This is a genomic window from Thalassobacillus cyri (assembly GCF_900107755.1).
Taxonomy (GTDB): Bacteria; Bacillota; Bacilli; order Bacillales; family Halobacillaceae; genus Thalassobacillus; species Thalassobacillus cyri.
Genome location: NZ_FNQR01000014.1, coordinates 1 through 105,367 on the forward strand (window position 1 = coordinate 1; position 105,367 = coordinate 105,367).

General features: G+C 39.7%; 107 protein-coding genes, 6 pseudogenes, 3 riboswitches and 1 other annotated feature. Of the genes and pseudogenes, 28 read left to right on the forward strand and 85 right to left on the reverse strand.

The features are described from left to right. Nucleotides 1-338 precede the first annotated feature (338 nt). The 9 genes from BLV00_RS15215 to BLV00_RS15255 form a co-directional block, all read right to left on the reverse strand. A complete protein-coding gene (locus tag BLV00_RS15215) occupies nucleotides 339-674 on the reverse strand; it encodes a rhodanese-like domain-containing protein (protein ID WP_176791603.1) in 336 nt (111 codons plus the stop codon). Between the two features lie 19 nt (nucleotides 675-693). Next, a complete protein-coding gene (locus BLV00_RS15220; protein ID WP_093045832.1) occupies nucleotides 694-1,002 on the reverse strand; it encodes a rhodanese-like domain-containing protein in 309 nt (102 codons plus the stop codon). A 174-nt stretch (nucleotides 1,003-1,176) separates the two neighbouring features. Further along, nucleotides 1,177-3,591, reverse strand: coding sequence for a leucine--tRNA ligase (leuS, locus tag BLV00_RS15225; protein WP_093045833.1), 2,415 nt, complete (start codon nucleotides 3,589-3,591; stop codon nucleotides 1,177-1,179). A 49-nt stretch (nucleotides 3,592-3,640) separates the two neighbouring features. Beyond that, nucleotides 3,641-3,857 (reverse strand) — a binding site (T-box leader). A 63-nt stretch (nucleotides 3,858-3,920) separates the two neighbouring features. After that, the gene (locus tag BLV00_RS15230; RefSeq protein ID WP_245728988.1) at nucleotides 3,921-4,856 is read right to left on the reverse strand and encodes an ABC transporter permease subunit; all 936 of its coding nucleotides are present in this window, start codon (nucleotides 4,854-4,856) and stop codon (nucleotides 3,921-3,923) included. Between the two features lies 1 nt (nucleotide 4,857). Then, nucleotides 4,858-5,781, reverse strand: a complete 924-nt coding sequence (locus BLV00_RS15235) for an ABC transporter ATP-binding protein (RefSeq protein ID WP_093045835.1) — start codon at nucleotides 5,779-5,781, stop codon at nucleotides 4,858-4,860. Then, nucleotides 5,774-6,481: an ABC transporter ATP-binding protein gene (locus tag BLV00_RS15240; RefSeq protein WP_093045836.1), complete on the reverse strand. Its 708-nt coding sequence runs from the start codon at nucleotides 6,479-6,481 to the stop codon at nucleotides 5,774-5,776. The genes BLV00_RS15235 and BLV00_RS15240 overlap by 8 nt, the downstream gene beginning before the upstream one ends. Further along, on the reverse strand, nucleotides 6,474-6,854 hold the full coding sequence (locus tag BLV00_RS15245; RefSeq protein ID WP_093045837.1) for a GntR family transcriptional regulator: 381 nt from the start codon (nucleotides 6,852-6,854) through the stop codon (nucleotides 6,474-6,476). Before BLV00_RS15245 ends, BLV00_RS15240 begins: the two co-directional genes overlap by 8 nt. Nucleotides 6,855-6,857: 3 nt before the next feature. Further along, nucleotides 6,858-7,580, reverse strand: a complete 723-nt coding sequence (locus tag BLV00_RS15250; protein ID WP_143030735.1) for a hypothetical protein — start codon at nucleotides 7,578-7,580, stop codon at nucleotides 6,858-6,860. A 366-nt stretch (nucleotides 7,581-7,946) separates the two neighbouring features. After that, complete coding sequence (locus BLV00_RS15255; protein ID WP_176791606.1) at nucleotides 7,947-8,270, reverse strand: DUF2524 family protein; 324 nt, start codon at nucleotides 8,268-8,270, stop codon at nucleotides 7,947-7,949. 73 nt (nucleotides 8,271-8,343) lie between these two features. Here BLV00_RS15255 and mnmM point away from each other — a divergent pair, with 73 nt between their 5' ends. Next, the gene (gene mnmM, locus BLV00_RS15260) at nucleotides 8,344-8,916 is read left to right on the forward strand and encodes a tRNA 5-(aminomethyl)-2-thiouridylate-methyltransferase MnmM (RefSeq protein WP_093045840.1); all 573 of its coding nucleotides are present in this window, start codon (nucleotides 8,344-8,346) and stop codon (nucleotides 8,914-8,916) included. A 16-nt stretch (nucleotides 8,917-8,932) separates the two neighbouring features. Here the strand turns inward: mnmM and BLV00_RS15265 are convergent, their stop codons facing one another. Both BLV00_RS15265 and BLV00_RS15270 read right to left on the reverse strand, forming a co-directional pair. Next, nucleotides 8,933-10,006 carry a tetraprenyl-beta-curcumene synthase family protein gene (locus BLV00_RS15265; RefSeq protein ID WP_245728985.1) on the reverse strand — a complete coding sequence of 358 codons (1,074 nt, stop codon included), beginning with the start codon at nucleotides 10,004-10,006 and terminating at the stop codon, nucleotides 8,933-8,935. Between the two features lie 5 nt (nucleotides 10,007-10,011). Then, a complete protein-coding gene (locus BLV00_RS15270; RefSeq protein ID WP_093045841.1) occupies nucleotides 10,012-10,812 on the reverse strand; it encodes an alpha/beta hydrolase in 801 nt (266 codons plus the stop codon). Between the two features lie 69 nt (nucleotides 10,813-10,881). Between BLV00_RS15270 and BLV00_RS15275 the strand changes: the two genes are divergently transcribed. Next, a complete protein-coding gene (locus BLV00_RS15275; RefSeq protein WP_093045842.1) occupies nucleotides 10,882-11,406 on the forward strand; it encodes a gamma carbonic anhydrase in 525 nt (174 codons plus the stop codon). A 114-nt stretch (nucleotides 11,407-11,520) separates the two neighbouring features. Here BLV00_RS15275 and asnB read toward each other — a convergent pair whose 3' ends face one another. From asnB to BLV00_RS22705, 3 genes and pseudogenes are all read right to left on the reverse strand, one after another. After that, nucleotides 11,521-13,425 (reverse strand): asparagine synthase (glutamine-hydrolyzing), encoded by a 1,905-nt coding sequence (gene asnB / locus BLV00_RS15280; protein ID WP_093045843.1) that lies wholly within the window; start codon nucleotides 13,423-13,425, stop codon nucleotides 11,521-11,523. A 159-nt stretch (nucleotides 13,426-13,584) separates the two neighbouring features. Next, entirely contained in the window at nucleotides 13,585-14,784 is a 1,200-nt protein-coding gene (gene metK, locus BLV00_RS15285) for a methionine adenosyltransferase (RefSeq protein WP_093045844.1), read from the reverse strand. A gap of 187 nt (nucleotides 14,785-14,971) precedes the next feature. Next, a riboswitch (SAM riboswitch) is annotated at nucleotides 14,972-15,080 on the reverse strand. 47 nt (nucleotides 15,081-15,127) lie between these two features. Continuing rightward, nucleotides 15,128-15,508 (reverse strand): annotated as a pseudogene (locus BLV00_RS22705) (thiol-disulfide oxidoreductase DCC family protein). Nucleotides 15,509-16,726: 1,218 nt separating this feature from the next. On the opposite strand from BLV00_RS22705, the gene pckA reads away from it, so the two are divergent. Continuing rightward, nucleotides 16,727-18,316, forward strand: coding sequence for a phosphoenolpyruvate carboxykinase (ATP) (pckA, locus tag BLV00_RS15295; RefSeq protein ID WP_093045846.1), 1,590 nt, complete (start codon nucleotides 16,727-16,729; stop codon nucleotides 18,314-18,316). Nucleotides 18,317-18,386: 70 nt separating this feature from the next. Here pckA and BLV00_RS15300 read toward each other — a convergent pair whose 3' ends face one another. Further along, complete coding sequence (locus BLV00_RS15300) at nucleotides 18,387-19,163, reverse strand: alpha/beta hydrolase family protein (protein WP_093045847.1); 777 nt, start codon at nucleotides 19,161-19,163, stop codon at nucleotides 18,387-18,389. 120 nt (nucleotides 19,164-19,283) lie between these two features. Here BLV00_RS15300 and BLV00_RS15305 point away from each other — a divergent pair, with 120 nt between their 5' ends. The 3 genes from BLV00_RS15305 to BLV00_RS15315 are packed head-to-tail and all read left to right on the forward strand — an operon-like array spanning nucleotide 19,284 to nucleotide 21,858. Then, nucleotides 19,284-20,276 (forward strand): ABC transporter substrate-binding protein, encoded by a 993-nt coding sequence (locus BLV00_RS15305; protein ID WP_093045848.1) that lies wholly within the window; start codon nucleotides 19,284-19,286, stop codon nucleotides 20,274-20,276. Between the two features lie 12 nt (nucleotides 20,277-20,288). Next, nucleotides 20,289-21,065, forward strand: coding sequence for an ABC transporter ATP-binding protein (locus BLV00_RS15310; protein WP_093045849.1), 777 nt, complete (start codon nucleotides 20,289-20,291; stop codon nucleotides 21,063-21,065). 10 nt (nucleotides 21,066-21,075) lie between these two features. Beyond that, complete coding sequence (locus BLV00_RS15315; protein ID WP_093045929.1) at nucleotides 21,076-21,858, forward strand: ABC transporter permease; 783 nt, start codon at nucleotides 21,076-21,078, stop codon at nucleotides 21,856-21,858. An 89-nt stretch (nucleotides 21,859-21,947) separates the two neighbouring features. Here the strand turns inward: BLV00_RS15315 and BLV00_RS15320 are convergent, their stop codons facing one another. From BLV00_RS15320 to BLV00_RS15350, 7 genes are all read right to left on the reverse strand, one after another. Next, a complete protein-coding gene (locus tag BLV00_RS15320) occupies nucleotides 21,948-23,192 on the reverse strand; it encodes an SGNH/GDSL hydrolase family protein (protein WP_093045850.1) in 1,245 nt (414 codons plus the stop codon). 140 nt (nucleotides 23,193-23,332) lie between these two features. Beyond that, nucleotides 23,333-25,048 carry a thiol reductant ABC exporter subunit CydC gene (gene cydC / locus BLV00_RS15325; RefSeq protein WP_093045851.1) on the reverse strand — a complete coding sequence of 572 codons (1,716 nt, stop codon included), beginning with the start codon at nucleotides 25,046-25,048 and terminating at the stop codon, nucleotides 23,333-23,335. Beyond that, entirely contained in the window at nucleotides 25,045-26,778 is a 1,734-nt protein-coding gene (cydD, locus tag BLV00_RS15330) for a thiol reductant ABC exporter subunit CydD (RefSeq protein WP_093045852.1), read from the reverse strand. Before cydD ends, cydC begins: the two co-directional genes overlap by 4 nt. Nucleotides 26,779-26,945: 167 nt before the next feature. After that, complete coding sequence (ytkD, locus tag BLV00_RS15335; protein ID WP_093045930.1) at nucleotides 26,946-27,419, reverse strand: RNA deprotection pyrophosphohydrolase; 474 nt, start codon at nucleotides 27,417-27,419, stop codon at nucleotides 26,946-26,948. Between the two features lie 33 nt (nucleotides 27,420-27,452). Next, the gene (locus BLV00_RS15340; protein WP_093045853.1) at nucleotides 27,453-28,022 is read right to left on the reverse strand and encodes a hypothetical protein; all 570 of its coding nucleotides are present in this window, start codon (nucleotides 28,020-28,022) and stop codon (nucleotides 27,453-27,455) included. 268 nt (nucleotides 28,023-28,290) lie between these two features. Continuing rightward, nucleotides 28,291-28,632, reverse strand: a complete 342-nt coding sequence (locus BLV00_RS15345; RefSeq protein ID WP_093045854.1) for a hydrolase — start codon at nucleotides 28,630-28,632, stop codon at nucleotides 28,291-28,293. A gap of 92 nt (nucleotides 28,633-28,724) precedes the next feature. Further along, complete coding sequence (locus BLV00_RS15350; protein WP_093045855.1) at nucleotides 28,725-29,474, reverse strand: IucA/IucC family C-terminal-domain containing protein; 750 nt, start codon at nucleotides 29,472-29,474, stop codon at nucleotides 28,725-28,727. Nucleotides 29,475-29,850: 376 nt separating this feature from the next. On the opposite strand from BLV00_RS15350, the gene BLV00_RS15355 reads away from it, so the two are divergent. The 3 genes from BLV00_RS15355 to BLV00_RS15365 are packed head-to-tail and all read left to right on the forward strand — an operon-like array spanning nucleotide 29,851 to nucleotide 32,266. After that, nucleotides 29,851-30,087, forward strand: coding sequence for a FeoA family protein (locus tag BLV00_RS15355; RefSeq protein WP_093045856.1), 237 nt, complete (start codon nucleotides 29,851-29,853; stop codon nucleotides 30,085-30,087). Then, nucleotides 30,078-32,057: a ferrous iron transport protein B gene (feoB, locus tag BLV00_RS15360; protein ID WP_093045857.1), complete on the forward strand. Its 1,980-nt coding sequence runs from the start codon at nucleotides 30,078-30,080 to the stop codon at nucleotides 32,055-32,057. The genes BLV00_RS15355 and feoB overlap by 10 nt, the downstream gene beginning before the upstream one ends. A gap of 26 nt (nucleotides 32,058-32,083) precedes the next feature. Beyond that, nucleotides 32,084-32,266, forward strand: coding sequence for a FeoB-associated Cys-rich membrane protein (locus BLV00_RS15365; protein ID WP_093045858.1), 183 nt, complete (start codon nucleotides 32,084-32,086; stop codon nucleotides 32,264-32,266). 50 nt (nucleotides 32,267-32,316) lie between these two features. On the opposite strand, the gene BLV00_RS15370 is transcribed toward BLV00_RS15365, so the two are convergent. The 7 genes from BLV00_RS15370 to BLV00_RS15400 form a co-directional block, all read right to left on the reverse strand. Beyond that, entirely contained in the window at nucleotides 32,317-33,027 is a 711-nt protein-coding gene (locus BLV00_RS15370) for a DUF459 domain-containing protein (protein WP_093045859.1), read from the reverse strand. A gap of 849 nt (nucleotides 33,028-33,876) precedes the next feature. After that, nucleotides 33,877-34,983: an o-succinylbenzoate synthase gene (gene menC, locus BLV00_RS15375; RefSeq protein ID WP_093045860.1), complete on the reverse strand. Its 1,107-nt coding sequence runs from the start codon at nucleotides 34,981-34,983 to the stop codon at nucleotides 33,877-33,879. Further along, complete coding sequence (locus BLV00_RS15380; protein ID WP_093045861.1) at nucleotides 34,983-36,464, reverse strand: o-succinylbenzoate--CoA ligase; 1,482 nt, start codon at nucleotides 36,462-36,464, stop codon at nucleotides 34,983-34,985. The genes menC and BLV00_RS15380 overlap by 1 nt, the downstream gene beginning before the upstream one ends. Nucleotides 36,465-36,582: 118 nt before the next feature. After that, complete coding sequence (gene menB / locus BLV00_RS15385) at nucleotides 36,583-37,401, reverse strand: 1,4-dihydroxy-2-naphthoyl-CoA synthase (RefSeq protein ID WP_093045862.1); 819 nt, start codon at nucleotides 37,399-37,401, stop codon at nucleotides 36,583-36,585. Between the two features lie 32 nt (nucleotides 37,402-37,433). Beyond that, nucleotides 37,434-38,243 (reverse strand): 2-succinyl-6-hydroxy-2,4-cyclohexadiene-1-carboxylate synthase, encoded by an 810-nt coding sequence (gene menH / locus BLV00_RS15390; protein ID WP_093045863.1) that lies wholly within the window; start codon nucleotides 38,241-38,243, stop codon nucleotides 37,434-37,436. Nucleotides 38,244-38,247: 4 nt separating this feature from the next. Beyond that, a complete protein-coding gene (menD, locus tag BLV00_RS15395; RefSeq protein WP_093045864.1) occupies nucleotides 38,248-39,993 on the reverse strand; it encodes a 2-succinyl-5-enolpyruvyl-6-hydroxy-3-cyclohexene-1-carboxylic-acid synthase in 1,746 nt (581 codons plus the stop codon). Then, complete coding sequence (locus tag BLV00_RS15400; protein ID WP_093045865.1) at nucleotides 39,993-41,384, reverse strand: isochorismate synthase; 1,392 nt, start codon at nucleotides 41,382-41,384, stop codon at nucleotides 39,993-39,995. The genes menD and BLV00_RS15400 overlap by 1 nt, the downstream gene beginning before the upstream one ends. A 271-nt stretch (nucleotides 41,385-41,655) precedes the next feature. Here BLV00_RS15400 and BLV00_RS15405 point away from each other — a divergent pair, with 271 nt between their 5' ends. The 4 genes from BLV00_RS15405 (at nucleotide 41,656) to BLV00_RS15420 (ending at nucleotide 44,013) form a co-directional block, all read left to right on the forward strand. Next, a complete protein-coding gene (locus BLV00_RS15405; protein WP_093045866.1) occupies nucleotides 41,656-42,597 on the forward strand; it encodes a 1,4-dihydroxy-2-naphthoate polyprenyltransferase in 942 nt (313 codons plus the stop codon). A 94-nt stretch (nucleotides 42,598-42,691) separates the two neighbouring features. Then, nucleotides 42,692-43,078 (forward strand): hotdog fold thioesterase, encoded by a 387-nt coding sequence (locus BLV00_RS15410; protein WP_425441691.1) that lies wholly within the window; start codon nucleotides 42,692-42,694, stop codon nucleotides 43,076-43,078. 30 nt (nucleotides 43,079-43,108) lie between these two features. Beyond that, the gene (locus BLV00_RS15415) at nucleotides 43,109-43,486 is read left to right on the forward strand and encodes a TraR/DksA family transcriptional regulator (protein ID WP_093045868.1); all 378 of its coding nucleotides are present in this window, start codon (nucleotides 43,109-43,111) and stop codon (nucleotides 43,484-43,486) included. Nucleotides 43,487-43,554: 68 nt separating this feature from the next. Then, a complete protein-coding gene (locus BLV00_RS15420) occupies nucleotides 43,555-44,013 on the forward strand; it encodes a TspO/MBR family protein (protein ID WP_425441693.1) in 459 nt (152 codons plus the stop codon). A 40-nt stretch (nucleotides 44,014-44,053) separates the two neighbouring features. On the opposite strand, the gene BLV00_RS15425 is transcribed toward BLV00_RS15420, so the two are convergent. Further along, nucleotides 44,054-44,641 carry an ECF transporter S component gene (locus tag BLV00_RS15425; RefSeq protein WP_093045931.1) on the reverse strand — a complete coding sequence of 196 codons (588 nt, stop codon included), beginning with the start codon at nucleotides 44,639-44,641 and terminating at the stop codon, nucleotides 44,054-44,056. Between the two features lie 210 nt (nucleotides 44,642-44,851). After that, nucleotides 44,852-44,999: riboswitch (FMN riboswitch) on the reverse strand. Between the two features lie 550 nt (nucleotides 45,000-45,549). Beyond that, nucleotides 45,550-45,885 carry a hypothetical protein gene (locus BLV00_RS15430; RefSeq protein WP_093045870.1) on the reverse strand — a complete coding sequence of 112 codons (336 nt, stop codon included), beginning with the start codon at nucleotides 45,883-45,885 and terminating at the stop codon, nucleotides 45,550-45,552. 716 nt (nucleotides 45,886-46,601) lie between these two features. On the opposite strand from BLV00_RS15430, the gene BLV00_RS21730 reads away from it, so the two are divergent. Beyond that, nucleotides 46,602-46,808 carry a hypothetical protein gene (locus BLV00_RS21730; RefSeq protein ID WP_143030736.1) on the forward strand — a complete coding sequence of 69 codons (207 nt, stop codon included), beginning with the start codon at nucleotides 46,602-46,604 and terminating at the stop codon, nucleotides 46,806-46,808. Between the two features lie 13 nt (nucleotides 46,809-46,821). Continuing rightward, complete coding sequence (gene desA, locus BLV00_RS15440) at nucleotides 46,822-47,874, forward strand: Delta(5) desaturase DesA (protein WP_093045871.1); 1,053 nt, start codon at nucleotides 46,822-46,824, stop codon at nucleotides 47,872-47,874. A gap of 42 nt (nucleotides 47,875-47,916) precedes the next feature. On the opposite strand, the gene BLV00_RS15445 is transcribed toward desA, so the two are convergent. The 5 genes and pseudogenes from BLV00_RS15445 to BLV00_RS15465 form a co-directional block, all read right to left on the reverse strand. Continuing rightward, the gene (locus BLV00_RS15445) at nucleotides 47,917-48,108 is read right to left on the reverse strand and encodes a DUF6366 family protein (protein ID WP_093045872.1); all 192 of its coding nucleotides are present in this window, start codon (nucleotides 48,106-48,108) and stop codon (nucleotides 47,917-47,919) included. A gap of 122 nt (nucleotides 48,109-48,230) precedes the next feature. Next, entirely contained in the window at nucleotides 48,231-48,536 is a 306-nt protein-coding gene (locus tag BLV00_RS15450; protein WP_176791612.1) for a hypothetical protein, read from the reverse strand. Nucleotides 48,537-48,826: 290 nt separating this feature from the next. Further along, nucleotides 48,827-50,251, reverse strand: a complete 1,425-nt coding sequence (locus BLV00_RS15455; RefSeq protein ID WP_093045874.1) for a DUF2254 domain-containing protein — start codon at nucleotides 50,249-50,251, stop codon at nucleotides 48,827-48,829. 161 nt (nucleotides 50,252-50,412) lie between these two features. Next, a pseudogene (locus tag BLV00_RS15460) lies at nucleotides 50,413-50,899 on the reverse strand (NUDIX hydrolase). A gap of 148 nt (nucleotides 50,900-51,047) precedes the next feature. Next, nucleotides 51,048-51,815 (reverse strand): nucleotidyltransferase domain-containing protein, encoded by a 768-nt coding sequence (locus BLV00_RS15465; RefSeq protein ID WP_093045875.1) that lies wholly within the window; start codon nucleotides 51,813-51,815, stop codon nucleotides 51,048-51,050. Between the two features lie 428 nt (nucleotides 51,816-52,243). Here BLV00_RS15465 and BLV00_RS15470 point away from each other — a divergent pair. Next, nucleotides 52,244-53,442: pseudogene (locus tag BLV00_RS15470) on the forward strand (IS110 family RNA-guided transposase). 420 nt (nucleotides 53,443-53,862) lie between these two features. After that, a pseudogene (locus tag BLV00_RS15475) lies at nucleotides 53,863-54,381 on the forward strand (IS110 family transposase); the annotation flags it as partial. A gap of 266 nt (nucleotides 54,382-54,647) precedes the next feature. Here BLV00_RS15475 and BLV00_RS15480 read toward each other — a convergent pair. Both BLV00_RS15480 and BLV00_RS15485 read right to left on the reverse strand, forming a co-directional pair. Then, the gene (locus tag BLV00_RS15480; protein WP_093045877.1) at nucleotides 54,648-54,914 is read right to left on the reverse strand and encodes a hypothetical protein; all 267 of its coding nucleotides are present in this window, start codon (nucleotides 54,912-54,914) and stop codon (nucleotides 54,648-54,650) included. Between the two features lie 462 nt (nucleotides 54,915-55,376). Beyond that, complete coding sequence (locus BLV00_RS15485) at nucleotides 55,377-55,565, reverse strand: hypothetical protein (RefSeq protein WP_093045878.1); 189 nt, start codon at nucleotides 55,563-55,565, stop codon at nucleotides 55,377-55,379. 361 nt (nucleotides 55,566-55,926) lie between these two features. Here BLV00_RS15485 and bla point away from each other — a divergent pair, with 361 nt between their 5' ends. The 4 genes from bla to BLV00_RS15505 all read left to right on the forward strand — a co-directional run bounded on the left by bla (nucleotide 55,927) and on the right by BLV00_RS15505 (nucleotide 59,640). Beyond that, nucleotides 55,927-56,856 (forward strand): class A beta-lactamase, encoded by a 930-nt coding sequence (bla, locus tag BLV00_RS15490; RefSeq protein ID WP_093045879.1) that lies wholly within the window; start codon nucleotides 55,927-55,929, stop codon nucleotides 56,854-56,856. A 100-nt stretch (nucleotides 56,857-56,956) separates the two neighbouring features. Further along, nucleotides 56,957-58,723: a BlaR1 family beta-lactam sensor/signal transducer gene (locus tag BLV00_RS15495; RefSeq protein WP_093045880.1), complete on the forward strand. Its 1,767-nt coding sequence runs from the start codon at nucleotides 56,957-56,959 to the stop codon at nucleotides 58,721-58,723. A 41-nt stretch (nucleotides 58,724-58,764) separates the two neighbouring features. Beyond that, a complete protein-coding gene (gene blaI / locus BLV00_RS15500) occupies nucleotides 58,765-59,148 on the forward strand; it encodes a penicillinase repressor BlaI (protein WP_093045881.1) in 384 nt (127 codons plus the stop codon). A gap of 69 nt (nucleotides 59,149-59,217) precedes the next feature. After that, nucleotides 59,218-59,640: a VOC family protein gene (locus BLV00_RS15505; protein WP_093045882.1), complete on the forward strand. Its 423-nt coding sequence runs from the start codon at nucleotides 59,218-59,220 to the stop codon at nucleotides 59,638-59,640. Nucleotides 59,641-59,909: 269 nt separating this feature from the next. Here the strand turns inward: BLV00_RS15505 and BLV00_RS15510 are convergent. The 35 genes and pseudogenes from BLV00_RS15510 to BLV00_RS15670 all read right to left on the reverse strand — a co-directional run bounded on the left by BLV00_RS15510 (nucleotide 59,910) and on the right by BLV00_RS15670 (nucleotide 89,856). Further along, nucleotides 59,910-60,878: pseudogene (locus BLV00_RS15510) on the reverse strand (DNA/RNA non-specific endonuclease). A 336-nt stretch (nucleotides 60,879-61,214) separates the two neighbouring features. Beyond that, a complete protein-coding gene (locus BLV00_RS15515) occupies nucleotides 61,215-61,724 on the reverse strand; it encodes an HAD-IIIA family hydrolase (protein WP_093045883.1) in 510 nt (169 codons plus the stop codon). 386 nt (nucleotides 61,725-62,110) lie between these two features. Next, nucleotides 62,111-62,587 (reverse strand): DinB family protein, encoded by a 477-nt coding sequence (locus BLV00_RS15520; RefSeq protein ID WP_093045884.1) that lies wholly within the window; start codon nucleotides 62,585-62,587, stop codon nucleotides 62,111-62,113. Between the two features lie 496 nt (nucleotides 62,588-63,083). Further along, nucleotides 63,084-63,443, reverse strand: a complete 360-nt coding sequence (locus BLV00_RS15525; RefSeq protein ID WP_093045885.1) for a hypothetical protein — start codon at nucleotides 63,441-63,443, stop codon at nucleotides 63,084-63,086. Nucleotides 63,444-63,927: 484 nt separating this feature from the next. After that, nucleotides 63,928-64,287, reverse strand: a complete 360-nt coding sequence (locus BLV00_RS15530; protein ID WP_093045886.1) for a VOC family protein — start codon at nucleotides 64,285-64,287, stop codon at nucleotides 63,928-63,930. A 447-nt stretch (nucleotides 64,288-64,734) separates the two neighbouring features. Beyond that, on the reverse strand, nucleotides 64,735-66,648 hold the full coding sequence (locus BLV00_RS15535; RefSeq protein ID WP_176791615.1) for a copper resistance CopC/CopD family protein: 1,914 nt from the start codon (nucleotides 66,646-66,648) through the stop codon (nucleotides 64,735-64,737). Nucleotides 66,649-66,853: 205 nt separating this feature from the next. Beyond that, a complete protein-coding gene (locus tag BLV00_RS15540) occupies nucleotides 66,854-67,417 on the reverse strand; it encodes a class I SAM-dependent methyltransferase (protein WP_342722888.1) in 564 nt (187 codons plus the stop codon). A gap of 109 nt (nucleotides 67,418-67,526) precedes the next feature. Next, the gene (locus tag BLV00_RS15545) at nucleotides 67,527-67,757 is read right to left on the reverse strand and encodes a hypothetical protein (protein WP_093045888.1); all 231 of its coding nucleotides are present in this window, start codon (nucleotides 67,755-67,757) and stop codon (nucleotides 67,527-67,529) included. A gap of 76 nt (nucleotides 67,758-67,833) precedes the next feature. Continuing rightward, entirely contained in the window at nucleotides 67,834-68,046 is a 213-nt protein-coding gene (locus BLV00_RS15550) for an SHOCT domain-containing protein (RefSeq protein ID WP_093045889.1), read from the reverse strand. Nucleotides 68,047-68,091: 45 nt separating this feature from the next. After that, a complete protein-coding gene (locus tag BLV00_RS15555) occupies nucleotides 68,092-68,301 on the reverse strand; it encodes a hypothetical protein (RefSeq protein ID WP_093045890.1) in 210 nt (69 codons plus the stop codon). 9 nt (nucleotides 68,302-68,310) lie between these two features. Continuing rightward, nucleotides 68,311-69,687 carry a sensor histidine kinase gene (locus BLV00_RS15560; protein ID WP_093045891.1) on the reverse strand — a complete coding sequence of 459 codons (1,377 nt, stop codon included), beginning with the start codon at nucleotides 69,685-69,687 and terminating at the stop codon, nucleotides 68,311-68,313. After that, nucleotides 69,680-70,387 carry a response regulator transcription factor gene (locus BLV00_RS15565; RefSeq protein ID WP_093045892.1) on the reverse strand — a complete coding sequence of 236 codons (708 nt, stop codon included), beginning with the start codon at nucleotides 70,385-70,387 and terminating at the stop codon, nucleotides 69,680-69,682. The genes BLV00_RS15560 and BLV00_RS15565 overlap by 8 nt, the downstream gene beginning before the upstream one ends. Nucleotides 70,388-70,487: 100 nt before the next feature. After that, nucleotides 70,488-71,660 (reverse strand): F510_1955 family glycosylhydrolase, encoded by a 1,173-nt coding sequence (locus tag BLV00_RS15570; protein WP_093045893.1) that lies wholly within the window; start codon nucleotides 71,658-71,660, stop codon nucleotides 70,488-70,490. Between the two features lie 68 nt (nucleotides 71,661-71,728). Beyond that, a complete protein-coding gene (locus tag BLV00_RS15575; protein ID WP_093045894.1) occupies nucleotides 71,729-72,457 on the reverse strand; it encodes an urease accessory protein UreH domain-containing protein in 729 nt (242 codons plus the stop codon). 167 nt (nucleotides 72,458-72,624) lie between these two features. Beyond that, nucleotides 72,625-73,335, reverse strand: a complete 711-nt coding sequence (locus tag BLV00_RS15580; RefSeq protein ID WP_093045895.1) for a cytochrome c biogenesis CcdA family protein — start codon at nucleotides 73,333-73,335, stop codon at nucleotides 72,625-72,627. Beyond that, a complete protein-coding gene (gene resA / locus BLV00_RS15585) occupies nucleotides 73,328-73,879 on the reverse strand; it encodes a thiol-disulfide oxidoreductase ResA (protein WP_093045896.1) in 552 nt (183 codons plus the stop codon). The genes BLV00_RS15580 and resA overlap by 8 nt, the downstream gene beginning before the upstream one ends. A 440-nt stretch (nucleotides 73,880-74,319) precedes the next feature. Continuing rightward, nucleotides 74,320-74,463 carry a DUF3953 domain-containing protein gene (locus tag BLV00_RS22775; protein WP_425441697.1) on the reverse strand — a complete coding sequence of 48 codons (144 nt, stop codon included), beginning with the start codon at nucleotides 74,461-74,463 and terminating at the stop codon, nucleotides 74,320-74,322. Between the two features lie 320 nt (nucleotides 74,464-74,783). Further along, a complete protein-coding gene (locus BLV00_RS15595) occupies nucleotides 74,784-75,443 on the reverse strand; it encodes a TDT family transporter (RefSeq protein ID WP_143030737.1) in 660 nt (219 codons plus the stop codon). A gap of 101 nt (nucleotides 75,444-75,544) precedes the next feature. Next, entirely contained in the window at nucleotides 75,545-75,808 is a 264-nt protein-coding gene (locus BLV00_RS15600; RefSeq protein ID WP_093045899.1) for a hypothetical protein, read from the reverse strand. A 392-nt stretch (nucleotides 75,809-76,200) separates the two neighbouring features. Next, nucleotides 76,201-76,356, reverse strand: coding sequence for a hypothetical protein (locus BLV00_RS22055; protein ID WP_176791618.1), 156 nt, complete (start codon nucleotides 76,354-76,356; stop codon nucleotides 76,201-76,203). A gap of 476 nt (nucleotides 76,357-76,832) precedes the next feature. Further along, complete coding sequence (locus BLV00_RS15605) at nucleotides 76,833-77,411, reverse strand: dihydrofolate reductase family protein (RefSeq protein WP_093045900.1); 579 nt, start codon at nucleotides 77,409-77,411, stop codon at nucleotides 76,833-76,835. A gap of 53 nt (nucleotides 77,412-77,464) precedes the next feature. Beyond that, nucleotides 77,465-77,986 (reverse strand): SRPBCC domain-containing protein, encoded by a 522-nt coding sequence (locus tag BLV00_RS15610; RefSeq protein WP_093045901.1) that lies wholly within the window; start codon nucleotides 77,984-77,986, stop codon nucleotides 77,465-77,467. Nucleotides 77,987-78,074: 88 nt separating this feature from the next. After that, the gene (locus BLV00_RS15615; protein ID WP_093045902.1) at nucleotides 78,075-78,404 is read right to left on the reverse strand and encodes an ArsR/SmtB family transcription factor; all 330 of its coding nucleotides are present in this window, start codon (nucleotides 78,402-78,404) and stop codon (nucleotides 78,075-78,077) included. A 427-nt stretch (nucleotides 78,405-78,831) separates the two neighbouring features. Beyond that, a complete protein-coding gene (locus BLV00_RS22575; RefSeq protein ID WP_281243055.1) occupies nucleotides 78,832-78,963 on the reverse strand; it encodes a hypothetical protein in 132 nt (43 codons plus the stop codon). Between the two features lie 143 nt (nucleotides 78,964-79,106). Further along, nucleotides 79,107-79,631, reverse strand: a complete 525-nt coding sequence (locus tag BLV00_RS15620; RefSeq protein ID WP_093045903.1) for a hypothetical protein — start codon at nucleotides 79,629-79,631, stop codon at nucleotides 79,107-79,109. 215 nt (nucleotides 79,632-79,846) lie between these two features. Beyond that, nucleotides 79,847-80,320, reverse strand: a complete 474-nt coding sequence (locus tag BLV00_RS15625) for a GNAT family N-acetyltransferase (RefSeq protein ID WP_093045904.1) — start codon at nucleotides 80,318-80,320, stop codon at nucleotides 79,847-79,849. Nucleotides 80,321-80,742: 422 nt separating this feature from the next. Then, complete coding sequence (locus tag BLV00_RS15630; protein WP_093045905.1) at nucleotides 80,743-82,062, reverse strand: TrkH family potassium uptake protein; 1,320 nt, start codon at nucleotides 82,060-82,062, stop codon at nucleotides 80,743-80,745. A 62-nt stretch (nucleotides 82,063-82,124) separates the two neighbouring features. Then, nucleotides 82,125-82,790, reverse strand: coding sequence for a potassium channel family protein (locus tag BLV00_RS15635; protein ID WP_093045906.1), 666 nt, complete (start codon nucleotides 82,788-82,790; stop codon nucleotides 82,125-82,127). A 94-nt stretch (nucleotides 82,791-82,884) separates the two neighbouring features. Next, nucleotides 82,885-83,050: riboswitch (cyclic di-AMP (ydaO/yuaA leader) on the reverse strand. Nucleotides 83,051-83,183: 133 nt separating this feature from the next. Next, a complete protein-coding gene (locus BLV00_RS15640) occupies nucleotides 83,184-83,639 on the reverse strand; it encodes an NAD-binding protein (protein WP_176791622.1) in 456 nt (151 codons plus the stop codon). Between the two features lie 47 nt (nucleotides 83,640-83,686). Beyond that, complete coding sequence (locus tag BLV00_RS15645; RefSeq protein ID WP_245728986.1) at nucleotides 83,687-85,012, reverse strand: TrkH family potassium uptake protein; 1,326 nt, start codon at nucleotides 85,010-85,012, stop codon at nucleotides 83,687-83,689. A gap of 2 nt (nucleotides 85,013-85,014) precedes the next feature. Next, nucleotides 85,015-85,689, reverse strand: coding sequence for a potassium channel family protein (locus BLV00_RS15650; protein WP_093045908.1), 675 nt, complete (start codon nucleotides 85,687-85,689; stop codon nucleotides 85,015-85,017). A gap of 627 nt (nucleotides 85,690-86,316) precedes the next feature. Continuing rightward, nucleotides 86,317-86,777 (reverse strand): annotated as a pseudogene (locus BLV00_RS22395) (hypothetical protein). A gap of 112 nt (nucleotides 86,778-86,889) precedes the next feature. After that, on the reverse strand, nucleotides 86,890-87,900 hold the full coding sequence (locus tag BLV00_RS15660; RefSeq protein ID WP_093045909.1) for a DUF3231 family protein: 1,011 nt from the start codon (nucleotides 87,898-87,900) through the stop codon (nucleotides 86,890-86,892). A 285-nt stretch (nucleotides 87,901-88,185) separates the two neighbouring features. After that, nucleotides 88,186-88,407 (reverse strand): hypothetical protein, encoded by a 222-nt coding sequence (locus tag BLV00_RS15665; protein ID WP_093045910.1) that lies wholly within the window; start codon nucleotides 88,405-88,407, stop codon nucleotides 88,186-88,188. Between the two features lie 177 nt (nucleotides 88,408-88,584). After that, nucleotides 88,585-89,856 (reverse strand): AlbA family DNA-binding domain-containing protein, encoded by a 1,272-nt coding sequence (locus BLV00_RS15670; RefSeq protein WP_093045911.1) that lies wholly within the window; start codon nucleotides 89,854-89,856, stop codon nucleotides 88,585-88,587. Nucleotides 89,857-90,236: 380 nt separating this feature from the next. Here BLV00_RS15670 and BLV00_RS15675 point away from each other — a divergent pair, with 380 nt between their 5' ends. After that, nucleotides 90,237-90,734 carry an ImmA/IrrE family metallo-endopeptidase gene (locus tag BLV00_RS15675; protein ID WP_093045912.1) on the forward strand — a complete coding sequence of 166 codons (498 nt, stop codon included), beginning with the start codon at nucleotides 90,237-90,239 and terminating at the stop codon, nucleotides 90,732-90,734. 23 nt (nucleotides 90,735-90,757) lie between these two features. Then, a complete protein-coding gene (locus BLV00_RS15680; protein ID WP_093045913.1) occupies nucleotides 90,758-91,984 on the forward strand; it encodes a tyrosine-type recombinase/integrase in 1,227 nt (408 codons plus the stop codon). 174 nt (nucleotides 91,985-92,158) lie between these two features. On the opposite strand, the gene BLV00_RS15685 is transcribed toward BLV00_RS15680, so the two are convergent. Continuing rightward, nucleotides 92,159-92,374 carry a hypothetical protein gene (locus BLV00_RS15685; protein ID WP_093045914.1) on the reverse strand — a complete coding sequence of 72 codons (216 nt, stop codon included), beginning with the start codon at nucleotides 92,372-92,374 and terminating at the stop codon, nucleotides 92,159-92,161. Between the two features lie 214 nt (nucleotides 92,375-92,588). Further along, entirely contained in the window at nucleotides 92,589-93,647 is a 1,059-nt protein-coding gene (locus BLV00_RS15690) for a M20/M25/M40 family metallo-hydrolase (protein WP_093045915.1), read from the reverse strand. 185 nt (nucleotides 93,648-93,832) lie between these two features. On the opposite strand from BLV00_RS15690, the gene BLV00_RS15695 reads away from it, so the two are divergent. Continuing rightward, on the forward strand, nucleotides 93,833-94,405 hold the full coding sequence (locus BLV00_RS15695; RefSeq protein WP_093045916.1) for a thioredoxin family protein: 573 nt from the start codon (nucleotides 93,833-93,835) through the stop codon (nucleotides 94,403-94,405). 74 nt (nucleotides 94,406-94,479) lie between these two features. After that, nucleotides 94,480-95,472, forward strand: coding sequence for a potassium channel family protein (locus BLV00_RS15700; RefSeq protein WP_245728987.1), 993 nt, complete (start codon nucleotides 94,480-94,482; stop codon nucleotides 95,470-95,472). On the opposite strand, the gene BLV00_RS15705 is transcribed toward BLV00_RS15700, so the two are convergent. The 3 genes from BLV00_RS15705 to BLV00_RS15715 all read right to left on the reverse strand — a co-directional run bounded on the left by BLV00_RS15705 (nucleotide 95,461) and on the right by BLV00_RS15715 (nucleotide 98,731). Continuing rightward, nucleotides 95,461-95,865 (reverse strand): YugN-like family protein, encoded by a 405-nt coding sequence (locus BLV00_RS15705; protein ID WP_093045917.1) that lies wholly within the window; start codon nucleotides 95,863-95,865, stop codon nucleotides 95,461-95,463. The genes BLV00_RS15700 and BLV00_RS15705 overlap by 12 nt on opposite strands. Before the next feature lie 200 nt (nucleotides 95,866-96,065). Next, on the reverse strand, nucleotides 96,066-97,412 hold the full coding sequence (locus tag BLV00_RS15710) for a glucose-6-phosphate isomerase (protein WP_093045918.1): 1,347 nt from the start codon (nucleotides 97,410-97,412) through the stop codon (nucleotides 96,066-96,068). Between the two features lie 152 nt (nucleotides 97,413-97,564). Next, complete coding sequence (locus BLV00_RS15715) at nucleotides 97,565-98,731, reverse strand: iron-containing alcohol dehydrogenase (protein ID WP_093045919.1); 1,167 nt, start codon at nucleotides 98,729-98,731, stop codon at nucleotides 97,565-97,567. A gap of 135 nt (nucleotides 98,732-98,866) precedes the next feature. Between BLV00_RS15715 and BLV00_RS15720 the strand changes: the two genes are divergently transcribed. After that, nucleotides 98,867-99,106, forward strand: a complete 240-nt coding sequence (locus BLV00_RS15720; RefSeq protein ID WP_093045920.1) for a DUF378 domain-containing protein — start codon at nucleotides 98,867-98,869, stop codon at nucleotides 99,104-99,106. Nucleotides 99,107-99,172: 66 nt separating this feature from the next. On the opposite strand, the gene yugI is transcribed toward BLV00_RS15720, so the two are convergent. Then, nucleotides 99,173-99,571, reverse strand: a complete 399-nt coding sequence (gene yugI, locus BLV00_RS15725; RefSeq protein ID WP_093045921.1) for a S1 domain-containing post-transcriptional regulator GSP13 — start codon at nucleotides 99,569-99,571, stop codon at nucleotides 99,173-99,175. Nucleotides 99,572-99,849: 278 nt separating this feature from the next. Further along, the gene (locus BLV00_RS15730) at nucleotides 99,850-100,326 is read right to left on the reverse strand and encodes a hemerythrin domain-containing protein (protein ID WP_093045922.1); all 477 of its coding nucleotides are present in this window, start codon (nucleotides 100,324-100,326) and stop codon (nucleotides 99,850-99,852) included. 167 nt (nucleotides 100,327-100,493) lie between these two features. On the opposite strand from BLV00_RS15730, the gene BLV00_RS15735 reads away from it, so the two are divergent. Beyond that, nucleotides 100,494-101,663 carry a MalY/PatB family protein gene (locus BLV00_RS15735; RefSeq protein ID WP_093045923.1) on the forward strand — a complete coding sequence of 390 codons (1,170 nt, stop codon included), beginning with the start codon at nucleotides 100,494-100,496 and terminating at the stop codon, nucleotides 101,661-101,663. A 39-nt stretch (nucleotides 101,664-101,702) separates the two neighbouring features. Here the strand turns inward: BLV00_RS15735 and BLV00_RS15740 are convergent, their stop codons facing one another. Both BLV00_RS15740 and BLV00_RS15745 read right to left on the reverse strand, forming a co-directional pair. Then, on the reverse strand, nucleotides 101,703-102,284 hold the full coding sequence (locus BLV00_RS15740; protein WP_176791627.1) for a superoxide dismutase family protein: 582 nt from the start codon (nucleotides 102,282-102,284) through the stop codon (nucleotides 101,703-101,705). Nucleotides 102,285-102,412: 128 nt separating this feature from the next. Further along, nucleotides 102,413-102,616, reverse strand: coding sequence for a hypothetical protein (locus tag BLV00_RS15745; protein ID WP_093045924.1), 204 nt, complete (start codon nucleotides 102,614-102,616; stop codon nucleotides 102,413-102,415). A 108-nt stretch (nucleotides 102,617-102,724) separates the two neighbouring features. On the opposite strand from BLV00_RS15745, the gene kapB reads away from it, so the two are divergent. Next, nucleotides 102,725-103,108 carry a kinase-associated lipoprotein KapB gene (kapB, locus tag BLV00_RS15750; RefSeq protein WP_093045925.1) on the forward strand — a complete coding sequence of 128 codons (384 nt, stop codon included), beginning with the start codon at nucleotides 102,725-102,727 and terminating at the stop codon, nucleotides 103,106-103,108. A gap of 113 nt (nucleotides 103,109-103,221) precedes the next feature. Here the strand turns inward: kapB and BLV00_RS15755 are convergent, their stop codons facing one another. The 3 genes from BLV00_RS15755 to BLV00_RS15765 all read right to left on the reverse strand — a co-directional run bounded on the left by BLV00_RS15755 (nucleotide 103,222) and on the right by BLV00_RS15765 (nucleotide 105,361). Next, the gene (locus BLV00_RS15755) at nucleotides 103,222-104,406 is read right to left on the reverse strand and encodes a cation:proton antiporter (RefSeq protein WP_093045926.1); all 1,185 of its coding nucleotides are present in this window, start codon (nucleotides 104,404-104,406) and stop codon (nucleotides 103,222-103,224) included. A gap of 1 nt (nucleotide 104,407) precedes the next feature. Next, complete coding sequence (locus BLV00_RS15760; RefSeq protein ID WP_093045927.1) at nucleotides 104,408-104,896, reverse strand: cation:proton antiporter regulatory subunit; 489 nt, start codon at nucleotides 104,894-104,896, stop codon at nucleotides 104,408-104,410. Between the two features lie 342 nt (nucleotides 104,897-105,238). Continuing rightward, nucleotides 105,239-105,361 (reverse strand): IS3 family transposase, encoded by a 123-nt coding sequence (locus BLV00_RS15765; RefSeq protein ID WP_425441642.1) that lies wholly within the window; start codon nucleotides 105,359-105,361, stop codon nucleotides 105,239-105,241. Nucleotides 105,362-105,367 lie beyond the last annotated feature (6 nt).

Genomic DNA, 105,367 nt, shown 5'->3' on the forward strand with positions numbered 1-105,367 from the left:
ATGTTTGCACTGCTAAAGTGCGTTGTTTTATTTCCTCATATAATGAAGAAATTAATTTGACGTACTGGTTGGTTCGTTCAGTTTTCAAAGATCAATTTTTGAGCCTGTCTTTTATCGACAGTAATAGAATTATAGCACATTATCGAAGAAAATGTCAATAGTATAATAGATATTTTCTTCAAAGGGCTTTGTTTGAAAAACTTTCGCTCAAGAAGCGACAAAACCTATATTACAGATTTTCTTTTTGATTGTCAACACTATATATGAATTTTTTAAGATAGTCTCATAAAAGCAAATGGAGCTGTCCTTCTGTTGTGTAGGACAACTCCATGCATTTATTATGCAGCCGTAACATAATAGATGTTTTTCTTTCTTTTCTTCCGGAAGATATTTGCTGCGATTCTTGCTCCTCGGAAATCATCGCTTATGACAAGTACGTCTTTTGGGCAATCAAAATGTTCCTTGAGTGCCCGCGGCAAGTAACTAAGCGGAATATTTTCTGCACCCGGATAAGGCGAACGGTGGGCAGAAATATAATCCCGGATATCTATAACACAGAAACGCTCATCTATGACAACTGGTTGTTCGATTTTTTTAAGTTTCCATCTAGGAACAGCATACCGAGTGACAACCACAATTGTCAGACTTATAACTAACGCAATCAATAATTCCACTTTCCATTACCCCTTCTATCTATTTAGGTTGGGTTTCCCCGTCCCAGTTCATCATACCGCCTTCTAAGTTGCGCACCTTGAATCCCTGTTGATCCAAGTACTGGGCAGCGTTCATACTGCGTCCACCAGAACGGCAAACCATAATATATTCCTGATCTTTATCTAAATTATTTGCAGCTTCTGGAATATCCCCTAAACGAATGTGTTTTGCTTGCGGGATCATTCCTTGCGCTACCTCATCATCTTCTCGAACATCGATGATTTGGACATCTTTATTTTCTTTTATCATATCTTGCACTTCTTCAGGTTTATATTCATGAATAGCCATCTTGCATTCCTCCTTAAGAACTTTTACCTTCACTAATTTTAAGCAATTTTTTCATAATGTCAAGGGATAGGTACCGGGGTATGAAAAGCTTATTCATTTATACTATATCTCATTTACTTATAAATTAAACAAATATAGCTGAGCGAACCATTAATAGGCTGCTCAGCTATATAATTAATTAGCCACGATATTAACAAGTTTCCCTGGAATAGCGATTACTTTTCTGACTGTCTTCCCTTCCAGCCACTCTTGGATCTTTTCATGCTCAATTGCTTGTTTTTCCAAATCTTCTTTGGAGGCTTCTTTTGAAACTGTCATCTTGGCACGCACTTTGCCCATTACCTGAATAACAATCTCTACTTCATCTTCAACTAATTTAGACTCATCATAAGCCGGCCATTCTTGATAAGCAATTGTACCTTTATTGCCTAATTTGTCCCATAACTCCTCTGCCAGGTGTGGTGCTACAGGTGAAAGAATTTTCACAAAACCTTCTATATATTCTTTTGGCAATACTTCTGCTTTGTAACCTTCATTAACAAACACCATCATCTGGGAAATCCCTGTGTTAAAACGGAGTTCTTCAAAGTTTTCGGTCACTTTTTTGACTGTTTCATGATAGACCTTTTCCAGTGTCTTATCTGACCTGTCTGTCACCTTTTCGGATAATTTCTCACCATCAGCAATGATTAGACGGTAAATACGATCAAGGAATCGGCGTGCGCCATCCAATCCATTAGTCGACCAGGCTACAGAGGCATCAAGTGGTCCCATGAACATTTCATATAAACGAAGGGTATCTGCTCCATGGGAATCTACGATATCATCCGGGTTAACAACATTACCTTTAGACTTACTCATTTTTTCGTTATTTTCCCCAAGTATCATCCCTTGGTTAAATAATTTCTGGAATGGTTCTTTGGTAGGAACGACACCAACATCATATAAAACCTTATGCCAGAAACGGGCATACAATAAATGTAATACAGCGTGCTCTGCTCCTCCAATGTAGATATCGACAGGCAGCCATTTCTTTAGTTTATCGTAGTCGGCCAGTTTCTCATCATTTTGTGGATCAATATAGCGTAGGTAATACCAACAGCTTCCTGCCCATTGTGGCATGGTATTTGTTTCCCGTCGGCCTTTCATTCCTGTTTCCGGATCTGTTACATGAACCCAATTATCAATATTAGCTAATGGGGACTCTCCTGTACCAGACGGCTTGATTTCTGTCGTTTTCGGCAATACCAACGGGAGTTCCTGTTCGGGTACAGGGGACATGGAGCCATCTTCCCAATGGATCATCGGAATCGGTTCACCCCAGTATCGCTGACGACTGAATAACCAGTCGCGTAGACGATAGGTCGTCTTCTTCTCCCCTTTACCGTTTTCAACAAGCCAATCGATCGCTTTTTGAATGGCTTCTTCTTTATCAAGCCCATTCAACATACCGGAGTTGATGTGTTTGCCATCCCCAGTATAAGCTTCTTTATCAAGATCCCCACCTTCAACCACGGCTATAATCGGTAAGTCATATTTTTGTGCGAATTCATAATCACGTTCATCATGAGCTGGCACGGCCATGATCGCGCCACTTCCATAAGTCATCAGGACATAGTCTGCCACCCAGATCGGTACCTTGTTGCCATTGATTGGATTGACTGCGTATGTTCCTGTAAATACACCGGTTTTATCTTTAGCAAGATCGGTACGTTCCAAATCACTTTTTGCTTTTGCAGTTTGCAAATATTCATCTACTTCAGTTTTTTGAGCATCTGTAACAATTTTTTCTACAAGTGGATGCTCAGGAGCAAGCACCGCATACGTAGCTCCATATAGTGTATCCGGCCGTGTGGTGAATACTTCGAAGCTTTCGTCGTAGCCATCAATATCAAAAATTACTTCCGCTCCTTCTGACTTTCCAATCCAGTTGCGTTGCATATCTTTAATGCTTTCCGGCCAATCGAGCTCTTCTAAATCCTCGAGGAGACGATCCGCATACTCCGTAATTTTAAGCATCCACTGCTTCATCGGACGTCTTTCCACAGGATGGCCGCCACGTTCGCTTTTTCCATCGATTACTTCCTCATTGGCTAAAACTGTACCAAGGGCAGGACACCAGTTGACCGGCACCTCATCCACATAAGCCAACCCTTTTTCATATAGCTTAAGGAAAATCCACTGGGTCCATTTATAATAATCCGGATCAGTAGTATTGACTTCACGGTCCCAATCATAAGAAAACCCTAATGATTTAATTTGACGGCGAAAATTATCGATATTCTGTTTCGTAAATTCAGCTGGATCATTTCCAGTATCAAGGGCATATTGTTCAGCAGGAAGTCCGAATGCATCCCACCCGATTGGATGGAGTACTTCATATCCTTGCATCCTTTTCATACGGGAAACAATGTCTGTCGCCGTATACCCTTCCGGATGGCCGACATGCAGTCCTGCTCCCGAAGGATAAGGAAACATGTCAAGTGCATAGAATTTCTTTTTATCGGATGAAGCATCAGTCTGGAAAGTCTTTTCACTGTACCAGTAGTCCTGCCACTTCTGTTCAATTTTCTTATGGTTAAAAGCCATAGCCTTTCCTCCATTCTCTTTTTAGATATAAAAAAGCCTCTCATCCCATAACTGGGACGAGAAGCTTGTATTCCCGCGGTACCACCCAAATTGACGTATAACACGTCCTCTTCAGCATCGGTAACGGCGATGAGCCGACAAAAGCTACTTGCATTCACTTCTGCAACATCCAAGGCGAGTTCATCAGTTACAAGGCCAGCTTACACCTGCCGCTGACTCTCTGAATTTCTTGCAGGCTGATTACTATTCCTCTTCCAAGTCGTTGTATGAATATATCTATCCGTATCTTAATGAAACGTGCGGGCTTTGTCAAGCAATGGCAAAAGGAGTCACGTAGCGATATCCCTTTTTGTAAAGGAAAAATGGCTGACTAACAAAAATACAATCAAATAGAGCATCAATACCGTTACAGAAAACAGCGGGCTGATTCCTTCTATCATTGGATTAGGCTGTAAATATTGGCTAAAGTCCGTATGTGTGAAAAGATAAAACTTGACAAAAGCATATTCTTGAAACAAGAATACCAGTTGCTGACCGGTAAACATAAGGAAAATCGATAATCCAATGGCTAAAGCGTTGGAACGGGACAGGGTGCCAATCATAAAAGCGAATGAAGTCATGATGATCATATTTACAAAAGCAAGACCATATAAACGAAGGGATTCAATCCAAACCGACTGTTCCACAATGTTATCGCCAACCATTGTGAGCAATACACCATCACCTCTTTCAAGAAACATCATCCCTCCAATAATGGCCGCAAGATAGGTAATGAGCGCTAACGTAAGAGAAAATAATAATGTAGTGAAGTATTTTGCCCACAATATTTTCCCTCTTTTTACAGGACGAATCGTCAATAATTTGATCGTTCCCCACGTAAACTCTGAAGCGACAATACCAGAGGCGATAATGACTGTGAATAACACCGCAAATGTAATATTGCTTTTGGAATCCAGTAGATATTGAGTAAAGCCGGTATGTTTGGGAGGAGGGATATCTTCCTCAAGACGGTGCTGAGCAATAGCCACCTGATCTTGATAATATATTTTTTCCTCCATATTTTCCGATTGAGCTGCTTGCTGTTCATATACGTTCATTTGCTGGCTGACTTGTTCCTCCCATGGCATGGACTGACTTTGTTGATTATTACTCCAGCTGCTCACAAAAGCAAACAAAAATACAGCTCCCATTAAGATGGCAATAAGAATATAAGTGCTGTTCCTTTTGAAAATTTTCATCCACTCATTTCGAATGAGACGGCTCATTTCAAACAATTTGTTCCCCTCCTGTCATTTCTAAGAATTCTTCTTCCAGGGTTTTTTTATGAGGAATGATTTCATAAACATCGATTCCGTTTTCTATGAACGTACGATTGATTTGCGCTGCCTGTTCTTTTTCCAGGTTAATCATTAAGCGGTCATCCATTATTTCTACTTCGATATCCTCATCATTATCTTTTACTATTTGCCATGCTTTCTCTTTATCGGATACTTTGAAAAGAAAGACTTTTCGTTTGTCCTGGTCACTCCCCTGTACAGACCGTATGCTGATTAACTTGCCTTGCTGGATGATTGCGATACGGTCGCACATCAATTCGATTTCTGAAAGCAAGTGACTGGATACTAAAACAGACACACCATCTTCAGCCGCTATTTTTCTTAAATACATGCGGAATTCTCTTATTCCTGCAGGGTCAAGCCCATTTGTCGGTTCATCAAGTATCAAAAACTTAGGCTTATGAAGAATAGCTTGGGCAAGGCCTAACCGCTGCCTCATTCCAAGAGAATAAGCTTGTACTTTATCATGAATTCTTGACTCTAAACCGACTTGCTTCACTACTTCTTTAATACGCTCTTTGGAAATATTGCCTTGCAAACGGGCAAAGTGGACCAGGTTTTGATAACCAGACATGAATTTGTACATTTCAGGATTTTCGACAATTGCACCGACCTGAGAGATGCTTTTTGTATAATTTTTGTTAAGATGATACCCATCAATGATTACTTCACCGGAGGTTGCCTTCATTAAGCCCACCATCATCCGAATCGTTGTTGTTTTTCCTGCTCCGTTGGGTCCTAAAAACCCAGTTACCTGCCCAGGGTAAAGATCTAAACTCAAGTCATCGATAATTGTTTTACTACCGATTTTCTTCGTTAAGTTTTTCAGTTGGACAACCGGTTGCTCATTCATATTTAGTTCTCCCTTCATATAATTGCTTCATCCAATCTACGACACTGATTTGATATTCCATTCGGATGTCCTCTGTAGACTGTTGTCCCAGAATCTTTCCTTTTCTTAATACGATCACTTCATCAAGTAAAGCCTCGATTTCATTAATTTCATGGGTAGTGATAATCAGGGTCTGGCTTTGTAAATCGATATATTGAATCATACCCTGGACAATCGAAGTGCGCACCATCGGGTCAAGCCCTGAAAAAGGTTCGTCCAGGAGAATATATGGTGCATTCCTGGCAAGAGTGACTGCCATCTTTACTCTTCCCCTATTCCCTTTGGAGAGATGTTTGATTTTTTCGTCACCTTCTATATGCATTAACCTGAGGATGTCCCTCGCTTTCTCTCGATGGAAATCTTGAAACTGACTTTCATAGAAGTCCACCAGCTGGTTCACCGTGAAAAAAGGATAGAATTGATCGATATCCGACATATAGGCTACCTTCGTACTTATTTTGCGATCTGCGTGCTTTTCATCAATAAGTACTTCTCCATTAGTCGGCTGCAGCAACCCGGCTATCAGCTTAAGCATCGTTGACTTTCCACTCCCATTTTCCCCAATGACTCCAATAATCTTCCCTATTGGAAAGGAAACATCTATGTCATCTAAAGCCTTTTTCAACAAATACTTTTTTGATACATGCTGCAATTCAATCATCGTTTTCCTTCCTTTCCTCCTGGTACTGCGATAGTCCTTCGACCATTTCATCTACAGTGAACCCCAGTTTGCCCATGTCTTGAACAAAGGCTTCTATATACAACTGTTTCATTTCCGTGCGGAGTTCTTGAAGACGCTCCAGATTTTCTGTGACGAAAGTACCTTGCCCTCGTTTTGTTTCTACGATTCCTAAATGCTCCATCTCTCTATAGACGCGTTGCATCGTATTCGCATTCACTCCTGTCTCTACTGCAAACTCTCTTACGGATGGTAATTTATCTCCTGCAGTGCGATCACCTCGGATGATTTCACTGGAAACTTTATCGATCAACTGCTGATAGATAGGTTTATCCGGCTTGAATTCCATCACCATGACTTACACCTCTACCTTTCGATCCATCAAAACAATGCTGAGGATGTATAAAACAGTAATCGCCAGTACCCAGGCCACTATCTCGCCCAGCACGACAGGAATTCCTCCAGGCATACCTCCATGAACAGTCACTCCAAACACACTTAACAGGTCACTAGAAACACTTTCTATATTAATGTTTATATATCCCCATCCGACTATCTGTTCATAAAAAGCTGAAGAACGAATTGTGGAAGTGATTCCAGTAATAGCTACAAATAAAATAATAGAAATGACGATACTGAGACCGCCGAGATACGTTTTCAATACCTGATGGATGACCCATAAGAACAACAGCAATACCGCCAGTAATAATGCCTGTCCAATAATAAACATAGTTGCGATAACGACCACCAGGAATAATTCACCGAACGTCAAAACTACCCATTGCTTGGCAGTTAATACAGTTATTAAACCAAATATCGTCATCGAAACCACCATGAATAATAAGGACTGGAGAAACTTCACTCCGACGAGTATGGCTGCTGATTGCGGATTATGAAGAAACAATTGCAACTGGTCTGCTTCCCGGTTCAAACTGTAAATGACCAGTGCCGCTAAAATGAACATATGGAGTACGAGTACTACTCCGGTTATCATAAACAATCTAGCCTCTTGTAAGGAACCAGACACACCGATTGCAAACACTAAACCTACAATCAATACTACGAAGTAATAAACTTTCATTAATGCCCATTCTTTTTTCCATAAGCCTATAAAAGCTTTCCCTATCACAGAAACCATCCCTTTTCGCATTAGTGTACTAGTTAAATAGTACACTAATACAAAATTGGAAGCAATAGCATTTAAGTAAAAAGCTCCCGCTAGTGGGATGAACATGATCAGTGAGATCCCGCAAAGCGAAACCTGAGGAAGCTCACCGCACGCCCATGGAAAACGAGTGATTTCCCGGACCTCCAGAGACTCTCAACCGTACCAGAAACAGGTTCTCTCGAAACTGAGTCTTTAATTAAAGGGAGCTTAATTGTAAAATCCAGTATGAGATTTAATAAAGCTAAGCACAAAAAAACGGCCGGAGCGGCCGTTCTTAACTTACCGATGTTCCAGGTCATTTTCATCAAGGATCATATCATTCAGACATTGACTGACTTGCAGATGCAGCCGATGCAATTGATCCTTTTGCTGATGGTTGGAACTATGCATCAATTTATCAATTTCCATTTCTGTCTGTTCCAAGCTTTGTTGTGCTTCCGTATAACTGGCTGTCAGCGGATAGCCATTCTGGTTGGCAAGAGACAATTCGTATTTCGCTTGCTCTAACCTCTGTTCAGCCTCCTGGATCATCATTTCGATCGACGCTCTCGTCGCCATAGCAATCACCTCACCCATTAGCTTGGTTAAAAGTTGTTTTTTCATACGTGGATATTGGTAGTAGCTTCGATCAATGCTAAAATTGATTATCATTAATTTTCAGGAAAGAGGAATTAGAATGATATTAAAAAAGGTACTTGCTTTTGCTCATGACTTAATGAAGTCAGCCATCAGGGCAGGCGATACTGCTGTGGATGCTACTTGCGGAAACGGCCATGACACACAGCTTTTGAGCAAGCTGGTCGGTGAAACAGGACATGTTTATGGTTTCGATATACAGGAATCAGCTATCACCAATACACGAGCTAAATTGACAGACACCCAACTGGAACAGGTTACACTCATTCAAGACAGTCATAAAAAAATCGGAACATATATAAAAAAAGAGCACATTACCTCCTTGAAAGCAGCGATTTTCAACCTTGGCTATTTGCCAGGGAGCGACAAGTCCATTGTCACTACCCCGGGCTCAACATTGTCTGCCATAGAACAACTGCTTGATCTTCTTCAGCCCGAAGGCGTAATCGTATTAGTGGTTTATCACGGTCACCCTGGAGGCACGGAAGAAAAAGACCAGCTGTTAGAATACGTGCAAAACTTAGACCAGCATTCATTCCATGTACTGCAATATGGATTCATCAATCAGAGAAATGCCCCACCGTTTATACTGGCAATTGAAAAACGAAAATAAAAACCCGGATAGTCGCTTACAGCGATTTTCCGGGTTTCAACATATGATATACCTTTGTATTATAATGAAAAAACTTCGCCTTCCTACCACTGACTTTTAATAAGTCACGCACAAATGTCTTTGCATTTTGCAGTCTGCTCACCTTTCTATCAGCAAGATACATCCCGACCAATCCTTCCTGAATCATCTCATGAAACTCAGGATCAGGCAGCAGTTTAGTCCTTGCTTTTGTTTCTTTCACAAAATATACAAAGCGCTGTCTCATTTCCTCGTCAGTTTCGTAATAGGAACAGAAATTGAGGTCACCTTCCATTTCATCCTCCTGCTGGTCAATATAATAATCCAGTAAAATATGCAGACCTTGTAAAAAAGGAAAATAACTTTCAGCCACTTTTTTGGCAAGAACTCCATTCATTTTCCCGCCTAGTGTGTAAGAAACGAGACAAAAGATTCCAAGTGTCGATCCAGTACAAGCAGAAAACTCATACCACTTCAGGTGTTTTCCAGCCTCATATTGCGAGAACCATGTCTGCAGCCTTGGAACCCTCTCTTCCTCCACCACGTGTTTATGTACTTGCAAATCATTATATAAGTTCCCTAACTGGACGACCTGCGGATGAGCTACTTGATAATCCTTCGGTTTAGTCAATACTTGCTGGCATGTTTGTACAAGCGATTCAAGATAACCGCCATCATTTTGATCTTCCCGGAACTGATAATAATTTTTCACAGGATTTCCTGGGGTCAATGCATCGGTCATTGCTTGATGAAGCATGCGGAAATCTTTCGGATCCATCGAAGTGCTGCGGTCACAAAGGTTGTCCAAATAATCACTGATGGTTTGATAGGCTACAATGAATTTAATTGCTTGTTTCCACTGATCTGCAGCTAACAAGCTGTAAATCGATCCGCCCTCACAATGAAATGTCTTTGCGGCAATACTTGCTAATGCCTGTTTACGCAGTTCCTGGTTCGGGATTGCTTTCGCTTTTGTAATCCAGCCATCCAGCTCCTTACGGACTTGCGGAAAGACGCTGCGATACACATTCGTCATCATCATCCACGCGTTTGTTGGTGTACGTACAGCCAATGATTTCACCTCTCCTTGCGCCCGGTTTCTTCCGCTTTCTGTTTCATGAATACTACAATATGCCGAAGAACCGAGTCTCGTTCTGGCTCATTTAAAATTTCATGATATAAGTTTGCCCATTCTTTATAACTTTTTTCACTGATATCCAATTGATTGAACCATCGTTTCGTCTCTTTGATATCCACCATCATATCCTCTCCAGCCTGTACGACTAGTGTCGGCACATCCGGAAACTCAGAGAGCTGTTTGAATGCAAGGTTGATGGCTCGTACAAATTCCCAATACCACCGGACTGAAACTTTTTCCAGTATCAATGAGTCTCCTTCATCTGCTTCGATAACTTGCTCATTACGAGTCACTTTTTCAGTAAGGATTGGAGCTTCCACTTTATATTTAGGATAGACCGCGTCAAGAACACGGGAGACCAGCTTCACCGACTTTCTGGGTTCGTTCAATATGCCAAGGCCAGGTGAGGATAAGATGACCCCCTGAATTTCCGGGTGCTTCTCTTCCATCGTACGGATTGCCACCAGGCCACCCATGCTGTGACCCAAAAGAAATATCGGCAGCCGAAATTTTGCTGCCTCTTCCAGCCAAAAACTTACTGTATCGATATATTGATCAAAACGGTCGATATGACCGCGGCGTCTTGTCGATTTCCCCTGACCAGGCAAGTCTCCATATACGACATGAAGACCTTGCTGTTGAAAAAGAGAGGCTATTTCATCATATCTTCCTGCATGCTCAAAAGCACCATGGACGATCACTACCACCCCTACAGCGTCATCTGCGTACATTTTTTTCATCGGTTAATCTCCTTTATCAGCCATCGAATTTGCTATACTGTTAATAACTATATTATAAGGGGGATACCCATGATTTGCGAATATAAAGGAAAGCACCCGAAAATTGCATCCTCCGCTTACATAGCAGAAGATGCAGTCGTTACAGGAGATGTCACTATCGGAGAAAACGTCAGTGTTTGGTTTAAAACCGTCATTCGCGGCGATGTTGCTCCTACCTACATAGGGGATAATGTCAATATCCAGGACTTAAGCATGCTCCATCAAAGTCCGAATAACCCACTTATATTAGAAGAAGGTGTTACCGTCGGACACCAGGTCACCCTCCATTCTTCTGTAATAAGAAGGAATGCCTTAATAGGGATGGGGTCGCTGGTTTTAGATGGAGCTGAAATTGGGGAAGAGGCCTTTTTAGGTGCTGGAAGTCTTGTTCCCCCTGGCAAAAAGATTCCTCCACGAACACTGGCATTAGGGCGTCCAGCCAAAGTCGTCCGTGAACTTACTGAAGGGGATTTTTCAGAAATGAACAGAATCCGCAGGGAATACGTCGAAAAAGGCCAATATTATAAAAACCTGCGCAATAGTGATAAGTCTTAAAAACATTAAAAATTCCCTCCAGCATTCGCCGGAGGGAATTTTTTCCTTAATAGGTAGGTTGCATAATTAGCTCGGAAACTTTGAAATAAACATCAGCAAACCAACGAGCGACGTTTAAATGAAAGTCAACTTGCTTTCTGGTTTATCTTCATTGATTAAGTCTTCAATAGGATGACGACGTTCCACAAAAATTTGATGCCACAGCATGAACATCAATACGGTCCATACCTTCCGGCTATAGTCTCCCTTGCCCTGGCAATGAGCTTCAAGTAGATCAAGTACATACCCTTTGTGAATGTACTGATCCGTTTCACTTTCATGAATCAACAGCTTCGCCCAATCGTATAACTCATTTTTCAACCAGTGGCGAATTGGTACCGGGAAGCCAAGCTTTTTACGATCCAATACGTGATCTGGGACAATTCCACGAGAAGATTCGCGTAAAATACTTTTTGTGGTGCCATTGGCGATTTTCATATCGACAGGAATAGCCCTTGCCACATTGAAAACTTCCTTATCCAGGAAAGGTACGCGTAATTCCAATGAATTTGCCATCGTCATTTTATCAGCCTTCAGCAGAATGTCACCGCGCATCCACGTATGAATATCTACATACTGCATTTGATTGACAAGGTCGTATTTACCAGCTGTTTGATATAAAGACTCTGTCACTTGCTGGTAACGGAAATTACGGTAGTTGCGAATGAGTTTCTGCTTCTCTGCTTCTTCAAACATTTTTGCGTTTCCAATATACCGGTCTTTTAAAGGTGTAGTTCCCCGTTCGAGAAAGCTCTTTCCTTTAACTCCTTCAGGCAGGATTTCAGCAACCCGCCCCAATAAATGTTTAGCCGGTTCAGGTATTGATTGAAAGACTTTCAACGATTCAGGCTCTCGGTAAATATTATATCCACCAAATAGTTCATCCGCACCTTCTCCTGAAAGGACGACGGTGACATGCTTCCGTGCTTCCCTCGCAACAAAATACAACGGTACACAAGCCGGATCAGCCAGGGGGTCGTCCATGTGATACATAATTTTCGGGAGTTTCTCGATATACTCTTGTGGAGTTATCGTATAGGAGATGTTCTCTACTCCCAGCTTGTCAGCTGTTTCTTTGGCCACATCGACTTCTGAATACCCCTCTCGCTCAAATCCAACAGAGAATGTCTGGATGCCAGGGTTGTATTCTTTGGCCATCGCTACGATCAAGCTGGAATCGATGCCCCCAGATAAAAATGATCCGACCGGCACATCACTTCGCATATGCTTGGATACAGAATCATACATAGCTTGTTGAATTTGTTCAATCCAGCTGTTTTTATCCATTGATTTCGGCTCGAAGGTTGCGTGCCAGTATCTGTTAAATTTTACTTCCTCCCCTGGCTTTTGGATAAAATAATGGCCAGGAGATACCTTCTTGATATCTTCTGTCATCGTCCATGGTTCCGGAACGAATTGAAAGCTTAGATAATGGTGCAATGCTTCAATGTCGACCTGCTCGCGATCCCGTACGAGCGTAAGACTTTTCTTTTCGGAAGCAAAATATGTCCCTCTTTCATCCGTGGTATAAAATAGCGGTTTGATTCCAAACGGATCACGAGCTCCGTATAACGTCTGTTTTTGTTTGTCCCAAATCAAAATGGAGAACATGCCGCGTAAATCGCTGAAGGCCTGCTCACGCTTATGATGGAACAAAGCGGTTATGACTTCTGTGTCAGACTCGGTTGTAAAATCTAATCCTTGATTCTCTAATTCCTCTCTAAGCTCCACATAATTATAGATTTCTCCATTAAACACTATCCAATAGCGCTCATCTTCATAACTCAATGGCTGTTGCCCGCTTTCTATATCGATGATACTAAGGCGGCGAAAGCCCAAAGATATATATTCATCGTGATAGAACCCTTCATCATCGGGTCCACGATGTGTAATATAATCGTTTTGTCTCTGAAAAGTTTCTAATTCTTCCTCATTCATCAGATGAGGCTGGTTGCGAATCAACCCTATGAAACCGCACATAATTGGCCCACCTTCTTCATAATTTCTTTATATCTTCTGTCAAATTATATCACAGAAAAATATCATTAAACGATATACTTAATTTTCCCATCTGCACGAGTAGTAAACCTACTCAAAAAACGGACCAAACCATTGGAGGCATGATCCGCTTTCCTATTATTAATCATTCAATAATTTTTTGAGTTCTTCAGCTTTATCCGTCTTTTCCCAGGGAAACGCGATATCCGTACGACCGAAGTGACCGTATGCAGCTGTATCACGGTAAATCGGACGACGCAGGTCAAGCATTTTTATAATGCCTGCCGGACGCAGATCGAACAGTTCACGTATTTCGGCGACTAAACGCTCCTCGCTGACTTTACCTGTCCCAAACGTATTGATAGAGATAGATACCGGCTGCGCAACTCCAATTGCATAAGCAAGCTGCACTTCACATGCGTCAGCAAGACCTGCTGCTACGATGTTTTTGGCAACATAACGAGCTGCATAAGCTGCGGAACGATCAACTTTAGTTGCGTCCTTTCCACTGAAAGCACCTCCGCCATGGCGGGCATAGCCACCATAAGTGTCAACAATGATTTTACGGCCTGTTAACCCGGCATCTCCTTGAGGGCCGCCAATGACAAAACGGCCTGTGGGGTTAAGGAAGTACTTGGTATGTTCATCAATCAATTCGCGCGGAACTACCGGCTCGATAACATGTTTTTTCAAATCTGCCTGAATCTGTTCCAATGTAATCTCTTCTGCATGCTGAGTCGAGATAACGATCGTATCTACGCGCATAGGTCGATCATTTTCATCATATTCAATGGTCACTTGTGTTTTTCCATCAGGGCGGAGATAGTCTAAAGTACCATCTTTACGTACATCGCTTAAGCGCTTGGAAATTTTATGGGCAAGTGAAATTGGAAGCGGCATAAGTTCTTCCGTCTCATTATTCGCATAACCGAACATCAACCCCTGGTCACCAGCACCAATTGCTTCTATTTCGCTGTCACTCATTTTCCCTTCACGGCTTTCCAAGGCCACATCAACGCCACCAGCAATATCTGGTGATTGCTCATCGATCGCAGTAAGTACAGCACAAGTTTCGGCATCAAAACCGAACTTAGCTCTTGTATAGCCGATTTCTTTTATCGTTCGACGTACAATACTCGGGATATCCACATACGTACTAGTTGTGATTTCACCTGAAACCAGGACAAGTCCCGTAGTCACAGTTGTTTCACAAGCCACACGGGCATTAGGATCGTTATTTAAGATTTCATCTAAAATGGCATCAGAAATCTGATCACAAATTTTATCAGGATGTCCTTCTGTGACAGATTCCGAAGTAAATAACCGGCGATTCGCAGGCATGCTAACAAACTCCTCCTTTATTATGTGCACAAAAATTAGACGGAACTTCTCTCCCAGTACGAATGGGAAACCAACCATCTCTTCAATCATATTTTTATAACTCCCCGTATCAGGGAAGCTCGATTATGGTTTTATAAAAAAGAAAAACCCTTCCTATTGATGAGGAAAGGGGGTCTGCTTCCTTTCGCTCTTATCGTTCAAGGATCGTTCCTTGCTACAGGTTAGCACCTTTTCACATTCGTGATGGTTGCTGAGGTTTCATCGGGCCTGTCCCCTCCGCCGACTCTGGATAAGAGAGTATCCGTTCGCACTATATCGTAACCAAATCCACCGCTGTTGTCAATTAACTGCTTCGATTATGCAGATCGCATCTTCCATTCGGACACTTCTCTTTAAAGAATTTATATCGGTTCTTAGCTATCCAGCTGTATAAAGGTTTTCCCACTAATGCCATTCCAGGAAGACTTCCTAACAATCCGATGAGAGCTGTAGCTGGGGAGTAACGGAGCATGGTTACTACGGCATGATAACCTTTCTACTTTGTTCCATCTCTTTTTATAATATGGATTTCCTGTTTGATTGCCGTTTCTTCTTTTTGTGGCAAATTAGTTTCCTTTTTATAAGCTTGCAATGGTTTCCACTGAATGTTGTGACACCAGTCCAGTCGCTGAAATATTCTTTTTGACTGTTGGCAAAGATAACACTGAGCATCATATAAAACCATAAGTTTCAATCAATATTCCCCCTGTCTTTTCTTATTTTTATTATAGTCCTATTAAATCTCAGTGTTGATTTTGCAGCTAAAGCTCCCTTTACTTGAAGACTCAGTATCGAGATAGTTGGGTCCGTTACCATGAGAGGAATAGGATGGTCCGGGAAACGACTCGCTTTCCAGCTTCATCGCCTAGACACTCGCGACATAAGCAGTCCATCAACGGGGAGAAAGAGCCCTTCCCTTTTGCTGTTCTGCTTATGCGTGTCCTGTCTCCCAAGGCGATTACGCATTCATTTCTTTCCAGCTTCATCGCCTAGACACTCGCGACATAAGCAGTCCATCAACGGGAAGAAAGAGCCCTTCCCTTTTGCTGTTCTGCTATGCATGTCGTGTCTCCCAAGGCGATTACGCATTCATTTCTTTCCTGCGGGGGATCTGGCAAGCTTCCTCGGGCTAAAGCCCTACGGGATCTCGCCTAGCCCTTCTCCCACTGGAGTCTCGCCGTTTCCCTGCCCATCCAGCCAGTTTTGTAATAAACGTCCCTTTCAAAAAAAGAAAGAGTGTATAGCTGAAACCTTCATCTTGAGCATTTACAAAAAAGGTAGAGGGCACAAAGTCTTCTTTCTATCATCATAGGGCAGTTACCACAAGTGTGATTTCGAGAAACTCCAATGGGAAGGTACGGTAGGGAACGGCGAGACTCTTCGAAAATGCTACGCATTTCCTTCGTGCGGTGTTTCTCAAGGATGATAATTCAAAGTCCTGCGGGATGAAAATGACAGGTGAGACCCCGACAGACGAAGTCTGAGGAGGCTCAGCGCATGCCCGCGGAAAGGGAGTCGTTCCCCACCGGACCCTTATTCAGACAAACATCTCGAAATCAAGTCTTAGAATTTACGGCCCTTTAATTGAATAAGCCTTTTATAAAAAATCAACAATAACGTTTTACAAAACCTATATTATAAAGAGACTTTTATTTGGTGGAGTTAATTTTATAAAAAGGGGTATCGTTTACCATAAGTGAGTGAAGGTATACACCCCACTTTCCCCTCAACAATATGCATGAACAGTGTTACATTATATAAGAAGAAATAAAATATGAAAAAAATATGACAGTAACAAAAAATAGTATGGACTAATAGAATGAATGTGTTATACTAATAATCAAATTAAACCACACTTGGTTTTCCAATAGGTTGAATCTTAATGTAAAGGCGGGTTTACGCGATGACAATTATAAATCAAATGTCCCAACTCTCTGATTTGGTATCACAAGAGAATGTTTTGAAAAACCTTTCTGTAGCACGATTGGTTGAAAAAACTTTACATCGAAATGAAGGCGTTCTCACATCGACAGGTGCTGTCCGCGCTACAACTGGTACTTATACCGGACGCTCGCCTAAGGATAAATTTATCGTTAAAGATGATGTTTCCGATAATACAGTGGATTGGGGCCCGGTAAACTGTGCAATCGATGAAGATGTATTTACTCGTTTATATCATAAAGTACTCGATTACTTAAGTGCTAAGGATGAAGTTTTTGTATTTAACGGATATGCCGGAGCAGATGAAAATTATAGACTCCCGATTCAGGTCATCAATGAATTGGCATGGCACAATTTGTTCGCAAGACAGATGTTCATCCGCCCGACGGAAGAAGAATTAACAGAACATGAAGCGGAATTCAGCGTAATTTCTGCTCCCAATTTCAAAGCGGACCCAGCAATTGACGGGACCAACTCCGAAGCTTTCATTCTAATTTCGTTAAAGCATCGAATCGTGCTGATCGGTGGTACGGAATACGCAGGAGAAATCAAAAAATCTATTTTTTCCGTTATGAACTACATGCTGCCTAAGAAAAACGTGTTATCCATGCACTGTTCTGCCAACGTAGGGAAAGAAGGCGATGTCGCTCTGTTCTTCGGCCTTTCTGGTACAGGAAAAACCACTTTATCGGCTGATCCATACCGCCGTTTGATCGGTGATGATGAACACGCATGGTCTCCGAAAGGCGTATTTAATATCGAAGGTGGCTGTTACGCGAAAACCATTAATTTATCGAAAGAGAAAGAACCACAGATCTATGATGCTATCCGGTTCGGATCTGTATTGGAAAACGTCATTTTGGATGATGAATCACGTAATCCCGATTATGATGACACATCCTTAACGGAAAACACACGTGCGGCTTACCCGATTGATAATATCGATAACATTGTTCTTCCAAGTGTTGCAGGCCATCCGAATACGATTATCTTTTTAACTGCAGATGCCTTTGGCGTTTTACCACCAATCAGTAAATTATCGAAAGAACAGGCTATGTATCATTTTCTCAGTGGCTACACAAGTAAGCTTGCTGGAACGGAACGAGGAGTCACATCACCGCAGGCGACGTTCTCTGCTTGTTTCGGTTCTCCATTCCTTCCATTAGCCCCTGCCACTTACGCAGAAATGCTTGGTGAAAAGATCGACCAATATAACACAAATGTCTTTCTAGTCAATACAGGATGGACTGGAGGAGCATACGGTGAAGGGAATCGCATGAAGCTTTCCTATACCCGTGCAATGATCCACGCAGCCTTAGAAGGGGAACTGAATTCGGTTGAAACTCACGTAGATGACATCTTCGGATTAGAGGCGCCAATGCAAGTACCTGGTGTACCGGATGAAGTATTGATTCCAAAGCAGACCTGGAATGATCCAGAAGCTTATGACCAAAAAGCAAAAGAATTAGCGATGAAATTCCATGAGAACTTCGAAAAGTTCACCCATGCAAGTGAAGCCATCGCTCAAGCTGGCCCGGCTTATCGAGGCTAGTATGACTATTGTTTCCTCATCTCCTCATATATATAAAGAAGCGGATACGTATCATGCGTGTCCGCTTCTTTTACTTTTGGTGCAGCCATTGACACATCCTTTTGACTGTTTCCCGGTTCGTTTTTGGGGGAAAGTAGTGATCGGTATCCGGGAAAATCCAGCTCTCGTACCGTTTATTAGTAACCTTCATAGCTTCTTGCAGGCGGTAGGCATGCTGGATGTCCACATTTTCATCCTTCGCACCATGAATAATCAACAAATCAGCGTCCATTCGACTTAGCTCATGAAGAGGTGTCCTGGCAAGATAGCGATCAGGATATTTTTTTGGCGTGCCACCAGTCACCCTTTTCATCATCCGCCGAAGATCTTCCCGTTCCCAGTACGTGAGCGTAACATCACTGACTCCACCCCAGACTACCACTTTTTTTACTTGGGGCATCGCAATTGCTGTCCATAATGCCATCACTCCTCCACGCGAAAAACCAAAAACGAATATATCATCCCCTACTTTGGGGTGATTCTCCAAAACATGTATACCGGAGTATGCATCATGCCTGTCAGTTAGAGCGAAATCCTCGCTTCCTTCTCCACCCAAATTACCGCGGTAGAAAGGAGCAAACACTACAAACCCATGAGCTGCAAACTGAATGATCCTCCCTATCCGGACCTTCCCGACATTCTTTATTCCCCCACGCAAATAAAGAAATCCAGGATAAGTACGTTCATCCTTCGGTTCAACCAGAAACCCCTTCACTTTCAGCCCTTCACTCAAATAGGTAACCATGTGAACATCAAAATCGGGATGAGGTGAAGGGAATTTCAGTCGGTCCACCACTTCGCCATTCATCCGAACACCTCCTTAACGCAAGCCGTGATTATTTTTCATCTGGGCGTTCACACATTTTTTCAATCACACATAAACTACATTAGTTATTCTAACCAACATCATACAGGAGGAGCTTTCCGAATGAAAAATATCCGATTAGCGGGAATCGTCTTGATGACAATTTTGCTGACTATTACCGCAGCATGTGGACAGCAGCAAACTACCAGCTTGAAAGTTGCTGAAGTCACTCGTTCGATTTTCTATGCCCCGCAATACGTCGCTTTGGAAAAAGGATTCTTTGAAGAAGAAGGATTGGAAATTGAGCTTAATACTACATGGGGCGGGGACAAAACAATGACTGCCCTTTTATCTGATGGCAGTGATATCGCACTGGTCGGTTCCGAAACCTCTATTTACGTACACGCTCGAGGAGCGAATGATCCAGCCATCAACTTTGCTCAATTGACGCAGACAGATGGAACATTTCTTGTCGCCCGGGAAAAGGTAGAGGACTTTGAATGGGAGGACTTGAATGACAGCACCTTCCTTGGCCAGCGTAAAGGCGGGATGCCGCAAATGGTAGGAGAATTTGTTTTGAAGCAACATGACATCAACCCGCAGGAAGATCTGGAATTGATTCAGAATGTCGATTTTGCCAATATACCAAACGCTTTTGCCTCAGGAACAGGGGATTATGTTCAGCTATTCGAGCCGACAGCCAGTATCTTTGAAAAAGAAGGCGTAGGTCATATCGTCGCTTCATTTGGTGAAGAATCCGGTCATGTGCCTTATACCGTATTCATGACAAAGGAAAGCTTCATCAATCAAAATGAAGAAGCAATCCATAAATTCACGCGAGCTATCTATAAAGCACAGCAATGGGTTCAGGAACACTCTGCTATGGAGACGGCCAAAGTCATCCAGCCATACTTTGAAGACTCAGAACTGGATCTGATTGCCACAGTAGTGGACCGTTACAAAAGTCAAGGATCGTTCGCAACAGATCCTGTTTTAGATGAGGAAGAATGGAATAACTTGAAAGCGATTATGGAAGAAGCAGGAGAACTACCGGAAGATGTAGATCATGGAACTCTAGTCAATACCAATATTGCTGAGGAAGTTATCAACGAATAGGAGGGTTCCCCCATGCCACTGTTGACCGTCAACCAGGTTTCACATCATTACTATTCTAAAACAGATTATACTAAAGCTTTAGAAAATATCAGTTTCACATTGGATCAAGGGGAATTCATTTCGATACTGGGGCCAAGCGGCTGCGGAAAAACAACCTTGCTGTCCATCGTTGCTGGTCTGATTTCACCAACCCGCGGAGAAACCATACTGGATGGGGATTCGGATCGAAAGGCGGGCAACAAAGCACATATGGGTTATATGCTTCAGCAGGATTATTTATTTCCTTGGAAAACCATAAAAGAAAACGTCCTTCTCGGACCAAAAATCAATAAAAAACACGATGCTTCCATGGATCAACGAGCGAAAAAGATGCTTGAAGAAGTTGGTTTGCAGGATATTGGAGATTCCTATCCCGATGAACTTTCCGGCGGTATGAGACAACGTGCCGCCCTAGCCAGGACGTTGATTACGGAACCGAAGCTGCTCTTATTGGATGAACCATTCTCAGCTTTAGATTTTCAGACAAAACTTCGGCTAGAGGATTTTGTTTCTCAGTTACTGAAACAATACAATAAGGCAGCATTGCTTGTCACACATGATATCAGTGAAGCGATTGTCATGAGTGACCGCATCCTATTATTAAAACCACGGCCGGGAGAAATCCAGGAAATATTCAAGATGCCCGGTGAACTTAGGAATCTCCCTCCATTCCAAGCCCGTCAACACCCATCGTTCCAGGAAATCTTCGATGAGGTATGGAAGGAGATGAGCGCGCTTGAAACAAGTTGAAGCTACAAACATGGAACTGCATCAAGCTTATGTTAAAAAATTAAAGACAGAGCAACGGTGGATTCGTTTTTGGCAGGCTGCTATATTTGTATTCTTTTTCAGTTTATGGGAAGCTGCCAGCCAATTTCAGTGGATCGATCCGCTGCTATTCAGTTCTCCAAGTAAAATCTACAACTTATTCATTGCCAAAATAAGCGACGGTTCCCTATGGGTCCATCTAAATGTAACATTGTTCGAAACCATAGCGGGATTCATTATTGGTACCATTGCAGGGATTTTGTTAGCGGCAGTTCTCTGGTGGTCGAACCGTTTTTCTAAAATCATTGACCCTTATCTCGTCATTCTCAACGCGATGCCGAAAGTAGCCCTTGGACCGATCATTATAGTGGCCTTGGGCCCTGGCTATATTTCTATCATAGCCATGGGTGCGATCATATCGATCATCATCACTACATTGGTTGTCTATAATGCCTTTCAGGAAATTGACAGTAACTATATTAAAGTATTGCAAAGCTTAGGGGCTTCGAAAAGGGTCTGTTTCAAGGAAGCTATCTTTCCTGCATCTTTTCCTACAATGATATCGTCCTTGAAAGTAAACGTCGGGCTCTCCTGGGTGGGGGTCATCGTCGGTGAGTTCCTTGTATCAAAACAAGGCTTAGGCTACTTGATCATTTACGGCTTCCAAGTATTCGATTTCACGTTAGTACTGTTCGCTCTCCTGATCATCGCTTTCTTCGCTGCCATCATGTATCAACTCGTTGAGAAACTGGAAAAAAAGCTAATCCGCCAATAACTACGCTAAACGCAAATGAGCACCCGCACAAGTGAATGTGGGTGCTCATTTTACTTATGTTTTCTAAGGAGCGCAAAAACACACTAGACTTATTTAAATAGGGATAGATTAACAGAATCCGCCATTTTCTGATAACCTGCATCATTTGGGTGGAGATGATCTCCCGCATCATACTTTGGCAGGTAGCGTTCTGGGTCCTCGGGGTCTCGTAACGCTTTATCAAAATCTATCACTCCATCAAACTCCCCGCTGGTCCTGATCCAGTGATTTACCTCCTGACGGGTTTTTTCCCCTGTTGACGTGTACATCCCTGAGCCTTTAAAAGGAGTCAAAGTCCCCCCGTATATTTCAAGTCCCTGATCATGAGCAGCATGGATGATTTCCTGCATTCTTTCGATTATTTTTTTAGAGTCATATTCCGGGTGATGTCTGATGTCATTCAAGCCTTGATGCAGGATTACTCCTTTGACACCTGTTTGACTGAACACATCCCGCTCCAGCCGACTCAACGCATTCTCACCTTTTCCAGGCGGACTATTGATCAGTTGATTTGCTGAAATACCTGCATTCAAAATTGACATTTGGTTGTCTGCATTTTCATTGTTCATACGATTTGCTAAATAATCCGGCCACCGATGGTTTGCATTCACTTTTGAATAATTACCATTTGCAATAGAACTTCCCAGGACAACAATTGAGCCTTGAACAGAAGAATCAGCTAATACGTCCACTCCATCCATCCAAAACCACGCTTCTTCTTTTGTTTTAAACGCCGAATCATCAGAATCGGAAACTCGATTTCTATTTGCAATATAGGTGTTTTGAATGGAACGCGGGTGCCATGTGGCAGGACCGCTCTCTTTATCAACATAAAGACTAACCGCAACATTTTTACCTCTTTTAACTTTAAGAGGAATAGCATCACTAAATACTTTTTCCCCAGGCGGAATTGTTACCTTTTGCTTACCATCAAATGTAACTTTCGTATCCGTTCCTGGGACAATTTCAGCTTCTTTATTTGAGATAGCTGCATGCACCGATTCAAATGTCAGGGGAGTTGAACCAAATGTATTAGATAAACGTATACGCATCTTTTCACCGTCAATTTGAGGGTGGATGATCAAGCGAATGGTTTGATCTTTAAATCCATTTTGGGAAACCCCTTCTTCAGAAGGTGCCTGCATACTGGCAGCCCAGGCACCAACCCATTGTCCTGTATCTGTTTGTTTTTTCCTGGAATGGTTTTCGTCCCCAGCTTGGAATATGTTAGTAAAAAGAATAAAAGTCAGTGTAATAAGAAAAAGAGCTGTAAACACGTATAAGAAACGTTTCATTTGGTCTCCTTGCCTTTCCTGTTATTATTTTTGTTTATTATAAAACTTGTAACGAAAAAATAAAACTTTATTCCTTACTGATCTGACTGCAAAAAAGTAGTTCAAGTCGGGATGTTATCGACCTGGACTACTTTGGTTTGTTACATCAATATATTCTTTTCAATTTGCTTCATTTCATAGAAGTAGCCTTTCTTATCCATCAGTTCATCAAAGGAACCTGTTTCAATAATTTCACCCTGTTCCATCACAATGATCTTATCCATGTTTTCAAGACCTGTCAAACGATGACTGATTAAAACAAGTGTATCTCTTTTCGCCTGGCGGAAGATATGATCATAAATAATCTTTTCAGTGAGCGCATCCACAGAAAAAGCAGGTTCGTCAAACAACCATAACCGCTCGCCTTTTAACATAGCTCTCGCTATTGCCAGCCGCTGTCTTTCTCCGCCTGAAAGGTTTTCCGCTTTTTCATAGACGGCATCATCCAAAGAAAAATGACCAAGCTCCACACGATCTAATGCCACCTTCATCGCTTCATCTGTCAAAGCCCTATTTGCAAGCAGTAAATTATCCCGGATTGTGCCGTAAAAGAAATGATTTTCTTGAAGCACGACATTTGATTTTGCCCATAAGTCTTCCTTTTCTATCTGGTTCAGATTTACACCACCCGCTAGGAGGTCACCCTTGTCTGATCGAGTGATGCCAAGGAGCAGCTGCATCAAAGTAGACTTTCCTGAACCACTAGGTCCGACGATTGCTGTCTTTGAGCCAGCTGGAAGTTGAAAGGAAACTTCTTTGACAGTTGGACGGGTCTCCCCAGGAAACGTAAATGTTACTTCTTGAAAAGCAAGCGATAACGCTTGATCGGCTGGCAGCTTCTCTTCTGTTAGGGTACTGGGCTCAGCTTCTTCTTCCACGACCGAATAAAGCCGTGCAGCCGCTCTACGATTATCCTCCCAATGTCCAGGTAAGACAGCCATGGGGGTGGCATTTTCAAACATCGTTAAAGATATCATGACAAGCATGGCGAGAAAGACACCATCAAGCTGTTGGGCAGCGACAAAATAAGCACCAACTACCAGTACCAGCCAGGAGACCGTAAAAGAAACCATAGAATTGATGGAGTGATTGAACATTGCTGTTTTTCCTTCGCGCTCTTGTTCCGTAATATACCAATCGGAAGCCCCTTGGAGCCGCTGCTTTTTTCCTTGGAGCTTCTGATAGATTTTCAAATCCAGGAAGCCATAGAGAAATTCAGTGACATCGGTAGACAATTCAGCTCTGGCCTCCCTTATCCGGCTCTCCAATCTTTTCTGTCTAAGCGCAAACCAGGCTGGTATGACTAGACCTGTCACTATCAATCCGGCAAATAAAATGAATGCAATCCACCACGAATAGAAAGCAACAAAAAAGATGGTACTTAAAAATACTAAAAGGAGAATAATCGGGGGATAGAAAACGCGTAAAAAGAAGTTCTGTAAACTTTCTACATCACCGACAATTCGCGCCAGCAAATCCCCGCTGCGATACTTTTGGAAAATACGCGGCGCCAGCGGCTCAAGCTTTTCAAAAAAGGATACACGGATATTGCTCAGCATCGTAAAGGTTGCCCGGTGAGAGAAATACCGCTCACCATAACGGCTTAGGGCACGAGCGAACCCCATCAGTTTTAAACCAGCTATCAAAAAGGCAAGCGTGTATAACGGAGGTGCGAATGCCGCTTTTGATACCAAATAGCCGCTGGAACCAAACAAAGCAATCGCGGTAATGCCGGCCAGGAAACCGAACAGCACGGACAGGAAGATATCTTTCTTTTCAGTCACGATTTCTTTTACGACGAATTTCAAGTAGTTCATTCTGCAATGCCTCCCCGATGTGAAGCTACCATATCCCAGTATTCTGGAGTACTTGCCAACAGTTCATTATGGGAACCTTGAGCAATAAGCTTCCCATTGTCTAAAAATAATATCTGATCTGCGTTTTTAATAGTATGAAGCCGGTGTGCGACTGTAATCACGGTAGAGTTTTCCGCAAGGGTTTCGATGGACGCCTGTAAAATCCGCTCAGTATGAAGATCTAGCCCCGTCGTCGGTTCATCAAAAAGAACGACTGATGGATTTTTCAAAAACGCCCTCGCTAATGCGACGCGCTGTTTTTCCCCACCAGAGAGCCCGCGGCCAGCCTCACCGATCTGCGTGTCCAATCCAGCCTCTAACGATTTTATCAGTTCTTGAATCCCCGCTTTCTCGGCTGCACGTTCAATTTCATCCCTGTCAGCTCCTTCATTAGCGCCGATTGCGATATTATCTGCGATCGTTCCGGCAAACAAATATGGGTGCTGGGAAATATAACTCAACTGATCGAACCATCCTGCTACTTCATAGGAAAACAAAGAGCGTCCATCCACTTCTATCCTTCCTTCTGTTGGCCCGATCAATCCTGCAATCAAATGTAATAAAGTCGTTTTTCCTGCCCCGCTCCTGCCCACGATCGCTATTTGTTGATTGGAAGACAGCACAGCGTTGATTCCTTCTAGGGCAAAGCCTTCTTCCTTATAACGGAAACCTACTCCTTTCAGCTCTATCTCAGGAGGCTTATCAGTGTGGCTGAAGGTTGTGTCCCCCCACTCGACTACCTGTTCCGTTTCTGTAAGTTCATCGGCTACTTTCTTAGCTGCCCCCATGCTTCCCCGGCCTGTGTGAAAGGCACTGCCTAAGTCCCGCAAAGAATTATAAAATTCAGGAGCCAGAACCAGTACAAAAAAAGCCGTAAAGAAGCTGATACTTTCAAACACAATCAGGCGAATTCCTACTTCAAGAGCGATGATCCCAATACTTAACATGGAGATGAACTCTAAAGATAAGGATGAAATAAAAGCGATTTTCAAAACTTCCATCGTAGCATCACGAAAATTAAGACTGCTTTGCCGTATAGCTTCATGCTGTTGCTTAGCACGTCCGAATAACTTAAGGGTCGTCAGTCCTTGCAGGATATCGAGAAAACGTCCCGAGAACGCCGCCATTTCATCCATTTGTTCTTCTGATTTCTTTTTTGTTTTCATTCCAATGATAGCCATAAAAATAGGAATGAAAGGAGCGGTTATAAGCATGATGATACCCGTGTAGATATGATGGTAAAATGCAGTGCCAATAACCATCAATGGGACAACTGATGTCTGCATCACCTGTGGAACATACTGACTAAAATAGCTGTCAATTTCATCGACTGCATCCATCATGACACTTACCTTTTGTCCTGACTGTCCCTTGAAAGATGCCTGTATGGGGTTACGAGAATATTTATCCAATAGGGACTGGCGAAAATCGCGCTTTACTTTTGCAGCCATTTGCACTCCAGTACGCCCACTCCAATAGGTGAGTCCAGCACGGGCAATCATCACAGCTAATAAACCAAGTAATACGGGAAGAACTTCCAAAAAAGAATACCCTTGTAAAAATACTCGATCAACAGCAGCTACAAAAAGGTATGCTTGCCCGATTACCATCACACCAGTAAAAAAAGCAATAATAAACAGTAGGGTCCTATCATGATGGTGAGCTTTCGAAAGCTTTTTTAAATCATCCATAAGTACCTAGTCTCTCCTATTTGGTATATAGTCATAAACTAAAACAACTCATTCGTGAACTCATTCACATAGTTAGTATATTATATAAGACTAATTCTTCCCAATCATTACGCTTATGTATCTCATTCCAGTAAAAAAAGAACGCATTTGTTTCATGCGTCCTTAGATTATAACAACTGTAATTTTTTTATTTGCTCTAAGCTGTTAGGCAATACGCCATCCTTCATCATAAAACTGAAACGCTTATCTTTGTTTACATTAGCCGGTATGGAGTCCAGCAGGATCGGGCCTTCTGTTTCAAAATAATGATTTTGTTCATAAATTCCTTCAATAATTGCAAAATAAATATTTTTGATTATCGTACCGCCCTTACCTGCAACGTGATATTGGCCAAGGTAATTCATTTTTTTAATATCAGCTCCAGTTTCTTCTTTCACTTCCCGATATGCTGCATCCTCTGCAGTCTCTCCTTCTTCCACTTTTCCACCCGGGAATTCAATGCCCCGGTCTTTATGTTTGGTAAGCAGCCACTGTGATCCGTACCTGCATAGCACCCAAACATGCTTCGGGTGTTTAGAAAAAGGATGGTCATCAAAAGATAATTTCACTTCATTGTTATAATAGTCGTAAAATGTTTTCATCACCGTTTCAACTGCCTTTGACTGCTTCATTAATTACTTATGTTCGATTTCTTTTATAAGCCATTGACCATCATATTCAAACGTAATGACAATGGTATACTCCCCATAGATGTCGTTTGTATTTGTTTGGATGACCTGCTTATGATTATCATCTATATCGATAGTATCATAAGGTTGTCCATTTACAAACCAAGGTGGGGTCTCTGTTGGAAGAATATAAAGACCGGACTGCTTTTCCTGATAGAAATAGTCCACATATTTTTCTGCGGCTTTCTGTTTAGCAAATGGCTTAAAATCGTCCAATAAAGCTTTTTTGCTAGTATATTTCTTCACTTTATAATTCTCATTTACTTCCTGCACCAGCTGGTCCATAAACTGGTCTGTACGTTTTTCAATCAAAGCTTTGTCCAGGGGCATCTTTTCCTTACTGTTTTCAGTTGAGGTCTGCTTATCCTCAAGCACTGTAGTTGCAGCTTCCTGGTGCATTTGCACTATGTTAGACTGTTCTGCATTCAAGGACGGACTTGTCTGCATGAATAACACGAACGGGACGGTGACAAGTATGGATTTTCCCCATTTCACGGCTGCTGATTTTTTGTTCATCGTTGTATTACACCCCTTGAAGTTTATGGATTATAGTTCCATTATTCCTGTTAAAAATCATCCATAAACCCCTTTTGGAGAATGTCATTAGAAAAACTTGGCTTGTCGCCAAGTACTTATGGCGATAAGCCGAGTTTTCCAAATTACAGAGAGGATTGACTTAAGACCTCGAGGGGGTAGGCGCTGGAGCTGAATGACACCCACTACCGCAAGTTATCCACAAAAAGAAAATTTTATAATTTCCTAGCCAACTAAAAAACCGTAAACATTATAAATGTCTACGGCCTTCTGTCGAATCACGATCTTCCAGGATACCCATACTGCCGATATGTTCTTTCGTTTTTTCATCCCCTAATTCATATATGCGGCTGAACACTGTCCTCAGTCCATTATCGAATTCCCTATTCGGCTCATCATCATGGTAATGACGGAATGGTATATGGGCGCGCCAAAAAGCTCTTTCATCCGCATTATGCACCTCATCAAAAAATGCACGAAGCTCAATTACTTCTTCTTCTGTTGCGAAAATAGCGAAAATATCATTATTTCCATCATGATTGACGGAAATTTCCTGCGACCCGACGTTGACGTAGTATTTATTTTTTTCCATACCAATCCTCCTCATTTGCTCAATAGTTTTTGCCAGTAAGAGGAGAATTATTATATTAGCATTCAATTTCAGTGAAATAACTCCGTATTGTATCAACAGCGATGGGGACAAACTTTACAATACCCGCTCTCCTCATTCAACTTATAACTTAAGCAGCAACATTTCCTCTCACGGGCTCCACTCGGCAGTTTCGGTTGGTAATGAAAATAATGAAACGGATTTTTTTCTTCACCAAAACTCGCTCCATCGAGTTCATGAACAATGAAATGAAAATCATCGTAAACCTGTGCCAGCTGTTCTTCTGTAAAATGTTCTTTAGCATATCGTTCATAAAACCAGAACAGATAAATAGCAAAGTTTTCCCATAATACGTTCATGGATAACCTGCTCAATTGATTGATATGAAGAAAAAGCGGTCTCACATGTTCCTTAAATAATTCTGTAAGGTTTTCACGAAGCCACCTTTGACGATCAAACGGGTCCGGAACGGTAGCTTCTTTCGATACAAAATTAAGTTTTGGAAACCATTTTTTATCTTCATCCATACGTACAAGCCTGATATTTTCCGGCCGAAAATCCGGGCATTTATTAAAACTCGACATCATGGCGATTATTCCAGTAACAATATAATAGCTGTACCGCTTAGAAAAAATAGAGGCTGTTGTTAAAAAGAACTGCGATTCCATAAACGCGTGGATTTCATCAAGTTTTTCTTGTAATCCTTGTTTTGTGAGGAGCTCGGAACCATAAATGATTTCTAATGATTCTTCATTCGTAGCTTTTGAAAGATAACGAAAGTGATTCTGCATAAAAGCTTCTTCCTGCTCTGTCAAATGTGTCATAACTCTCACCTCAATATGCTTCCGTCCATTATAGTATAAGTTCCAATTTTTCTTATATTCCAATTATAAGTGTATGGAGCTTTCGAAATGCTGTCAATGAATTTGATAATCATTTTCATTTAACTTTTTTGCCCTTCCAGCAGAAGTGAGCAGGATGACCATTCGCTATCCTTATGGAAGTCGGCAAGTATTCATTCTACACGAGCGAGGAAAGAGAGTGATTTCCCTATTCATCATTAGATTTATCAACAACTTAACAGACCCCCATTATATATGGACATTCTGTGTCATGTGACATAAATCATAACAGCTTGGACAGTTATTCCATATAATCTAATTGATAACGATTTTCACCAACTGAAAAGAGGTGGTTTCCATGAATCTGATGGACTTAGAGCTTGGAGAACACGCAGTCATCAAAGACATGTCCCGGATGAATAAATGGCTGCAACAGCGCCTGATACAAATGGGTATCCGAAACAATAGCAAAATTTATGTAAAAAACCGTCTTCCTTTCGGAGGACCATGCATGCTTGATTGCGAAGGACAGTGTCTCAGTATAAGAAACAAAGATGCAAGATGCTTAGAAGTGGAGCGATTATCATGCAAATAGCACTATTAGGCAACCCGAATACAGGTAAAACTTCTTTGTTCAACTCACTGACCGGTTCTTACCAGTATGTAGGCAACTGGAGCGGCGTTACAGTCGAAAAGAAAGTAGGATCGCTACGAAATGGAAGAGACGATTTGATTGATTTACCTGGCATCTATTCCTTGAACCCACTATCAAAAGATGAAGCGGTAGTATCGAATTTCTTATTACATGAATCATTTGAAGAAATGCTGAATATCGTGGATGCATCGCAGCTGAGAAGAAATCTGAACCTGACCATCCCTTTGCTGGAGTTTGGTAAGCCAATGGTGATAGGATTGAACATGACCGATGTCGCCAAATTGCGGGGCATCCGCGTCCAGGAAGATTATCTTTCTGAAGAGTTGGGCGTTCCTGTTGTCCCTATCATCGCTCGCTCAGGGACCGGGATAGAATTTTTAGAAGATGAACTATATGAAGAAAACGCCTGGCGAAAACCATTTAAACTGGATTATGGCATGGCTGTGGAAAATGCTATCGCGGCATTAGTGAAGTTAATGCCGAAGTCATTCTCAGCTAAACGATGGCTTGCCATTCAATTTTTAGAGGAAAACAGAGCGGTGGAAAATTTCATTTACTCAGTAGCAAATGAATCTCTGCTTTGCAAAATTCGTAGTGAATTAGAAGAGAAGTTATCGAAGCCACCTGCTATCGATATTCAAGATACCCGGAACAAATATATCGAGCACGTTATCGAGCGGGTTACTATTCGCGAAAAGATCTCCAGGGTCACGCTTACCGATAAGATAGACGCCCTTGCTACCCATAAATATCTCGGATTGCCGATATTCTTATTACTGATGTACGTCATGTTCATGTTGACCTTTAACTGGCTCGGATTCCCGTTATCAGACCAGTTGGATCGGTTGTTTTCAGGTCCATTGACTTCAGGTCTTGAAGAATTATTAGGAATGATAGGCGCCAGCAGTTTCATTCATGCATTAGTGCTTGATGGGATTGTAGCTGGTGTCGGAGGAGTATTGGTGTTTGTCCCTCAGATCTTTATCCTGTTCTTTTTTATATCTTTGTTAGAGGATTCCGGTTATATGGCTCGTGTCGCAACCGTGATGGACCGTGTTATGCAGGCGATCGGATTAAACGGTAAGTCCTTCATCCCTATGATCATAGGGTTTGGCTGCAACGTACCAGGTGTCATGGCGGCAAGGACAGTAGAACAACCAAAAGAGCGGTTGATGACTATCCTTCTTACTCCTTTGATGTCCTGCTCTGCTCGCCTTCCGGTTTACGCCCTTTTTGTCGGTGCTTTTTTCACCCAGAACCAGGCCTTCGTCGTTTTATCGATCTATTTATTAGGGATTATACTGGCACTTCTGTTAGCAAAATTATTTTCCAAGACAATTTTTAAACAGGAAGAATCATTCTTTGTCATGGAGCTTCCTCCCTACCGGCTCCCTCAATGGACTAGCTTGTGGAGAAGCACATGGGACAAAGGGAAAGGTTTCGTCCGTAAGGCAGGAACCTTCATTTTTGCAGGTTCTGTGTTTATTTGGCTCCTTACTTATGCAGGCCCGGGCGGATTGGATGTCCCTATGGATGAAAGCTTTTTAGCACTAATTGGAAGCAGTATTGCACCGTTACTCGCCCCAATCGGTTTCGATAACTGGCAATCATCTGCTGCTTTATTAACAGGGTTTCTGGCAAAAGAAGTGGTAGTCTCTACCATGAGCATCATCTACACCGTACCAGATGGTACATTGCAAGAGGTATTAGCGACATCATTCACACCATTAGCCGCTTACAGCTTCATGGTATTTATCTTGTTGTATATCCCCTGCCTAGCTACCATAGCGGCAATCAATAAGGAGACAGGTTCCAGAAAATGGACATTATTCAGCATGGCATATGCACTCATTATCGCTTATGCGGTCTCTTTCTCCATTTATCAAATCGGTCAGTGGTTCATTGGGTAATTAAAGTCGGGGGAGGTTTTATAAAAATGCTTGTGAATGTAGTGATCGGCCTGGCAATTTTCGGGTATGCCAGTTATGCGATGTTCAAGCACGTTAAAAATAGTAAAAAAGGAGCCTGCGCCACCTGTGAATTACAGACCAGTTGTAGTAAGAAGGAGGATGACTGCTGTGATAGTGTTCCGGCTCAAGTATATCTCAAGCAAAAATGACAGGAAAGACCTGGAATTATCCAGGTCTTTCCTGTCATTGGTGGTAAAATTTAAAAGTCATATTCTTTTATTATCTTTTGCGTTATCAATTTATATCCCTTTTCAGTTGGATGTAGAGCATCGCTGAAATACTTATCAGATTTTTTGTCAAAAAGTCCATTCGTTTCAATGAATTTTGTTCTGGAATAGTTGCTTACGATCTTCTGACTGCTATCATTCCAATTTCCGACTACCTTTTCAATTTCTGCGGAAGATGGAAAGGGATTATATAAACCAAGATATAAAACAGGTGCGTCCGGATTATTTTCTCGTATGATACTAAATATCCTTGTTAAATTCTTTTCATAGTCTGCTTTTCCACGCTCTATCCGTTCATCATATAATTTGGCCAGATCTCCACCATTACTTTTAATTAAGTCGTTGGTACCAATAAAAATAATAATAAAATCCGCTTCTGCTACGTTTTCCTGGATGTCGGATTTTTTTAGTTGTTGCAGCAGACCATCTGTTTGTTGCCCCGGAATTCCATAATTATGAACCGTCACCGGCCCATCATGGTTTTCACTTAGCAGTTTTTGAAGATCACCGACATACCCAGTCCCTGTTTTATCGCCTACACCGTAAGTCAGGGAATCTCCTAAAGCAACCAGCTGTTCGTTTTCATTCGTTTTCGCTTTCTGTTTCTGTTGTTGTGCCAGGAAATAAGAGATAGCTGAAATGATTACTAAAAGCACAAGAATAGAAATAAGTATTTTTTTCATATAAACCTCCCAAGACTAAAAGGTACCCTGAAGGACACGGGATCAAACCATGCCCCACACTTCCAGCCCTACCCCTTTTGATAAGTTTGTGTTTCCCTACCTTCATACCCGACTATTTTAGATTTCATTCCTTATGCTCTCCCCCTCTTTCCATAATATCCCTATTGCTATTAAAATAAGGCTCTGTTACTCTCATTGTTGATTTACAGATAATCTCCGTTTTGCTAATACTCAGTTTCGAGATAATTAGGTCCGTTCCTATGAGAAGATGGGGATGGGCTGGGAAACGACTCGCTTTCCAGCTCCATCACCTAGACACTCGCGACATAAGCAGTCCATCAACGGGAAGAAAAATCACTTCCCTTTTGCTGTTCTGCTTATGCGTGTCGTGTCTCCCAAGGCAATTACGCATTCATTTCTTCCCTGCGGGGGACCTGGCAAGCTTCCTCAGGCTGCGCCCTGTGGGATCTCGCCTAGCCCCTTCTCCCGCGGAAGTCTCGCCGTTTTCCTTCCCATCCGGCCAGTATTGTACTAAACGGATCCTTCAAAAAGAGAATAGTGCACACTAACAACTTCATCCTGAAGCATTTATAGAGGGTATGAAGGGGCAGAAATTTCTTTCAAATATTATGGGATGTATTCCCCACAAGTGTGATTTCGAGAACATCCTATGGCAAAGGGCGTAGGGGAACTGCGAGACTCCTGTGGGAAATACATGTTGGATGCCCACAGAGCAAATAGCCTCATAAATAATATCAACAACAAGGTGAAACAGAGCAAAAAAATAAATAAGCCTTTGGATTCCTTAAGAATCCAAAGGCTTTCGTTTTGTTGTAAAAAGCTTACATGCTAGTTTACCTGGAAAGTTCTTGAAACCTTAGTCACGTACTGAAGATACTCATCGTCTATTTCAAAGCCGATTCCCGGTTCAGTAGGCACCTCCACTTTCCCTTTCTTTACGTTCACCTCAGGAATAATCAAGTCCCTTTCCCAAAAACGGAAAGAAGCAGATATGTCACCGGGAATTGAGAATCCTTCCAAGGAAGCGAGCGCGATATTATGGGCCCGTGATATCCCTGATTCAACCATTCCCCCACACCATACTGGTGTATCAGATTTTCTGGTAAAATCATGGATCGCCAGAGCTTCTGTCATCCCGCCCACCCGGCTGATCTTGATGTTGATGATCTGGCAGCTTTCCATTCGGATCGCTTGTTCTGCATCAGCCAGTGACCTGATACTCTCATCCAAACATATCGGTGTGTTTAATGTATTTTGCAGTTGTTGATGTAAGAAAAAGTCTCCGGCACGAAAAGGTTGTTCGATCATCATCAAATCATGGGAGTCCAGCTCTTCCAAATAAGGAATATCTTTCTCTTCATACATGCCATTCACATCAATCATGATGGGAAGTTCCTGGGAATATTCTCTGACTTCTTGAATTGCCTGTGCTTCTTTATATTTTTCCACTTTCAGTTTATAACGCCGGTAGCCTTCCGTTTGATAACCCTCAATCATTTTACCGATGTCATCGGATAAACTCAGAACCACTCCTGTATCTACATGTGTGCGGGTTCCCCCGATCAATTCACTCAGGCTTTGCATCTTTTGTTTTGCAAATAAATCCCACAGGGCAGCTTCCAAACCAGCCTTTGCCATTTCATTCCCCTGATAGCCGGCTAACTTTACAGAAATATTGGACGGATGAGCAATCTTTTGCCATTCCACAGTCGGAATAAACACCTTACTCAACAATTCCCAAGCCGTATGGATAGTTTCAGCTGTATAAAAAGGCGTAGAAAAAGCTGTCACTTCTCCAAATCCTCTTCTGCCTTCTACATCAACTGCTTCTACAATGATAAGTTCCCGATCAATAACCTGGCCAGCATGTGTATCAAAGGGCTTTTTCAACGGCATTTCTATATGCCGGAGATGAATGGCTGCTATATTCATCACTAATTCCCCACATCCTTCCGAAAAGCTGGCAGTTCTCGCCTTAGCAGCTTATTAGAAGCATTACGTGGCAGCTTTTCAACGAAGTGGATTTCTTTTGGACATTTATATCCGGCCAGGTGATCTCTGCAATAACGGAGGACATCCGTTTCATTGAGAACGGATTCTTTTTGAGTGACCACAAAAGCTGCTGGCACCTGTCCCCAACGCTGATCTTCTATACCGGTTACCCCTGCTTCCATAATACCTTTCATACCAGAAAGCACACTTTCTATTTCTGCCGGGTAAATATTTTCCCCACCGGAAATAATCAAGTCCTTCCGTCGATCCACCACATACAGAAAACCTTCCTCATCCTGATAGCCAAGGTCACCAGTAGCAAGCCACCCATCAGAAAGAGCTTCTGTTGTGGATTCATCCCGCTTATAGTAGCCTTTTGTTACCATAGGACCTTTCACCTTGATTTCTCCGATTTCCCCACGTGGAGCATCGATTACCAGCCAGGCGGTGCTCAATGCTCTTCCTGCTGACCCAAGCTTTCTTAGCGCATCCTTAGGACTTAAGGTCACAATTTGCGATGCTGTTTCTGTCATTCCATAGGTTTGGAATACAGGGATCGCTTTATCTTTCGCATTCTCAAGTAATGGTTTTGGAGCCGGGCCTCCTCCAAGCAGCATGCAGCGAAAATGTGCTGGTAACCGCTCATCTCTTAAGTTTTCTATCAAACGTTGGAGCATGATAGACACCACCGAAACTATCGTTACTCCGGAGTTTTTGATGGCGTGATTTACCATATGTTCATCAAACCGTTCCATCAAAAAGACAGGCATACCATAAACAACATTTTTAATCAGCGCAGAAAATCCTCCTACATGAAACATCGGGAGGCAGATCAGCCATTTATCACTTTGGGAAAGACCAAGGTTAAGAGCAGAACTGATAGCACTTGCCCAGTGATTTCCATAAGTCAGTTGGACACCCTTAGGGCTGCCTGTTGTGCCTGATGTGTAGATAATGGTAAAAACCTCATCTAATGTTATTTCCTTACGAATGGCATCAGGGCTGCTTCTATTTGTTTGGATCAGATGATACTGAACAATTGGACAGGCAGCCAGTCCGGCATTTCGAATCGCAGCTTCTCCCTTTGAATAAAAGTTCTCCTCTGTAATCAAGCAACTGACTTCAGCATCCTTGATTTGGAAAGCAAGCTCTTCTGGAGTAAGGCGGGTATTCAATAATACTACCACTGCACCTAAATAACTGAGCGCATGAATCGCTAATACCATTTCCAATCGGTTTGAAGATAGCACAGCCACATGATCCCCCCGCTGTATGCCATTTTCTTCAAAATAAGCAGCATATTGTTTACTTCGTTCATGTAGCTCTAAAAAGGACAGAGACGAGCCGTCATCTGTTTCAATGGCTTTTTCATGGGGGTTCAATTCTGCTTGTTTCTGTAGCCAGTGAGGTAGGTTGCTTTCCATGTATTAAGCCTCCTTGGAATAAAAAAATCAGAAAAGAGAAGAAAGCATCAGCTTCCGCGCCTATTTGCACGGACTGATGCTTTCCTCCTGGAAAAGTTATATCCTGTCTTGGCTTCCATCAAGGGAAACGCGGAAATTGTTTGAAGTCTGGCTTTCTCTTTTCCTTAAAGGCATCGCGGCCTTCTTTAGCCTCTTCTGTGGTGTAATAAAGCAATGTAGCGTCTCCACCCATTTGCTGAAGTCCAGCTAATCCATCAGTGTCCGCGTTGAAGGATGCTTTCAAGAAACGAAGGGCAGTCGGTGATTTTTCAAGCATTTCCTGACACCATTGAACCGTTTCTGTTTCCAATTCAGCTAAAGGTACTACTGTGTTGACTAAGCCCATATCCAACGCTTCCTGTGCGTCATATTGACGGCATAGGTACCAAATTTCACGAGCTTTCTTATGACCGACGATTCTAGCTAAGAGACCAGCACCATATCCGGCATCAAAGCTGCCGACTTTAGGCCCTGTCTGCCCAAAAATGGCATTGTCTGCTGCAATCGTCAAATCGCAGACCACATGGAGTACATGTCCGCCTCCAACCGCGTAGCCGGAAACCATCGCTACGACCGGTTTCGGAATTACCCGAATCAATCGTTGCAAATCAAGCACATTTAGACGAGGAATCTCATCTTCACCTACATATCCACCGTGCCCCCGTACAGATTGATCACCGCCGGAACAAAATGCTTTGTCGCCAGCTCCCGCCAGGACAATAACGCCAATTTTAGAATCATCTCTGGCATAAGTAAAAGCATCCAGTAGTTCATTTACTGTCTGCGGACGGAAGGCATTTCGCACTTCCGGACGGTTGATGGTGATCTTAGCAATACCATCATATGTTTCGTAAAGAATATCTTCATAATTTCGTTCGTTGATCCATTCAATTGCCATGTGAACTCCTCCTTTAAAACGCTTTCCATTTTTTATTCTAGCATGAACTGCCTGACAATTTCAGCAAAAAACTTCGGCTGTTCGACATGGACCGCGTGGCCCGCTTCCTTTACAACGTGGAGCTTTGCTTCTGGAAGCATTTTTTTCATCGCTTGATTGATAGCTGAAAATTTTTCATCCCAAGCTCCAACAATTAATTGGACAGGGATCGTCAGCGTGTAAAGCTCTTCCCAAAAGGAAGGCTGTGTCCCTGTTCCCATACCTCGGAGCGAAAGTGACAAACCATCCACAGTTTGGCTTAATCTTTCCTCACGAATGGCAGCCTGTATCTCCACTGGTAATAAACGTTGGGAGTCGAATAAGGGTATGGTTTCCCAAAAATCGATAAAGGCTTCGATGCCCTGCGCTTCCAATTTTGTGGCGAGGCTTTTGTCTTTTTGAGCCCTTTCCTGCCGTTCTTCAAGCGAACGCAGTCCTGGAGAAGCACTTTCCAATAACAGCTTGTCAACAAATTCGGGGTAAAAGCTTGCAAATGACAGTGCTGTTCTTCCTCCCATGGAATATCCCAACAAATGGATAGAAGAAAACTTTAGGTTTTCTTCGAATAATATTTTTAAATCTTTACAGACATTTTCCATAGACAATGTGCGTTGGTTATTATATTCTGTTCTGCCGTGCCCCGGTAAATCGATCGTAATCAATTGAATTGGTAACTCAGATAGAGCTCCGATTACTTTCGCCCAAGTCCGTGTACTACCTGTAAAGCCATGAAGCATAACAAGAGGGACACCTTCTCCATTAACCTCCACCCAATAATCCGAACCATTGATTTGATAAAACATCCGATCAATCCTCTAACTGTTTGATTATTGCCTCTTTGACACTTTCCCATTTAGCTCTGTGATAGGGAACGTTCTCATCACGTTTCGTTCGTACTTCCACGACCGATAAACCGTGTGTGGCATGGCTTTCTGCCAGGAAGTTGGTAAATTCTTCCCAAGAATCGGCTGAATAATAGGTACCTCCATATGCTTCGACAAACGGCTGAAATTCAATTCCAAGCGGTGTGCCGAAAAGCTCTTCGTAATGGTCAGGATGGTCTGCTTGAGGAAGATAAGAAAAGATACCACCGCCATCGTTATTTATTAGAACAACCGTAAGATTTAGCTGCTTCTGTTTGGCTATCAACAACCCATTCATATCATGGAAAAAGGATAGGTCACCAATCAACAAAGTGACCGGTTTTCCATTAGCACCGGTACCTATTGCTGCAGAAACCACCCCATCAATTCCGTTAGCACCACGGTTAGCCATAATGTCCACTTGTTTGGGAGTAGTCATGAAAAAGGTATCCACATCCCTGATGGGCATGCTATTTCCTACATAAAAAACCGAGTTATCCGGAAGTACTTCTGAAAGCTTAACTACCGCATGGCCTTCATTCATACCTTCTTCTGGTGTTTCTGTAAGTAATAAATCCTTTGCTGTCTTATTCATTGATTTCCATGTGTTGAGCCATTTCTCGTCGACAAATGGCTCTTCCACTCGGTCTCCTAATTGAAATGCAAACTTGGCAGGTTCCGCAAAAATAGTATGAACCGCGACTCCTGCCGGTTCACGATACCCCGATTCCGGTTCGACAATAACATGGAATGGAGAATCTAAGGACCGGAGCCATTTCAAATAAGGTTTGGAGATAGGCATCGCACCAAACCGGATGATGAATTCAGGCTGTAATGTTTCCCGAATTTGCTCATCTTTTAGTATGGCGTCATATGTTTCAATAACCTGTTCTTTGTCATACTTGCCTGCTCTGAGCTGAGATAAAGGGTCCGCCAGTACAGGAGCTCCCGTTCGTTTCGCCAGAAAAGCAATTGCTTCGCCCAGATCAGTATCCATTTGGGGACCGCAGACAATAATCCCTTGCTTATATCTCTGGAGAGTTTTCACAAGAAGTTCAAGGTCCTGCTCTTCTATTCTCCTGCTCCCAATGGTTATGGGGGTTCCATTATGATTGGTGGTTATATCCCATAAATTATCCAATGTAAAGTCAGGAATAAGAGGTTCCCTTAGAGGAATATTGAGATGGACCGGCCCATGATTTCCCAGTAGCGCTTCCTGTACTGCACGTTTCGCAGTAGTATTAGCGTAACGGAGCATTCTTGGAGTTCCTTCTGGCAGCGATAGATCATGGAACCACTTGACATATTCCCCATACATGTTCATTTGCCCAATCGCTTGCGGAGCGCCAACATCCCGAAGTTCATGAGGACGATCAGCTGTAAGGACAATCAAAGGGACCCGGCTATAATGTGCCTCTACCACTGCTGGGTAATAATTGGCAGCAGCAGTACCGGAAGTGCAGATCAACGCGACAGGCCTTCTCTGCTCTTTGGCTACTCCAAGGGCAAAGAAGGCTGCTGAACGTTCATCTAAATTGACCCAATGATTGATTGCTTTATATTCCGCACAGGTCATGGCAAGCGGGGTAGAGCGGGAGCCTGGGGAGATGACGACATCCCGGACTCCAGCCTGCTCTAATCCCTGTACAAATGTTGCCATATATCTGGTCAGTGTTTCTGTATGTTCCATTATGCTCCTCCTAGTACGGCTAACATCGGTGTGAATTTAATGGCTGTTTCCTCATACTCCATTTCTGGATCGGAGTCTTTTACGATTCCACAACCAGAAAATAAGGACGCTTTATTCTTATTAACCAATGCAGAACGGATCGCTACGGCGAACTCCCCATTCTGTTTGGAATCAAACCATCCTACAGGCCCCGCATACCACCCACGATCAAGTGGTTCGAATTCCCGGATATAGGCTAAGGCTTCCTCTTGCGGAAGTCCCCCCAATGCCGGTGTCGGATGTAAACGAGCTACGACATCCAATAAGGTGTGCTCTTGTTTCAATTGTGCCCTTACAGGTGTATAAAGATGTTGAAGATTTTTTAACGGGTAAAGCACAGGCCTGTCAGGAATATCCACTTCCTCACTACAGGCTACTATGGCATCCCGTATCATCCGGACGACAAACTGATGCTCCTCTAAGTTCTTTCCGTCTTCCAGAAGTTCCTGCCCTAACTTCACATCTTCATCTGCTGTACCTCCACGGGGGATGGTACCGGCTAGACAAGTCGAAAGCAACTGTTGATTTTCCACTTTCACTAAACGCTCCGGAGTGGCACCGACAAATTGCGCACCCTCACTTTCGAAAGCGAAGATATAACTATTTGTCTGTGTATCATCTAAATGCTGGAGTACTTGGCTGATATCAACATTTTCATCGAACTTCAAACGTATCTCCCTCGCCAGTACAACCTTATCCAGTACACCAGCTTCGATATCTTCGGTTGCCTTTTTAACCAGACGTTTCCACTCGTCCGGTTCTATTTCTTTTCGCTCCAGAATTTCCGGGGCAATAAACGTGTGGTTCCGCTTTTGCAGCAAAGCGGATTTCGCTTCTTCCCATTGAAACTTCAATTGTTCTTTATGGTCATCCGGATAAATCACAGCATTAATAGTAAAATAATGTTCATTTTCCACTATTGTCAGTAGATAGCTGGGGATTTCCAGCTGGTTGTTTCCAAACGAAGACCACAACTCGGTATTTTCTTTGCGTGGGTCAAAACTGAATCCACCCATCGCAACTGGTCCGGTTCCTTTTTGTTCATGGCGATCGAATCGGTAAGCATGCTCCATCAATTGTTTCCATTGATCCTGAATGTTCTGGAAACGATCGTCTTTTGCTGAGGACAAACGTATAGCTGCACCGACGCCTGCCATGACAACGTCTTCGTCTGCACTTTTCCAAAACAGACGAGGCTCGTTCATCACGGCAGCACCCGCATGAAAGACAAACGGGTCAATTGGTTTTATATGCTCAACGATACTGACCAGCTGTTTCTGATTGGTCTGTACCGCTTTATTTAATGCTTGATCTATGACTTCATCCAGCGTAGCTGCTTCTGTATGAATCATAAGTCTCCCCCCTGTGTACCAGGAATGATAGTCTTGTAAAAGTCCACAAAACTAGTAGCTTTAAAAGTCACACTATTTTTAAAATCAAGGGTGACGTACTTCTATCCTGTTTTTCGCTTCCTTTTCTATTTTATTCTCTTTTCCTCTCGGACTCAAGGAATCCTTACTTGTATCCAATACTTTCTTACATAGATTGACACTTTCTGACTGATTCCATAAACTTAAGAATGATAATGATATTTTGATAGTATTCAATAAGGAGAGAACAAACATGAATCCGGTTCAAAACCAAGATATAAAAGTTTCCCTGAATGAAAAGGAAGGGTTTCAAGTATGGTGGAGACTGCTTCGTCCACACACACTGACCGCTGCTTTCGTTCCTGTATTCATCGGTACGATGCTGGCAGCGCTTGATGGTGGCTTCCATGCGCGGTTATTCCTGGCCATGCTCATGGCTTCAATTTTAATACAAGCCGCTACCAATATGTTCAACGAATATTACGATTATGCTAGAGGGCTCGATAATGAAAATTCTGTCGGTATCGGGGGAACAATTGTCAGAGATGGGATATCACCAAAAACCGTCTTGACTCTGGCCCTGACATTCTTCGGGCTGGCCATCCTGCTCGGTATTTATATATCAGCCGCTTCCAGTTGGTGGATAGCAGTAATTGGAACTGTATCGATGTTGTTCGGTTATTTATATACCGGCGGGCCTTACCCCATTGCTTATACCCCGTTTGGTGAATTGGCAGCAGGCTTTTTCATGGGCACAATTATCATCGGAATCAGCTACTTCATCCAGACCCTCTCTATCCATGGGGGAGTCATTTGGGTTTCAGTACCTGTCGCTATTTTTGTCGGAGCTATCTTGCTTGCTAATAATATCCGGGATTTAGAGGGGGATAAAGAAAACGGCCGAAAGACGATTGCTATTCTTTTAGGCAAACAAGGAGCAATCCGTTTTCTGGCAGTTTTATTCGGCATAGCTTACCTGTTAACCTTGATTTATATAGTGATCGGTCTACTGCCGGTGTGGAGTATCATCGCACTCTTAAGCGTAAAGAAAGCGAAAGAAGCTGTAAAAGGCTTTATCGGCAAGACACTACCAATCGAAATGATGCCGGCCATGAAGGCCACTGCCCAAACCAATACCATCTATGGCTTCTTATTAGGCGTATCTTTGTTACTACAATTATATTTACCTTTATAACCACAAGCGGCAAATAATATCTGCCGCTTCTTTTTACATCCTGTGATGTTTTATTGAAGACGGAGCGGGAAATACTTACAAAGGAATGAATCTAATGGAATTACAATTCGACAATACCATGATGGAAGCATTAGGAATGGAAGTAAAAGTACTAGAAAAGGAAAAGGTAGTTATGACCATGCCTGTCGACGGAGCCACACACCAGCCTTTAGGCTTCCTCCATGGAGGGGCAAGTGTAGCTCTTGCTGAATCGGCAGCAAGTATTGGTGCTTTCCACAATATCAATCCAGAAACACACCGTGTATTCGGGGTTGAAATCAATGCCAACCACATTAAAAGTAAGCGGGATGGTATGGTGACAGCCACTGCCGTTCCATTCCATATCGGAAGGAACACAATGGTTTGGGAAATAAAAATTACAGATGAAGCGGAAAACTTAATTTCCATTTCCCGCTGTACGATTGGGGTAGTACCCCTGTAACCAATTCGCTACTCGAAAGGAGACTAAGGTATGCTAAGTGATAAACAAGTCCAGGAGTTTAAAGAAAAATTATTGGGAATGAAACAAGAAGCGGAAAAAGACTTAGAGAAATATAGTGATTCTATGTCTGACCAAGAATCTTCCAGCGAAACACATCAGGAAATATCCGACATACCTGATCACCCCGGAGACCATGGAACTGAACAATTCGAACGTGCGAAAGATCAGACATTTTATGAAATAGCCAGAGAACGGTTAATGGAAATCGAGGATGCATTAAAACGGATTGAAGAAGGAAGTTATGGACGCAGTGAAAAATCAGGAGAACCGATTCCTGTTGAACGTTTAGAAATCGAACCTACTGCGCGTTTTACAGTGGAAGAAAGCAAGGAAATCGAAGGACGGTAATTCACCGTCCTTTTTTTTAAGGAGAGAGTGCTATCCAAAAACTGTTGAGAGCCTCGCTTAGTTTTATTTTGATATATGCAGTTTTTTCATTAGCAGGGTTTCTCTTCCCTGTTGACCGACCGTGGTACAACTCCCTGGCCAAACCAGTCTGGACACCAGATGGAAGCACTATCGGCATAGTTTGGGGATTACTTTACGGACTTATTTCCTTTTCTGTAACATATGCCGGATTAAAGCACGGCTTTAAACAGCTTGGAATAACATTCTGGTCTATCTTCTTGTTCAATTATCTTACAAACCAGCTGTTCAGCTATTTGCAATTTGAGCTGAAAGACCTGCTGCTTGCAGCTTTTGACAATACATTGGTAGCATTAAGCAGTTTAATATTGATTATCTTTTTGACCAAATGGGAAAAAATCAGTGGATTGTTGCTTATCCCTTACCTACTTTGGAGTTTGTTCGCCACCTTTTTGGCATTTTCTATTTATCTAATGAATCCTGGACAAACAACTTTGCCCTGGTTCTAAAAAAGCCTTGCCTGAAGTATTCAGGCAAGGCTTATCTTATTTATGTGATAGTGATTCTTTTTTGTGCAATCCACAGCTTCATTTTCATGAATAACGGGACAAACAGGGCAGCAATCACTATTCCTTTCAACGCATTGAAAGGCAAGATACCGGCTATTACAGTTACCCATTTCACTTGAGCGCTCATCGTCTCCCAGCCCATAAACCAACTGTAAGCCGGTAAGATCAAAAAGTAATTCAATACGCCCATACCGATTGCCATAATGGCGGTACCGGTGAATAGACCGGAAACTAAACTTTTTGTAGTTTTAAATTTATGGTAAAGCATGGCAGCTGGAACGACAAACATAATTCCAGCAGCAAAGTTTGCTGCAATGCCGATCGGATCAGCCGCTCCTGTATAAACGAGATAGAGAAGGTTTTTCAGCCCTTCCACTATGATTCCTGCAACTGGAGTGAAAATCAACCCAGCAATCAATGCTGGAATGTCACTGAAATCCACCTTCAAATATTGTGGCAGCAGTGGCAATGGGAAATTCAAAAACATCAAAATCATAGAAATGGTACCCAACAACGATAAAACAATAAGCTTAACTAGACTGGATGATTGCGGCTTTCTTTTTTGCATCATCTTATTCCTCCTTCATCTTTTCACACGATTCACATCCCAGATGAAGGTAAGCGCGTTCCCTATGAATTCATCAGACTCTGTTCAACTTTTCACTATCTTCTATAGTTTAATAGAGCCAAAAACCAAAACACTCCAGCGCACACATAGGGGGCACTGGAGTGTAAAAATTCATCGGAAACAAAAGGTATGAATTCATACCTTTTTGCTCAACATCTTCTCCCATCCAGACTGTCACTGTCGGTCCCGGAGTTGCACCAGGTCCACCGCTCGGCAAAGCCTCACGGGTCACGGACTGAGAATGCGGGCTGCATTCATCACCGCCGGTCGGGAATTTCACCCTGCCCCGAAGATGGAATCGTTATGATAGTATATTTTCATTTTATGTAAAATGCGATGAAATGGCAAGTTTGTAGGCTTAAATTAGATAGCTTTAGGTTCTTTTAGGATTAAAAAGGAGGCTTGTTGCCGAATTTGGGCAATAATTCGGCAACAAAAAACCAACAACTAAGAAGGCTGATGGAGTGCATATGAAGAAACAGGATGTGAATTGTTACAAATAAAAATGGGGCTAAACAAAGATATATATGGTAATAACAAGTAGCAAATCTATGTTTCTCTTTAATACGATGTTCCCAGGCAATACCATATCCGGCTTGCAGTATAGGGGCCATTAATGTAATAGGGATTATTCTTTATACATCATGCCGCCCATAGGTTCGCTAAGATAAATAGTGAGAAATAATGTTCATTTTATAGTAAATTATAAGTTGAACAAGGCTTATCTCCTTTATCAAGAATATAAGGATATAATCAAAAGTGAGAAAAAGTATGCCAAAAAGTATGTCATTTCTTGCTAGCTAGATGTTTCACTTTTAGCCAAAATAAAAAAGTCCTATTAGTTACTTTTACATTGTCAATCCCGGAATACTTAAACCAAAGAAACTTGCAATCGTCATTAAAGATGATACATTTGATATTAAAGGTTGAAGTTTAGAAAGACATTTTTCCACCTTAGAATGATCATTTTTCTCAATGTTCTTTACTAAGGATTCATAATAAATTTCTGCTTCATCTTTTGAGTCAGCGTTATCTATACTTTTTAGATCTTTAGAAATGTCATTCAGTGCAGTTCTAATTTCAGAGTGTTCTTCAATTTTTATTTGCTTGACGTTATCTCCACCAATATTAGTATTGTCTCCAAATGTTGCTCCCTTAAATCCCTTAAAAGAATTTTTTGACATACTGTTATTCCCCTCATTATTATATTGAACTTGCTAATGGATAAATACGGAATTGAAGACGCTGCTTTTTTTGATATAGACAAGTGGAGATCCATGGGGCCAGAGCAAATCCGAGAATTGGAAAGTTATTTTCAATACCTAGTCCAAAAGTCTACGGAACTTGAAGATAAGGATAATAAATAAATACTTTGTATACATAAACATGACAGGAGTATATAAACAAAAGACAGAGCACTTTCAATTATATGAAAGTGCTCTGTCTTTTGTTTAATTTTGTTGAGAATTGCTTTACTCCAGAAAAGCGACCGTTTATGGAATACTTGGTTTCAAGATAATTTAAGAAAAACTATTGCTTTGAGGCCCATATCCTACTAAATACTTTCACAAGTCCCCACCCTAAAATTCCTCCTAAGAATAAGGCCTCTGTTAAAGTTAAATGTTGATATTAAGCAACCCCCTAGTTGCCATAAAAAACAACTAGGGGGTGTTTGTAATTGCTCCATTTTCCTCAGTTCAAGGCGTCGCGAAATTCTTCAACGTTCATATATTGAACGCTTGTGAGTTTCCCATCAACACTGTGTCCCCTTAAATTATGCAATCGAATAACCATGAAGGTGGAAATGAATCGGACAATAGAGCCGGACATAAGCCGAAAGGGGTCATCAAAAGACCCTTTTCGTTAACGTTTTCTTTATGGCCTCAGAGGGTAAAGTGCTATGAAATATCTGATAGATACCATAACACAAGTGATTCATCGATCCTCTTATGTCGGGGACGTTTGCGATTTTCACACAACTCCACTTACGCAACGAGAAAGTTCTCAAGATGAAAATTATGTCAATCGATTATATGAAGAAACAAGTTATACAAAATGCAAACATGGTTATCAATTGGCCGTTGCGCCGAGTCAGATGCATCTTTAGAAGGGAGAAGGTTATGAGCAAACAACAACAGGCAGAGCTGAAGAAAAGGGTGGCACCGTTTGCAAAGTCAGATACAAAAGTAGGGGTCACACAGTTAATCAATAGTGTTTTACCGTTTTTCTTGTTTTGGTTCCTTGCATACCAAAGTTTATCGGTATCCATTTGGTTGACCCTTGCATTAGCAGTGATTGCCGCCGGTTTTGTCGTTCGCATCTTTATCATTTTCCATGACTGCACCCACGGGTCATTTTTCAAAAGCAGACAAGCGAATCGAGTGGTTGGTACGTTTACCGGCATTATCACCCATTTTGCTTTTGCAAAATGGAAACGCAGCCACATGATGCACCATGCGACAAGCGGCAATTTAGAAAAACGAGGCACCGGAGATATATGGATGATGACGGTGGATGAATATATTCACGCTTCTTTTTGGAGCCGATTAACGTATAGGCTGTATCGTAACCCCATTGTATTGTTCGGATTAGGTCCATTTTTTCTTTTCCTTGTAGACAATCGGTTTAATAAAAAAGGGGCTAAACGAAAAGAGAGAATGAACACGTATTTCATCAACACTTCCATTGCAGTTATCTACGCGCTGTTAATATGGATCATAGGTTGGCAGGCCTTTCTGATTGTACAGCTTCCCATTCTGTTCCTATCAGGAGCCATCGGCATTTGGTTGTTCTATGTCCAGCACCAGTTTGAAGATTCCTATTTTGAAAATGAAGAGGAATGGGATTTTGTCAAGGCCGCCGTCGATGGAAGTTCCTATTACAAGCTTCCGAAGGTCATGCAATGGATTACCGGCAACATTGGTTTCCATCACGTGCATCATCTCAGTCCAAGGGTCCCTAATTACAACCTAGAAAAAACCCATAATAATGTAACGCCACTTCAACAGGCGACAACCATCACATTGGCTTCCAGTCTGGAATCGTTTCGTTTCCGGGTGTATGATGAAGCCAACAAGAAATTTGTAAGCTTTAAAGAAATGAAAAACATTTTACGGCAAAGAAAAATGAGAAGACAACGAAACCATCGAACCCCAAACTATCAGGGACGATAAAAATAAAAATGGGCGCATATTCCTATTTAAGGATAGCGCCCTTTATCGGAAGAAAATGGCATATATTATAACAGCTAATATTAATACAAGAATAAGTATTCCAGTACCTTTCCATCCTAAACCACCGACCAAATCAGAAAGAATGCTCCCGTGTATACTACTGGAAGGATTGTTTAATTCTTTTTGCCTTAGCCCCTCTCTTCTTTCTTCAGGTGTTTCGTTATCTCTGCCCATTTTATCACCCCTAAAGATTTTATGTTTTATTCCGCAAAATGGTCCTATACAGAAGGACGCTTTATTCGATAAACGCGCCCTTATCCGGAAGACTTAAATCCAAGATACGAGGGAACCTTCAACTATTTTTTACCTTTGTAGTTGATATATGTTTCATAAGAGAACTTAATAATGCAACTAAATAAAATAATATAAGCGTAAGCATAAAACAATCCCTGCCCTATTTCATAGGTGGGGATTATTTTACGCTTACCTTTAGGAAGAAACTTAGTTCCAAAAATTTCGCTGCTTTTAATTGCCTCTTCGAGACTGGATGTGTCGATCCTTCCACCCCACATTACCTTTCGGTATTGATTGATTTTATTTAAAATCAATCGGTTTTGTGGTACTTTTGCAAGGTAAAACTTTATTTTCTCTATATCTTTCATATGAATAAGCCGATGAATATCTTTATGAAGACTACGGAGACTTTGAAATTGATCCCTCAACCATGAAGCTTCTTTAATATGGTTATTTTATTGGATCCTGCCCTTTTTGTACCCTTAGCTATTAACCTTCCATTAGCTGATATAATGGAATACCTTAACTCTTTTTATCTCTACGGAAAAGTTTCAAAGGCTAAAAGTATTTGTTTCTAAATCAAAATTGCATACAACACTTTAAGTAAAACAAGGGTCGGCTAAACTTTTTTACTCCCTATACGACTCTCGGGCTCTTTCTAAAGATCCTCTTTAATATACTTTTCAGTCTCTTCTAAGTCATCTTGATCAGAAACTTTTGCCATGGTTTTTTGAGCTAATTCATAGTATTTTGATTCATTGCAGGTGACGGTAGCAATGCACCATAAGTTATTGTAAAATTGTTTTCTATCGATACTATGCAAGTAATTCTGTTCGAAACCTCTTACTGTATAATCAACAAAATTCCAGACTGAATCGTAATCCCTCTCCTTAACCCCTTGTGCTATGGCATAAAGAACATGTAATAACTCTAAAGTAATGACTGTATTTTTCTCGGAATATTGACGGATGGCAGCAAAGCTTATATGTAGGTAATCGTCAAAATATAAACTCTTTAAAATAACCCGGAGTTTTTGTTGATTATCGACTAAAGAAGAAGTAAATTTTGTGTTATTGGATATATCAATAAGCAAATCACCAAGCAGGTAGATTGTATTCGAGGCCGTTTTCGGATCATTATTACCTAATGCTCGAATGGCTATTTCTACAAATTTATTTATGCTATACTCAATATCTTGGAGCTCTGTTTGTTTCTTACCTACGTGAAACATATTGGTATATTTTCCTTCATCGATTTCGTTATTGCCATTTCCCATTTTCCAATAGGTTAGTAATGGGGTGTAACCAAAAACAAAGTTATCTACTTTATACTCTAACTTAATGATAATGTCATCTTTTTCTGCTTCTCGAATCAAATCTATAAAGTTGATAGATTGGAGGTAGCCAGAGTTGGCAACTGCAATTTGATTACCTCTTGTCTTAGGCATTTGCTCATCAACGACGTTTTGATCATCTAATCGGTATGGAGCCAATTCATTTGTGAGGGATTGCTTTATTATGTTAATCGATTCATTTTTCATATCAATGGTCATGTTAGTTATTTGTAGCCAATTTATTATATGGTTGATAAATAGTACAAATGATCCCAGTGATAATGCCGCCAAGAATGTAGCTGTTGTAGGGATGAAAAAGTAAAGAGCTTCCTTATTAAGGAAAAGCAAACAAATAAGCACGTATAAAAAGCTACCTATAAAGATACCTAAGGTGTTTTGCGTCTTCTTAGTCAACATAAAATTCCTTAAGATTCTGGGGGAGAATTGGCTGGAAAAAGTAGTTAACGCTGTTAATACCCCATAAAAGGTAAAAGCAGTCAGAGATAGTAGGCCAGCCGTTAAGGTACTTAGAATAATTCTTGTTAATGTATAATCAGGGTTGAACATAGACGGTACCAAGCTACCACTATTCATTCTTAAATCCGCCCAAGATGTAATAAAAAAAAGAATCATAGATAATAAAGTATAAATAACAGGGGTAACCCATAAGTTAGAATATTTTAAAAGCCATTTTTCCCTATTTGACATATGTAAATAACTTTTTATGTTTTTGAGCATGTATAACTTCATGCATTCACTTCCTTTTCATATTTACATTTCATTTATAGAAGCCTTCACTTGCTTAAGTATTTAGAAAAAATGAAATTCACTTCAGGAACACCACTTCCCCTAACAGAAATGGCGACTACTCTTACTGAATAATCGCCCCCCCGTTTGTTGAATAAGATTGTTCAGTTGGTAATCAGTTCTTTAAACTCATAGTTAGTTAATTTAGCATTTTCAATTACACAGAAATGATTATATTTTTTTTCCTCATTCAAAATATCTGGTAAGAAGTGAGGTATCATTTCTCCTACTCCAAAGTTTTTGTCTTCTAATATCCACTGAATCTTTTTCCAATCAAGAATACCTTCATCGACTTTTTTAGGGGTTTTATAATCATAACTTTCCTCAATGTCAACTAAATAAACGTACATTCCACCAGTAACAGAGGCGTTATCTACTCCCCAAGTAATTACTCCTTTATCAATGATGGTGTATACACTGATGTCAATATTTGTCTCTTCTTTTACTTCACGAATTACACATTCTAAAGGCGTTTCATTATCTTCCATCTTGCCAAACACCATTCCATAGACCTTGTGTTTGTTTTTCTTCTCTATTTAACATAAGTAATTCATCATTCCTACGAATAAAGCACAATGTTTGTTTATACACTTTTATCCTCCTATTTTTTACTAAACTGCTCCCTTACTTTAATATGAAAAGGCTGCCTTATTGAAGAAAAGCCCCCATTTCTTGAAGACTTGTATTCAAGATAGTATCTACTTGCATAACTTCTACTACATTTAGCTGATTATTAACTTCAGTCAGAAAATGTTTCCATCATTAATTTTAGAAAAGGAATGGTTTGATTATCTTTTTCAAACTGTTGCTGTATCCAGTTAATTTCTAACTTTAAGAGAGACGATATTTTCTTAACTGCAATTTTATGATGAGAAGGAGTGGTGTATTCATAAATCTCTTGAATTTTATTTTGCTTTTCCAGTGGTAAGTGTGTATGTATTGTTTTTAACCCCAGCTGAGATCGATCTTTAGCATATCCATATAGTATGATACTAGCTAAACTCCTCATTACATGCCGCAGCGTCTCAGGAGCCCATGTAGGATTTCCTCGTTCCATTGCTTTTTTATATTGAAACAGGAACCAAGCTACGTCTATTACATGATCCTTAAATTCATCTTCGGAAAGTGTAAGTTTTTGGTTGGACTTATAGGAGTTCATTAGATTATTAGGATCGTAAAGGACGGTAAAATAATCATTATTTTGAAATGTCTTTTCTGTTACGGTAAATTGGTCTACATGAAGCCAATCCTCATATATAGCTATCACTTGTGGTGCTATAATGAAAATCTCATCATAGAAGACTATTTCTTTGTATGCTTTAAGGTGACTCAATCGACGAGATAGAAATGGTTCTACCTCTTCTTCATCTATTAGACAATATATATCTATATCTGAATATTGGTCATGTTCATTTCTGCCCATAGAGCCTTTTAAAAATATGCTTCGAACACTATGGTCTTCTTTTAAGCTATCTACTAACTTTTTAACAGCTTTTTCTTGACGCATGATTATCACCTCAAAATTTAATAAAGATAAATATTACGCCATCATACCGTTTATTTACATAATTTTCATTTTTTTAAAATTGAACTATTTCTTCTATCTAAACCTTCCACAATATTCTCAGTCAATAAAAAAGGCAATTACTCGTATTGAATAATCGCCCCCTCGTATATTATTATTAACCAGATTACTTCTGGTTTTAAATCCATCATACCTTTATTCGAAGGTATAATGGGGTTAAATCAGATTGAGGTTGTCGCTCTGCCCCCTTGAAGCATTGTCTTCGCGCTATAGACTGACACCTCTTTCTTTATAGAACTATTCGTATGAGCTGGATGGTACATCGTTGCCGTATATCGAACGAGGTTGAATATCTATAAAGTTAAGAGGCTTCCTTGCATCTGATTAATATTATGTGGGTGGTATCGTTTATGATTTATCTTGGCATTGATATTGGAAAACGTCATCATGAAGCTGGATTAATCAATGAAAGTGGGAACCCTATTGGAAAAACCATTCGTTTTGCTAATTCCAAAAAGGGGAGTGAAAAGCTTCTTACATTAATCAACACCAGGTGACACCTGAAGATTGTGCTTATGGGATGGAAGCCACCGGTCACTATTGGTTATCTCTCTTTTCTTTCCTTCATCAACTTGGATACAAAGTGACGTCTTTCAATCCTATGCAATCAGATGCACTCCGTAATTTTTATATTCGCAAAACCAAAACAGATATTAAAGATGCGTACTTAATTGCTCAAGTGATTCGCATTGACTCTCCAGAAGCGACTCCATTCGTTCAAGAAGACCTTCTTCAACTCAGACACCTTGAGAGGCTGCGTTATGCATTGGTAGACCAAAGCTCAGACGTTAAGCGTAAAATCATTGCTTTACTAGATCAGGTCTTCCCTGAATATGAACAAGTGTTTTCTGTTGTTTTCGGACTATCTTCCACAGAAATTCTTTTAAACTATACCCTACCCGAAGACCTTTTAGAGATTGATACAGACAAACTGGCCGATGTACTGTACCGTGTCAGTAAGGGACGGTACGGGGTTACAAGAGCTCGTTGGAAAGCTGAACAATTGAAAGAAAGCGCCCAAAATACCTTTGGTATTTCAATAGGTGCAGATGCATTTAAAATGCAGATCCATCTTCTCCTGGAACAAATAGCTCTATTTGAAAAACAATTGGCTCAAATAGAAAAAGAATTAAGGGAGCTCTCGGACCGTCAACATCATTATTTAACAACCATAACAGGCGTAAATGATGTCACAGCGGCAGTCATTTTAGGTGAAGTTGGTTCCATTGATCGCTTCGAACATCCAAAACAATTAGTTGCCTTTGCAGGCCTGGATGCTTCCGTGCACCAATCCGGTGAATTTAATGGATCTAAAACGAAGCTTTCCAAAAGAGGTTCCCCTTATCTTAGACGTGCGATATGGCAAGCAGCATTCGTGGCCAGCTTTAATGATCCTGCCCTATCCCTTTATTATCAAAAGTTACGAGAACGTGGAAAAGCTCACGGTACTGCCGTAGGGGCTGTAGCTCGTAAATTAACACACATTATATTTGCAATTTTGAGAGATCAAAAACCCTATGTCCCTCGCCCTCAAACCAATGATAATTAACTACTGTTTTTTTGCAGTTTTAATAATCACAAGAGTGAGGTTTATTTGGTATGCCAAATTTTATTTGAGTAAATGTAAAAGAATTATCTATTTGGTTACTTGACATTTTATAGCTGGTCTATTATGGAAGACTTGATATCGAGATATTGAAGCAGATCTTTAACTAACGCACCCTTCGTATTATAAGATTAACCAGTTTATCTGGTTGACCTATTTTTTATAGGTTATTCTTAAAGTAGCCGGGTAGGACGTTCGCCCCCGTGGGACTCTGATCCCGTCCGCAATACTGTCCACCCCCTACTTGTAGAAACATGATTGAGGCTGGTTGGGACCTGGATCTCGTATAACAAGCGAAGCTATGACACTACAAGATAGGTTAGGGGCTGCCGGCGAATCTAACAAAAGGAGACGTGATAAAACATGGATCCAGTCATTGGCCTGGATATTGCGAAGGGAAAAAGCCAAGTACAAGCCTTTTTACAGAAAAAAGATCCTTACAAGAAGAGCTTTGTGTTCGAGCATAACATTTTAGGGTTACATGATTTTTACCGGTTTTGGTTAGAGGTGGAAGAAATCACCGGGCGACCTCCGGTCGTCATTTTTGAATCTACGGGCCATTATCATGAACCCGTTTTACAGTTCTTAGAGGACTACAAAATCATCTATTATTTGGTGAATCCAATTCTTTCCCATGAAGCTAAAAAAATGAGCTTAAGGAAAGTAAAGACCGACGCCATAGATGCCTTTCGTTTAGGGGAACTGTATTATCTATATGATGACCTTCAACCTTTCAAAAAGAAAGCCGTCAAAATTATGAACTTAAGGAATCTAACCCGCCAACATGACGCGCTAACAGGAACTTATGTACAAATTAAACTTCAGTTCCAAACCGTATTGGATCAAGTGTTTCCTGAATATAAAACCGTCTTTGGAGCTCTTTAAAAGTATCCACACCCCCACACCTTCTATAGTCATAGGGTTTAATACTACAAGAACTATCGTACAAGCAGAAAAATATACAAGAAAAATTATTAATCCTTTACCCAAATTCTCACCTTATTCTTAATAAATTTCAAATTTCCATTCCTTGGACTTTCGCAAAAGCAGAGTGAATAACTATACCTATTTAGTATTCTATAAACAGCATAATTTTTAGAGAGGGATCATCTCTATTCCTTTCCTTTTACTTATACGGTAGAGACAGTCTACTTGGCCAATAGGTGTTTGTATACGGAATCCACCAGTTGGTCCCCTTTGGCCACACATTCGGCAATAGTCATAAAAAGCGTATCCTGATCCATTTCCAACAAGATCGCAAGAACCTCATATAAATCGATACCGTCTTCATCTGTAAGAAATGTTGAAATGAAATCGGTAACCCCTAACTCCAGTTCTCCGACTTTGTTCAGTGAAACATGCTGCTTCAATATAATGCTTAATAATTGCTTGGATGCCTCTTCAATCCTATCCATTCATCCATCCTCTTTTCCTGTTAAGTTGTTCCTCCCTTATAATACCCTTAAAATGACCTTATACCTATATGCGAATGTGTCTGTTATGTGTATTTTGAACTAACAAAAATATAAAACCACACGATTACGTCTGTGTATCAGTCAGTAATACCGGATGATTGTTAAAAATGAAAATCCCTTATGAAGATTTGTTTGCAGTTAAATAACAAAAAGGGTTTACCCTATCACTTATGATACAATGCTGAGTATACATAGATAAAACCAGTTTATCTATGTTTCTCCCTCTCAATTTCAACAAGCCAAATGCCTACCTTTTATAGGTGGGCATTTGGCTTGTTTGGAACCTACTAAATTAAAGGTAAGCAAGCCTATCCAAATTACCCCAATTACCTGGATATTTCCTCCAAATTAAAGAATTCTAATACCTGTATCTCAAGCTCAGCACTGAACTGCTTGGTATAATTACCCTTTATTTCTACCTCCCGGTTTAAAATTACCATTGCACCATTTAACGAAGTTTGAAGTATGTACTAAGTAAGTTTTGGCTGTATTTTCCGTTAAGTTACCTTCTCTTTGAGCCCTACGCACTTCAGCCTCATAATCATTCACTATACAAGTCAGTTGATTTCTAAATTCTTCATCTCCCTTCATCACCACACCTCCTCCTATATATTACTAGAAATGTCACACCAGTATTCAACGGTGTCCTCTCCCTTCACTAAATAAAACTATGGTTCCAACTATACATTCGATTAAATGCTTTCTAATTCCTTTGCTGCTATCTAAATTATCACATACACGGAGTTCTTCCTCGTTATGAGAACATCCAACTTCAGGAGTAGCCTGTATTCGAGACTGTATTTAAAATTTGCCTTGACGCTATTTGACTACAACTGTAATATTGTATTACAGTTGTAGTCAATACAGAAAGGAGGTATACAAGATTATCAAATCAGTTGGTGATCAAAATAAACAAGGTTAAGTACAACACTCTAAAAAAGAAGGTGTTCAGATGAAAAAAACAAATTCATACAAAGTTGGCATTCGTTTGGTTACATTGTCCATAACATTACTATTACTCACAATACTTACCGCCTGCACAATTGCAGGTGATCAAACCAACGCATCCTCCGACCAGAAGAGCGAAACAAAGAAAACGATCAATACAGATAAGGAATTTACGCAGCTTGAAAGAGAGTTTGATGCCCGAATAGGTGTCTATGCTATGGATACGGGTACGGATCAAACAGTCGAATATTGTCCCGATGAACATTATGCCTATTCATCTACCTTTAAAGTGTTGGCTGCAGCGATTTTGCTGAAGCAAAACGACATAGAAAAACTGAAAAAGATCGTTACATACACCAAGGATGATTTGGTTACCTATTCTCCGGTTACCGAGAAACATGTGGATACCGGAATGACAATGTTGGAAATCAGTGAGGCGGCTATCCGAACAAGCGACAACACCGCTGGGAACCTTCTACTTGAGGCGATCGGAGGGCCGGAGCAATTCAAACAGGCGTTACGTGACATGGGGGATGACGTTACGATGCCCGAACGATACGAAACCGAATTAAATGAATTCACGCCGGGGAATAAACGTGATACGAGCACACCGAGAGTTATAGCCACTAACCTGGAGAAAGTTGCCCTTGGTGACTTTCTTCCAGATGATAAGCGTGAATTGCTTATCGACTGGATGAAAGGGAATCAAACAGGAGATTCATTGATTAGAGCCGGCGCCCCTCAGGGATGGAGGGTTGATGATAAGAGCGGAGCTGGCAGCTATGGAACAAGAAATGATATCGCCGTTGTTTGGCCGCCGAACAGAGAACCAATTGTCATAGCAGTTATGACTCGGTACGATACAAAGAATGCTGAATATGATGATTCCCTGGTTGCAAGGGCTGCCGAAATCACACTGGATGCGTTAAAATAAGAAAACTATGAGTTTATATCAAAGTGACATAAACATGTGCTTCATACTAAACGCCAAATACAATAATGAGGTTTAGTATAGCGATTAAGGAGATGAATTGATGTCCGCTCTCCATCTAGCTGTTAGCTTGTTCATATCTTCTATCATGGTCATTGTTATCATATTGATCCGAAAGGTTTTTAAGAACCAATTGTCTTCCAAGTGGAAATACAATCTTTGGTTCCTATTATTCGTCGCTTTACTAATTCCTTACGTTCCAACGCAATTATTAAGCTTCGAGGGAAAGCTTACAGGGGCTGGGATCCAAAATAGTAATCCGGCACAATCCGGCACCACAGCTGAAAAACCTCAATTAACTAATGGGAATTGGATGCGCGATTTTTCAACATCCGTTCATCGGTTTGATTTTTCATTTCTCGACCCCGTTTTTACCATAATATGGATAGCAGGCATGCTCGTTGTGACTATTTTTGTCATACATGCCTGGATAAAACTGTGGCAAATAAAAAAGTCTGCAAGTGCTATAACGAAAACCGAAGTTCTATCAATATTCGAACAGTGCAAACAAAGGATGAATGTATCGCATTCATTAGTTTTGATGGAATCACAACACATTAAATCCCCACTGATGTTCGGGATATTCAAACCCTTCATTATCCTGCCGCATCATGCTGAAGTTTGGCTGTCTAAGGATGAAATAAAATATATCTTGCTACATGAATTACACCATTATAAAAACAAAGACGTTGCTATAAATTACCTGATCGTCCTATTCCAGATTTTATACTGGTTTAATCCATTAATCTGGATAGCGTTCAGGGAGATGCGGTTAGACAGGGAAGTTGCGTGTGACAGTGCTGTTCTACATACATTGAATCAACATCAGCGTGCAGCATACGGAAACACAATTATTAAGCTTGCGGATAAATCTCGTCTTCCCAGGCATTTCGAAACGATCAACGAACTCGCTAGTTCAAAAAAACAAATAAAAAAGCGAATGGAACGTATTGCATACTTTGAAACGGAAACAAAGCTGGTAAAAGTAAAAAGTATCCTGATTTTTATCCTTCTTGCCGGATTTGTCGTGAGTCAAGTACCGATTGTTTCTGCCATGCCTTATGATGACCGCATTGATTTTGACAATGGGCAAACAGTATATGAAGATTTAAGCGCCTATTTCCATGGATATGAAGGCAGCTTTGTATTGTACGATGTACAGAAGAAGCAATACAATATCTATAATAAAGACAAAAGCACATTACGGGTTTCGCCAAATTCCACGTACAAAATTTACAATGCATTATTTGCATTGGAGTCCGAAGTTATCACACGAAAGGACAATTACATGAAGTGGAATGGGCAATCGTACCCTTATCAAAGCTGGAACCAGAATCATAACTTGCATACAGCGATGGAAAACTCTGTAACATGGTATTTTCAGAAGATGGACAAAATGCTACAAAAGAAAAATATTGAAGCGTACACGGAAAGTATAGAGTACGGTAATCAAAATCTGTCAGGTGGTATCGAAGAGTACTGGCTGGAATCTTCCTTGAAAATTTCACCGATCGAACAAGTGCAGACACTCAAAAAGTTTTATACAAATCAATTTGGATTTGATGAAAAGAATATCCAATTCGTAAAAAATGCCATCAAACTGGAGACCAAAAATAGTTCAACTCTTTATGGCAAAACCGGAACAGGAACGGTTAACTGGAAAAATGTAAATGGCTGGTTCATTGGGTTTGTAGAAACAGATAACAACACCTATTTCTTTGCAACGAATATCGAAAATGACAATCATGCCAGCGGCAGTATAGCTGCTGACATTACGAAATCCATTTTGCACAATAAAGGCATCTATTAAAAGATAAAGGCATCTATTAAAAGATAAAGGCAGTGATTCACATGACGAATAAAATACCCACGATTACAGAATCGGAATGGGTAGTCCTAAAGGTGCTTTGGGAAAAAGGACCGCAAACAGCAAGGGATATCATTTCCTCATTGCCGGCAAAAACGCATTGGAATCCGAAAACCGTACGGACACTTTTGGATCGGCTTACTAAAAAAGAAGTCGTCGGCGTCCATAAAAATCAGAGAGTTTATACATTTTATCCGCTTTACTCCCGGGACGAATGCCAACGTGAGAAAACAAAATCCTTTGTAAGACGAGTCTATGACGGCACCTTAAAGGCAATGCTTGTTCAATTCATTCAGGATGAAGACCTTTCCGAAGACGATGTTGAAGAACTGAGGGCCATCCTGGATAAAAAGCAGAATAAAAAATAAATTGGCTTTACTCTTTAAAAGCAGCATTGTGCTAAAATTACATCATTTTAACCAAGAGGTGATTTTTAAATGAGGCCTAGAGTTTCTGTAATTACTATTGGAGTAGAAAACATCGAAAAATCCTTACATTTTTACCGGGATTGTTTAGGATTCCCCACTGATGGTATTGTTGGGGAAGAGTTCGACCACGGCGCGGTAGCATTTTTTGATTTGCAGCCTGGTTTGAAACTTGCTATATGGAACCGTAAAGATATTGCACATGAGGCTAAAGTGAATGCCGGCAGTCCAAGCCCTACAGAGTTTACTCTTGGACATAATGTAAATAACAAGGCTGAGGTAGATGATGTTATGAATAAAGCTAAAAGGGCAGGTGCTTACATCACTGATCCTGCACATGATACATTCTGGGGGGGATACTCCGGTCACTTCCAAGATCCAGATGGTCATCTGTGGGAAGTTGTATGGAACCCTGAATGGGATGACGTAGAATAACTTCCAACCAGGCTGGGATACTCCAGCCTGATTTAGTTCGAATAATCCTATCTGCAATTGCTCCCTTTTACAGAAGGCTTGACTCCAAGATAACTTGAAGCAGATCTTAAATAAAACTACCCTTTAGTAAAAGTAATTATATTTTCACCATACAAGTTAAGATGGTATAATCCATTCATTTCAATTGTTCCTGCAAAAACACTCATTTGAAAATTGGTATAAATCGTCCAAAGAAGCGTTCATTTATTTTGTCTCAAAGTCCTAGAGTCTTACTCTCCAACCGTCCCATCTCCATCATTATCTCGCATATAAGGGTATAACCAATGATCGTCTCTTATCGGCATACTGAAACCCGCGTCTTTCGCTTCTTTAATTGTTACTTGCCCATTACCATTTGTATCAACGCTAGAAATATCACCTTTTTCATCAGAAATATAGTCATCTGAACTAGAAGGTTCGTTATCACCTGTTAAACCTAACGACTCATTAACTTCATCGGGATTTACATTATCGAAAGTATCTACAACCTCGTTACCGTTTATCGTGTATGAATATTGATACTTTGAAGGTATTTGTGTGTCCGTATCTGAGTAAGAGATGACTGCTTCAAAATTAGTTGCGCCACCTGTCTTACGTATCGCATCCTCCATGTACGCTTGGTCACCATGTCGGTTAAGGGTACTTTCTTGAGGTGTAATATTATAGGCGTTGGGTACCCCACCCAAAGAGTCAGCAATAACGTGACCCTCATCTAATACATCACTTTGGACACCAGGAACTTTAGCCTCGTCAGAGAAGTATCTGCCACTTGATAGGACTGGTTCCGTTTTATCATCTTGTAGAATAATTTCGTCAGCAACGACTCTTACTAATTGACCGTACTCATTAGTGAATGCCCAGTACTCCCTGTCACCAAATCCTATATCTACTACAACACTTGATTCTCGATCTCCACTTAAGTCACCACCATCTACCTCTATTAGTTCGTATCCCAAAAACCGTTCATCATTCGTTTCGGTTGGCGTTTCCTCTACTGCTGGTTCATCAACAAACGTAGTGGTTTCTGCTTGTGAATCTGCTTCTCCATCTGTTTCACTATTCTTATTTGTATCAACTGTGGTTTCTGCTTGCAGATCTGTTTTTTCATCTGTAATGGATGCATCTTCTACGTTGTTGGTACATCAAACAATAAAGATGGTCATTAAAAGTAAGGTTAAATAGTTCATTTTCTTTTTCATTTTGGACACTCCTATTTAGATTTTGCTCTCTGTACCTATATTTTTTAAATCTCTAATTAAACTAACCTGCCCGTTAGTTCAATACTTTCATCCACATATTAAAAAAGGAACACACCATTGTTCATGAATTTCCCCCTATAACGGAAGACTTAATTTCGAGATATTGAAGCAGATCTTCAACTAACGCCTCGTTACTTCCATAGTAAAAGCCTACTTTTTACTGTTCTCCATTAATCCTTCACGTATCTTTTTTAATTCCTCGGTCTGCTCAACGATATTTTTGTTAACTTTACTTATTGCGTCATATATTGCAAAAAAACCCTTATCTTCATACAATCAATCTATTGCATCCAGAAGATTATTTGCTATGTAATCTATTTTTACATCCTGTAGTTTATCGTAATGTTCAGAAAGAGATGATTCACCAGCTCCGGTCCTAACTAAGATATTTATGCTTCCGACTCTTGATGCAGCAACCATATCACTCCAACGATCCCCTATCTTCGCACCGTTCTCAAGACATAACTCGTAATCTTTCTGAGCTTCAATTAGCATCCCCGTATTGGGTTTCCTACATGAGCACCCTTCATTATAATCATGAGGACACATATAAACATCATCAAACCCAAACGCTAGTAGCTCCTCTTCAAAGTCTTTCTCTTTAGCTAACCCCCTAGAGATTCCCGGCTGATTTGTAAAAGAAAAAATCCTTATTCCATCTCTTTTTAATCTATTGATCTCAGTAGATGTGTAAGGAAAAAGATCAAATTCCCCTGGATAGTGGACAGTATCGTCACCACCAATGGTTCCATCTCGGTCTATAAAAATTGCTTCAATTTTTTTCATTATCCCTTTCTCACCTGATTATTACCAATTATTTCAAATTATTTGTTTTAACTCAATCTATTTTTATTTAAGCTCACCTATTCTTGAATAAACTACTACATAATATCTACGTATTCCGATAAAAGATTACTCGTAATTTATCCATTCTCCAGAAGGATTTTCAAGATTTATTTCATCATAGCAACTTTCACAAACCGTAGGATAAGGATCATTCTCGTTTGTTTTATTACCGCAAAACTGGCACTCCATTTATCATTTCTCCTTTCTTTCAGAATTTGTATCAAATATGAAATCGGGCAATCCTTGTTAAAGAATTGCCCCCTTTTGTGGAAGACTTGATTCCGAGATATCTTCTTAGTAGATCTTTAATTTACGCGCCCTTTAGTTTAATAAGAACGAATGGATTTAAACTTTCTTCCAATAAAATTAGCAGGTACGGGGTTGAGTTCTAATTCTCTTGACCAAACACAGAGTTGACCCATATGGTGAATCTCATGAGCAATTATATGATGTAATATCTCCTCAACAGTATATTTATCTTCATCCCAAGGGACACTCACAACATTATCTTTAAATCCATCTAAACTTTTTTTTAGAAATTCAGCTATTTCATTTTGGAAGCTATCTGAAAGAGATTTAACCTTCTCTAACGTAGCATAATCAGAAAATTCAACTACTACGTCTTCTTTGTCTTGAATACCACGAAGCCAACTATATTCAACATCAATAATGTGAAACAGGGTATATAAAATACTTCCTACTCCTCCAGTTCGTTCCTTTATCAACTCTTCATTTGAAAGTTGATTACACCATTCAAACCATTCGTCTCTTACTTGCCAGTTATATTCAAAGAATTTTATCAATGTAAACACTCCATATATAATTGTTTATGTCAATTAAGAATTAGCTTTTTTAACTAAAATCCCTCTTTTTTGAAGAAACCTGCTCCGTTAGCAAAATAAGCGATAGCCACTGTGCAGCTATCGCCCCCTTTAGCAGAAGACTCAGTATCAAGGTAATAGAGGTTTATATTCTTTTTAAGTCATTGGGAAACAATGTTTTCTCAGTGAGCCATCTACTAATCAATAGATGGATTGGATAATTGTTCTATGTAGGGATATTCAGCTTTATTCAATGCATACTCAATCATGTGGTCTAATATGGCATAGTATGCTCTGCTATCCTTATCAAAAGGGAATCCAATACTCTAAGTAATTGACCTAATTGAATACCTAAAAAGAGCATGATGAACTTAGCTAATATTTCTATACTAAAACTGGAAATCCTTCTAATTTAAACAAGTTTATAATGATAAAAGGCACCACCCAATTTAATGACTAGTGCCTTTCCTAGTATAAATTACTTTTCAATCCATTCATCCATGTTATCTCTACCATGAATATCACGTATAATCTCTGTACCCCAAGATATAAGTAAGTTTAAGCCATTGTTTTCAATTCCCCATTTACGTCTTTCTTGTCCCTGATATCCCCCTAAGATACTATCATACTCATCATGAAGGTATCTTCTATGTTCTTCTTTAAACAGGCTGAAATCTAAACTTAACTCACTTCCAAAAGGAAGTTCTTTTTCTAACCAATCAACTAAATCTCTCTTTTCTATATGTTGGTTGATTTCATCCACTGTATAAGATGCTCCATGATCAACTAAATATGAGATCTCTTGAATAAAAATTGTAATTGTCGTCATCTTCCGCATTCATCCCACCTCCTATCTGCCTAATTAACTTCTAAACAGATAAGAGAGACTCCTGCAAAACACTAAACTTTTATGTAAAATTTTGCAAAAATATATGGTATAATATACCTGTCCCCTGAGTTAGAGGGATCAGGAGGTGATAAAATGGCTAAAACAAACAGCGGAAAAAAGAAAGTTTATGTTCCAAAACATAAACGAGGTGGCAAGACAATCAAGCCACACTACCGTTCGACACCAAATTAATCACGTCCTGAGCCAGATCGAACTCTCCAATTCGTCTCAGGGGACACCCTTTATTTTATATATACCCTCATTAACTTAAATTATGTTATGTGATACTCACCTATTACCACAATATAAACATCCCTATAGCAACAGGGCCTCATTTATTGGATAAGCGCCCCATATACCGGAATACTTGATATCGAGATATTTTTGACCAGATGACTAACTAAGGCCCGAGTTAATTGAATATAAAAAGATTCTAATCTGGAATATTATCTTGTACAAATCCCAATTCATTGCCATCTATATCAAGAATAGTGAACTTTCTACTTCCATATGGAGTAGAAAACAATTCCTCTAACACTTCGGCTTTGTTCTTTAATTTATCCCATAGACTATCTACATTATCGACATAAAAATTAAAACGACCTGGGGTTGGATAATTTTCATGCTCCATTAAAGCAAACATCGCTCCCCCTTCATGCTCAAAATGTACGTAATTAGGATTTTCTGGTGGCCATGTTGCTGCAACAGTAAAACCTAGGACTTCTTCATACCATTGTACTGACCTTTTTAAATCCTTCACATTTGCACGGACATGCAAGAGTCTTGTTTTCATATCTGTATTCCTCCTCAATATAACTTTAGATTCTTCAACAAGATTAAATAGCTAAATATGTTCCTTGTGGTTTTGTAATAAAGGGCGAGTGCTCTATTGAACAATCGCCCCCTTTTGTTGAAGACTTGAAATCGAGATATTTCCAAGGACATATTCACTTAATGGCATAAGGGCTTGGATTAAAATTAAGAGGACAACATTGTACGTTGCCCTCGCAGATAATGATTTTTATAAATCTTTATCATAGAATTATCCCCTGTTTTAAACTCGTATGGTACTTGTATTTATTTAGCTGAATATCTTTTAGCCTTTAAATATTGGATGATATGACCTAAATATTCATTCCTATTCCCTTCCATGAACGATTCAGTGCAAAAAATTCAAACGTTTTATCCGAGAAACTAGTGATGACTATATGGGTTACTTTTAAAAACACACCCCATATTGTTACTCATTAAACCTTACTTCCCCAGGTACTACAATCTTGTAAGGGATTTCTATTTTTTTCCCACTCTCCAGCATGATCTTCACATTCATATGAGTAGTTCCCGCAGCATGAAGTAGATTTCCAGTCATTTTGTACGTGTCATGATTAATTTTAAAGGCTTTATTTTCTATACTCCATAATGGCGGCATAGTCATCTCTACTTTTACTTGGTGAATTTCAGGAGCCTTTTCAAAATCTAAAGTAATTGTATTTAAGCCCATTTCTAAAGGAGTAATTTCTACATTCACATCTAAATCTGATTGTTTTGTGTTTTCTTTATAAACTCCTTGTTCGGCAGCACTAGGGTTGGCAGCTACCAAAGTTGCAGCAAAAAAGAGTAGAATCACCCCATAAATCACTTCTGTTCTAGCTCGTTTTAAAAAAGAACCGGCTACTTTGATGCTGAAATTTTTCACTTTTTTTCTTTGAAGATATCCTAAATAAATTAACAATAAAAATAACAGATTTTTAGCAACTAAGGACATACCCCATTTACTTTCTATTAAGCTTTCAATAGAAAATGAAGGCAGGAACTGAATAGTCATCCAAATTCCAGAAAAACCAATCAATACAATACTGATCAAAGCCCATTTCGAAAAACAAGGACCTGCTGTTCTAAACCACTCCTTGGAATCCAGGTGTTTAGGTTTAGCAACCAAAGCCCATAATCCACCCACCCAAATGCCAACAGCTAAGACATGTATGGAAGCGGCAACAATTGTTATGTATCCGCCATAACTGGGATAGGAAGCGTGCCCGATAATAAATGGCCATAATAATAGAGCCGAACCAAAAAAGAAGAGGCGCATGTTTTTAATCCAGAAACCGATTGTAATAAGAGTTAATTGGACCATCGGAACCCAGGAAAACTTTATTGATATGAATTCTTTTATCGATAATTCCGTAAAATCTAGTTTATGATGAATAATTAGTAGTATAAGTCCCAGGACACTGAACAAGTAAAAGGTTAAATTTATTTTATTTAGTATTTGCTGTTCTACTCGCTTCTTTAAAATAATTGTTTGAAACCACGTTATTCCGAATAAAGCGGTTAAACCAATGAATGTAAACCAGTAAGCAATCTGATTTAGCCCAAAAGATAAACTAGAGATATTCCATTCAACATTATTACCATTATTAATAGCCATCGATGAAAACTCTTTAACAGCAAAGTAATAGACTCCCATATTACTCCTTAGAAAGGAACTTGTGTCTTGATTACGCAGCGAAGCATTCCAGGTTATTTGATAAGTTCCAGAGGAAAGTTTTTCAGCAAGCGGGATAATAATATGCCTTGGGTTACTGGAGTCAATCTGTGCTTCTTTTAATTGAACAGGCTGGTGGTTGTCATTAAAGATACCTATAGCTGTCAGTTCCACTACTTGATTAAACCACAGTTCCAATTGTTCCGGTGACTCCTCATAGATTTCCCCGTCAGAAACATTTGATTTGAGTAATTTTATCTCCTTATACTCCGACTTTGTTGCTTCTTCAACAGTGAACCTGAAATCTTCTTCAATAACATACCCATCCTGAGCAATTACATTTATTTGGACCATATATGTTCCGGATTCTAACTCTTCATTTAAATTGGTGATGACGTGTCCAGCGCCAGCAGAGTCTAGAGAGCTTACGGGTACTTGCTTGCCTTTACTATCCATTATTCTTATAGAATTGTTATGAGTGACTACTGGATCCTCAAACCAAACTTCAACAGTTTTCGGTGCTTGTTCTAAAACCTCTCCCCCTTTTGGAAAAGTTTTCTTTAAAGAAGAATGTGCATCAGCGGATAAAGTATAAGTAAATAGCAAAAAAAAGAATATTATAAAACACGAAAATAACCCGTGTATTTTTAAAGAATTAGGTCTATTCATGTAAAATAAAATGCTCCCTTTCCTCTTCTTTTTCATAACTAATCTAGAAAAAGACATATTTTATCTGATAGTTGCAAGCAAAAAACAAAGCATAATTGAAGTAATTCATAAGCTTTTCCTCCTGTAATCCTGTCTAAAAGAGGAAGGAAATCGCCTTTGATAACTTAGTATAAGTCTAGTCTGTAAGGTTTTACCATCAAACCATTTAATCTCTCTCTTCATTTAAACAAACTATGTATAAAAATAGTCCTTTAAAATAAGAATGAACTTTCAACACAGATAAATCGGTTAGCTTTAATAGCCTTACTGTATCTCTATTTAAATGACAGCCATCACAAACACTTTTCCAAAATGGGGTTAAGGCTTCTTGTGCCTTACCAATGACCGGGTGGTTCACTTTAACATGCTCCAAGAGTAAAATGCTGGCTCCGGGCTTGCTAACTCGTTTAATTTCACGGAAAGCCTTTAATGGATCTGAAATGCTGCAAAAAACAAGCGTGGCTACTACGGTATCAAATGTGTTATCGGCAAAAGGAAGTTTTTCCGCTTTGGCCAAATGGATGTGAATCGGAACTTGAGAGGATTTCACCTGTCTCTGTGCCTGTTTATTCATCCATGGATTTGGCTCGATTGCATCTACTTTTGCAGCGTATTTATAATAAGGAAAGTTCATTCCTGTACCTGACCCCACCTCCAGTACTCTTCCTCCTGCCTGTTCTGAAAGCATTTTTCGGATTTTCCTTAATTTAGTTAAGTCAAGTGGCTTCATTACGATATTATAAAGCTTTGGAAACCATCTTCCCAATGTTTTCTCACCTCCAAAGTCACTCCCCATGAAAATAAGGCCTCAAATGGAGGCCTTATCATTAAAGCAAAAGTTACTTATTTTCAGTCGTCTCCCCATATGCCTCCATGAAATCGCCACAGGCATTCATCATCTTCTGCCCTTCCGCTGAATTCATTGCTTCCATCATGTTCATCATTCCATTCCCACTCATCATATTCCCCATTCCGTTATTATCTGGTTCTTGGGCAAAGGTGGTAGTTCCTACTACTAATAGAGTGGCTAAAGCAAATGATAAAGCAAAAGGTACTTTTCTGATTTTCATGTTTAAGCTCCTTTCTACTAACTGGGATACTTTAAGTATCCCCTATAAATTTGTTGAATTTGTGAAGATAGAAAGTTTAATTATTACTTTTTAAAACCTTCTTTTTTTCTTCAAATTCTTGATAATCAATCTCCCCTCTGGCAAGCCTTTCTTTTAAAATTTCCATGGTTGAATCCTCTCTCTTTTCAAAAGGTTTTAATATCAAAAGTACTACCCCGTATATCAAGAATCCTAAAATCACAATCCAGAGAATCATGTTTATTACCATACTCCCACCCATCATGGACATCACAGCACAAAACCTCCGTTCTTATTTACCTTGTGTTTTGATTGCTTATTTGTCTTTCCTCTTTTTCAACAAAACGAAATAGACAAAACCTACAATTACAAGTGGTATGCCCATCCATAAACAAAGCTGCAAAAACGTTTTTAAATAAGCTTCTCCTGATGATTCTGCAGCCCACATGGTTGTTGCGGAAAGCGTTAGACACATTAAGCCAGTTCCAATCAGCAACAGGATAATGAACCATTCTATCTTTTTCATATTGCCTCCTCACTCAGCTTGAGGGAAACTTAGCTGAAACCTCGTACCTTTACCTACTTGGCTACTCACGGAAATAGACCCATTTTGTAAATCAACCAAATGTTTAACTATGGCTAATCCTAACCCTGTGCCGCCAAGTTCTCTGGAACGGGATTTTTCAACGCGATGAAAACGGTCAAAAACAAAAGAAAGCTCTTCTTCCGGAATTCCTATTCCCGTGTCCTCAATAACTACGTTCACTTGGTTATCCTCATGCCATACTTGAACATTAACCGCCCCTCTTTCAGTATAACGAGCTGCATTGCCCAACAAATTTATGAAAATTTGTTCTAGACGGTCTCCGTCAGCCTCAATAGCGGGCACATTTTCCTCAAAGTAACTGTTCAATAGGATCCCCTTTTGCTCGAATTCCATTTTGACTTTAAAAAAAGCACTTTCCAGTACATCGGTAAGGTGGAGCGTAGTCATGTGAAGGTCAAATTTGCCTTCCTCCATTTTGGATAAATCAAATAGGTCATTAATCAAACCGACCATTCTTTCGGTTTCACTTTCAATAATCGTTAGATAGTGAAGTCGTTCCTCTTCTGTTTGGTAAAGATTCTGTTTTAACACTTGCGCATAACCTTTCATGTATGTGATAGGTGTCCGTAATTCATGTGACACATTGGCAAAAAACTCGCTCCGATTCGAACGGTATCGATTGATTTCAATGGCAAGGTCGTTAATTGCTTTTCCTAATGATCCTATTTCATCGTTTGAAGGTATGTCTACACGTATATCTAAGTTTCCCTTTGCGATATCCCTGGTCGCTTGTTCTATTTCCAGAAGCGGTCCGGATATTGTCTTTGACAGTAAGAATGTAAAACCTAATGCTAAGAATAACGCACCGACAGCAGACAGTATTAGTAGATCCCTTATTTTCTCGACCGGTTCCTGAATATCATTTATAGGTGCCAGAACAAAAAAGGCTCCTTGAAAACCATCCGATTGGACAATAGGATGACCAGACCCAAGGTAATTATTATTTGCTTCTGCATTATGAAATGTTTTTTGAACAGATTGTCCCTCAGATAAAAGTTGTATATCTTCCCGGGACAGGTTTGTCAATTGGAGACCAGAGTCTGTCACAACCTTTCCTTCAGCATCTACAATATAAATTTCCTTATTGGTCAGCTCAGCCAATGTCTGAAACATCTGAACACTCATATCATTGTTCAGAGAAGGAAGGGTAAGAGCATACTTTTGAGATAAATCACTTATTTCTTCCTGAACTTGATTATAATAAAAGTTAGTGAATATTTGGTTGGCTACATACCCTAGGGGCAGCAAAACGACTAAAAACAAGGCCATAATCGTTCCGCCAAGTTTTAGAACAATCTTATTCATGCTGAGGTTGATCTCCTGGAGTATTGAACTTATACCCGACTCCCCAGACGGTTTTGATGGGGATATAAGATAACCCCGTTTTTCCAAGCTTCTCTCTTATATTCTTAACGTGCGTGTCAATCGCTCTCAAATCTCTGTATTCATTCATGCCCCATATTGTATCTAATAACATTTCCCGGGTAAAAACCCTTTTAGGCTGGCTTGCTAATGAATGGATAATCTCAAACTCTTTTGGAGTCATTTCCACTGGGACACCTCTGCAGATTACTACCCTGCTTTCATAATCAATGGTCAAATCCTTCAGTAATAGTGTTGTTTCATCAGCCTTCTCTTTACCTATATGTCTCCGCAGTAACGCCTTTACACGTGCGACCAGTTCTTCTGGGGCAAATGGTTTAATCAAATAATCATCCGCACCCAGATTTAAGCCGTGGACGCGATCGTTTATTTCGTTACGAGCGGTTAACATAAGAATAGGTATCTGGCTGATCTTACGAAGCTCAGAGCAAACTTCCCAGCCATCCATACCAGGCATCATGATATCTAGTATTAGTAAATCATAGGTGTTTTGTTGAACCATTGATACTGCTTCATTTCCATCTCTAGCTTCATCAACATGAAATTTTTCCTTAGACAAATAAATCTTGATTAAGTTTCTCATGTTCCATTCATCATCCACTACTAAGATCTTATCATTCATAGACAACCCTCTTTTTTGATTGCGTGTTTTTCAAAAAGCCTTCTTATTTATATTTTTATCAATTTTACTACTTATAATAACTTATCTTAAACTGTCCGAGTCAGTTGTTTTTATGTTGTTGCTTTGCTATCCCCTTATCAACGCTTTGGTTCCATGTATCCCCACCATCATGGGAAAAGTAGATATCCTTTGTATTGGTAGCAAAAACAAGTTCATCCTTGTTTTCCGGATTTTGTTTCACATAAGCTATCGAATCACCATCCAATGTGGGAATATCTAATTCAGATACTTCCCTATCAGGTAGTTCGATTCGAAATAGCTTCACACCGTCGGCCTGTGTGGCTACCAGCAGATTATTCTGGTGATCAAATGAAATAGCTGAAATTTTAACTAATCTCGGGAGTTTTTCAAAATGATTACCATGATCATCCGACAGGAAAGCGCCTTGATTGGTCCCTATAGCAACGACTCCTTCTTTTGTTGGATGAGCTGCGAGAGAGGTAGCTTGCCCTTCTAAGCCTTGTAACAAGCTTTTATTCCAGGTTTTTGTGTCATCAGATGAATAATAGAACCCCGGTTGGTCCATGCGCGAATTTTCCGATGGATTAAACACATAAATCTCTTGTGTTTCATATCCCACTGTCATTCCATGGAAGTCTACCTCGCCATATAAGTCAAGCTTCTCCAGGGTTTTTCCTAGGTCTTTAGTCTTCACAATACCCAGTGGGTTAGCTAAGTCAGAATTAGGCGCAGGATGGCCGCTACTATAAAACCCTTCCTTTACCATGGAGAAGCCCATGTAGTCATGCTTTTTCCCTTCCTCAGGAACGGTCCATAAGCCATCTTTGTAGACCCGTAATCCATCATGTGCCGGTACAAACAGTTCTTTCCCATCGCTCGTATATCCAAGCCCATGAATATGCTTGAAGGTGACTTCTTTTTCCCCACCATTAATATTGATCATCATTAAAAAGAAAAGAGTTGATACGGAAACTAGCACGGAAATCCATTTATATGTTGCACGCCTTTTTGAAACGGCATGGTGTTTCTTGCGATTTTCTTTATTTTTCACATCAAGATTATTCATTTTTCGCTTCATCCATATAACTAATCCAAGAAAAGTCACCAATACTAAGAGAGAAGCAATGAAACCATAGTTCCAATAGTTAACCACTTCTTCATTCTCATGTGTTTCTGTGCCATGTGCAAGTACATTAATCGGAATAATAAACAAAATAAAATTTATAGCTGATAAAAAAATTAATTTTTTCATGATTTTTACGCTCCTGTGAAATTTATAGTACCTAACCGCGTGTTGTATGAGTAAATGGATATTCTCTATTACCAATATGTTAACGTATCGAGAATTCCAAGTAGGATCAGCAACCAACCGGCAACTTGCTGAACGACTTGTCCAAACTTTCGACCTCTTTTCATCAACTTTCCACCTAATTGGAAATACCAGATCAAAAATATAGCAATAAATAATGGTATAGAGGTCGCCAAACCGAAGATCGGTGGTAATATCGCCCCGTATGATGTAGATAAAACAAGTGGCATTAATGTTATAAAAAATAAAATGAACATAGTTGGACAAAAAGCTAAAGTGAAACTAACCCCCATTAAAAAGCTGCCGAATTTACTATCTTTCAAGTAACGTTCCGGTACCTTCCCTATCTTAATTGTCCACCGCATCTTAAAAAAACCAACCATAAACATTCCGATAAAAATAAGCAAGGGACCGATTGCTTTTCTCATGTATGGTATGAACAAGGTTAGATTTGCTTGAAACTCATTACCGAGCATCCATACAATTAAGCCGAGGATTGAGAAGACCGCCACCTTCCCTAGGGTAAACAGAAATATATGCTTCCATGGAATTTTCTGTTGCAACGAACGGGTTCCATATATGGTGATAGCTCCGAGGTTTCCTGTAAACTGACAAGGGGCCAGAGCACCTACCAGACCAAGTATAAAAGCAGAAAAAAGGGGAAACCCTGTCCATTGATTTGCCAAACTTACAAAAGGACTGCTTAGAAAATTACTGATATCACTAAATACTTGATACATATCATTCCTCCTACTAATACCAAAAACTGAAATGCCTTTTCATTTTATATTATTTGTATGTATAAATTGTGAGGAATTAAAGAATACGGATGTTTTTATCGATATACCATCTTGAATGAAAAAAGCTCAAAGGAAAGAACTCCTTTGAGCTCATTATCTAGTCATTTTTAAAAACCAGTCCATCCGCCAAAAAATTGATTCGTAATGAAAGAAGTAAGACGGGTCATCCATCCGAATAACAGAAAAATTCCCATAAATATCATGGTATAGCCACCTATTTTCACAATTCTCCGGTTATGCCGCTTGATCCATTTCATACGTCCGATAAAAAATGCCATCGTAAAAAATGGGATAGAAAAACCTAATACATAAGCGATCATATAGACTACCGCCTGGTCAGGGGCAGACACCCCAAGTGCTATGACGGCTGCCAGAATCGGTCCCGTACAAGGCGTCCAGCCTGCAGCAAATGCCATTCCTACCGCACTGGATCCAATATAACCTTGGGGACGGTGTTTTAACGTCACCTTGTAATCCTTCATTAAAAAATCAGGCTTGAAAATACCTAAAGTAATCAGTCCCAGCACAATAATCAAGACGGCTCCAAGCTGCCGAATCAAGTCATCATAACGCATGAACCAATTCCCAATCCAGGATGTGGAAAACCCGATGGCAATGAATATTATCGAAAATCCAAGTAAGAAAAATAATGTATGCATCAACGGAGCTTTTTGCATCATAACATTCTTTTGCTTGAATTCATCGACGGATATCCCTGTAATATACGAGAGAAAAGCTGGGTAGAGGGGCAGGCAGCAGGGAGAGATGAACGATAAGAAACCTGCTCCGAACGCCAGAAAAATATTGATATCAGCCATTTGGACCATTCCAATCCTTTGGCTGGATCTGTTTCATATAGCCTCGGATTTCTTCTTCCGTCATGCCTGCGGTATTCCGATTAACCACTTTTCCATTTTCATCAATCAAAAAAGTGACTGGGATCGGACTGATTCCGTAAGCATCCAGTAATTGAGAATCCTTATCTAATAACACGGGGAAAGTCATTCCCTTTCGCTCAACAAATGCTTGTACAGTAAGCTTCGGTTCCCCGACATCCACTGCCAGCACTTCAACACCTTTGTCTTTGAATTTTTGATATTGACTTTCTATGTAGGGCATTTCTTCTTCACAGGGTTTACAATAGGTAGCCCACACATTCAGAAACACCCCTTGCCCGCGATAATCACTGAGTTGAACAGTATCACCAGACAAAGTTTCTAACCGAAAGTCAGGTGCCTGATCGCCTGCATTAACAACATCAGAATCCTTCATGACGTTCTGATAAATAATAAATCCAATTATAAAAACAAACAGTCCCAGGATGGTAGACCGCATAATGAATCGTTTCTTTTGTTTATTCACTACTTGCCCTCTCTTTCTGCTGTATTGATGAAATATGCTTTAAAGTGAGACTAATAATTCAGAACGGAAAATAACAGCACATGCTATGATAACAAGAAATTATGTGGATTTTATGTGTCCAATAAATTATCTTGGAATCTTAATTGTTTTAAAATAATTTCACATAGGAAAAAGACGATTCTTCAACCGTCTTCTTCATTGATAGGCTATTGAATTGTTTTAAACCCGGATAGTAATCACTTATTCTCATTTATTGATGTGAAGTTATAACTCTACCAGAACTATCACTAAACGGAGGAAATTAGCAATGTCCGTCCATAAGCAAAGGAAACGGCACTTCTTCTTTTATGATCGCCCTCTTATACGGGAACCTTGATATCAAGTTTTTCTGAAGTTAACACTTACTATTTTTCTATGTACTTTATATTTACTCATACAGACTAAGCAAATAAAAAAGCTTCTACAGCTGTATAAATACACAATAGTGCAATGCCAACTAGCAAATAACCTAATAAGGAATTGCGTATTTTCTTGAATTCTTCAAGTCCCATCACTAACATAAGAGATCCTAAAAACATACTCATATATGGAAGTAAAATAGATGAATTTTCAGTTATTAAGCCGTAACTGGATAGAGACAGGACTAGAATAGCTAGAATAACCCTAGTAATTTTCAGCAAACCTTCACCCCATTTAAATCATTATTAAGGACTTGCCCCCGTTTGTTGAAGACTCGAAATCAAGATAATCTGACGGAAAAGTCTGGGCTTTAGCACTGGCCATCAAATTTTAAAAGCTCGATATTAAGATTTATTTAGATAAAAAAACACACTTTTAATTTAAAACTTTCCTAGTCTAACACTTTAGATTTTTTAAAAATGCTTCCCAAAAGACAGTCTAAGCACTAATATATGCCTTGTTTGGCCATGGTCTTTTTCTTTATTACTTTCTCCTCAGCCCATAAACCAATTTCGATGACAAGAGCTATCAAAACCACCCATGCCCATAGTGACAAAAATAGCTCATGGAACTCATAGAAATTGTTTTTGTGATAAGTGTTTTTATGCATTACCATTGTAAAAGCATAAAACATCCCAAACGTGAAATTTCGTGACCATTGGCTAACATTGTAGGAGAAGATGCCTTCTCTCCAACCTTTTTGCCGGACACGCTTGATAGCACGAACGATCTCCAAACCTTCCACTAGACAAAAAATTACCAGAACAAGCATCCAATAATAAAGAAGAATCTCTTCTTGAAACATTTTTGTCGAAACAATGGCAAGCCCTGTAATCGAAAGAGCACCATGGATAATGCAATTGGTATTCGTCCAATCTTCCATTAAGGACCACTCTGTTTCAGCATATCGTTTAAAAATAAGAATGAGGCCACTCATATAAAAAAGGAGCCCAAGGGCAAATGCAGATAGGCTGAAGATATCAGGTAAGGAAGGAAACACTTCATTCCATAAGATGACCACTGATTGTGTTGCTACAGCTGATAAAAGAACAACACCATGGATGGCATGGAATACTGGACAATTCCACAATTGTTTAAAATTCATAAAACATATATAAAGAAACATTATCCAGAGCAATGAATTGATAACCGCTAAAGCAGCCACCATTAAATGAAGCAAAGGAAGATACCTCTCCAATACAATACTCAACATAGAAAAACCAGCAATCCACGAACGAGAACGAACGAATTGACTGGGTTTTTAAGTAGAGAGGTAAGAAAACCTTTTTGGAAGACCTGCCGGAATAATTTCGAATATATGGCAATAGAAAGAAGCAGATAAACAAAAACGAACCATCTACCAGCTGTTTGATTTAGAAAATGGCTCATCGCACCCTGTAAAAAAACACCTAATGCCATGACAATCGCACCCGAGGCTGGGTTTAATATTTTCCTTTTATAAACATTCATCGTTCTTTTCACCTCTTCTAACTCACAAACCACCTGTTCATTGTACGATTTTCTTACATTAATTTAAAGAATCGGGTACGAGGGGGCTCAAAACTTTTATAACATACTCAGAACCATAATTATTTCGACACGGAGTCTTCAACTATTCTGCGCGTTAGCTATAAAGCGATTGCTCATATTGAACAATCGCCCCCTTTAACAGAAGACTTGATTTCGAGATATTCTCTTAAGCGTCTTTTACTTTAGCCAGTCGTTAGTCGAATACCTAATTACGTTTAATCAGGTTTCCATTTTCATCGAAGAATTTATAATTACGGAATTCATTGCCGTCTTCACTCGGTCGAGGATAATCAAGCCACGCTACGGAAGCTTCATAAGGTGTGAATTCTTGTTCAAATAGATTCCCATTTATCTCTTTTATTCTCCGAATTAGTAACAATCATCATATTTGACTCTTCCGTTAAAGGCAGAAACATACTAAGTGATTCATCTCTTCCATGTTCTATATGCCTCAATACATAGTTACCATTCCCATTTTTCTTTTCCATACTTTTCCTCCTAAGAATCTATGCCGTTAATTCACATTACTGCTCCGTCAGTTATACAATCTAAATTCCTAAAAACTCGTATGCTTATGTAATAAGGGCGAGCACTCTTTTAAGCAATCGCCCCCTTTAACAGAAGACTTGGCTTCACTAAACTATGGTGTGTAAGTGCATCTCAATTTTAAATGCCCTGAAGCCTTTTGGAAACGGCATCTGTAGCGCCCAAGAGGCAAAGAGCTAATTCTTCCTTAATATAAGGGGCCACATCCACATAGAAGGTAAATGTTTAGCTAAAAAAACAAAAGTATTTACATGTGGAATTATTACCTTTCAATCAAAAGCGCTATTGTTAGGTCCTCCAGGTAAGGATTTAAGGATAATAACAGTTATTCGTGAATTAGATGATATTATAACTGATATTAACTTAGACGAGGGTAGTACACCTGTATAGGTATGCCTATACAGGTGTACTGTAAATTTTATTTCATAACCTCGTAGTCCATCCTCATTGCACCACTATTTTCATAAAGTTGAGTATTTAAGAGTTTTAAATCGTTTTTGGCTGTAATGTTATCAAGGTAGCGCTGTCCGCTGCCAAGGATAACAGGATGGATGACTATGCTTATCTCATCCGCCCAACCCTCATTCATTAGACTCTGCACAAGTCCTGCACTCGACGTAACCATGATGTCGCCTTGGATTTGATCTTTGAGCTTAGCAATATTTTGACTTAAATCACCGGCTAGGAGGGAAATGGTGCTGCTATAATTTCCCCAGTGCACCTCCCTCATATTCATATTACGAGTAGCTACATATTTGGGAGTATTGTTCATGACATCAGCAAAATCTCCTTCTTGAAACGGCCAAACTTGTGATAAGCCTTCGTAGGTAACCCGGCCCATCAAGATGGCTTCGGCCTGTTGGGCCATAGCCAGGAGGTCATTCATTGAATCCGTAATACCAGGCATAGCCCAGCTCATCATATTATTTTCGTCTCCATGCGGTCCTGTGAAAAAACCATCCAAAGTACTGTGAACTGACACTATAATTTTTCCCATCTATTTATCCTCTTTCCATTTAATATTTTAGGGTGTCTGACTTTTTCATTTATTTATAGTTGTTTTAAATATTCGTCTAGTTCTTCATAATGTGATGCTAAGCCTTTAACCATACCCATATCCATAACTTTTGGAAGTTCTTCTTCTGATTTAAACTGTGTACGTAATATAAGTTTTGTCTTACACTGATGTTCTTCCAATTTTAATGTGATAAACATTTCTGGAGCATTCGGTACAGGATTGCCTTTCTCATCAGCAAAAACGTCGGTATAAACAATCTTCTCAGGAGAAATAATTTCATGAAATACTGATCTTCCCCAAGATTCTTGCCCGTAAAAATCACCTTGGTCCTTATCAATACAACGCATACAATAATGCCATACACCATTCGGTTCAAATTCAAAACGATAAATTGTTGTATCCCAACCTTTTGGCCCCCACCAACTTGCCAAATGATCAGGTTCCGAGAACGCCTTAAACACGAGATCCCTTGGTGCATTAAACATTCGTTCAACCACCAGGTCTTTACCTTCCACCCTATGCTTCATTTGTGAACTTACTTTGTTTTCATTCATCTACATTCCTCCAACTTAAAAATATTTTGAAGTGAAAAATTATTAGTACTCCAAATGACAAGTTGGTTACACAAAGGTGAAGTTCTTTTTAATCGTCATTATTCCGTTCTTTCTTCTGCAGTTCATTTAGATAATCATCCAACTGGTCTAATCGATCCTCCCAAATCGATTTGAAGGAATCAAGCCAAGCATCTAAGTCTTGGAATGGCTCTGGTCGTAGCTTGTAAATTCTTCGGTTCGCCCTTGGTAGTACCTCAACGATTCCTGCATCATGAAGTACTTTTAAATGTTTAGAAGCTTGAGGTTGACGCAGTTGGAGTTTATCAGCTATCTCTCCTACTGTTAACGGTTTAGTCTTTAAAAGTTCGATTATTTTTATTCGATTTTGTTCTGCTAGAGCACTTAATATTTTTTCCATATTTCAAATATATCCAAACAGGAATATTCCGTCAAGTGAATATTTAAAACACTTATAACAAAAGTCAGACAACACGGTTGCTATCTGACTTCTTTTAAGATTACCCTGTATGTAGTTGCTTATTTACCGCTTCAAAAATCACCATGTACACTTCCTCATTCTCACTTATTTCACCAATTATACAATAGTTCTAATTATACTAACCTGCCCTTTACTTTAATAAAAAAGAGCTATCCCTTCTTGCAGAATAGCCCCCGTTACTTAAACAAGATACCCGAACATATCTTCATCTCTTAACTACAACTGACTATATTACTGTATCTGTTGAATTTCCTCTGTATTATAGTCGACCGTAAATTTTTTTTAACTTTTACTTCGCCATTTACGGTTTCGTAAACTCTAATGAAATATTTTGTTCTTTCTTCTTTTACATAGTCAACGGTAATTTCTTTTTTTCTTCATCACTGAGCTCGTTATAAACAAGTACTTCACCATCATCTTTTGATAAAATACCTTTTTCTTTCGCATATTTATCGTTAACCGTAGCTTCGCTTCCCATTTCATCATCTTCTTCAACTAATCTGCCGTTAGCACAACTAGAGACAAGCTAATATGCAGCTATTGCCCCCTATAACGGAAGACTTGATTTCGAGATATTGAAGCAGATCCTCAACTAACGCCCCCGTTAGCTTAATAATGAAGTTATTCAATCTCTAAAGAAAAGGCATAACTTGCAGTACCTTGTTCCCAATGTGCTAACACCTCGTAAACAACTTTTCCTTTGGCAGACAGAACAACCTCATCGGAGCTGTTCACAACCTTGTTGTCTTCATCCCATATCCTCACGGTATAGCTCTCTGGCTGTTCTTCGAAGTCCAATTCAACATTGGTATCGGCTGGTACCTGCATTGGATTACTATCTTTAACCAATTCTGGCGGTGCAGAAGAACCCGCCTCTATTCCACTTGCTGTTCCGTCTCCATTATCTACACTCCAACTATAAGTACCAAGCGATGGTCTTACAGTCTCTTCTCCAACATAGACGGTTAGACTTGGCGGCTTAGGAATAGCATCCCCTGAAGAACCGTCCAACTCTTCATTGTTACTAACCTCCATAACTTCATTATCATTATCAACTTTTTCATCCGTATCATTTATGTCAGAACAACCCATTATTGATAAAAAACATATAAGTGTTAAAGCAAAAAGTAAAAATCTAAAATTCATCATAATACCCTCCTTACTATGTAGACGATAAATAAGTGAGAGCGTTACAGTATACTATTAATTGGTAATAAACTCTACTGCCCCGTTAGCACAATAACGGATAGGCCCTATTCAGCTATCGCCCCCTTTAACAGAAGACTCGATTTCGAGGTTTCCTTGAGTAATCTTAAACCAACTCCCACTTAAGTTTAAGTACATTAGTTCACATATTTTATCTAATCTGTTATTTCTTTTTCTAAACAATAATGTGGTTTGCCATTGTAATCTACCTCTTTATACTTTACGAATCCTACAGAATTCCAGAAGTAAATGCCCTGCTTATTAATTTTATGTACAGCCAGCCTTATACTATCTTTCTTTTTATCTCTAATCATCTTTTCAAATTCATGGTAAACTTTTTTAGCAATTCCACTTCCTTGATAGTTTTTATGGATTACAAAAAGGCTAATCCAAGTCCTTTCATCAGCAGAATTATTCAAACAATAGTCAACTATACCTATATATTTTTCATCATTCTTTACAAATAAGCGAATTACGTTTAATTCTTCACTTTCTTGAAATTCTTCTAAAATGTCACTCTCTTCTACTATCTCTTTTTGTTTAGAAATACTATTGTATCTTTGATTAGAGTTCATAATATCCAATTCTATATGCTTCTTATCTATTGTGTTAGGAACAAAAGAAATCATAATAATTTCCCCCTCATATAATTAACCTGCTCCATTAGTGAAAAAGCGATCGTCCATATTAAACAATAGCTCCCAATTGTGGAAGACTCGACTTCAAGATAATAGTAATCAGCCGGAGGTACAAAATAGCTCTATCATCTCTAACTTCGAATAAGCTATTCATCCAGTGGGGGGGGGAAGGAGGGTTTGGAGACGGAAGTATTGCGATAGCAACATTGGATCCGGCATTCCAGGGGGGGTTAATTGATGGGCCAACTTTTCAAATGATAAACAAAGCTGCTGAGTAAGTCTGCAGCTTTGTTTAATTTTAACCCGACGATTTTATATAAAATTAAGCATCCTTGACACAGGTATACATATTTATCCATGACCTACTCTTTATGGTATTTAAAATCTATGTTTATATGAGTATGCCTTCAAAATTAACCTGTGATGATATCTTCTTCAGGATATTGAATAATATCTGGGGTTTGCCTTGCAAATGCAAAAGCGAAAGTTAATGGTCCTAGTTTCCCGACGAGCATAGTGATTATAACCGTTATTTTACCCAGTGTTGACAAACCTGCTGTTACTCCCATGGATAACCCGACTGTCCCAAAGGCAGATACACTTTCGAATAACAACGGCAGAAAAGGGGCTTTTTCAGTAATATTTAAAATAAATACAGCTGACATCACTACTATGATGCTTCCCATGGTAAGTGCCAAAGAACGGTATACGACGTAATCACGGATACTTCTGCGGTAAATAACAGCGTGCTGTTTCCCTTTAAAAAACGCGACTGTCCCGAGTATTAATATTAGAGCCGTAGTCAGCTTGATCCCTCCAGCTGTAGAGGCACTTCCCCCTCCAATAAACATCAGCACAATTGTATAAAATAAGGAAGCATCTTCCATTTGGCCTGTGTCAATCGTATTGAACCCGGCTGTCCGTGGTGTGACAGCTTGAAAGTATGCTGCCTGGATCTTTCCGTAGAAAGGCAAGCTGCCTATTGTACCTGGATTATTATATTCTAATATGAAAAGCATCAATATGCTGAAAACATTGATACTAAGGGTCCCGACCACCATGACTTTGGTGTGTAACGAATAACCTTTAAATTCCTTCTGTCTCCACATATCAAAAACAACCGTAAAACCAATACCTCCAATTATAAATAACAATGTTATAACCAGATTAATCACAGGATCCATGACATAATCAGATAAACTATTGGACCATATCGAAAAACCTGCATTATTGAACGCAGAAACGGCATGGAAAACACTGGCATAGACCCCCTTGGACCATCCCATTTCCGGAACCCATCTTGCGGCAAGAAAAACGACTGCTATTGATTCCACAATCAAAGAAAAAAGCAGCAGCTTTTTGGCTAGAAGAATGACTCCTCCCAGAGAAGATTGATTTAAAGCCTGTTTGACTAATAACCGTTGTTTAAAACCTATCTTTTTGCCAAGTGCCATAAAGATGACAACCGCAAATGTCATGATTCCCAACCCGCCAAGCTGTATTAGAAGAAGTATGATTATTTCTCCGAATAACGTATAGGCTCCACCAGTATCTACCACCACTAGCCCGGTGACTGTCATGGCAGATGTTGCGGTGAACAGAGCATTGACAAATGATATCCCATCTTTGTTAGAAAAGGGAAGCATCAATAGGATGGTGCCGATTAAAATTAATGAAAGAAATATAACAATTAATAGTTGTGGTGGTTCTAAATCAGCTAATTTCTTCTTCATGAATGATCCCCTTAGTAATCGTGATATTTTATTTAATTAAGCGGTACCTAGAATGAAGAATGCTAATCGTTATCTAACATATGATTTCTGAATCGTTTGATATCCTTATCCGCCCCGACAAGAACCATAACATCCCCTTCAGTTAACAGTTTGTCGGGTTCAGGGGAAATGTTTATTTCTTTGTCTCGCTTAATGGCTAAAATATTAATGCCAAAATTGGAACGTACATCAAGATCGTCTAACGATTGACCCACCATTTCCCGGCCAATGACAATTTCTACTACACTATATTCGTCAGATAACTCGATATAATCCAGTACACTGGAAGATATTATTTTATTAGCCACACGTTTCCCCATATCTCTTTCCGGTTGGACAACAATGTCAGCACCTATCCGATTTAATATAACTTCGTGATAATCGGAAATTGCTTTTGTGGTTACTTTTTTGACCCCAATTTCTTTTAGAATGACTGTCGCCAATAAACTGGATTGAATATCATCGCCAATCGCCACGATAGCATGGTCGACGTTACGAAAGCCTAATGCTATCAAGGTTTTTTTATCTGTGGCATCGGCTATGACTGCATGGCTGGCGATATTCATGTACTCATTTACGATATCTTCACTCTGATCTATCGCTAAGACTTCATAACCTTCTTTACTTAATGTTTTGCAGATACTGCCTCCGAATCTTCCAAGTCCGATTACCGCATATATTTTGTTCATGATGGCTACCCCTTTAAATTTTTTCATCAAAAAAACCGCAAAAGAATGGCTTTTTGCGGCATATGGACTTCTTCTAGACAGACGAATCCAATCTCATTCTTCCCTTTATACGCTTATGAGGTTAGCTGTCGGATTCGGGTATAAAGAGTTACCCTACCAACGAAACAATATTTCGTCAGATTCACCCCTAGTAGCTGGTCATTGCTACAAAAAACGGGTCCCCCACCTTCCTTATATAGAAAGTTAAGCGATGTTATTAATTTTTATATGTGAATTTTACTCCTTGAATTGGCGGAAGTAAAGAGCTAATTTATAATTCAAGCTATTACCTCTTACCATTTAAAATAAATAATAAAAGAGTTACTCCTGCTCTAAGCAATTCTTATACTTTCCCTATATTTTATTCTTTTGTGCGCTATGGTAATTTAAGGTGTTGTACATCAGCCCGCCCAATAATTCCGATGATTGTATAATGGTAGAGGCTCCTACCCTTTTGGCATTTTCAGCTTGTTTTCTGGTCAGAATTTCTGTGATTACTCTTACATTAGGGTTGGCGGCTTTGGCAGCCACTGTAAACATAATACTTTGGTGATCCGCTTCTTCCTCTCTTTTAGCAGGGTCCGATGTGATCATTACAATTTTGGCATGCTTTATATCTGCTTTTACTAATACATCCGGGTTGTAGGCATTCCCTTTAATAAATGATACGTCCTTCGGGAGCTCGTCAGGAATGAACTTTAATGAATCATCAATTAAAATGATTCCTTCCTTTTTTCCATTATCCCTAATTTTTTGAATAAGCTGTTTAGAACATTTATTCCATCCGATAATGATATGATGATTTTCCATCACTTTCCCTCCCTTGCATGTTTTGGGTAAATAAATAATGGTGGCTTTCATCCTGTTAATATGTCTTCCTTAGCATATCGAACTCGAACCTTGGGCTGGTTTGCCAGTGCAAACGCAAGCGTTAATGGTCCTACCTTCCCTATAATCATGATCATGGGGATAATCAGTTTTCCAACCCAGGTCAGTTCTCCAGTTAGTCCCATAGATAAACCAACTGTTCCAAATGCCGACACTGCTTCGAAAACAATCTTGAGAAAAGGAGCATCTTCTGTAATATCTAAAATAAAGATACCGACCAATATAAAAGAAAAACCTATTACAGTGATAGCTAATGAACGTACCACCGTCCGGTCACTAATTGATCGCCTGAAAACCTCTATATCTTCCTTTTTCTTTACAAAAGACAACACAGAAAACATGATTGCAAAGAAAGTGGTCAGCTTTATCCCCCCTCCCGTCGAGGCGCTTCCGGCCCCAATGAACATTAAAATAATCATGAAAAAAAGAGTCGAATGATTCAAAGCACCGATATCAACGGTATTAAATCCCGCAGTTCTTGGGGTTACTGCCTGAAAGTATGCAGCCTTAATTTTATCAATGATAGAGAGTCCTCCTAGTGTGTCGAGATTATAATACTCAAGAAGGAAGACAAAACAAAAAGCTATCAGGTTAATAAGCAAGGTTCCAACAAGCATTAGCTTTGTGTGTAAACTGAAGTCTTTAAACCTTTTCTTCTTCCATATATCAAATATGACGGTAAATCCCACACCACCCACAATGAAAGATGTAGTAATGATCACCATTATAAAAGAGTGATCGATAAAGCTGGATAAACTATCCGACCAAATGGAGAAACCCGCATTATTAAATGCAGAAACAGCATGAAAAAAACTGGCATATACCCCATTCTTCCATCCAAAAACAGGTATCCAGAAAACACAAAGCAAAATAAAAGTGATAAATTCCACGGCTAAGGAAAACAACAATATTTTCCTTGCAAGTAAGATGATCCCCCCAACGGAGTTCTGGTTTAACGATTGGGTGATCAAGACATGCTCTTTAAACCCTAGTTTTCTTCCGGACATAAGGAAAATGAAAACAGCGAAGGTCATGATTCCAAGCCCGCCGATTTGAATCAGAAGGATAATCACAACCTGGCCAAACAAAGTAAATGCGGTCCCAGTATCTACTACGATCAGTCCGGTAACCGTCAAAGCAGATGTAGCTGTAAAAAAAGCATCAATAATAGTAATACCATCGGTTGTAGCAAAAGGCAGTTTTAACAGCATGGTGCCCACTGTAATAAATACGAGAAATATTAGTAACAAAAATCGTGGAGGGTTTAATTGACTAGTAATAATTTTTTGAAACAAGGCTACACACCTTCTTGCTCAAAACGGCTAAGATCCACATTGCTTCCAACCATAACCAGGATATCCCGACTCTGAATTTGCGTATCCAATGAAGGAGAAATTAAAATATTATCTTCACTTTTCTTAATCGCAATAATGCTACAGTTATATTCATATCTAATCTCCAGTTCTGATAACCTTTTTCCTGCTATCTTATCACTGGCTTTAATTTCAACAATGCTGTATTTATCAGATAGCTCGATATAATCAGTGATCTTTTCCGAAACAATGTGATGCGCTATCCGAAATGCCATATCTCGTTCCGGATGAATGATTTTATCTGCCCCGATTTTCTTCAGGACCTTTTCATGGTATTCGTCGTGTGCTTTTACCCATACTTGCTTTATCCCCAATTCTTTCAGGATAAGGGTTGCTAAAATACTTGATTGTACCCCTTCCCCTAAACTGATCATGACATAATCGAAATTCTTTATTCCCACTGCTTTTAGAGAGTCTTCGTCGATGGCATCTAATTCAGCTGCATGACTGGCAACCTTTGAATATTCCTGTACCCGTTCCAAGTCTTTATCTAAAGCAAGTACATCAACTTCAAGCCTAACCAACTCTTTGCATAGGTTTCCCCCGAATCGTCCCAGCCCAATTACGGCAAACTGCTTACGCCCTGGTTTCTGTTTCAATGTGTTACTTCCTTCCTTGGTCTGTTCTGATATCAGTTTTAACAAAATTTTGTCTTATTATAAGTGAAGTCCTTAAGTAAGGGAGATAAAAAGTATAGTCATTTATAAAAGGAGTAATACAAAAAGAGGAGGCGTTATTAGATAAACGCCCCCAATTGTGGAAGACTCGACTTCAAGATAATAGTAATCAGCCGGAGGTACAAAATAGCTCTATCATCTCTAACGCAGAATAAGCTATTCATCTAGTGGGGGGGGGAAGGAGGGTTTGGAGACTGAAGTATTCCGATAGCAACATTGGATCCGGCATTCCAGTGATTACGGCCACAGAAATGTACCAACCTCGCCATAGTTTTTACCATTGAATGACAAAAAGTGTACCGATGAATAACAGACTGTTTACCACTTCAAACCTTCAGTTGATAAAAGATTAAAAAACCATAATTTTGGGAATCAAAAATGTTATGGTTGTTATACTAATTTTACTGATTTTCAATAAGAACAGTCTTCTGCAAACGGGCCATTTTATGGAAGATCGCTTTCATAATAATTCAAACTAATTTTTATCATAACACCAAAAAAGAGCCTCCACGAGCCTCTTTTTTATATTTTTGTTTCTAAAGTATTAGATTAACGGGAGAAGTTATTTATCAATCTTTTCAGTAATAATCCGTCTACTCCCCCTGGCACCACGGACAATATGGGTAACCATATAGGACCGAACAATATTCCCATCACCTTAAAGTTAGTCGAAAAAATTAGACCAACTGTTACAAAATAGGCGGAAAAGACAAATGGTAAAAAGGCATATGATGATTTCCCTCCGCCTGCATCTTTAAAGGCCTCCCACATTGCAAAGAAATAAAGGCAGGGATAAAACATCAACCATCCATAATTTGTTTGGTATATAGCTTCTTCGATCTGACCGTGAAAACTTAAGATAATCACTTCGTTAAAATTGATTGAACGTTAATCAAAAATTCCAAACCAATAAAAAGCAGGCCTTTAAGGAACTTGCCGTTTAAAATTTGAACAAAGCCCGGTAAAGCAATACTCCAAAAAAGTTTTTCATATTTGCGATTTTGATTCATATTACATATTACCCGTCCCAAGTAATCGTAGATATTATCACAATTGTTCTTAAGTATTTCTTTTTTTCATGCCGTAAAAAGATTAGGCAAAACAAGGAAGTCCCAAAGATTTTTATTGTTCTAGTTTACTGCGTTCTGCCATCTGTGGCGGTTCTTCCATCCATCCGTTTTTAATCATTATCTTTGCACCTTCATGAGCATATTCGAAAGTATCCTTCGTGAAAAGTGTCATTTTTGCTGCTAGGTCGTTTCGTTGACTAAAGGCGGTTCCTAATGAATTCCCCCCCATAGCAAAACTACAAAAAAGACTGGTACAATACATCATGAGTTTATCCGAAAACGGGGAAACCGTTGAACGGGTTGCATGTCCGCCTGGAGCAGTAGGGGTTTGGATGCCATCTTCGAGAAACGTTTCACTCATCTCTTTAATAATACTTTTGGATAGCTCTGCGCCTTTTGAAAAAAATTTTTTCACCTCTTGTTCATTGGCACATTGAGCAAAACCAGTAATCATTTGTAAACCGACAACATTTGTTTCAATACCATGATAAACGTAAGCAACTTCCACCGTATTTAATGTTCGTTTCTTACCAATTTTAGTAAGTGGATTAAGTCCACCCAGATAGCTTTTATCTTTAACAAACTCAATGGAATCAGGCATTGAAGTATAAGGAGATCGAGCAATCATACCTTTGTCAATCAAATATTGTGTACAAGTATTGTAGGTTTCCTGAGTAATCGCGGTAAGATCCTTAAAGATCCCTACAATATCTTCGCGGTACGCCATGTTTATATTTAGTGTATGTAAGCCCATACTAATTTCTTTTAGTAATCGGACAAACATGATATCAAAACCATTGTCATACAGTTTTGGAACATCTTTATTGACATCTTTAGAGGTATATCCTACTGGAATTGCAGCGCCTTCACTTTTCAAAACTTCTGTTATCTTCTCAACGTATTTGTCTAATTTACCGTATAAATCAGTCATAATTTTTTCAGCTTTATCATCGTCGGCTTTTTCAATAAAGTACTCCAGCATCCGCATAATCATTGTTTTCTCTTGGTATGTTAGCCATAGAACGCCAAGTTCAGATGACGTTATGGTAGGTTTCTCAGGCATGTTATGTTCCCTCCGTGAATTGTTATTCAGTTTATAACCGTGCCATTAGTCTTTCTTAATCCTTATTTTTTATTACTTTAAAAACATTATTTTAGGCTTTCATGGGGTTGAGTTCTTAATAACTGTGAATAAAAAGTTAATAAATAGAGAAAAGGGTAAACAAGGTAATATATGCATCAGAAGAAAACAAAAAGATGCATGAAATTGCATTTATCGTATAGAAAAGAATCGAAGAGACTGTATAACAGCATTATAAGGCTGCACGTGGACATCCTGTTGTTAGTTTTATGTATGTATCTTATAACTTAGGACTCCCACATAGACGGTTAGACTTGGCGGCTTAGGAATAGCATCCCCTGAAGAACCGTCCAACTCTTCATTGTTACTAACCTCCTTAACTTCATTATCATTATCAACTTTTTCATCCGTATCATTTATGTCAGAACAACCCATTATTGATAAAAAACATATAAGAGTTAAAGCAAAAAGTAAAAATCTAAAATTCATCATAATACCCTCCTTACTATATAGACGATAAATAAATGAGAGCGTTACAGTATACTATTAATTGGTATTAAACTCTACTGCTCGGTTAGCACCATAAGCGATAGCTACTGTGCAGCTATCCCCCCGAGTTGAAACCTCAGAACAGAGATAAGAACCTTCATTTATATGTTTATTTTGCTAGTAAGTTCCTGATAATAATTTTTGTTGTTCTTCTCTAAATATTCCAATAGAGCCAGATGCATCCCAATTAAAATTCTCAAACAATTGTAGTAAAGTTTCAATTGCTATTTTGTCACTATCTGCAATTAATTCCTCTATTCCTGCACTTACGATACATTCTGCAGAATCTTCTATTGTAGAAACATAATCGCTGAATAGAGTCCGCATTGGTTCAAAGAAAAAAAGTTCTCTATCCTTAATACCAAAACATTCTATGCTGACTGTTATTTCATCACCAAGTATATTCGTTTGTGAGAGCCTAGATGCAAATTCAAAAATCTCAGTAAAAAGAAATAAGGTATTTATAATGGCCAACCCTCTACCTTTTACATTCCTTAAGTGTTGTTTATCTATGTAGTCTTCTCTCATAGCCTTAAAGTAAACAAAGTTACCGCTTTTATATAGCCTCAGTAGTTCCTTGTGCTCCCCCCAATTTTCTGATGCTTGGATAAAATTATTTCCATTTTCGATACTTCTAAAATGAGGAAAATTCCATCCCCTAAGACTAAGCTGGTTTTCCATAATTACTTTCCTGCAATTTGTTAAAGAGTCTATTCGGTTTTCAAGATAATAACTAGGTCTAATAGTAATTCTCCAGTATCCTGTTTCACGTATAGTAGTTAATACATCTATATCTTTAATCATTTGTATTTCTCTAGCATATTTTTCGTCGCTAGAATCACTATTCGTTACTTGTAAACCAGAGTCTCTTACACGTTTATAGAATTCTTTAACCCCTTTATTTATTGCGATATCAATTAACTCTCTCATCTCAGACTGACTTCTAATTTGAGCAGATTCAGGTTTTATTTTCGATCTAGAGAATACTGCCCCTTCCTTTAACCCTTGTTCTCCACTTCTTTTACAAACAATAGGTAGCTCGTCAAATTCAGGAATGCGTAACAATACAAAATACTTCCCATCTTCTTGTACAGGGTACATGTGGAAAGAAATTGGTGGATCGGCAAACTTATTTACCTCGACAATTATGTGGTCGTAGTTTAATATACCAAAATGCTCTAGCTCCATACCGGTTAATTTTTCCTCACCATATTTTTCTTCATCTATCCCTAATAATAAGTAACCACCATCTTTAGTATTACTCATTGCCAAAATACACTTTACAATCTTCACCTTATGCTGTGGGTTATTCCAATCATATGTCTTCTTAAATTCTATATTTCTAGTCTCCCCCTCTGCATCTAATAGTTCTAATATCTTGTCATACATAATACTTCCCCCTTTCTTAACCTAACCCAAAATATGAACCTCGTGATAATTTATAGAGTTATATTGGTTGTTTTCCTTTTGTAGTTATAAGATAAATTTTACATGTATTGTATTAATTTGTCACAATACTTATAAATTTATCTCGAAACTGAGTCTTCCATTATTCTGCCCTTTTCTGGAAGACTCAGTTTCAAAGTAACTAACCCATTGCTTAATACCAATTAATAATTTCCTACAATTTTTATTAAAGAACTCGGTTCTGTAGTTACCTATCCATTTATATTAAAAGAGTAATTAATTCGCATTATACATTATAATGCTTTTTTTGGTTGCGTATCAGAACAGATGTTCGTATAATATCGATAAGGAAGGTGACTAGCGTGAATTTTTCCCAGTATACTACATCATCTCTTGAAGATTGGATATCAAGCTGGTACATCGATCGCAATTTTCAATACCCTGGAGACTTGAATTTAAGAGTAATAGCTAAGAGACACAACATCTTTATTAACTACAAGCCTTTCGAATCGCATTTCACTAAATTTGGAAAGTACAAGGAAATTGTACTTAACTCCAATTTAAACAAGGTGACCCAAAGAGAACATTTCTTTCATGAACTTTGCCATGCTGTTCGACATGTGGGAAAACAAACCATGATGCCTAAAGCATTTAGAGAACTACAGGAACGCGATGCAAAATACTTTACTTTGTATGCAACAATGCCCTATCACATGATCAAAATATACAATCTCAATGATCAAGAGCTCTTATTAAAATGGGCTGAGGACTTTGAGGTCTCTTATGAACTATGTGAGGAACGATTGGAACAAATTAAACGACGTTCGGATTGTACCAAACTTTTTTACTCCATCAACTAATATTGAATCAGGAGGTGTCTAACATGCCTAGTTATCGAAGGCGAGGTAACAAAAACACATTTTTGTTGACAGTTGAAGCCGGCTTCAATGAACGTGGTAAGAGAACCCGGAGAACAAAAACAATAAAGGTAGATCCCTCATTGCTTAAAACCAAGCGCAAATTAGAGAATTACTTAAATCAAGAATTAGTAAAGTTTGAAATGGAAGTCCAAGCTGGTGAATACATTGCACCTGAGAAGCGCCAATTAAATGAGTTTGTAGAAGATTGGAGAGAAAAACATGCAAAGAAGAATTATGCTTATCGAACACTTCAAGGATACGACGAGAAATTAAACAACTATATACTCCCTCGATTTGGCCACCAAAAAATTGAACAAATCAAACCGATGCAAATAGTGAATTTCTTAGATGATATTTCTAAGCCCGGTGCAGGACGAAATAAGCAGGGTAAACCTTTGTCGCAAGCAACCCTTTACGAAATCGATAAGACCCTTCGCGTGGTCTTTAATAAAGCAGTAGAATGGCAAGTACTGAAACAGAGTCCACTTAAAGGTCTTAAAAGGCCCAAAATAAAGAAGAAGAAAATGCAGTATTTTGATGAAGATGATGTTATCGAGTTCATTAAAGCACTGTACAAAGAACCTATAAATTGGCGAATATACTTTCTAACTGCAGCTGTTGCTGGAATGCGACGTGGCGAAACACTAGCTTTAGAATGGAGCGATTTTGATTTTGAGAATCAGGATATACTTTTAACAAAAAGCATTCCTGATTTCGATAATGGCCGCCCAATTATTAAGAGTACAAAAACGGATGAAGATATAAGAAAAATTTCAATGCCTAAATGGTATATGGAGGAAGTGAAAGTTTTTTACCGTTACTGGTTAAAGGAAAAAATGATGGTTGGGACAAAATGGAGAGGTGATGATAATACATTTCTCTTCCATGGTGGTGAAGGAATTCCTTACACGCCTAATTCGGTCAATAAAACGTGGCGAAACATTAAACATCGCCATAATTTAAAGGACGTAAGAGTACACGATTTAAGGCATACTATGATCACGTACCTCCTTCAAGAAGGAGAAAGTCTAAAAAATGTTCAAGAACGAGCAGGACATTCGAGTTCAAGAATAACTACAGATACTTATGGCCATGTAACCAAAAAAGGCCACCGATCTACTGCAGACAGGTTCGAAAAATTCAATCCGAAGCATTTCGGCAACAACTCGGCAACAAGTGGGAGTACCTAATAAGGTGCTCCCTCTTAAAATGCCTTCATATCAAAGGTTACAGGGCATAAAAAAACGAGACAGATGGTGTTTCACTCACCCTGCCCCGAAGATGGAATCGTTATGATATTATACCTACATTTTATACAAGAACCGCCAAAACAACAACTTATTTATTTTGAACTAAAGATGGAGTTAAGCCCCTATTTGTTTTCTAATCGAACCAACAGATAGGATATTATTCTTTTTAAACCTTCTTACCTGGCGACGCTTATAACAGAAAGCCAGTATTTCTTCCTCGTTCACCTGCAACACTTTTACGATTCGGTGTGTAATTTGGTTATCACAGCTTACATAGATCATCTCAAGTTTTTTGCCAGAATCCTGTGCACGATGTAATACGCCATTCATCCTCATCTACCACCCTTTCATCGAACATTTGTTCTTATCATACCCTTAATATATGCCAGCGTACACATGAAAATTCATCCATTAGAAAAACTTGGCTTGTCGCCAAGTACTTAAAGCCTTAGTATTCTCTTATACTTTAATCCTTTAACAAAGGTAAACTTTCTTAAAGTGAAAAAAAAGAGACACCATTATCTGGTGTCCCTTCTTCTAAAAATTAGTCTTCAAGTGGGTTGAGGCTTTCTTTTCCTGTCATATTCGCAATCATCTCAACAAGCAAGTCAATTTCTTGATCGATATCTCTGATACTTGCTGTTTCAACTGGAGAGTGCATATAGCGGAGTGGTAATGAAACCAGGCTTACCGGTACCCCTTTTCCAGTCAAACGCATCCGGTCAGCATCCGTACCTGTCGCCCTTGGAGTCAACTCGTATTGTACAGCCATATCAAGGGACTTGGCTGTCTTTTCTAACAGCTGATTGATTTTGCGATTGATTGGGGCTCCTTTAGCAAGTACCGGCCCCCCGTCCAAGCGTACATCTCCATATTTGTTGGTATTGACGCCTGGATAATCGGTAGCAAATGTCACATCACAGGCAATCGCCATCGTAGGTTCGATACCGGCAGCTGCAAAATATGCTCCTCCCATGTTCGTTTCTTCATTGACAGTAGAAGCTGCATAGACGCCTACTTTCACTTTCTTTTTCGAAAGTCTGCGCAATACTTCTCCTACAATGAAGGCTCCTGTCCGATTATCAAGACCTCGTCCGGCTATGTAACGATCCATCATCAGCTCAGGTTCCCGTTTATAAACAGCTAAGTCACCGATTTGTACAAGTTCTTCCATCTCTTCCTTCGATTTTGCCCCACAATCGATAAATAGATCATCGAGCCCGAAATCATCTTTAAGGCCACCATGATGCTGAGCATTGACACCAATAACCCCTGTCACTGTCTTTTGATATCCGAGTACTGTTACTTTCATTCCAATGGCAGCTTTCGGGTTAATTCCACCCATTTTGTCAAAATGGAGATACCCTCTTTCGTCAATGCGATTGATGACCAGGGCAATTTCATCGCTATGGCCAGCTAATAGAATTTTAAAGTCTGCCTTCGGATTCAATACAGCAATAGCGTTACCCGCATGATCGGTGATTATTTTATCGGCATATGGTTTCATTTCCTTGATCCATTTCTTCTGAATTTCCATTTCCATACTTGATGGGGATGGTGTATTTAATAAATCGAATAGAAAATCAAGACGTTCTTGCTTCATATTATTCCTCCTTCAAACATCACTGGTATCATGATACCAAAAAAACAGGTAAGTGAATAAGGATTACTTCAGCCCTTAAATCTTTTTGATTACAGTTTCATTTTTTATTACAAAACTGTGCATGAAACGTCATAAATCGGGGAATGGGTTGTTGATATGTTCAATATTAAGAGGAGGAGCTATACATGACATTGGAAGAGTGGTTTCAAAAAGGTGTGACAGCACAGGAGTATGTAGATTCGATGGAGAAACATCAAAAGGATCTCATTTATATATATGAACATTTTCAGGTGCCTACAGAAGATCAGATTTTTTTCGAACAGGTACAAAAACAGAACCTCAGAGTAATCGTATTGACAGAGGATTGGTGTGGAGATGCGATGCTTAACATACCAATCCTGTTAAAATTTGCTGAAGCAGGTCACATGAGCGTGCATATATTATCCCGTGATGAAAATCCAGAATTAATGGATCAATATTTGACCAATGGAGTTTCCAGATCGATTCCAATTTTCATCTTTTTTGATCCGGAAGGAAATGAGGTAGCTAACTGGGGGCCACGGGCAGAATCGATTGAAACATTCATTCAGCAGGCAAGAAAATCATTGCCGAAACATGATCCCAAAGATTTCGAGCTGAAACAGCAACAGATGTTTCAATTCATTACTAAATCTTATCGGGATAACCAGGATTTTTGGAAGGATGTATATGAGAGTCTAAAACAATCCCTGAAACAATTGGAATCAAGCCTGCCATGAGATGGCAGGCTTTTTGATTAGTATTATCTACTATTATATTGCCCATACTGGTGTTAAAAAGGAGGTGTCATGTCTTGTATCAATTCGTACAAGTTTATTTTCGACTTCCCATCTTTATCCGTCTTCTTCTTACAGTTATACTATTCATGACATTCTTCGGGATAGTCATACATTTTCTCGAGCCTGGACATTTCCCTTCAATCTTTGATGGTATTTGGTGGGCTTTTGTGACAGGATCTACTGTTGGTTATGGAGATTATGTCCCGTTAAGTACCGTAGGAAGAATGGTTGCAATCTTACTTATTTTAGCTGGAGGAGGCATCGTCACTTTCTATATGGCAACTGTTTCTGCCAGTACAATCAAATATGAGCGTGATTTGTCCAACGGAAAAGTAGCTTTCAAAGGAAATAACCATATTATTTTCGTCGGATGGAATGAACGAACCAGGCAGCTGATTGATATTATGCAAAACCAAAAAAATCCGGAAAAAGTGGTGGTCATCGATAAAAGCATGAAAACTCTTCCTTATAACAAATATCCGGTTCACTTCATTAGAGGAGATTTTTATGAAGATGAGACCTTATCTAAAGCGAATATCTCCCAGGCACGTAAAGCTTTGATAACAGCTGATCCATCTAAACGAGAAGAAGAATCCGACCAATCAGTAATATTAGGAATCGTAGCGATGAAAGGCTGCAACCCGGATTTAAATATCCTTGCGGAAATTTTGACCGAGAAACAAGTTATAAATGCTGAACGGGCAGGAGCAAACGATGTGATTCGTTCTAATGATTTTATGAGCTCGTTATTCTATCATGAACTTTATCGTAATGATCCGGTTCAGCCTTTTAAATTATTGTTAAAAATACTGACAGAGGAACAATTTTACGAACTCACTCCTCCCGCCCATTTGATTGAGCAGCCTTTTTCCAAAGGGGCAGCTTATTATGCAGAGAAGACCTCTATATTAATCGGATTGATAAGGCAGGATGCTCTCCTGATCAATGTGAATCCTGATGAAACGATTCATGATGATGATCGGCTGGTACTACTTTCACCGAAGTAAATGGGCTTCTAGTTCCCGGACGAGCTCTCTGCCGATCTCTACCATTTCATCTGGGACAGAAGCATCTGGATCGACGGGCTCGGAAAATTGGTCGATCGAAGCCTTGCCTACAAATACGTGCACATGATCATCCATGCCACGTTGATATTTATGGGCGAGCAAGAAAGGTTCTCCCATCTCCACTGTGACATGATAATCATCCAAATTCCCTTGTCTGGCTGTAAACGGTACACGAAGAAACTGGTAACTCCCGTCATCCGCTATCTTGTAATCAAAATACCCATGGTCATAATCCCAATTACCGCCTACTTGATAGCCGAGGGGCTTTAGTGTTTGTTCCAATTCGCTTAAAGTAAAAACTTCACCTGTCAGTCTTGAAGTAACGGGTATCACACACACCACTCCTTTTTTAATTAACCTCCCCCGTTTGATGAAATCTTATGAATGCTATTAGAAAAACTTGGCTTGTCGCCAAGTACTTAGGGCGAAAGCCTTCGTATTTTCTTATACTTTAATCCTTTATCAAAGTTAAACTTTCTTAAAGTGAAATAAAAAGCCTCTTCTCCTTAATGGAGAGAGGCCTTTTCACATTTTTATAAACGCTTTTCAAGCTCTTCTTTTTCTTTTTCGAAACCTGGTTTACCTAATAGCGCGAACATATTTTTCTTATAAGCTTCGACGCCAGGCTGATCGAAAGGATTCACACCTAACAAGTAGCCGCTGATAGCACATGCTTTTTCAAAGAAGTAAACAAGGTATCCGAAGGTATAAGCGTTCAATTCTGGTACATGGACTGTCAAATTCGGTACCTGGCCATCCGTGTGGGCAAGTAGCGTACCTTCATAAGCCTTTTCGTTAACTTGATCCACAGTTTTTCCAGCAAGATAATTCAGGCCGTCCATGTTTTGCTCATCTTCTTCAATTGTGATATCAGATTTAGGCTTTTCCACTTTTAATACAGTTTCGAACAAGTCACGTCGTCCATCCTGAACATATTGTCCAAGAGAATGAAGGTCTGTCGAGAAGTTTGCGGAAGCGGGGAAAATACCTTTCTGGTCTTTTCCTTCACTTTCACCGAACAATTGCTTCCACCATTCAGAGAAATATTGCAATGCCGGCTCATAATTGATCAACATTTCAATGGTTTTTCCCTTGTTATAAAAGATATTCCGCACAGCCGCATACTGGTAGGCAGGATTTTCACTTAATTCAGAAGAACTTAATTCATCCATCCCTGCTTTAGCTCCATCCATCATGCTGTCAATGTCTATTCCGCTCGCAGCTATCGGCAGCAGCCCTACAGCAGTTAAAACAGAGAAGCGTCCACCGACATCATCAGGAACTACAAAGCTTTCATAGCCTTCTTCATCGGCTAACGTCTTCAATGCCCCTTTTTGTTTATCGGTAGTAGCATAAATACGCTTACGAGCTTCCTCTTTTCCATATTTTTCTTCCAGGAACTCACGGAATAAACGGAATGCAATCGCAGGTTCTGTAGTGGTTCCACTCTTTGAGATTACATTTACAGAGACATCTTTACCCTCCAGCACATCAAATAGTTCATTCATGTATGGAGCGCTGATGCTATTTCCAACAAAAAATACTTGTGGCGTCTTACGGTGGTCGGAACTCAACTCATTATAGAAGCTGTGGTTCAGCATCTCCAGTGCTGCACGGGCTCCAAGATAAGAACCACCGATTCCGATTACAACAAGAACGTCACTATCGGATTGTATTTTTTCAGCAGATTTTTTAATTCGGCTGAATTCTTCTTTATCATAATTCTCTGGCAGGTCGAGCCACCCCAGGAAATCATTGCCTGCTCCTGTCTTTTCATGTAATGCATGGTGAGCAAGCTTCACTGCATCTTCCATGTAGTCTAACTCATGTGCCCCAAAAAAAGGTAAAGCTTTTTCATAATCAAAGCGAATATGTGTCACTTTTATCCCTCCAGTTCGTCTAAATAAAACTAATCCAATTTCACTTTAGCGGAACCACTGTCGCAATTCAAGCACGTACTTTGATGTAAACGGATACAAGCTGAAATTATTTTTAAAGCCGCCTGGCGACTTACCAGACGGCTTGTTTATTATTATTTGGACATCTCTAAAATAGCAGCTACATCACTATTTTCTAAATTATTGAAATTCCCGAAAGAACCGCGCTTCATTGCCCGGTCGATAATCAAATCAAATTTAGAGTTATCAATATCATAGTCAGCCAATGTTTCTGGGGCACCAAGCGATGACCAGAATTTACGTAGTTCTTCTATCCCTTCCATACCAGCTTCACGATCTGACTTTCCTTCAGGGTTGACGCCAAACACGTTAACAGCCAGCCTCTTGAAACGGTTTGGATCATTGGCCAAGTTATGTTTCATCCAATTTGGAAACAGAATCGCCAATCCACCTGCATGCGGAATATCATAGACAGCAGAAACTGCATGTTCAGTATTGTGTGTAGCCCAGTCACCGCGGTATCCCATCTGCAGCATACCATTCAAAGCGACTGTCCCAGCGTAAAGAATTGTTTCCCTATGTTCGAATGATTCCAAATCATTCAATAGCTTTGGAGCAGTTTTGATAACAGCTCTCAGCACACCTTCACACATTTCATCCTGAACAGGTGACAACGTCGGATTATGGAAATATTGCTCCAGTATATGAGTCATCATATCAACAATGCCATAGATTGTCTGATCCCGAGGAACTGAAATTGTGTGTGTGGGATCAAGAATTGAAAATGCAGGATACGTGTAAGGAGGGTATCCCCAGCCATACTTTTCATTTGTTTCCCAGTTGGTAATAACGGCGCCACCGTTCATTTCAGAACCAGTTGCGGCCAGTGTAAGGACAGTACCGAATGGTAAAGCGCCATCAGGGAAAGCTTTTTTGGTGACAAGATCCCAGGCATCACCCTCATATTTTGCCCCAGCTGCCACGGTCTTAGTACAATCGATTACACTGCCCCCGCCTACAGCTAAGAGATAGTCGATATTTTCTTTTTTACATATGGCTACACCTTTTCGTACCGTGGAAATTCGAGGGTTAGGTTCCACCCCAGTTAATTCAAATACTTCCGCTCCGAACTGATTCAATTTTTCCATTACGTTATCGTAAATACCATTTTTCTTGATGCTTCCTCCGCCATAAACAAGAAGGACCCTCTTGGTATCCTGCGGAAGTTCTTTCGGCAGTTGTTCTAGTTGACCTTTGCCAAAGATCAATTTTGTCGGGTTGTGAAATGTAAAAGCATCCATTATTAAATCAAACTCCTTTCGTTACAATTATGTCTAAAAAACAATTATTTCTCAAAATATAAGCAATATGCATATTATATAAATTTCGAGCAAACCTAACAGTGAACATATATTTAAATATTGGAGGTAAAAAAGATGGATACACTTAAAAGAATAGCATTAATTTTAACGATTGTCGGAGCGATCAATTGGGGACTGATCGGATTATTCCAATTTGATTTGGTAGCTGCGATTTTCGGTGGCGGGGAACAAAGTGGTGCGTTTGCCCGCATCATCTATACGCTGGTTGGAATCAGTGGCATTATCGCTATGTCCTACCTTTTCCAACCTGAGCTGGAGACGGCTGACCGTACCGAACCAAACACTACCAGGTAAAAAAATAAGGCAGTCACGCATGGAGCGTGACTGCCTATTTTTAATTCAAGCCTGATCAGGATTGAATTAATTGTTTTTGTAAGTCTTGGAACGATCTTCGGATTGCTCGATCCATTCTTGAAGCTTGTCTTTCAACGTATTGAAACCTGCTTGGTTATTATCTTGAGACTGTGCTTGAGCAGGCTGGGAATTACGTGGACGACGCGGCTGTTTTTTAGGTGCTTCTTGAGTAGCACGGATAGAAAGAGAATATTTGTTCTTCTCTTCATCAATATTCAAAATCTTGACTTTTACTTCATCGCCTTCAGATAAATGCTCATTGATGTCTTTCACATAACCGTGAGTCACTTCAGAAATATGAACCAAGCCTTGGACTTGATCGTCAAGGGCAACGAATGCACCGTATGGTTGAATTCCAGTAACTTTACCTTCTAATACTTGACCTGTTTCGAACTTCTCTGACATGCTATACAACTCCTGATTTATATATTATTATACTTTTACGCAATTATTGATTCTACCATAATAATGGGCTTCTGGCAAAGGATAGTCAAAAATTGCACCAAAAGTGCTAAGAAACAGGATAAATGACAGTATTATCAAAGGTTGTGAGAAAATCCATGAAACTATGAAAAAAATTATAAAAACAGGTTTAAAGTAGTTTCAGTTCGGCAATATTTAATAACGTAAGACTTTCTCGTATTCCCCCTGTATAAGCAAAGCGAAGCCCGCTTTGCTTTTTTTTATACAGTTTTTCCGGTCAATTTGAGGATCTCTGGAAATAGAATTTCTTCCTCCCTTATGAAATGTGCGGCTACAGCTTCTAAAGCGAATCGGAGAGTAATCAGAATACTATTCCCTTTTTCTATTCCCACAGTACGATCCCGAAAGCGCTCAACCATATACAAGAATTGCTTTATATATTGTTTCATTTGTTGGTGTTCTAATTCAAAGGTGAAATAAAGATATCCCTTCTCCTCTATTTCCTTTGTTAATAGCGGAAATAGCTCCTGTTCTTCCAAGGTCAGGTGAGCCGATAACTGTTCATAAAAATGCTTAACCGGAACAACTAACCTCTTCAACTCTTCATCAGAAAGTCGCCCCATCTGCTCAATATCAGTCAACCAACCATCAATTATCCCCATTTCTTCCCGTAATGATTGATGATCTTTCAAAAACAGCTCCACCTGCATTCGGATATGGCGGTAACCACGCAACATTTCTATCACCTCCTGTTATTCCTTATCAATATAGCGTAAAAACCAGCTCTTAAACATGATGTTTGTCACAAACACCCAAAACTTTTCACTAAAAACAGCATATTTCTCATTTCTTTCACTTTTGGTTATGATAAATATAGGAAGATTATTAACAGGAGGGATTATGGATGAGCCGTTTCACTGAAGTAAGAGAACGTACTGGCACACGCTCCGTTAAATGGGATATGACGGAAAAGTTATTCAAATCAAATGAAGTTCTCCCAATGTGGGTAGCAGATATGGATTTCCAAGCTCCTCAGGCTGTCATAGATGCTTTGACTGAACGGGCAGCACATGGGATTTTTGGCTATACGATAACGGATGAATTAGTTGAAGGAACCATTTATGAGTGGCTGAAAAGACAATACGGCTGGACGATCGATACGAAATGGATCAGTTATAGTCCAGGTGTTGTACCAAGCCTACATATGATCGTACAGGCATTAACCAAAAAAGGCGATAACCTGCTTATCCAAACCCCTGTTTATCCGCCATTTTATAAAGTAATTGAGCAACATGACCGTAACGTCATCACAAACAAGCTGATGTATAAGGATAACCGCTATGAAATCGACTATGAAGATTTTGAAAACAAAATCGTGGAAAACGAGGTTAAAGCGTTCATTCTTTGTAACCCTCATAACCCGGTGGGAAGAGTTTGGACAGAAAAAGAGTTGAAAAAAATGGCTGATATTTGCCTGAAACATGATGTTCTCATTTTTTCGGATGAGATTCATTCTGACCTGGTATTATCCGGACATAAACACCTGCCAATCGCTTCCTTATCAGAAGAAATCAGTAAAAAAACGATTACCTGTCTTTCACCGACGAAGACTTTTAACTTAGCTGGACTCCAGGCTTCGTATGTTGTAACGGCGAATGATAAGCTGAAGAAGCCTATGGATGAAATGTTCCATGCCCAAGGAATGCATATGTTGAACACTATGGGAATCACGGCTTTGGAAGCAGCTTACAAACATGGTGAGGCATGGCTAAAAGAATTGCTTGAAGTTATCGAAGACAATAAGAATTTCGCTAAAAAATATTTAAACGAAACCGACCAAATAGAAGTCGTAGAACCTGAAGGAACATACCTCTTGTGGCTGGATTGCAGGAAAATGGGAATGGAACATGATGAATTGAAAAGATTTATGCAGGAAACAGCAAAAGTGGGGTTGAATGATGGAGCCTCCTTCGGGATAGAAGGCGAAGGATTTATGCGTATGAATATTGCATGTCCAAAAGCTACACTGGAAGAAGGCGTCAATCGCATAGTAAAGGCTGTGAAAAACCGCTAATAAAAATGACGGGCTCCCCTTACCGGGAGCCCGTCATTTTTATTCTTCTTCTTTTTTACCTTTTTGTTCCATTGGATCGGTCGGCATTTCTCCCTCATCATTTAATTGAATCTTCCCACAAGCTACACGGCCCCCAGCCTCGCCCGCAGGCTGTGAAAAACCATCATCGATCGCTTCATGGATGATTAAAGAAGTGCCTTCCCCTTTCATCAGTGAATTCTTTCCATCCAACAGGGTGGCTTCCGCCAGCGTAGCTTTTGCTTCTACTATCTTCCCTGATGCATCTGCTTCTAAATTGGGCATGTCTCCCACGTGAGAGCCCTCCGTATTCATCAGACCGTGTACCTTCCCTGTGGGATTAAAGTGGTTGCCCGCACTAGTAAAATCAGGCCCTTCACATACCGGGAATTCATGTAAATGAAAGCCATGCGGGCCCGGTTCAAGCCCCTCCGCATTTACCAGTACCTCTACTCCCGTAGAAGTTTCCGTTAATTTAGCAGTCCCAATCATATCGCCATCCTTGTTATACAGTCCGACTGTTGCATTTGACCTGCTTTCATTTTGGCAACCTATCAATATGAACGCCAGGAAACCTATCATAAACCACTTTTTAAAATCCATGAGAAACGTCCTTTCCCTTGTTTCCCATAGCTTATCCAAATATCCTATTTTTACACTGTCCTCTTAAACTGGTCATAGTAAATAGCCTTAACAGGAAAAATTATAAAATCCAATAAAAAAACAGGGGATTATTTCCCCTGTGGTTTATATGATAATGATTCTTTCTTTTCTTGTTGATGTCCAAACTGCTCTTCTGTTCGTTCCTCTTGTTTTTTAGAAACTCTCATGATTAAAAACATGACCAGGACTGCAAGCGCAATAAATACACCTAGCGATATTACTGCAGGAATATATTCCGTTTTATCTTCTGGAAAATATAAAAACTCCATCATAAATGGCATCACTTCCTTATCAAGTTACATGGTTAGTATATCAAATTTTTCAATCGTCTTAAATATAAATACTTTTATTTGTTACAATGAGGAAAAGGAGGTATTGCCATGTCTGAACTGAATATCGGCGATTCCGTTATCGCCCATTATAAATCCGGCAGTTATATCGGTAAAATATTAGAGGATCGTAACCAATTTTACTTAGTAGAAGTGCTAGCAGTAGAAAAACACCCGATGCAAGGTGATCTCCATAATCCTGGGAAGACAGAGGATGTATTCTTTCATGAACGTAAAGCATTGAGTCACCATGAAAAAGCTAACATTTCTAAGTCTGCTGTCAAAGCATTTGAAGGAGAAATTCCTGAGTACGAGCAATCTTTGCGACAAGCTGTTGATAAGCTTAAAGAACGATTGAATCGTAAAGAATCAGAATTCAATCAAAAAGCATTCGACAAGGTTGTTTCACTGGAAAAATCCTATTTTAATCATTAGGTTCGGTTAATGTTAGGGGTGTTATTTTCCCCCCGCTACTAAAACAAATACCAACAACATCATTTAATATACCAATCATAAAAAGAAGCTGCCTGGCCGATTCTGGGCAGCTTCTATAAGTTTCCGGGTACTTTTAAACTCTTTTTCTTTTTTTGGGGTTTTCCGTAGATACGATTGGTGAGCTTCGGTGCAAAGTCGAATAAAGCCATCCCAAGAAAAGCGGCAATTACAATATAAATACCACTGAATATCTTGATACCTCCGCTCGCAATAGTCGCAATGACTACAGAGAATTCCCCTCTGGCACACAACGACAGTCCAGCCCGTAAAGATGATCGTTTCGAGAGACCGAACATCTTGCCTCCAATTATACCGACAATAACTTTAGCAATTACAGACCAAAGAACCAATACCACTAATAGTAATGGGAATGGTATACCATCGCCGAATTCGATGGAAGTACCGAAATAGACGAAGAAAGTAGGCAGCAGTAACTCTCTCACCGGTACAATGGTTTGCTGAACCCGTTCAATATTACCGATTTCCGCCAGCATCATCCCGGCTAAAAATGCCCCCAGCACTTCCGAAAGGCCAAGATATAATGCGAGTCCTCCATAGGAAAGTGCAATTCCAACCAATAATGCAATCTTAAAGTCTTCATCATCAATCTTTTCAAGAAATTTTCCAAAGTGCTTGAAAAGCGTCTTACCGAGGAGAATCGCGCCTACCGTCAAACCAATAATCTTTCCGACCAGAACAAGCGAGTCCATTACTGTAAAACTATCTCCTGAACTGATCCCTATAAGGATTGCTATCGCAATTGGAGCAACTAAATCTTCGAAAATCAACAAAGCCAGGATGAATTCCGTCTCAGTATTCGCCATTCGCCCCTTATCATCTAATAATTTCGCAGTGATAGAGGAACTGGTGGCATATGTAACCGCTCCGATCAGAAATGCGTTGAATAAGTCTATTCCGAACCCCATGGCCAGCACCATGGCGACCCCCATACTAAGAAAAACATCCAAAAAGCCTGCAGGCCATATCTTCTTAGCAATACCTCCAAGACGTTTGACACTGAACTCCAACCCTAATAAAAAGAATAATAATACGATTCCAATTTCACTGGCAAAATGCAATAATTCATTATCACTGACCACATCTGCCAGTACAATTCCCAAAAGAATATATAGAATGACATTTGGAAATTTAATTTTCAAACTCAAGTAACCTAAATAAAAAATGATGAGGAGGATCAATCCAGCTCCTAACAATGAGGGGAATTCATGACCCGCCATATTACTCCTCGCCTCTACACAATGCCGCCAAACTTTCTATTTGATCTTGCTTTCCTATAATCATCAATACATTCCCTGGTTCCAATGTAGTATCTGCTTCAGGAATCGCTATCGTTTCATCCCCCTGTACAATTCCGATAATGGTCGCCCCAGTCTTGTTTCTGATTTCTGATTCTTCAATAGTTTTACCGGCAATGGAGGCATTACTTTTCAATTCTACCCAGTCAATGACAATTTGATTTTGAAAAACCTTCAGTTTGTCGGCATCAACAGGCTGGTAGGTCGCACCAAGCAGTTGAGCCCCTAATTCTCTGGTTTCATCTGGTGTTAAGTCCATGGCAAAATCTGCTTCCTCATTATCTTTATCGTCAAAAAAATACAATTCGCGCTTACCCGTATGGTGGACAATCAAAACGAGCATGCTGTCCTCTCCGGTTTTCAGAGAGATTTTCTGTCCGATACCTGGGAGTTTTGAAACTGAAATGTTCATCCTTGACTATTCCTCCTTGTCAATCAGCTATTCGTTCAGATGATTTATATATTAAGCAGTGTCTCTCCATATTAACACTTTTTTGTATTATATAATAAAATCATCGGGTATGTTATTATCCTTTCTAAAAATGGACGATTATAAAAAGACTCTATTAATCGTTTTTGGTTATTTTCATAAATGGCTTATTCCACTAAAGGGCCGTAAAGTCGAAGGCTTGATTTCGAGATATTGTTTGGGGGAGCTTAGGGGAGTGGGGAAGGATCCGCTTTCCGCGGGGAAGCCGGCAAGCCTCCTCGAGCTAAAGCTGAAATGACCCCTTAATATTGGACACTTTTTAATTCAAGCAGTTAACTGGGCACGTTCTCGGTATTTAACGGGACTCATGCCACTTAACCTGGATTTGATTCTTTCATGGTTGTAGTAGTCCATGTATTCTTTCAGTTCCTGCTTAAAATGTTCGATGCTTTC

Excerpts from the sequence above, each read along its gene's own strand:
- BLV00_RS15465 (WP_093045875.1), bottom strand. The coding sequence starts at position 51,815 with ATGCGTCAAGAAAAAGCTGTTAAAAAGTTAGTAGATAGCTTAAAAGAA.
- ytkD (WP_093045930.1), bottom strand. The coding sequence starts at position 27,419 with ATGAAAACATTTTACGACTATTATAACAATGAAGTGAAATTATCTTTT.
- BLV00_RS22575 (WP_281243055.1), bottom strand. The coding sequence starts at position 78,963 with ATGGGAAGCGAAGCTACGGTTAACGATAAATATGCGAAAGAAAAAGGT.
- BLV00_RS15605 (WP_093045900.1), bottom strand. The coding sequence starts at position 77,411 with ATGGGAAAAATTATAGTGTCAGTTCACAGTACTTTGGATGGTTTTTTC.
- BLV00_RS15235 (WP_093045835.1), bottom strand. The coding sequence starts at position 5,781 with ATGAATGAGCAACCGGTTGTCCAACTGAAAAACTTAACGAAGAAAATC.
- BLV00_RS15670 (WP_093045911.1), bottom strand. The coding sequence starts at position 89,856 with ATGTATGACAAGATATTAGAACTATTAGATGCAGAGGGGGAGACTAGA.
- BLV00_RS15445 (WP_093045872.1), bottom strand. The coding sequence starts at position 48,108 with ATGGGCAGAGATAACGAAACACCTGAAGAAAGAAGAGAGGGGCTAAGG.
- BLV00_RS15340 (WP_093045853.1), bottom strand. The coding sequence starts at position 28,022 with ATGAACAAAAAATCAGCAGCCGTGAAATGGGGAAAATCCATACTTGTC.
- BLV00_RS15715 (WP_093045919.1), bottom strand. The coding sequence starts at position 98,731 with ATGGATGCTTTTACATTTCACAACCCGACAAAATTGATCTTTGGCAAA.
- BLV00_RS15305 (WP_093045848.1), top strand. The coding sequence starts at position 19,284 with ATGAAAAATATCCGATTAGCGGGAATCGTCTTGATGACAATTTTGCTG.
- BLV00_RS15635 (WP_093045906.1), bottom strand. The coding sequence starts at position 82,790 with ATGAACAAAATATATGCGGTAATCGGACTTGGAAGATTCGGAGGCAGT.
- BLV00_RS15595 (WP_143030737.1), bottom strand. The coding sequence starts at position 75,443 with ATGAATTTTAAACAATTGTGGAATTGTCCAGTATTCCATGCCATCCAT.
- BLV00_RS15680 (WP_093045913.1), top strand. The coding sequence starts at position 90,758 with ATGCCTAGTTATCGAAGGCGAGGTAACAAAAACACATTTTTGTTGACA.
- BLV00_RS15665 (WP_093045910.1), bottom strand. The coding sequence starts at position 88,407 with ATGAATTTTAGATTTTTACTTTTTGCTTTAACTCTTATATGTTTTTTA.
- BLV00_RS15620 (WP_093045903.1), bottom strand. The coding sequence starts at position 79,631 with ATGAATTTTAGATTTTTACTTTTTGCTTTAACACTTATATGTTTTTTA.
- metK (WP_093045844.1), bottom strand. The coding sequence starts at position 14,784 with ATGCCTGCGAATCGCCGGTTATTTACTTCGGAATCTGTCACAGAAGGA.
- BLV00_RS15740 (WP_176791627.1), bottom strand. The coding sequence starts at position 102,284 with ATGGATTTTAAAAAGTGGTTTATGATAGGTTTCCTGGCGTTCATATTG.
- BLV00_RS15315 (WP_093045929.1), top strand. The coding sequence starts at position 21,076 with ATGGAACTGCATCAAGCTTATGTTAAAAAATTAAAGACAGAGCAACGG.
- BLV00_RS15555 (WP_093045890.1), bottom strand. The coding sequence starts at position 68,301 with ATGAAAAAGATAGAATGGTTCATTATCCTGTTGCTGATTGGAACTGGC.
- leuS (WP_093045833.1), bottom strand. The coding sequence starts at position 3,591 with ATGGCTTTTAACCATAAGAAAATTGAACAGAAGTGGCAGGACTACTGG.
- BLV00_RS15255 (WP_176791606.1), bottom strand. The coding sequence starts at position 8,270 with ATGAAAAAACAACTTTTAACCAAGCTAATGGGTGAGGTGATTGCTATG.
- BLV00_RS15530 (WP_093045886.1), bottom strand. The coding sequence starts at position 64,287 with ATGAAAACAAGACTCTTGCATGTCCGTGCAAATGTGAAGGATTTAAAA.
- BLV00_RS15405 (WP_093045866.1), top strand. The coding sequence starts at position 41,656 with ATGAATCCGGTTCAAAACCAAGATATAAAAGTTTCCCTGAATGAAAAG.
- BLV00_RS15695 (WP_093045916.1), top strand. The coding sequence starts at position 93,833 with ATGACATTGGAAGAGTGGTTTCAAAAAGGTGTGACAGCACAGGAGTAT.
- asnB (WP_093045843.1), bottom strand. The coding sequence starts at position 13,425 with ATGTGCGGTTTCATAGGGTTGATTCGCAACCAGCCTCATCTGATGAAT.
- BLV00_RS15610 (WP_093045901.1), bottom strand. The coding sequence starts at position 77,986 with ATGAATGAAAACAAAGTAAGTTCACAAATGAAGCATAGGGTGGAAGGT.
- BLV00_RS15250 (WP_143030735.1), bottom strand. The coding sequence starts at position 7,580 with ATGAAAGTTTATTACTTCGTAGTATTGATTGTAGGTTTAGTGTTTGCA.
- blaI (WP_093045881.1), top strand. The coding sequence starts at position 58,765 with ATGACGAATAAAATACCCACGATTACAGAATCGGAATGGGTAGTCCTA.
- menB (WP_093045862.1), bottom strand. The coding sequence starts at position 37,401 with ATGGCAATTGAATGGATCAACGAACGAAATTATGAAGATATTCTTTAC.
- BLV00_RS15230 (WP_245728988.1), bottom strand. The coding sequence starts at position 4,856 with ATGAGCCGTCTCATTCGAAATGAGTGGATGAAAATTTTCAAAAGGAAC.
- BLV00_RS15560 (WP_093045891.1), bottom strand. The coding sequence starts at position 69,687 with ATGAATAAGATTGTTCTAAAACTTGGCGGAACGATTATGGCCTTGTTT.
- BLV00_RS15600 (WP_093045899.1), bottom strand. The coding sequence starts at position 75,808 with ATGAATGTTTATAAAAGGAAAATATTAAACCCAGCCTCGGGTGCGATT.
- pckA (WP_093045846.1), top strand. The coding sequence starts at position 16,727 with ATGACAATTATAAATCAAATGTCCCAACTCTCTGATTTGGTATCACAA.
- kapB (WP_093045925.1), top strand. The coding sequence starts at position 102,725 with ATGTCTGAACTGAATATCGGCGATTCCGTTATCGCCCATTATAAATCC.
- BLV00_RS15625 (WP_093045904.1), bottom strand. The coding sequence starts at position 80,320 with ATGATTTCTTTTGTTCCTAACACAATAGATAAGAAGCATATAGAATTG.
- BLV00_RS15690 (WP_093045915.1), bottom strand. The coding sequence starts at position 93,647 with ATGAAGCAAGAACGTCTTGATTTTCTATTCGATTTATTAAATACACCA.
- BLV00_RS15380 (WP_093045861.1), bottom strand. The coding sequence starts at position 36,464 with ATGGAAAGCAACCTACCTCACTGGCTACAGAAACAAGCAGAATTGAAC.
- BLV00_RS15320 (WP_093045850.1), bottom strand. The coding sequence starts at position 23,192 with ATGAAACGTTTCTTATACGTGTTTACAGCTCTTTTTCTTATTACACTG.
- BLV00_RS15735 (WP_093045923.1), top strand. The coding sequence starts at position 100,494 with ATGAGCCGTTTCACTGAAGTAAGAGAACGTACTGGCACACGCTCCGTT.
- BLV00_RS15300 (WP_093045847.1), bottom strand. The coding sequence starts at position 19,163 with ATGAATGGCGAAGTGGTGGACCGACTGAAATTCCCTTCACCTCATCCC.
- BLV00_RS15355 (WP_093045856.1), top strand. The coding sequence starts at position 29,851 with ATGAATCTGATGGACTTAGAGCTTGGAGAACACGCAGTCATCAAAGAC.
- BLV00_RS15730 (WP_093045922.1), bottom strand. The coding sequence starts at position 100,326 with ATGTTGCGTGGTTACCGCCATATCCGAATGCAGGTGGAGCTGTTTTTG.
- BLV00_RS15430 (WP_093045870.1), bottom strand. The coding sequence starts at position 45,885 with ATGTCAAAAAATTCTTTTAAGGGATTTAAGGGAGCAACATTTGGAGAC.
- BLV00_RS15685 (WP_093045914.1), bottom strand. The coding sequence starts at position 92,374 with ATGAATGGCGTATTACATCGTGCACAGGATTCTGGCAAAAAACTTGAG.
- BLV00_RS15400 (WP_093045865.1), bottom strand. The coding sequence starts at position 41,384 with ATGATTCATACAGAAGCAGCTACGCTGGATGAAGTCATAGATCAAGCA.
- BLV00_RS15535 (WP_176791615.1), bottom strand. The coding sequence starts at position 66,648 with ATGAATAGACCTAATTCTTTAAAAATACACGGGTTATTTTCGTGTTTT.
- BLV00_RS15455 (WP_093045874.1), bottom strand. The coding sequence starts at position 50,251 with ATGAAGTTATACATGCTCAAAAACATAAAAAGTTATTTACATATGTCA.
- BLV00_RS15425 (WP_093045931.1), bottom strand. The coding sequence starts at position 44,641 with ATGCAAAAAAGAAAGCCGCAATCATCCAGTCTAGTTAAGCTTATTGTT.
- BLV00_RS15505 (WP_093045882.1), top strand. The coding sequence starts at position 59,218 with ATGAGGCCTAGAGTTTCTGTAATTACTATTGGAGTAGAAAACATCGAA.
- BLV00_RS15630 (WP_093045905.1), bottom strand. The coding sequence starts at position 82,062 with ATGAAGAAGAAATTAGCTGATTTAGAACCACCACAACTATTAATTGTT.
- BLV00_RS15540 (WP_342722888.1), bottom strand. The coding sequence starts at position 67,417 with ATGAAGCCACTTGACTTAACTAAATTAAGGAAAATCCGAAAAATGCTT.
- BLV00_RS15245 (WP_093045837.1), bottom strand. The coding sequence starts at position 6,854 with ATGGTGATGGAATTCAAGCCGGATAAACCTATCTATCAGCAGTTGATC.
- BLV00_RS15580 (WP_093045895.1), bottom strand. The coding sequence starts at position 73,335 with ATGGCTGATATCAATATTTTTCTGGCGTTCGGAGCAGGTTTCTTATCG.
- cydC (WP_093045851.1), bottom strand. The coding sequence starts at position 25,048 with ATGAACTACTTGAAATTCGTCGTAAAAGAAATCGTGACTGAAAAGAAA.
- BLV00_RS15495 (WP_093045880.1), top strand. The coding sequence starts at position 56,957 with ATGTCCGCTCTCCATCTAGCTGTTAGCTTGTTCATATCTTCTATCATG.
- menD (WP_093045864.1), bottom strand. The coding sequence starts at position 39,993 with ATGGAACATACAGAAACACTGACCAGATATATGGCAACATTTGTACAG.
- mnmM (WP_093045840.1), top strand. The coding sequence starts at position 8,344 with ATGATATTAAAAAAGGTACTTGCTTTTGCTCATGACTTAATGAAGTCA.
- BLV00_RS15545 (WP_093045888.1), bottom strand. The coding sequence starts at position 67,757 with ATGAAAATCAGAAAAGTACCTTTTGCTTTATCATTTGCTTTAGCCACT.
- BLV00_RS21730 (WP_143030736.1), top strand. The coding sequence starts at position 46,602 with ATGAAATATCTGATAGATACCATAACACAAGTGATTCATCGATCCTCT.
- yugI (WP_093045921.1), bottom strand. The coding sequence starts at position 99,571 with ATGTCAGAGAAGTTCGAAACAGGTCAAGTATTAGAAGGTAAAGTTACT.
- BLV00_RS15615 (WP_093045902.1), bottom strand. The coding sequence starts at position 78,404 with ATGGAAAAAATATTAAGTGCTCTAGCAGAACAAAATCGAATAAAAATA.
- BLV00_RS15745 (WP_093045924.1), bottom strand. The coding sequence starts at position 102,616 with ATGATGGAGTTTTTATATTTTCCAGAAGATAAAACGGAATATATTCCT.
- bla (WP_093045879.1), top strand. The coding sequence starts at position 55,927 with ATGAAAAAAACAAATTCATACAAAGTTGGCATTCGTTTGGTTACATTG.
- BLV00_RS15720 (WP_093045920.1), top strand. The coding sequence starts at position 98,867 with ATGGATACACTTAAAAGAATAGCATTAATTTTAACGATTGTCGGAGCG.
- BLV00_RS15480 (WP_093045877.1), bottom strand. The coding sequence starts at position 54,914 with ATGGATAGGATTGAAGAGGCATCCAAGCAATTATTAAGCATTATATTG.
- desA (WP_093045871.1), top strand. The coding sequence starts at position 46,822 with ATGAGCAAACAACAACAGGCAGAGCTGAAGAAAAGGGTGGCACCGTTT.
- BLV00_RS15525 (WP_093045885.1), bottom strand. The coding sequence starts at position 63,443 with ATGCGGAAGATGACGACAATTACAATTTTTATTCAAGAGATCTCATAT.
- BLV00_RS15275 (WP_093045842.1), top strand. The coding sequence starts at position 10,882 with ATGATTTGCGAATATAAAGGAAAGCACCCGAAAATTGCATCCTCCGCT.
- BLV00_RS15270 (WP_093045841.1), bottom strand. The coding sequence starts at position 10,812 with ATGAAAAAAATGTACGCAGATGACGCTGTAGGGGTGGTAGTGATCGTC.
- BLV00_RS15350 (WP_093045855.1), bottom strand. The coding sequence starts at position 29,474 with ATGACACATTTGACAGAGCAGGAAGAAGCTTTTATGCAGAATCACTTT.
- BLV00_RS22055 (WP_176791618.1), bottom strand. The coding sequence starts at position 76,356 with ATGGAAAAGAAAAATGGGAATGGTAACTATGTATTGAGGCATATAGAA.
- BLV00_RS15220 (WP_093045832.1), bottom strand. The coding sequence starts at position 1,002 with ATGGCTATTCATGAATATAAACCTGAAGAAGTGCAAGATATGATAAAA.
- BLV00_RS15310 (WP_093045849.1), top strand. The coding sequence starts at position 20,289 with ATGCCACTGTTGACCGTCAACCAGGTTTCACATCATTACTATTCTAAA.
- cydD (WP_093045852.1), bottom strand. The coding sequence starts at position 26,778 with ATGGATGATTTAAAAAAGCTTTCGAAAGCTCACCATCATGATAGGACC.
- BLV00_RS15760 (WP_093045927.1), bottom strand. The coding sequence starts at position 104,896 with ATGAACATTTCAGTTTCAAAACTCCCAGGTATCGGACAGAAAATCTCT.
- BLV00_RS22775 (WP_425441697.1), bottom strand. The coding sequence starts at position 74,463 with ATGAGTATGTTTTTAGGATCTCTTATGTTAGTGATGGGACTTGAAGAA.
- BLV00_RS15415 (WP_093045868.1), top strand. The coding sequence starts at position 43,109 with ATGCTAAGTGATAAACAAGTCCAGGAGTTTAAAGAAAAATTATTGGGA.
- BLV00_RS15485 (WP_093045878.1), bottom strand. The coding sequence starts at position 55,565 with ATGAAGGGAGATGAAGAATTTAGAAATCAACTGACTTGTATAGTGAAT.
- BLV00_RS15515 (WP_093045883.1), bottom strand. The coding sequence starts at position 61,724 with ATGAAAAAAATTGAAGCAATTTTTATAGACCGAGATGGAACCATTGGT.
- feoB (WP_093045857.1), top strand. The coding sequence starts at position 30,078 with ATGCAAATAGCACTATTAGGCAACCCGAATACAGGTAAAACTTCTTTG.
- BLV00_RS15450 (WP_176791612.1), bottom strand. The coding sequence starts at position 48,536 with ATGAAAGATATAGAGAAAATAAAGTTTTACCTTGCAAAAGTACCACAA.
- BLV00_RS15640 (WP_176791622.1), bottom strand. The coding sequence starts at position 83,639 with ATGGAAAATCATCATATCATTATCGGATGGAATAAATGTTCTAAACAG.
- BLV00_RS15755 (WP_093045926.1), bottom strand. The coding sequence starts at position 104,406 with ATGGCGGGTCATGAATTCCCCTCATTGTTAGGAGCTGGATTGATCCTC.
- BLV00_RS15660 (WP_093045909.1), bottom strand. The coding sequence starts at position 87,900 with ATGCCTGAGAAACCTACCATAACGTCATCTGAACTTGGCGTTCTATGG.
- BLV00_RS15370 (WP_093045859.1), bottom strand. The coding sequence starts at position 33,027 with ATGAAAAAAATACTTATTTCTATTCTTGTGCTTTTAGTAATCATTTCA.
- BLV00_RS15575 (WP_093045894.1), bottom strand. The coding sequence starts at position 72,457 with ATGTATCAAGTATTTAGTGATATCAGTAATTTTCTAAGCAGTCCTTTT.
- menH (WP_093045863.1), bottom strand. The coding sequence starts at position 38,243 with ATGTTTTATCAAATCAATGGTTCGGATTATTGGGTGGAGGTTAATGGA.
- BLV00_RS15565 (WP_093045892.1), bottom strand. The coding sequence starts at position 70,387 with ATGAATGATAAGATCTTAGTAGTGGATGATGAATGGAACATGAGAAAC.
- BLV00_RS15550 (WP_093045889.1), bottom strand. The coding sequence starts at position 68,046 with ATGTCCATGATGGGTGGGAGTATGGTAATAAACATGATTCTCTGGATT.
- BLV00_RS15410 (WP_425441691.1), top strand. The coding sequence starts at position 42,692 with ATGGAATTACAATTCGACAATACCATGATGGAAGCATTAGGAATGGAA.
- BLV00_RS15570 (WP_093045893.1), bottom strand. The coding sequence starts at position 71,660 with ATGAAAAAATTAATTTTTTTATCAGCTATAAATTTTATTTTGTTTATT.
- BLV00_RS15365 (WP_093045858.1), top strand. The coding sequence starts at position 32,084 with ATGCTTGTGAATGTAGTGATCGGCCTGGCAATTTTCGGGTATGCCAGT.
- BLV00_RS15240 (WP_093045836.1), bottom strand. The coding sequence starts at position 6,481 with ATGATTGAATTGCAGCATGTATCAAAAAAGTATTTGTTGAAAAAGGCT.
- BLV00_RS15345 (WP_093045854.1), bottom strand. The coding sequence starts at position 28,632 with ATGGAAAAAAATAAATACTACGTCAACGTCGGGTCGCAGGAAATTTCC.